The 83,498-nt window shown below is 68.3% G+C and carries 85 protein-coding genes; 37 read left to right on the top strand and 48 right to left on the bottom strand.

The window, feature by feature from the left end; translation table 11 throughout:
- Nucleotides 1–255: 255 nt before the first annotated feature.
- Genes ABZ345_RS40925 through ABZ345_RS40915 form a run of 3 tightly spaced genes read right to left on the bottom strand, consistent with a single transcriptional unit; the run spans nt 256 to nt 3,476 of the window.
- Nucleotides 256–1,518: an MFS transporter gene (locus tag ABZ345_RS40925; protein ID WP_359860351.1), complete on the bottom strand. Its 1,263-nt coding sequence runs from the start codon at nt 1,516–1,518 to the stop codon at nt 256–258.
- 58 nt (nt 1,519–1,576) lie between these two features.
- Nucleotides 1,577–2,002 (bottom strand): MarR family transcriptional regulator, encoded by a 426-nt coding sequence (locus ABZ345_RS40920; RefSeq protein WP_359860350.1) that lies wholly within the window; start codon nt 2,000–2,002, stop codon nt 1,577–1,579.
- 40 nt (nt 2,003–2,042) lie between these two features.
- Nucleotides 2,043–3,476, bottom strand: coding sequence for an NCS2 family permease (locus tag ABZ345_RS40915; RefSeq protein WP_359860349.1), 1,434 nt, complete (start codon nt 3,474–3,476; stop codon nt 2,043–2,045).
- Nucleotides 3,477–3,492: 16 nt separating this feature from the next.
- Here ABZ345_RS40915 and ABZ345_RS40910 point away from each other — a divergent pair, with 16 nt between their 5' ends.
- Nucleotides 3,493–3,756 carry a DUF2530 domain-containing protein gene (locus tag ABZ345_RS40910; RefSeq protein WP_359860348.1) on the top strand — a complete coding sequence of 88 codons (264 nt, stop codon included), beginning with the start codon at nt 3,493–3,495 and terminating at the stop codon, nt 3,754–3,756.
- Between the two features lie 246 nt (nt 3,757–4,002).
- Here ABZ345_RS40910 and ABZ345_RS40905 read toward each other — a convergent pair whose 3' ends face one another.
- Nucleotides 4,003–4,623 carry a superoxide dismutase gene (locus ABZ345_RS40905; RefSeq protein ID WP_359860347.1) on the bottom strand — a complete coding sequence of 207 codons (621 nt, stop codon included), beginning with the start codon at nt 4,621–4,623 and terminating at the stop codon, nt 4,003–4,005.
- 92 nt (nt 4,624–4,715) lie between these two features.
- Here ABZ345_RS40905 and ABZ345_RS40900 point away from each other — a divergent pair, with 92 nt between their 5' ends.
- Genes ABZ345_RS40900 through ABZ345_RS40880 form a run of 5 tightly spaced genes read left to right on the top strand, consistent with a single transcriptional unit; the run spans nt 4,716 to nt 10,154 of the window.
- Nucleotides 4,716–6,368 carry an ABC-F family ATP-binding cassette domain-containing protein gene (locus ABZ345_RS40900; protein ID WP_359860346.1) on the top strand — a complete coding sequence of 551 codons (1,653 nt, stop codon included), beginning with the start codon at nt 4,716–4,718 and terminating at the stop codon, nt 6,366–6,368.
- A complete protein-coding gene (locus ABZ345_RS40895; RefSeq protein WP_359860345.1) occupies nt 6,365–6,775 on the top strand; it encodes a hypothetical protein in 411 nt (136 codons plus the stop codon). The genes ABZ345_RS40900 and ABZ345_RS40895 overlap by 4 nt, the downstream gene beginning before the upstream one ends.
- A 35-nt stretch (nt 6,776–6,810) precedes the next feature.
- On the top strand, nt 6,811–8,043 hold the full coding sequence (locus ABZ345_RS40890; RefSeq protein ID WP_359860344.1) for a penicillin-binding transpeptidase domain-containing protein: 1,233 nt from the start codon (nt 6,811–6,813) through the stop codon (nt 8,041–8,043).
- 48 nt (nt 8,044–8,091) lie between these two features.
- Nucleotides 8,092–9,330, top strand: a complete 1,239-nt coding sequence (locus ABZ345_RS40885; RefSeq protein ID WP_359860343.1) for a penicillin-binding transpeptidase domain-containing protein — start codon at nt 8,092–8,094, stop codon at nt 9,328–9,330.
- Nucleotides 9,327–10,154: a hypothetical protein gene (locus tag ABZ345_RS40880; RefSeq protein WP_359860342.1), complete on the top strand. Its 828-nt coding sequence runs from the start codon at nt 9,327–9,329 to the stop codon at nt 10,152–10,154. Before ABZ345_RS40885 ends, ABZ345_RS40880 begins: the two co-directional genes overlap by 4 nt.
- On the opposite strand, the gene ABZ345_RS40875 is transcribed toward ABZ345_RS40880, so the two are convergent.
- Nucleotides 10,155–11,651, bottom strand: coding sequence for a glutamate--cysteine ligase (locus ABZ345_RS40875; protein ID WP_359860341.1), 1,497 nt, complete (start codon nt 11,649–11,651; stop codon nt 10,155–10,157).
- A 209-nt stretch (nt 11,652–11,860) separates the two neighbouring features.
- Here ABZ345_RS40875 and ABZ345_RS40870 point away from each other — a divergent pair, with 209 nt between their 5' ends.
- Complete coding sequence (locus ABZ345_RS40870) at nt 11,861–12,652, top strand: RNA methyltransferase (RefSeq protein WP_359860340.1); 792 nt, start codon at nt 11,861–11,863, stop codon at nt 12,650–12,652.
- Here the strand turns inward: ABZ345_RS40870 and ABZ345_RS40865 are convergent.
- A complete protein-coding gene (locus ABZ345_RS40865) occupies nt 12,649–13,251 on the bottom strand; it encodes a DUF2537 domain-containing protein (protein WP_359860339.1) in 603 nt (200 codons plus the stop codon). The two genes, ABZ345_RS40870 and ABZ345_RS40865, sit on opposite strands and share 4 nt — an antisense overlap.
- A gap of 51 nt (nt 13,252–13,302) precedes the next feature.
- The gene (locus ABZ345_RS40860) at nt 13,303–13,716 is read right to left on the bottom strand and encodes a MarR family transcriptional regulator (RefSeq protein WP_359860338.1); all 414 of its coding nucleotides are present in this window, start codon (nt 13,714–13,716) and stop codon (nt 13,303–13,305) included.
- A 90-nt stretch (nt 13,717–13,806) separates the two neighbouring features.
- Here ABZ345_RS40860 and ABZ345_RS40855 point away from each other — a divergent pair, with 90 nt between their 5' ends.
- Complete coding sequence (locus tag ABZ345_RS40855; RefSeq protein ID WP_359860337.1) at nt 13,807–14,241, top strand: SgcJ/EcaC family oxidoreductase; 435 nt, start codon at nt 13,807–13,809, stop codon at nt 14,239–14,241.
- Between the two features lie 48 nt (nt 14,242–14,289).
- On the opposite strand, the gene ABZ345_RS40850 is transcribed toward ABZ345_RS40855, so the two are convergent.
- Together ABZ345_RS40850 and ABZ345_RS40845 are read right to left on the bottom strand one after the other, a co-directional pair.
- Entirely contained in the window at nt 14,290–16,128 is a 1,839-nt protein-coding gene (locus ABZ345_RS40850; protein WP_359860336.1) for an ABC transporter ATP-binding protein, read from the bottom strand.
- Entirely contained in the window at nt 16,125–17,825 is a 1,701-nt protein-coding gene (locus ABZ345_RS40845; RefSeq protein WP_359860335.1) for an ABC transporter ATP-binding protein, read from the bottom strand. Before ABZ345_RS40845 ends, ABZ345_RS40850 begins: the two co-directional genes overlap by 4 nt.
- Nucleotides 17,826–18,025: 200 nt before the next feature.
- On the opposite strand from ABZ345_RS40845, the gene ABZ345_RS40840 reads away from it, so the two are divergent.
- Complete coding sequence (locus ABZ345_RS40840) at nt 18,026–18,250, top strand: hypothetical protein (RefSeq protein ID WP_359860334.1); 225 nt, start codon at nt 18,026–18,028, stop codon at nt 18,248–18,250.
- Here the strand turns inward: ABZ345_RS40840 and ABZ345_RS40835 are convergent.
- The 8 genes from ABZ345_RS40835 to ABZ345_RS40800 all read right to left on the bottom strand — a co-directional run bounded on the left by ABZ345_RS40835 (nt 18,237) and on the right by ABZ345_RS40800 (nt 23,124).
- Nucleotides 18,237–18,659: a hypothetical protein gene (locus tag ABZ345_RS40835; protein WP_359860333.1), complete on the bottom strand. Its 423-nt coding sequence runs from the start codon at nt 18,657–18,659 to the stop codon at nt 18,237–18,239. The two genes, ABZ345_RS40840 and ABZ345_RS40835, sit on opposite strands and share 14 nt — an antisense overlap.
- Entirely contained in the window at nt 18,625–19,041 is a 417-nt protein-coding gene (locus tag ABZ345_RS40830; protein WP_359860332.1) for a hypothetical protein, read from the bottom strand. The genes ABZ345_RS40835 and ABZ345_RS40830 overlap by 35 nt, the downstream gene beginning before the upstream one ends.
- 64 nt (nt 19,042–19,105) lie before the next feature.
- Nucleotides 19,106–19,363: a hypothetical protein gene (locus tag ABZ345_RS40825; RefSeq protein ID WP_359860331.1), complete on the bottom strand. Its 258-nt coding sequence runs from the start codon at nt 19,361–19,363 to the stop codon at nt 19,106–19,108.
- A gap of 68 nt (nt 19,364–19,431) precedes the next feature.
- Nucleotides 19,432–19,842: a hypothetical protein gene (locus ABZ345_RS40820; protein ID WP_359860330.1), complete on the bottom strand. Its 411-nt coding sequence runs from the start codon at nt 19,840–19,842 to the stop codon at nt 19,432–19,434.
- A 64-nt stretch (nt 19,843–19,906) separates the two neighbouring features.
- Nucleotides 19,907–20,245, bottom strand: coding sequence for a hypothetical protein (locus ABZ345_RS40815; RefSeq protein WP_359860329.1), 339 nt, complete (start codon nt 20,243–20,245; stop codon nt 19,907–19,909).
- 22 nt (nt 20,246–20,267) lie between these two features.
- Nucleotides 20,268–21,221, bottom strand: coding sequence for a septation protein SepH (sepH, locus tag ABZ345_RS40810; RefSeq protein ID WP_359860328.1), 954 nt, complete (start codon nt 21,219–21,221; stop codon nt 20,268–20,270).
- Between the two features lie 101 nt (nt 21,222–21,322).
- On the bottom strand, nt 21,323–22,468 hold the full coding sequence (locus tag ABZ345_RS40805; protein ID WP_359860327.1) for an ATP-binding protein: 1,146 nt from the start codon (nt 22,466–22,468) through the stop codon (nt 21,323–21,325).
- The gene (locus ABZ345_RS40800; RefSeq protein WP_359860326.1) at nt 22,465–23,124 is read right to left on the bottom strand and encodes a response regulator transcription factor; all 660 of its coding nucleotides are present in this window, start codon (nt 23,122–23,124) and stop codon (nt 22,465–22,467) included. The genes ABZ345_RS40805 and ABZ345_RS40800 overlap by 4 nt, the downstream gene beginning before the upstream one ends.
- Nucleotides 23,125–23,213: 89 nt before the next feature.
- On the opposite strand from ABZ345_RS40800, the gene ABZ345_RS40795 reads away from it, so the two are divergent.
- The 3 genes from ABZ345_RS40795 to ABZ345_RS40785 are packed head-to-tail and all read left to right on the top strand — an operon-like array spanning nt 23,214 to nt 25,395.
- Complete coding sequence (locus ABZ345_RS40795) at nt 23,214–23,699, top strand: hypothetical protein (RefSeq protein WP_359860325.1); 486 nt, start codon at nt 23,214–23,216, stop codon at nt 23,697–23,699.
- On the top strand, nt 23,696–24,748 hold the full coding sequence (locus ABZ345_RS40790) for a peptidoglycan-binding domain-containing protein (RefSeq protein WP_359860324.1): 1,053 nt from the start codon (nt 23,696–23,698) through the stop codon (nt 24,746–24,748). The genes ABZ345_RS40795 and ABZ345_RS40790 overlap by 4 nt, the downstream gene beginning before the upstream one ends.
- On the top strand, nt 24,745–25,395 hold the full coding sequence (locus ABZ345_RS40785; RefSeq protein WP_359860323.1) for an ABC transporter ATP-binding protein: 651 nt from the start codon (nt 24,745–24,747) through the stop codon (nt 25,393–25,395). The genes ABZ345_RS40790 and ABZ345_RS40785 overlap by 4 nt, the downstream gene beginning before the upstream one ends.
- Before the next feature lie 5 nt (nt 25,396–25,400).
- On the opposite strand, the gene ABZ345_RS40780 is transcribed toward ABZ345_RS40785, so the two are convergent.
- On the bottom strand, nt 25,401–26,606 hold the full coding sequence (locus ABZ345_RS40780; RefSeq protein WP_359860322.1) for an RNA-guided endonuclease TnpB family protein: 1,206 nt from the start codon (nt 26,604–26,606) through the stop codon (nt 25,401–25,403).
- 95 nt (nt 26,607–26,701) lie between these two features.
- Here ABZ345_RS40780 and ABZ345_RS40775 point away from each other — a divergent pair, with 95 nt between their 5' ends.
- Nucleotides 26,702–27,814, top strand: a complete 1,113-nt coding sequence (locus ABZ345_RS40775; protein WP_359860354.1) for an ABC transporter permease — start codon at nt 26,702–26,704, stop codon at nt 27,812–27,814.
- A 51-nt stretch (nt 27,815–27,865) separates the two neighbouring features.
- On the opposite strand, the gene serC is transcribed toward ABZ345_RS40775, so the two are convergent.
- From serC to ABZ345_RS40750, 5 genes are all read right to left on the bottom strand, one after another.
- Nucleotides 27,866–28,993, bottom strand: a complete 1,128-nt coding sequence (gene serC / locus ABZ345_RS40770) for a phosphoserine transaminase (protein ID WP_359860321.1) — start codon at nt 28,991–28,993, stop codon at nt 27,866–27,868.
- 111 nt (nt 28,994–29,104) lie between these two features.
- Complete coding sequence (locus ABZ345_RS40765; RefSeq protein ID WP_359860320.1) at nt 29,105–29,707, bottom strand: response regulator transcription factor; 603 nt, start codon at nt 29,705–29,707, stop codon at nt 29,105–29,107.
- Nucleotides 29,704–30,759 carry a sensor histidine kinase gene (locus tag ABZ345_RS40760; protein WP_359860319.1) on the bottom strand — a complete coding sequence of 352 codons (1,056 nt, stop codon included), beginning with the start codon at nt 30,757–30,759 and terminating at the stop codon, nt 29,704–29,706. The genes ABZ345_RS40765 and ABZ345_RS40760 overlap by 4 nt, the downstream gene beginning before the upstream one ends.
- Nucleotides 30,738–31,538, bottom strand: a complete 801-nt coding sequence (locus ABZ345_RS40755; protein WP_359860318.1) for an ABC transporter permease — start codon at nt 31,536–31,538, stop codon at nt 30,738–30,740. Before ABZ345_RS40755 ends, ABZ345_RS40760 begins: the two co-directional genes overlap by 22 nt.
- Complete coding sequence (locus tag ABZ345_RS40750) at nt 31,535–32,359, bottom strand: ABC transporter ATP-binding protein (protein WP_359860317.1); 825 nt, start codon at nt 32,357–32,359, stop codon at nt 31,535–31,537. The genes ABZ345_RS40755 and ABZ345_RS40750 overlap by 4 nt, the downstream gene beginning before the upstream one ends.
- A gap of 144 nt (nt 32,360–32,503) precedes the next feature.
- On the opposite strand from ABZ345_RS40750, the gene ABZ345_RS40745 reads away from it, so the two are divergent.
- From ABZ345_RS40745 to ABZ345_RS40710, 8 genes are all read left to right on the top strand, one after another.
- Nucleotides 32,504–33,103, top strand: a complete 600-nt coding sequence (locus tag ABZ345_RS40745) for an urease subunit gamma (protein WP_359860316.1) — start codon at nt 32,504–32,506, stop codon at nt 33,101–33,103.
- The gene (locus ABZ345_RS40740) at nt 33,100–34,782 is read left to right on the top strand and encodes an urease subunit alpha (RefSeq protein WP_359860315.1); all 1,683 of its coding nucleotides are present in this window, start codon (nt 33,100–33,102) and stop codon (nt 34,780–34,782) included. The genes ABZ345_RS40745 and ABZ345_RS40740 overlap by 4 nt, the downstream gene beginning before the upstream one ends.
- Nucleotides 34,779–35,390, top strand: a complete 612-nt coding sequence (locus tag ABZ345_RS40735; protein WP_359860353.1) for an urease accessory UreF family protein — start codon at nt 34,779–34,781, stop codon at nt 35,388–35,390. Before ABZ345_RS40740 ends, ABZ345_RS40735 begins: the two co-directional genes overlap by 4 nt.
- Complete coding sequence (gene ureG / locus ABZ345_RS40730; protein WP_359860314.1) at nt 35,380–36,015, top strand: urease accessory protein UreG; 636 nt, start codon at nt 35,380–35,382, stop codon at nt 36,013–36,015. The genes ABZ345_RS40735 and ureG overlap by 11 nt, the downstream gene beginning before the upstream one ends.
- 10 nt (nt 36,016–36,025) lie before the next feature.
- Nucleotides 36,026–36,727 carry an urease accessory protein UreD gene (locus tag ABZ345_RS40725; protein WP_359860313.1) on the top strand — a complete coding sequence of 234 codons (702 nt, stop codon included), beginning with the start codon at nt 36,026–36,028 and terminating at the stop codon, nt 36,725–36,727.
- A gap of 155 nt (nt 36,728–36,882) precedes the next feature.
- On the top strand, nt 36,883–37,539 hold the full coding sequence (gene pdxH / locus ABZ345_RS40720) for a pyridoxamine 5'-phosphate oxidase (protein WP_359860312.1): 657 nt from the start codon (nt 36,883–36,885) through the stop codon (nt 37,537–37,539).
- A gap of 534 nt (nt 37,540–38,073) precedes the next feature.
- Nucleotides 38,074–40,008, top strand: coding sequence for an asparagine synthase (glutamine-hydrolyzing) (gene asnB, locus ABZ345_RS40715; protein WP_359860311.1), 1,935 nt, complete (start codon nt 38,074–38,076; stop codon nt 40,006–40,008).
- 66 nt (nt 40,009–40,074) lie between these two features.
- The gene (locus ABZ345_RS40710; RefSeq protein WP_359860310.1) at nt 40,075–41,328 is read left to right on the top strand and encodes an MFS transporter; all 1,254 of its coding nucleotides are present in this window, start codon (nt 40,075–40,077) and stop codon (nt 41,326–41,328) included.
- On the opposite strand, the gene ABZ345_RS40705 is transcribed toward ABZ345_RS40710, so the two are convergent.
- Nucleotides 41,312–42,094 (bottom strand): hypothetical protein, encoded by a 783-nt coding sequence (locus ABZ345_RS40705; RefSeq protein ID WP_359860309.1) that lies wholly within the window; start codon nt 42,092–42,094, stop codon nt 41,312–41,314. The genes ABZ345_RS40710 and ABZ345_RS40705 overlap by 17 nt on opposite strands.
- 72 nt (nt 42,095–42,166) lie before the next feature.
- Between ABZ345_RS40705 and ABZ345_RS40700 the strand changes: the two genes are divergently transcribed.
- Nucleotides 42,167–43,561, top strand: coding sequence for an APC family permease (locus tag ABZ345_RS40700; RefSeq protein WP_359860308.1), 1,395 nt, complete (start codon nt 42,167–42,169; stop codon nt 43,559–43,561).
- A 1-nt stretch (nt 43,562) separates the two neighbouring features.
- Here ABZ345_RS40700 and ABZ345_RS40695 read toward each other — a convergent pair whose 3' ends face one another.
- Nucleotides 43,563–44,282: an AAA family ATPase gene (locus ABZ345_RS40695; RefSeq protein ID WP_359860307.1), complete on the bottom strand. Its 720-nt coding sequence runs from the start codon at nt 44,280–44,282 to the stop codon at nt 43,563–43,565.
- Nucleotides 44,279–45,055 carry an MBL fold metallo-hydrolase gene (locus ABZ345_RS40690; protein WP_359860306.1) on the bottom strand — a complete coding sequence of 259 codons (777 nt, stop codon included), beginning with the start codon at nt 45,053–45,055 and terminating at the stop codon, nt 44,279–44,281. The genes ABZ345_RS40695 and ABZ345_RS40690 overlap by 4 nt, the downstream gene beginning before the upstream one ends.
- A 37-nt stretch (nt 45,056–45,092) precedes the next feature.
- Here ABZ345_RS40690 and ABZ345_RS40685 point away from each other — a divergent pair, with 37 nt between their 5' ends.
- Both ABZ345_RS40685 and ABZ345_RS40680 read left to right on the top strand, forming a co-directional pair.
- Nucleotides 45,093–45,977, top strand: a complete 885-nt coding sequence (locus ABZ345_RS40685) for an aldose 1-epimerase family protein (protein ID WP_359860305.1) — start codon at nt 45,093–45,095, stop codon at nt 45,975–45,977.
- Between the two features lie 51 nt (nt 45,978–46,028).
- Nucleotides 46,029–47,237, top strand: coding sequence for an amidohydrolase (locus ABZ345_RS40680; RefSeq protein ID WP_359860304.1), 1,209 nt, complete (start codon nt 46,029–46,031; stop codon nt 47,235–47,237).
- Here ABZ345_RS40680 and ABZ345_RS40675 read toward each other — a convergent pair.
- Nucleotides 47,234–48,373, bottom strand: a complete 1,140-nt coding sequence (locus ABZ345_RS40675) for an acyl-CoA dehydrogenase family protein (RefSeq protein WP_359860303.1) — start codon at nt 48,371–48,373, stop codon at nt 47,234–47,236. The two genes, ABZ345_RS40680 and ABZ345_RS40675, sit on opposite strands and share 4 nt — an antisense overlap.
- A gap of 83 nt (nt 48,374–48,456) precedes the next feature.
- Between ABZ345_RS40675 and ABZ345_RS40670 the strand changes: the two genes are divergently transcribed.
- The 4 genes from ABZ345_RS40670 (at nt 48,457) to ABZ345_RS40655 (ending at nt 53,028) form a co-directional block, all read left to right on the top strand.
- Nucleotides 48,457–49,047, top strand: a complete 591-nt coding sequence (locus ABZ345_RS40670; RefSeq protein WP_359860302.1) for a TetR/AcrR family transcriptional regulator — start codon at nt 48,457–48,459, stop codon at nt 49,045–49,047.
- Between the two features lie 6 nt (nt 49,048–49,053).
- Nucleotides 49,054–49,986: a carbohydrate kinase gene (locus tag ABZ345_RS40665; protein ID WP_359860301.1), complete on the top strand. Its 933-nt coding sequence runs from the start codon at nt 49,054–49,056 to the stop codon at nt 49,984–49,986.
- A 224-nt stretch (nt 49,987–50,210) separates the two neighbouring features.
- Nucleotides 50,211–51,524 (top strand): citrate synthase, encoded by a 1,314-nt coding sequence (locus tag ABZ345_RS40660; protein WP_359860300.1) that lies wholly within the window; start codon nt 50,211–50,213, stop codon nt 51,522–51,524.
- Between the two features lie 265 nt (nt 51,525–51,789).
- Nucleotides 51,790–53,028: a deoxyribodipyrimidine photo-lyase gene (locus ABZ345_RS40655; protein WP_359860299.1), complete on the top strand. Its 1,239-nt coding sequence runs from the start codon at nt 51,790–51,792 to the stop codon at nt 53,026–53,028.
- Here the strand turns inward: ABZ345_RS40655 and ABZ345_RS40650 are convergent.
- Genes ABZ345_RS40650 through ABZ345_RS40640 form a run of 3 tightly spaced genes read right to left on the bottom strand, consistent with a single transcriptional unit; the run spans nt 53,021 to nt 55,520 of the window.
- Nucleotides 53,021–53,431: a hypothetical protein gene (locus tag ABZ345_RS40650; RefSeq protein ID WP_359860298.1), complete on the bottom strand. Its 411-nt coding sequence runs from the start codon at nt 53,429–53,431 to the stop codon at nt 53,021–53,023. The genes ABZ345_RS40655 and ABZ345_RS40650 overlap by 8 nt on opposite strands.
- Before the next feature lie 2 nt (nt 53,432–53,433).
- A complete protein-coding gene (locus ABZ345_RS40645) occupies nt 53,434–54,615 on the bottom strand; it encodes an ABC transporter permease (protein ID WP_359860297.1) in 1,182 nt (393 codons plus the stop codon).
- Nucleotides 54,612–55,520, bottom strand: coding sequence for an ATP-binding cassette domain-containing protein (locus ABZ345_RS40640; RefSeq protein WP_359860296.1), 909 nt, complete (start codon nt 55,518–55,520; stop codon nt 54,612–54,614). Before ABZ345_RS40640 ends, ABZ345_RS40645 begins: the two co-directional genes overlap by 4 nt.
- A gap of 129 nt (nt 55,521–55,649) precedes the next feature.
- On the opposite strand from ABZ345_RS40640, the gene ABZ345_RS40635 reads away from it, so the two are divergent.
- From ABZ345_RS40635 to ABZ345_RS40625, 3 genes are read left to right on the top strand one after another with little or no spacing between them, the layout of a single operon-like run.
- The gene (locus ABZ345_RS40635; protein ID WP_359860295.1) at nt 55,650–56,102 is read left to right on the top strand and encodes a YbaB/EbfC family nucleoid-associated protein; all 453 of its coding nucleotides are present in this window, start codon (nt 55,650–55,652) and stop codon (nt 56,100–56,102) included.
- Between the two features lie 20 nt (nt 56,103–56,122).
- Entirely contained in the window at nt 56,123–56,431 is a 309-nt protein-coding gene (locus ABZ345_RS40630) for a hypothetical protein (RefSeq protein WP_359860294.1), read from the top strand.
- On the top strand, nt 56,428–58,206 hold the full coding sequence (locus ABZ345_RS40625) for a hypothetical protein (RefSeq protein WP_359860293.1): 1,779 nt from the start codon (nt 56,428–56,430) through the stop codon (nt 58,204–58,206). Before ABZ345_RS40630 ends, ABZ345_RS40625 begins: the two co-directional genes overlap by 4 nt.
- A gap of 48 nt (nt 58,207–58,254) precedes the next feature.
- Here ABZ345_RS40625 and ABZ345_RS40620 read toward each other — a convergent pair whose 3' ends face one another.
- Nucleotides 58,255–59,640, bottom strand: a complete 1,386-nt coding sequence (locus ABZ345_RS40620; protein ID WP_359860292.1) for a glycerol-3-phosphate dehydrogenase/oxidase — start codon at nt 59,638–59,640, stop codon at nt 58,255–58,257.
- Nucleotides 59,637–60,212 carry a TetR/AcrR family transcriptional regulator gene (locus tag ABZ345_RS40615; protein ID WP_359860291.1) on the bottom strand — a complete coding sequence of 192 codons (576 nt, stop codon included), beginning with the start codon at nt 60,210–60,212 and terminating at the stop codon, nt 59,637–59,639. Before ABZ345_RS40615 ends, ABZ345_RS40620 begins: the two co-directional genes overlap by 4 nt.
- Here ABZ345_RS40615 and ABZ345_RS40610 point away from each other — a divergent pair.
- On the top strand, nt 60,211–61,773 hold the full coding sequence (locus tag ABZ345_RS40610) for an FAD-binding oxidoreductase (RefSeq protein WP_359860290.1): 1,563 nt from the start codon (nt 60,211–60,213) through the stop codon (nt 61,771–61,773). The genes ABZ345_RS40615 and ABZ345_RS40610 overlap by 2 nt on opposite strands.
- A 50-nt stretch (nt 61,774–61,823) precedes the next feature.
- Here ABZ345_RS40610 and ABZ345_RS40605 read toward each other — a convergent pair whose 3' ends face one another.
- From ABZ345_RS40605 to ABZ345_RS40565, 9 genes are all read right to left on the bottom strand, one after another.
- Nucleotides 61,824–62,837, bottom strand: coding sequence for an NADP-dependent oxidoreductase (locus ABZ345_RS40605; protein WP_359860289.1), 1,014 nt, complete (start codon nt 62,835–62,837; stop codon nt 61,824–61,826).
- 82 nt (nt 62,838–62,919) lie between these two features.
- On the bottom strand, nt 62,920–63,633 hold the full coding sequence (locus ABZ345_RS40600; RefSeq protein WP_359860288.1) for a GNAT family N-acetyltransferase: 714 nt from the start codon (nt 63,631–63,633) through the stop codon (nt 62,920–62,922).
- Complete coding sequence (locus tag ABZ345_RS40595; RefSeq protein WP_359860287.1) at nt 63,634–64,077, bottom strand: hypothetical protein; 444 nt, start codon at nt 64,075–64,077, stop codon at nt 63,634–63,636.
- Nucleotides 64,077–66,893 (bottom strand): FtsK/SpoIIIE domain-containing protein, encoded by a 2,817-nt coding sequence (locus ABZ345_RS40590; protein WP_359860286.1) that lies wholly within the window; start codon nt 66,891–66,893, stop codon nt 64,077–64,079. Before ABZ345_RS40590 ends, ABZ345_RS40595 begins: the two co-directional genes overlap by 1 nt.
- The gene (locus tag ABZ345_RS40585; protein WP_030467714.1) at nt 66,893–67,144 is read right to left on the bottom strand and encodes a hypothetical protein; all 252 of its coding nucleotides are present in this window, start codon (nt 67,142–67,144) and stop codon (nt 66,893–66,895) included. The genes ABZ345_RS40590 and ABZ345_RS40585 overlap by 1 nt, the downstream gene beginning before the upstream one ends.
- The gene (locus ABZ345_RS40580) at nt 67,144–67,404 is read right to left on the bottom strand and encodes a hypothetical protein (protein ID WP_030467713.1); all 261 of its coding nucleotides are present in this window, start codon (nt 67,402–67,404) and stop codon (nt 67,144–67,146) included. The genes ABZ345_RS40585 and ABZ345_RS40580 overlap by 1 nt, the downstream gene beginning before the upstream one ends.
- Nucleotides 67,405–67,645: 241 nt before the next feature.
- Nucleotides 67,646–68,071 carry a hypothetical protein gene (locus tag ABZ345_RS40575; RefSeq protein WP_359860285.1) on the bottom strand — a complete coding sequence of 142 codons (426 nt, stop codon included), beginning with the start codon at nt 68,069–68,071 and terminating at the stop codon, nt 67,646–67,648.
- Between the two features lie 13 nt (nt 68,072–68,084).
- Nucleotides 68,085–68,561 carry a hypothetical protein gene (locus ABZ345_RS40570; protein ID WP_359860284.1) on the bottom strand — a complete coding sequence of 159 codons (477 nt, stop codon included), beginning with the start codon at nt 68,559–68,561 and terminating at the stop codon, nt 68,085–68,087.
- Nucleotides 68,562–69,146: a DUF4232 domain-containing protein gene (locus ABZ345_RS40565; protein WP_359860283.1), complete on the bottom strand. Its 585-nt coding sequence runs from the start codon at nt 69,144–69,146 to the stop codon at nt 68,562–68,564.
- A 318-nt stretch (nt 69,147–69,464) separates the two neighbouring features.
- On the opposite strand from ABZ345_RS40565, the gene ABZ345_RS40560 reads away from it, so the two are divergent.
- The gene (locus tag ABZ345_RS40560) at nt 69,465–69,626 is read left to right on the top strand and encodes a hypothetical protein (protein ID WP_359860282.1); all 162 of its coding nucleotides are present in this window, start codon (nt 69,465–69,467) and stop codon (nt 69,624–69,626) included.
- A gap of 154 nt (nt 69,627–69,780) precedes the next feature.
- Here the strand turns inward: ABZ345_RS40560 and ABZ345_RS40555 are convergent, their stop codons facing one another.
- Together ABZ345_RS40555 and ABZ345_RS40550 are read right to left on the bottom strand one after the other, a co-directional pair.
- Nucleotides 69,781–70,857, bottom strand: coding sequence for a gamma-glutamylcyclotransferase (locus ABZ345_RS40555; protein ID WP_359860281.1), 1,077 nt, complete (start codon nt 70,855–70,857; stop codon nt 69,781–69,783).
- Nucleotides 70,858–71,008: 151 nt separating this feature from the next.
- Complete coding sequence (locus tag ABZ345_RS40550) at nt 71,009–71,383, bottom strand: helix-turn-helix domain-containing protein (RefSeq protein ID WP_359860280.1); 375 nt, start codon at nt 71,381–71,383, stop codon at nt 71,009–71,011.
- A gap of 45 nt (nt 71,384–71,428) precedes the next feature.
- On the opposite strand from ABZ345_RS40550, the gene ABZ345_RS40545 reads away from it, so the two are divergent.
- Nucleotides 71,429–72,187 (top strand): NmrA family NAD(P)-binding protein, encoded by a 759-nt coding sequence (locus ABZ345_RS40545; protein WP_359860279.1) that lies wholly within the window; start codon nt 71,429–71,431, stop codon nt 72,185–72,187.
- 161 nt (nt 72,188–72,348) lie between these two features.
- On the opposite strand, the gene ABZ345_RS40540 is transcribed toward ABZ345_RS40545, so the two are convergent.
- A complete protein-coding gene (locus ABZ345_RS40540; protein ID WP_359860278.1) occupies nt 72,349–73,299 on the bottom strand; it encodes a LysR family transcriptional regulator in 951 nt (316 codons plus the stop codon).
- 183 nt (nt 73,300–73,482) lie between these two features.
- On the opposite strand from ABZ345_RS40540, the gene ABZ345_RS40535 reads away from it, so the two are divergent.
- Nucleotides 73,483–73,914, top strand: a complete 432-nt coding sequence (locus ABZ345_RS40535) for a nitroreductase family deazaflavin-dependent oxidoreductase (RefSeq protein ID WP_359860277.1) — start codon at nt 73,483–73,485, stop codon at nt 73,912–73,914.
- On the opposite strand, the gene ABZ345_RS40530 is transcribed toward ABZ345_RS40535, so the two are convergent.
- From ABZ345_RS40530 to ABZ345_RS40515, 4 genes are all read right to left on the bottom strand, one after another.
- The gene (locus ABZ345_RS40530; protein WP_359860276.1) at nt 73,904–75,181 is read right to left on the bottom strand and encodes a PhzF family phenazine biosynthesis isomerase; all 1,278 of its coding nucleotides are present in this window, start codon (nt 75,179–75,181) and stop codon (nt 73,904–73,906) included. The two genes, ABZ345_RS40535 and ABZ345_RS40530, sit on opposite strands and share 11 nt — an antisense overlap.
- A gap of 15 nt (nt 75,182–75,196) precedes the next feature.
- Complete coding sequence (locus ABZ345_RS40525; protein ID WP_359860275.1) at nt 75,197–76,591, bottom strand: hypothetical protein; 1,395 nt, start codon at nt 76,589–76,591, stop codon at nt 75,197–75,199.
- Entirely contained in the window at nt 76,588–78,393 is a 1,806-nt protein-coding gene (locus tag ABZ345_RS40520) for a dynamin family protein (RefSeq protein WP_359860352.1), read from the bottom strand. The genes ABZ345_RS40525 and ABZ345_RS40520 overlap by 4 nt, the downstream gene beginning before the upstream one ends.
- Nucleotides 78,394–78,592: 199 nt before the next feature.
- Entirely contained in the window at nt 78,593–79,507 is a 915-nt protein-coding gene (locus tag ABZ345_RS40515) for an IniB N-terminal domain-containing protein (RefSeq protein ID WP_359860274.1), read from the bottom strand.
- A gap of 216 nt (nt 79,508–79,723) precedes the next feature.
- On the opposite strand from ABZ345_RS40515, the gene ABZ345_RS40510 reads away from it, so the two are divergent.
- Both ABZ345_RS40510 and ABZ345_RS40505 read left to right on the top strand, forming a co-directional pair.
- Nucleotides 79,724–80,944 carry an Hsp70 family protein gene (locus tag ABZ345_RS40510; protein WP_359860273.1) on the top strand — a complete coding sequence of 407 codons (1,221 nt, stop codon included), beginning with the start codon at nt 79,724–79,726 and terminating at the stop codon, nt 80,942–80,944.
- A 2-nt stretch (nt 80,945–80,946) separates the two neighbouring features.
- Nucleotides 80,947–83,268: a helix-turn-helix transcriptional regulator gene (locus ABZ345_RS40505; protein ID WP_359860272.1), complete on the top strand. Its 2,322-nt coding sequence runs from the start codon at nt 80,947–80,949 to the stop codon at nt 83,266–83,268.
- The last annotated feature ends 230 nt before the right edge of the window (nt 83,269–83,498 follow it).

Genomic DNA, 83,498 nt, shown 5'->3' with positions numbered 1-83,498 from the left:
GGTGGTGCGGTCCGGGTGGGGTCCCGTCCCAAGCCGAGCCGGAGCGAGCCACACCAGGATCGGGGTGTCAACCGGACGAAAAGCGTGTCCGGTTGACACCCCGACTCTGGCGCGGCAGACGATCAGGCACGACTCGTGACGGGACCCCACCCGAAGCGCACGGGAAAAGCAGCTCGCCTTCGGCGTCGCCTTGCCTCGGCTTCGCCTTCGGGGCGCCTCGCCTTCGGCATCGGCGTTGTGGGTGCGCGGGGGTGGCTAGTGGTCCGAGGGCTGTAGTTCTGCTGGGGTGATCTCGGGTTCTGGCTGGCGCTTGCGGAAGCTTGGCTTTGGAATGTCGCCGCGTCGGACCAGGATGAACCAAGCCGTGATCGTCACCAGGGTGGAGACCGCGCCGCCCACGATGATCGGGGCGCGGCCGTTGATCTCGCCCAGCCAACCCATCAGTGGGCCGCCCACTGGGTTTCCGCCCAGGAACACGAGCATGTAGATGCCCATGACTCGGCCCCGCATCTCCGGTTCCACTGCTAGTTGGATGGTGGCGTTGGCGGTGGTGTTGAAGGTCATCATCGCTATGCCCACGAGGATCATCATCAGGCCGGTCAGGAGCATCGTCGGCATCAGGCCCGAGATGATTTCCAGCAGGCCGAAGACCACGCCGGAGCCGATGAAGACGGTTAGGCGCGGGGTTTTGCGGCGGGCTGCCCAGGCTGCGCCTGCGAAGGTGCCTACGGCGATGAGGGTGGAGAGCAGGCCGTAGGCGTCGGCGTCGCCGCCGAAGACGTTGCGGGCCAGGATGGCCAGAGTCATGTAGAAGTTCATGCCGAAGGTGGCGATGAACAGGACCAGCAGCATCACGGTCAGCAGGTCGGGGCGGCTGCGGACGTAGCGGAGGCCGGAGAGCAGTTGGCCCTTTTCGCGTGGGACCGGTTCGGCTCGTAGGAGCTGGGATGTTCGCATCAGCCAGATGCCGCCTACTACGCCTACGAAGCTGATGGCGTTGGCCAGGAAGACCCAGCCCGTGCCGATGGCGACGATGGTGACGCCTGCGATGGCCGGGCCGACGATGCGGGCCAGGTTGAACATCATCGAGTTGATGGCCACGGCGTTGGTCAGGGACTCGCGGCCGACCATTTCCACGACGAACGATTGGCGTACTGGGGTTTCCACGGCGGAGAAGCAGCCCAGGAGGAAGCAGAGCACGAAGACGTGCCAGAGCTGCACCACGCCGGTGACGTCGAGGAGACCAAGTGCCAGGGCGCAGACGCCCAGGGCGGATTCGAGCCAGAGCAACAGTTTGCGCTTGTCCATGCGGTCGGCGAGCACGCCGCCCCACATGGAGAAGAGCAAGACCGGGAGGAACTGCAGGGAGGCGGCGAAGCCGAGGGCTACCGGCGAGCCGTTGGTGAGTTCCAGGACAAGCCAGTCCTGGGCTACTCGCTGCATCCAGACGCCGACCAGCGAGATGATCTGGCCTGAGGCGTAGAGGCGATAGTTGTATATGCGTAACGATCCGAACATGCCGGTACGACGAGGTGGCGAACTGTCTGCTCCACCACCTGCGTAACCCGCCACGTCGTTACTGCCCCGCCATCCTGTCGATGATCTCGGCGGCCTCGGCGAGCAGTGCCCGTTCGTCGGGGTTCAGCTCTGCCAGGCGCTTGTCCAGCCACGCTTCGCGCGCGGTGATCTCGTCTTCCAGGTAGGACAAGCCTTCAGCGGTCAGCTCGACGATGGCTTGACGGCCGTCGGTGGGGTGCGGGCTGCGCGTGGCGAAGCCGAACTCCTCCAGGGCCGCGATCACGCGCGTCATCGACGGCGGTTGCACGCCTTCCTTGGCCGCCAGCTCTCCTGGCGTCAGCGGGCCGCACTTGTGGAGTGTGGACAGTGCGGACACCTGCGTCAGCGACACCGACGAGTTGGTGCGCTGCGCTCGCAGACGACGGTTGAGGCGAACGACGGCAAGCCGGAGCCTGCTCGCCAGTCCGTGCTGTTCGGTCGCCACGTAGTTAGCATACCTCACGAAATAGTTTCCTGCCGAAAGGTCAGTTGAGCAGGCTCTGGATCGGGGCCAGGGAGAAGTAGACGACGAACGCCGCGGCGACGACCCACATGAGCGGGTGGACGCCGCGTGCCCGGCCGGTCAGGGCCCTGAGCAGGACGTAGCTCACGAAGCCCGCGCCGATGCCGTTCGCGATCGAGTAGGTGAACGGCATGACGACGATGGTGAGGAACGCCGGCAGCGCGATGGTGAAGTCGGTGAAGTCGATCTCGCGGATCTGCATCATCATCAGCGCGCCGACGATCACCAGTGCGGGGGCGGCGGCTTCGATGGGCACGATCTCGTAGAGCGGCGTGAAGAACATCGCGAGGAGGAAGAGGACGCCGGTCACGACGTTCGCGAGGCCCGTGCGCGCGCCCTCGGCGATGCCGGACGCGGACTCGATGTAGACGGTGTTCGACGAGCTGGAGGCGGCACCACCGGCGACCGCGCCGAGGCCGTCGACGAACAGGGCCTTGCTGACGTTGGGGAGCTGGCCGTCCTCGTCGATGAGGTCCGCTTCCTTGCCGAGACCGGTCATCGTGCCGACGGTGTCGAAGAAGTCGGTGAGCACCAGCGTGAAGACGATCAGCGCGGCGGCCAGCGCCGGGATCCGGGTCCACGCGCCGAACGACACCTCGCCGAGCAGCGAGAGGTCCGGCACGCCGAACACCTTGTCGGGCAGGGCGGGGTAGCCGAGGTTCCAGCCCTTGGCGTTGGTGCCCGCCGACGGACCGGCCTTGACGATCGCCTCGAGGATGATCGCGAAGATCGCGGTCGAGACGATGCCGATCAGGATCGCGCCCTTGATCTTGCGCGCGAACAGCACACCGGTGACCACGAGGCCGACCACGAACACGAGCGTCGGCCAGCTGGCGATCGACCCGTTGATGCCGAGGCCGACCGGAACGGTGGTGTTGGCGGCGTCGGGCAGGCGGCGCACGAAACCGGCGTCGACCAGGCCGATGAAGGTGATGAACAGGCCGATGCCGACCGCGATCGCGGCCTTCAGCTCGTTCGGCACGGCGTTGAACACCGCGGTCCGCACGCCGGTGAGCACCAGGAGCAGCACGACGAGGCCGTTGACGAGGATCAGCCCCATCGCCTCGGGCCAGCTGACCTTCGCGGCCACGCTGACCGCCACGAACGAGTTGATGCCCAGGCCCGTCGCCAGCGCGAACGGGTAGTTGGCGATCAGTCCGAACAGGATGGTCATCACGCCCGCGACCAGCGCGGTCACGGCGGCGACCTGGCCGACCGGGAGGATGTTGCCGAGCACGTCAGGGTGGGCGCCCGGTCCCGTCGGCGCGAAGCTGCCGATGATCAGCGGGTTCAGCACCACGATGTAGGCCATCGTGAAGAAGGTCACGACACCGCCGCGCAGTTCGCGCGCCACGGTCGACCCGCGCTCGGAAATCTTGAAGAACCCGTCCAGCATCTGGTCTCCTAACGCTGTGTCCGAACGCGACTCCGCCCCACATCCGCCCCCGTTGCCGCACCGGCTCGCCGATCCCGTGCCGGTGGTGCTGGGTGGAACCGCGCTGTGGTTCCTCGGCTTCTTCGTGGTGCTGCTGCTCGATCGCTCGAACAGCACGCTGCTCTGGACGACGCTGTCCGGCGGTCTGCTCGGGATCATCGGCTACGGAGTGTTCTACTGGCAACGCCGCGCCGCGAGGCGAGGATCACGAACCGCGCAGCAGGGCCTCGACGACGTCTAGGCAGGCGCGATGATCGACGCTTTCGACTGTGTGCGGCGGCCAGAGCCGTCGTTCAGCCCGCAGTCGCCAGCGCCGTGATCAGCCGGACTTCCCAAGGCAGCCAAGTTAGGCTAACCTAAGTCTCGTCGCTTCGTGGTGGGAGCGGCAGTCAGTTCGGGAACGGACGAGGCCCCCGCTCTGGGCAGAGCGGGGGCCTCGTCGTTTTCGGCGGGAGGGAAGCTTTGTCGGAGCACCCACCGCCGAAGATCAGAGCCGCAGGCCGTTCTGGCCGGCTCGGGCGGCCTCGAAGCGGGCCGACACGTCGTCCCAGTTGACGACGTTCCACAGCGCCGAGATGTAGTCGGCCTTCAGGTTGCGGTACTGCAGGTAGTACGCGTGCTCCCAGATGTCGAACGCCAGCAGCGGCGTGGTCGCGATCGACAGGTTGGAGTGGTGGTCCTTGAGCTGCAGCGTGACCAGCTTCTGGCCGATCGGCTCCCACGCGAGGATGCCCCAGCCGGAACCCTGGATCGAGGACGCGGCGGCGTTGAGCTGACCGCGGAACTTGTCGAACGAGCCGAAGTGCTCGTCGATGGCCGCTGCGAGTTCGCCGACGGGCTTGTCGCCGCCATGAGGTGACAGGTTCTTCCACCACACCTGGTGCAGCGCGTGGCCGGCCAGGTGGAACGCCAGCGTGGTCTCCAGGCCGACGATCCCGCCGAAGTTCTCGCGGTCGCGGGCTTCCTCGATCTGCTCCAGCGCGTCGTTCGCGCCCTTCACGTACGCCGCGTGGTGTTTGCCGTGGTGCAGCTCGTTGATCTCGCCGATGATCGCCGGCTCGAGGTCGCCGTAGTCGTAGTCGAGATCCGGCAGCACGTACTGGGCCATGACATCTCCCCAATTGCAATCTCTTGGTTCTTGCAACTTACTAGCAACAAGGTCGAGTAAACCAGTTGCCCGGGGGACGTACCGTCGGAAGCGTGTCCGTGCTGACAGCCAGGAACATTTCGCTGTCGTTCGGTCCGAGGACCGTGATCTCGGAGGTTGATTTCGATGTTTCGCCTGGTGACCGCGTCGGTCTGATCGCTCCCAACGGTGTCGGCAAGTCCACGTTGCTCCGGTTGCTCTCCGGTGAGCTGCAACCCGAGACCGGAACTGTCTCGACCACTGGGACGGTCGCGCACCTGACGCAGGAGACCCTCCACGTAGCTGGAGAGTCGCTGCGTGACCACCTCGCCCGTCGCACCGGCGTCGCCCAGGCCGAGGCCTGGCTGCAACGAGAAGCCGAGGCGCTCGGCGAAGGTGCCGGCGAGGACTACCCGGACGCTCTCGACCACTGGACCGCCATCGGTGCCGGTGACTTCGGCGAACGCGCGGACGCGGTGTGCGAACGCCTCGGGCTCAAGGCGGATCTGCTCGACGGTCGCGCGCCGGACGAGTTGTCCGGTGGTCAGCAGGCGCGGCTCAGGCTCGCCGCGGTGTTGCTGACCCGTGCGGACGTGCTGCTGCTCGACGAGCCGACGAACGACCTCGACGCAAGCGGGCTCGACCTCCTGGAGTCCCATGTGCTGGGGTATCCGGGTGCGATCGTGCTGGTGAGTCACGACCGGGAGTTCCTGGCGCGCACCACGACCGCGATCGCCGAGCTCGACGAGTTCTCGCACCGGCTCACCGTGTTCGGTGGCGGCTGGGACGCCTACGTCGACGAGAAGGCCAACGCGGACCGTCGCGCGCAGGAGGAGTACGAGGCGTACGCGGGTAAGCGCGACTCGTTGGCGCAGCGCAGCAGGCAGGTCAAGGAGTGGTCGCGGCAGGGCGTGCGGCGAGCCGGCAATGCCAAGGCGCGCAACGACGAACCCGACAAGAACGTCCGTGCGGGCCGCAAGCAGGGCGCGGAGAACCTGATGGCCAAGGCGTCCGTTGTGGACCGTCAGCTGGCCAGGCTGGAGGAGGTCGAACAACCGCGCGAGGCATGGCAGCTGCGGCTGACGCTGCCGTCGGCCGGGCGGGGCAGCTCGGTGGCGTTCACGTTGCGGCAGGCCGTCATCAGCCGCGGTGACGTGACGCTCGGGCCGGTCGACCTCACGATCGGCGCGGGCGAGCGATGGCGGATCACCGGTCCGAACGGGTCCGGCAAGTCGACGTTGCTCGGCGCGCTGCTCGGTCGCATCCCACTGGTTCGCGGCGACCGGTCGATCGGGCCGGGCGTGGTGGTCGGGGAGGTCGACCAGTTGCGCGCCGAGTTCGCGAGCGACGAGCCGGTGTTGCGGATCGTGGCCGGCGCGACCGGGCTTCAGGACGTCGAGGTGCGCACGTTGCTCGCGAAGTTCCGGCTCGGCGCGGACAGCGTGCGGCGGCCCGCGCGAGAGCTGTCGCCGGGCGAACGAACGCGCGCGGGACTGGCCTTGCTCCAAGCTCGTGGCACCACGTGTTTGGTGCTCGACGAACCTACGAACCATCTCGATTTGCCGGCTATCGAACAGCTCGAACAAGCGCTGGAAACGTACGAAGGAACGTTGTTGCTGGTCACGCACGATCGGCGGCTCGCTTCGGCCGTGCGGGTGGATCACGAGATCAACGTGCGCGACCTCCTCACGTTTCCTCACGTGAAGGGTGGAAGATATGACGCATGACCACCGAGGAGGACTGGCCGGTCGAACAGACCTGGTCGATGCGCAACACCCACTGGCACGCCTATGTGGAGCACACGTCGCTCGACCACGCTTCTCCTCGGCAGGTCCGGCTCGACCGCACCCCTGAAGAAGTGCTGACCTCCCCCGCCGAGGTCGCGGCCTGGCTGGAGGTCAACCTCCGCAGCGCGACGCGGCCGGAGGAGACCGGCAAGAAGCGCGTGAAGGACGAGCGCGACTTCACCGACTCGAACCGCGTGCACGCGTCGCTGGCCTCGCGCGGCGAGTCGATCTACACGGGTGTGAAGGGCGAGCTGACGCTGGCTGTCGAGGCCGTGACGCCGGACGAGTGCCGCACGTCGCACGACGGTGCGGACGTCGCGCCCCTGAAGTCGGGTCGCCGCCGCTAGATTGACCCCCGGACGAATGCTCTGGGGGGAGTTCCGTGAAGCGTCTGCTGTCTGTTCTTGGTGCGCTCGTGCTGGTCGGTGCCGTTGTCGCGGTGGTGGTGTGGCAACGGCCGGACCCGACGCCTGCTCCTCCGCCGCCGCTGAAGGACTTCTCGCTGCAGTACGCGGACGGGTCGCCGTTGTGGAACAGCAAGGACCCGCAGACGCCGCTGGTCACGCAGGTTCTCGCCGAGCTGCGCCTGCAGGGTTCGTTCCAGCTCGACGACCTCAAGCGCGTCGCCGCGACCGTGGTGACGACGCTCGACCCGAAAGCCCAGGCCGCGGGAACCGCCGTGCTCGCCGAGATCGCGTCCTCAGGGTCCGGCACGCTGCGGTATTCCCTGACCGCTGTCGATCCGGCGACGGGTGGCGTCGTGGCCTATGTGCCGGGCACGCCGCGCGAGGACAAGACCGACTACGCGGGCGGTGTGCTGAAGGAGCCTGGAACGGCGTTCTTCCTGATCAACGTGGCCGCCGCGCTGGAGAACGGTCAGACGCTCGACAGCACGTTCGACGGCCGTTCACCGCGGCAGTTCGGCAACGGCGCGACGCGTGTGGTGATTCGGAACAAGAAGAACGCGCAGTGCGGCCAGCAGTGCGCTGTGCGAGAGGCGTTCGCCAAGTCGGTCAACACCGCGATGTACGACCTGACCTTCAACCAGGTCGGGATACAGCGGACCGTCAAAGCCGCGCGTCAGGCCGGCGTTCCGGAAGCCGTGACCGTGGACGGCAAGGAGAAGAAGCTCCTCGTGGGTGAGGACGGTGGCGTCCCGAACGCCGGAATCGCGCTCGGCGGAGACCAGGCGGTGATGCGTCCGCTCGACCTGACGACGGTGTACGCGACGTTCGCGGCGGGCGGGGTTGGGCACAAGACGCACTTCGTCACCAAGGTCTCCGGTGAGGACGGCGCCGTGCTGTATCGGGCGACCGAGAGCACCACGTCCGCGTTCGACGCCGACAGCGCGAAGAGCAAGGCGATCTCGGACCAGGTCACGTCCGTGCTGAAGGAAACCACGCTCTGTCCTGGCGCGGTGTGCCGCAATGGCGAGCACGAGCTCGACCCCCGCGTCACGAACGGAGTGGAGGCGCAGGTCGGGCACGCGTGGACCGTCGGGTACACCGGCCGCATGGCGATCACCGTCCTGGTCGACGACGTCAACGAGCGGCAACCGGTGAAGGACGACGGTCTGTCCACGACGATCTGGCAGAAGTTCGCCGAACGCGTCTAGACGGCGCCGCTACATTCAAGCCTGGGGAGTTTCACTCTGGGGGCTTTGATGAAGCGTTTGCTGCCCGTTGTGGGCGCGCTGGTGCTGGTGGCCGCCGTCGTCGCGGTGGTGGTGTGGCAACGGTCCGACTCGAAGGCCGCGCTGCCCCCGTCCGGGGACGTCGTCCTGCAGTACGCGGACGGGTCGCAGCTCTGGCGCCTGGGCGAGCAGGAGACACCGCTGATCAAGCAGGTGATCGGAGACCTCGGCGCGAAGGCGCGGATGACGCTCGACCAGCTCCGGGAGAGCGGTGGCGCGATCGTCGTGACCACGATCGACCGCAGGGCGCAGACCGGTGCCGTGGACGTCATCCGCACGATCGCGGCCGGTGAGGCGGAGTCGCTGCGGTACTCGATCACGGCCGTCGACCCGAACAACGGCGCGGTGAAGGCTTACGCACCGGGCAACGACCCTGGCGTCGACTACGCGGGCGGCGTGCTGAAGGAGCCGGGGTCGGCGTTCTTCCCGTTCAACGTGGTAGCCGCGTTGCAGACCGGTAAGACGCTCGACAGCGCGTACGACGGCCGTTCGCCGCGCAGGTTCGGCCAGTTGTCGATCAGCGACGAGGTGAGCTGCGGCGAGCGCTGCACGGTGCGCGACGCGCTGCAGAAGTCGAGCAACGTCGTGATGTACGACCTGGTGGCCAACGACGTCGGGATCAAGCCGGTCGTCACGGCGGCGCGCCAGGCGGGTGTGCCGGAGTCGGTGGACATCGACGGCAAGAAGACGAAGCTCCTCGTCGGCGAGGGTGACAACATCCCGAACGCGACGGTGTCGGTCGGTGCCGACGAGGCACGGATGCGGCCGCTCGACCTCGCGGCTTCCTATGCGACTTTCGCCGCGGAAGGCACACACCACGACGCGCACTTCGTCACGCACATCACCGACGTCCGCGGCAGCACGCTGTACCGAGCCGACACCAAGGGCACGCCGGCGTTCGACCCGGATCCCGCGCGCAGCAAGGACATCGCGAACCAGATCACCGGCGTGCTGCAGGGCGATTCCTGCGGACCCGCGCAGCCGGAGGTCGCGTCCAGGTGCGGCGAGTGGCACATGCCCGGGCCCGAACAGGGCCGTTTCTCGCACGCGTGGATGGTCGCGTACGACCCGCGGATCTCGGTTTCCGTGTTCGTCGGCAGCGCTCAGCCGTCCACGCCGGCGGTCGACCGGGACGGCAGGGCGGTCGTGGGCTCCGGCCTGCCCGACAAGCTCGGGGACGCGTTCCGGGAGAAGCTGACGCAGTGGTGAGGCGTTCGCTGGCCGCGCTGCTGCTCGTTGCCGCGGTCGTTGGATACGTGATGTGGCAACGGCCTGCGGAGCCGGCGGCGCCGCCCCCGGAGCCGAAGCCCGTCGTGCTGCAGTATGCGGACGGTTCCAAGATGTGGAGCACCAACGACGGCAAGCGTCAGACGACGGTGGTGAAGCGGGTGCTCGCGGAGCTGTCGGAGGCGTCGCTGTCGTTCGACTCGCTCAGGGCCGTTGGAGGCGTTGTCCGCACGACGATCGACGCGAGGGCGCAGACGGTGGCGGCCGCGGTGATCGGGCGGCTGGTCATGCCGAACCGGGAGTCGGACGCAGCCGTCGCGGCGATCGATCCGGCCTCCGGTGGGGTGCGGGTGTACCTGCCGGGGGACAGCTGGGACGAGAGCCTGGCGGGCGGCATGCCGAAGGAGCCGGCGCCGGGTCTCGTGCTCGTGAGCCAGCAGAACGTCCTTCCGTCGCTGGTGACGCCGCTCGACCTGAGCGTCTCGTACGCGACCTTCGCCGCGGACGGCGTCCAGCGCAGGCCGCACCTCGTCGCGACGGTCACCGGCGCGGACGGGGCGCTGCTGCACCAGGCGGCCGAGGACCCGAAACAGGTGGTCGGCGCGGACGTCGCGCGGCAGTTCACCGCGCGCCTCAAGGAGAACCCGGCCTGCAACGGGGTCGCGTGCGTGCCGGACGCGGCGCCGTGGATGGTCGGCTACATGCCGCAGCTCGCGGTCGCCCTGTACGTGAAGAAGGCCGGCGCCGTCGACGCCGGCCTTCCACGGTTGATCTGGCAGGAGTTCTTGGCCGAGCTCGCCAGGTGACTACCCGACGTGCCACGTGTGCACCGGCTCGCCGGCGTGCATCAGCTCCATGTACCGCTTGAGCATCCCGGAGAGTGCGGCGTCGCGGGACATGCCGCGTTCCTCAAGCAGCGCAACAGTTTCGCGCTGCCACGACGACCCGGTGCGCCGCGCGAGGCAGCGTTGTTCGATCACGCCGAGGTAGCGTTCGCGGGCCTCGTCGGAGACACCGCAGTCGCGCAGGCCCTCGTGCGCCATCGGCAGGAGACGGCGCAGCACCAGCTCGTCCGGCGGGATCCAGCCGATGCCGGGCCAGTACAGCTGGGCGTGCATGCCGTGCCGCGCGCCGGTGTAGAGGTTCTCCTCGGCCGCCTGGAACGACATCTGTGTCCACAGTGGACGTTCCTGTGAGGTGAGCGCGCGCTGGGTGCCGTAGAAGAAGGCGGCGTTGGCCATCGTGTCGAGCACCGTCGGTCCCGCGGGCAGGACTCGGTTCTCGACGCGCAGGTGCGGCACGCCGTCGACGACGTCGTAGACCGGGCGGTTCCAGCGCCAGATCGTGCCGTTGTGCAGGCGCAGTTCCGAAAGGCGAGGCGCGCCACCGGCTTCGAGGGTCTCCAACGGGTCCTCGTCGTCGGTTTCGGGCAGGAGACTCGGGAAGTAGCGCACGTTCTCCTCGAACAGGTCGAAGATCGACGTGATCCACCGTTCACCGAACCAGACGCGCGGCCGGACCCCCTGGTTCTTCAGCTCGTCCGGACGGGTGTCGGTGGCCTGCTGGAACAACGGGATGCGCGTCTCGTGCCAGAGCGCCTTGCCCAGCAGGAAAGCGGAGTTCGCGGCGATCGCGACCTGGACGCCGGCCAGGCACTGGGCGGCGTTCCAGTGCGCGGCGAAGTGTGTCGGCTCGACCTGCAGGTGCAGCTGCACCGACGTGCAGGCGGCCTCGGGGAGAATCGACTCCGCGTACGTCAGGAGCTTCTCCGGCCCTTTGCCCGGCATCGCCGGACCTTCCATGTGCAGCACCATCTCCTCGCCGCGAGCCGCGAAGATGGTGTCGTTGAGCAGCGCGTACCTCGGGCTCTCGGAGAGCCACTTCTTGTCGAAGTGCCGCTCCCGCAACGTGGGCAGCACGCCGATCATGGCGAGGTTGGCGCCGACGTCGTTGGCCTTGGCGTCGGCGCTGTCGAGAGAGGTGCGCAGTTCCTCTTCCAGGCCAAGCATCTCGCCCCCAGCCAGCTCGCGCGGCGGGACGTTGATCTCCAGGTTCTGCTGTCCCAGCTCGAGCGTGTAGGAGGGATCGTCGATCTTCTCGAGCACCTCCGAGTTCGCCATCGCCGGACGCATCGCGTCGTCGACGAGGTTCAGCTCGATTTCGAGCCCCATCTGCCGACGGGGAAAGGAAAACGTGTCTTCGGCCAGCATCGTGGCCAGTGCGTCGAGACTTCGCTGCATCTTCTCGCGGTATCGCTGGCGATCGTCTCTGGTGAACGTGCGGCTGGACACTTCGCTTCCCATGCCGCTACCCCTTCGCTCGGCGCCGGTGGGCGCGGGCCAGGCGGAACGCCAAACGTGACACAGCGGTAACCTCCTTTACATCGCCCAAATCGGTGCTCTCTGTCACGTCGAGGTAACAACCAGCGATCATCCGCTGGTCGGGCGTGCGCGGTTCCGCCCTCCGGACTACCTCGCCTGTTCCACGCCGGGCCGGATGCGAAACTTCCCGCGTGGCAAAAGTGATCGAGATCAACGACCCGGCCGATCCCCGGCTGGACGACTTCCGGGACCTGTCGACGGCCGACCGCAGGCCGGACCGGCCGGGAGGGCGTGGTCTCGTCATCGCCGAGGGCGTCGTGGTGGTGGAACGTCTGCTGGCTTCGCCGTACCCGGTGCGCGGGCTGCTCGGGGTGCGGCGGCGGATCGAGGCGCTCGACCTTTCTGACCTGGACGTTCCCGCTTACGTGACGTCAGCAGAGGTTATGGCGTCGGCCGTGGGGTTCCACTTGAACCGGGGTGTACTGGCGGCCGCCGACCGCGCTCCCGCGGTGTCGTTCGAGGAGCTGGCCGACCGTTCCACGCGTCTGGCCGTGCTCGAAGGAGTGGGTGACCACGAGAACCTGGGCTCGATCTTCCGCAACGCCGCCGCCCTGGGCGTGGACGGTGTGGTGCTCGGGCCCGGTTGCAGCGATCCGCTGTATCGACGCAGCGTGCGGGTGTCGATGGGGCACGTGCTGCGCGTGCCGTTCGCTACCACGGATGAGTGGCCCGCAGCGTTGAACATGTTGCGGCACAAGGGGTTCACAGTTGCCGCTCTGACGCCCCGCGCATCCGCCCTGCATCTTGCAGACGCTAATTTGCGCGGGCGTCGCGTGGCGGTGCTGCTGGGGTCGGAGGGGCCTGGGCTGAGCGAGGAGGCCATCGCCGCCGCCGACGTGGTCGTGCGGATTCCGATGTCGTCCGGAGTGGACTCGCTGAACGTGGCCACGGCCGGCGCGGTGGCCTTCTACGCGCTGCTTTAGAGCAACGTGAGAATCAGGACGAGCCAGGCGACGAGCACACCGGTGACCACGCCGTAAGCGACCCAGCGCCACACCGGGACCTTGCGGCCCAGCCACACGCTGGGGGCGAGGCCGCCGACCACCAGGACGTTCGCGACGAGCGCGAGCCACCTGCTGGTCTCGCCGAGGCCGAGCGAGAGCGAGACCACGGTGACGGCGACGATCGCCGCGGTGATGAAGCTGACGGTCAGCCCGGTTCCCCACGGGGTCGGCTCGGGTTCGGTCTCCTCGACCGCGATGTGGACCTTCTGAGGTGCCGGCTCTTCCGGCGCGTCGACGCTGACCAGTTCGCCGCTGACCGGGTCGGTGTAGTGGACCTGGGCGTTCATGACCGCCGCGATCCTGCCCGCGAGCTGCTTGCCGCGCCGTGCCACCAGAGCGCTGGCGACCCCGTCCTTGGGCGTCTCGGTGCGCACGACCGCGTCGGCCACCTTCGCCCACTCGTGCAGCGCCTCGGCCAGGTCGGCGCCGAGAGGCAGGCTGTGCGGGTCGACCTCGCGCTCACCGGACTCGTCGTTCCCGGCGAGCACGGCCCGGCCGTCCCGAACTCGCAACTCCACGAACCCTCCCTCAGATCTTCCGAGCCTCGGCGCAGAACCTATCGGACATCACTAGGGGCGCAGTGCCTCCGTTGCCCGCGCGAAGTAGTCGAACAACGTCCGCCGTTCCTCCTCGCTGTACCCCTCGAACAGGTCGCCGAGCTTCTTCCGCGCGGGCGCCAGTACTTCGGCCAGCGGGACCGGCTCGCCGAGCAGCTCGACGATCACCTTGCGCCGGTCGTCCGGTGACGGGGTGCGCCGCACGAAGCCGCCCTCCTCGAGCCTGTCGATCAGCCGGGTCGTCGGCCCGGTGGTCAGGCCGGTCAGCGCGGACAGCTCGCCCGGGGTCATCGGGCCGTTGAGGCCGAGGAGGTTCAACGCGTACAGGTCGGTGCCGCCGAGGCCGCACTCCCTGGCCGCGTGCAGGCCGTGGAGCACCATCGCGCCGACGTAGCGGCGATAGATCTCGTGCGCGTCTGTTGACACGGACTCACTCCGTTCGTAATCTCTTCCTCAACGCAGATACTTCTCGAACGAAGAGACTGCCTCGACGAAGAGAAACTAGCAGGGGGAACCATGAACGACGAGGCCGGAGTGCGTGCGCTGTTCGCGAAGCTCGCCGACGCGTGGAGCCGGGGCGACGGCGCCGCGTACGGGGAGTGCTTCACCGACGACGCGACCTACGTGGCATGGGTGGGCACGGTCTACCGCGGCGGCGAGGACATCGGGCGAACGCATCAGGTGCTGTTCGACACCTTCCTCAAGGACACGAAGATCACCACCGAGGCCGAGCCCGAGGTGCGCTTCTACGGCCACGACGTGGCGGTGCTGACCACCCGCGGCGACGTCGGCAAGAAGGCCAAGACGCCGACCAAGGTGCAGACGACCACGGTCGTGCGGCAGAGCGGCGAGTGGAAGATCGCCGCGTTCCACAACACCAAGCGCCACGGGATCCTCGAACGGATCTCGTTCAGGTTCCAGCCGGGCATCAGGCCGGCTGGAAGGTCGTGAGGTCGCGTTCGCGCCAGATCCCCATTGGCGCGAACGCGACCTGCAGGCCTAGGCGAGCGAGTCGCGCCAGGCCGTGTGCAGGGCCGCGAAACGGCCCCGCTCACCGATCAGCTCCTCAGGGGAGCCGTCTTCCACCACAATGCCACCATCCAGGACCAGTACGCGGTCGGCGATCAGGACCGTGGACAGGCGGTGGGCGATGATGAACGCGGTCCGGTCGGCCAGCACTGTCTCCAGAGCGGCCTGCACGGCGCGTTCGATGGGTACGTCCAAGGACGATGTTGCCTCATCCAGGACGAGTACGGCGGGGTTCGCGAGGAAGGCGCGCGCGAACGCCACCATTTGCCGCTGGCCTGCCGACAAACGGCCGCCTCGCTTGCGGACGTCCGTGTCATAGCCGTCGGGCAGCGCCGCGATGAACTCGTGCGCGCCCACCTCGGCGGCCGCGGCCTCGATCTCGGCACGGGACGCGGACGGGCGACCCAGGGCGATGTTGTCGGCGACCGAGCCCGAGAACAGGAAGTTCTCCTGGGTCACCATCACCACGGCCCGTCGCAGGTCCGTGTCCGCCACCGAACGCAGGTCCACGCCGTCGAGCAGGACCGAGCCGGAGGACGGGTCGTAGAACCGGGCCACCAGCTTGGCGAGCGTGGTCTTGCCCGCGCCGGTGGCGCCGACCAGTGCCACGGTCTGGCCCGCCGGCACCTCCAGGCCGAACCTGGGCAGCACCTGACGGGACGTGCCGGGGTACTGGAACTCCACGCCGTCGAACCGGATGGCGCCCCTCGCGTGCGGCAGAGCCACGGGCGACGAGGGTTCCCGGACCGAGGGTTTCTCCTCCAGGACGCCGGAGATCTTCTCCAGGGCGGCGGTGGCGGAGGAGTAGGAGTTCGCGAACATCGCCAACTCGTCGAACGGGTCGTAGAAGCGGCGCAGGTACACGGTGAACGCCGTCAGCACGCCCAGTGCCAGCGTGCCGCCCGCGACCCGGTAGGCGCCCCAGGCCAGCACGACGGCCAGGGACACGTTGCCGATCATGCGGATCGTGGCGACGAACGTGGCCATGACGCCCAGGGCGTCCACGTTCGCGTCGCGGAACTGGCCGTTGAAGACGGTCATGATCTGCTCGTTGCGGGGCTGGCGGCGGAACGCCTGCACCGCGCGGATGCCGTTCATGGACTCGACGAACTGGACGATGATCTTGGCGATCGCTCCGCGCGTGCCCCGGTAGGCGTCCATCGAACGGCGGCGGAACCAGCGCCAGATGAAGAAGATCGGCACGAAGCCCGCGACCACGACCGCGGCCAGCGGCGCGTCCAGGTAGAGCAGGATGATCGCGATGCCCGCCACCGACAGCGCGGCGTTGAACAGGCTGTCCAGGCCCTCCTCGATCAGGTCCTGCAACGCGTCGACGTCGCTGGTCAGCCGGGCGATGACCTTGCCGGACGTGTACGACTCGTGGAAGCCGACGGACAACCGCTGCGAGTGCCGGAAGATCCGTCCGCGCAGGTCCAGCAACAGGTCCTGGCCCACCCGGCCGGAGACCCGCAGGAACGCCCAGCGCAGGAAGGTCGTCAGGCCCGCGCAGATCGCGTAGCCGGCCACGCACCACATCAGGACCGACGCGTCGCCGCGCATGGCTGCCGGAATGCCGCTGTCGATCGCGGCGGCGATCAGCAGCGGCAGCGCGAGGTTCGCGAGGTTGCCGCCGAGCACCGCCCCGACCGCGAGCGACGCACGGGCGATGTGCGGGCGCAGCAACGAACCCAGCAGCCTGCGGGAACGTGCCTGCAGGCGCAGGCCGGTCGAGTGGGAGATCTCGCCGATCTCCTCGGCGGCGACGCCGCGCCACTCTTCTTCTTGTGCAACCACTACCTGATCACTCACGACGCCACCTCCTCTTCCACGATCTCCTCACTGTCCATGCTGGACAGAAGGCGCCGGTATTCGTCGTTGGTCTCCAGCATGTTCCGGTGCGAGCCGATCGCGGCGATCTTGCCGTCGACCAGCATCGCGACGCGGTCGGCGAGCTGCACCGTCGAAGACCGGTGTGCCACGACCAGCGCCGTCACGCCGCGCAACACCCTGCGCAGCGCGGCCTCCACCTCGGCCTCGGTGTGGACGTCGAGCGCGGACAGCGGGTCGTCCAGCACCAGCACCGCGGGCCTGCCGACGACCGCGCGGGCCAGCGCCAGCCGTTGCCGCTGACCACCGGACAGCGACAGGCCCTGCTCGCCGATGCGGGTCGCGAGACCCCACGGCAGCGCGTCCACGAACTCCTCGGCCCTGGCCACCCGCAACGCCTCGCGCACGGCCGCCTCGGAGACGTCCGGCACGCCCAGCCCCACGTTCTCGGTGACCGACGCGGAGAACAGCACGGGTTCCTCGAACGCCGTGCCGACCACCGTCCGCAGGTCCTCCAGCGAGAGGTCCCGCACGTCGACGCCGTCGATCGTGATCCGGCCACCGGTGACGTCGGCCAGCCGCGGCACCAGCGCCGTCAGCGTCGTCTTGCCCGAGCCGGTCGCGCCGACCAGCGCCACCGTCTCACCGGGACGCAGGTCGAGGTCGACGCCCGTCAGCACCTCGCGGCCGTCCTCGAACGCGAACCGCACGCCCTCGAAACGAACGTGCCCGCGCAGCGGCGTGGGCAGCGGCGCGGGCGAGGCGGGGCTGGTGATCGTCACGGGGGAGTCGATGACCTCCCAGTAGCGTTCCAGCGCGGCGGCGGACTGGTTCGTCTCCGCCAGCAGCCAGCCGATGGAGTCGATCGGCCAGCGCAGGTACGCGCTCACCGCGACCGCCGCGACCAGCGTGCCGACCGTGATGGAGCCGTTGATGATGCCGATCGCGCCGACGCCGAGCATGCCCGCGATCGAGAGCTCGGGCAGCATGATCAGCACCGACCACAGCGCGGACAGGATCGAGATCTTGTTCAACTCGGTAGCCCGCAGCTCCCGCGCCTGCGCCAGGAACCGCTTCGTCAGCTCCGGTCCGCGCCCGAACGCCTTGAGCACCCGGATGCCGAGCACCGACTCCTCGACGATCGTGGTCAGGTCGCCCGCCTGGTCCTGGGCCCGGCGCGCGACGACCTTGAACTTCGCCTCGAACAGGTACGAGATGACGATCAACGGCAGCGCCCCGCACAGCGACACGACCAGCAGCGCCGGCGAGAGCGTCGCGATGATGCCCATCCCGACCAGCACGACCAGGCTGTTCACCACCAGGAAGACCATCCCGAACGCGACGAACCGCCGCACGGTCGTGAGGTCGTTCGTGCCGCGCGACAGCAGCTGCCCCGACTGCCACCTGTCGTGGAACGCCACCGGCAGCCGCTGAAGCCGCTGGTAGAGGTCGAACCGCATGCGTGCCTCGACCTCGGCCGCCGGGCGCGCGACGATCTTGCGGCGGATGTAGAAGAGCATCGCCTCACCGATGCCGAGCGCGAGCACGCCGATGATCAACCACGGCAGCGCCGCGGTCTGCTTGTTCTGGATCGGACCGTCGACGATGCGCTGCGTGAGCAGCGGGATGCCAAGACCGCACAGCATCGCGAGCATGGTCGCCGACAGCACGACAGCCATCCGTGCGCGGTGCGGCCGTACGTACGGCCACAACCTCCGCAAGGTCCGGAATGTCGAGTTACGTTGATCGCTCACGCGGTGAGCCCCCTCCAGGTCGCCTTCCAAACTACGAAGGAAGACCGACTGTCAGCATCCGGTTTTTCTCCCCACCGGAGCTTGCTGTCTCGACTTAGGTCGAGGTCAAGGGCACGATGACCACCATGACGCGGTTTCTGCGAACTGAGCAGACGATGGCGTTTCCACACGGACGGCTCATCGTCTCGCGCGACGGAGCGAACTACGTGCTGGCTCCGGACGGCTGGGACCACCTGGCCGGACCGAGGCCGCGGCACGCGATGTACGTCTCCCGCGAGGAGGCCGAGGACTGGTGCGAACGCGAGGGCTGGGACCTGAACCTGCTGGACGAGATTCCTACGACCTCTTGAAGGTGAACAGCCCCACCAGCCCGTAGGCGACGGCCGCGAGCAGCGCCTCGGCGTGGTGCCGGTTCGAGAACCAGCCGAGGACGGGCTCGTGCACCTTGAAGTAGAGCCCGAGCCCCAGCAGCACCGGTCCGAGCAGGATGATCGGCCACACCGGCCGCACCCCGAGGACCCACAGGATCGGCCCCGCGAGCACCAGTGACGACACCAGCGCGAGCGGCAGCCCGATCAGCACGAGCAGCAGGAACGTCGACATCGACGTGCTGTCGAGCCACGACTTCAGGAAGCCCGACTCGTACGCCCACGTCCACCCGAGCACGAGCCCTGCCCCGGCGGCCATCGACAGGACGACCCGGAACAGCAGCCTGCGCCCAGTCCTACCCGTCTTGCCCGCTGTGCTCTGCTCTGTCACGCCGCCCACCGTAACCAGCGGTCAGCGTGGCAGCCAAGGCATACCCACCGGCGGCCGCACTCGCGACCAGGAACGTTCCGGCGTCCTCAGGCAGTTGGACCTGCACGAACCTCAGCGCGAACGTGCTGATGAACAGCAACAGCACCGCACCCGCCGTCCCCGAGACGGCCGTCGGCCAGGCGGGACTGAACCGCGCGAGCCGCAGCAGCCCCCACCCCACGAGACCCCAGACGACCACCAGCGCCGGCACGATCAGCAGAACCAGGCTGATCACGCACGTCCACCCGCTGTCGCGGCACAGGTACGCACTGGACGGCTCCAACGACCAGAACCACCCGGCGCCGCACACCGCCCCCACCAACGCCGCCGTCGCCGCCCTCATGCGCACGATCATGGCGACTCGCCGGTGTCCTCGCCATGAGGAGAACTACTCGCCGGCACCGTCATCACCGGTCATCGAGTCTTCGTGACCACAGCCGGCTGATCGCGCCCGCGAGCCCGTAGGCCACGATCGGCACGCAGACGACGAGGACGGAGGTGCGCCAACGCGGCGCAACACAGAGGAACGCAACCCAGATCAGCACCCAGAACACGCAGCCGAGCCCGACCGCAGGCAGGGCGCCTGACCGCCTCCGCAGTACGAACACCGCGAGCAGGACCAGGCACGCGCCGATCGGCCAGCCCAGCGGGTACAGCAGTGGCATCAGGTCGATTTCGGGGCTGCACTCGTGGGGCGCCACGGCGCACCGCCCCGGATACAGGTGCATCAGTATCACGTCGACGCCTCCCGCCCCACGACCAGCGCGGCGACCAGGTAGGCCACGCAGCACGTCACCACCGCGGACTGCATCAGGAAGAGAGCGCCCTCCGCCTGGTACATCTCCAGGAACACGGCCTTGAACCAGACGACGCCCACGATCAGGCCGACCCACAGCCCGCTGCCCACCCCGGCCGCCCACCACGAGCGTTCCGCGCGCGCCATCCGGAAACCCGCGTGGATCAGCCCACCGGCGACCAGCATCCAGACCACGAAGATCAACGCGTAGACCAGCGGGTACGAGTCACCGCATCCCGTGCGGCCGACCGCGAGGTAGCAGTACCCGCTCCACCCTTCGATCGTCGCGGCGAACCCGCCGCCCGCGAGCGCCCCGGCGCACGCCCCCACAACACTGCGCAAGACCATGCGCAAAGAGCTACCTGATCAAGCCGTCACGAAGCCTGATCTGCACAGATCCTCCACAGCACCTTCACCGCGTGAGCACCGCGGTCAACGTGTACAGCAAGGCGAACACCAGGAAGGCGAGATACGGCAGTCCCAGCGCGAAGAAGATCATCGCGACAACGGCCATCAACGTGGCCGGCACCGCGACCCAGGCCGGTCGCGACACCCCCAGCGACCGCAGCGCGAACCACCCCAGAAACGCGGCAACCGCGGTGAAGACCGGCATGGTCTTCACCGCGGTGCCGAGGCAGCCCCAGTCTTCGAACGAGCAGACCGCGCCCGAGGCGATGAGCTCGAACACTCCCCACCAAGCCAGCCCGAGGAGTGCACCCACTCCGGCAGCCAGCGCGACACGGCGTCCCATTGCGCGTCTACCTGGGCGTCAATCAGCGGTTCGACCGCACGCCCAGTAAAACGTCCTCCCACGAAGGGACGATGGGGTGGTTCTTCTTCCCCCGCTTGGGAGGAGGGTCCTTGCGCACCGGCTTCTCCGCCGCGGGCTCCTCGGTCTTCACGGGAGGAGCAGCGGGTGGAGGGGCAGGCGCAGGCTCCGGCTCAGGCAGCTTCTCCTGAGCCGGCTTGGGCGCGGGCTTCTCCGCCACGACCGGGGCCGGAGCGGGAGCCGGAGCAGGCGTCTGCACCGGCACCGGCACGGGCTCCTCGGCCACAGGGGCCGGGGGAGCCACGACCGGAGGCGTCTCCAGAGCCTGGCGAGCCAGTTGCGTCACCGGCCGCACCGTGCGCAGAGTCCGGTTCGGGTTCGGGTCCATCAGGTCGACGGCACCGTCGTCCAGCGCCGTGACCGTGCCGCCCTGCGCACCGGGGTGGAAGTGCCAGTGCGCCCGGTTCTCCGAGCGCCCGGTCTTCCAGTGCAGCTGCACGATCCAGCGTCCGTCGTCACCGCGCCACGCGTCCCACGAGGTGTCCGAGAGGTCGTGCCCGCGCAGGCCGAACGAGTGGGCGACGACCTCGCCGAGCGTCTGCACGTCCGGACCGTCCTCGCGGACCGGGTGCGCGCGCTGGGCCAGGTCGGCCGTGCGCGAACGCTCCAGCAGAACGGGGTAGGCGAAGCGCTCGATGCGGTGCGTCGGCATGCCCGCGGCGGCCGCGACCTGCTCGATCGACTCACCGGCGCGGATGCGGGCCTGGATCTCACGCGGACGCATGAGGGCCTCGCCCGACTCGATCTGCATCTGGCCGAGGCGCGCCAGATCACCGCGCAGTGCCGCCCGAAGGCGCTCGTCAGCGGGGAGCGTGAAGCGCTCGCCGCGGTTTTCGGGGTCCTCGAGGATGACGGACTTGCCGTCCTCGTCGAGCCCGATGACTCGCAGCGCTCGCATCGTGGCCTCCCTGAATTTGCACCTCGCCAGCAGACAACGTTAGGACAACGAGCCGTCCACACGTGGGAGACTCGCCGATATCTCTACGTGATCTTGCCAGTTCACGAGGGCTGTCGCACTCCCGTTTCCGGAAGGTTCACCTGGACCACCAGGCCGCCTCCCCCGTTCGGACGAGCCTTCGCCGAACCCTGATGCGCCCTCGCCACGGACTGCACGATGGACAGACCCAGGCCAGAACCCGCGGTCCCGGTGCGGTCGCGCAGCCTGCGGAACGGTTCGAAGAGCCCCGGCACGGCTTCCGCGGGGACGGTCGGACCGGTGTTCGTCACCACGAGTTCCTGCTGGAGGCGGACCGACACGGTTCCGCCAGGTTTGTTGTAGAGCACCGCGTTGCGCAGCAGGTTGCCGATGAGCTGGGCGAGCAGCACGGGGTCGCCCTCGACCAGGAACTGCCGCGTCGACACGTCGAAGGTGACCTCCTTCGACGCCGCCAGCGACGCGCACGACTCGACCTCGTCGTCGATGATCTCGTCCAGCCACACGAGCTCTCGCGAGGCCAGACCGCGGTCACTGCGTGCGAGCAACAACAACCCGTCGATGAGCTTCTCGCTGCGCTCGTTCGTGTCGAGCAGATGCGCTCCGAGACGGCGGATCTCGTCCGACGCGCCGGGGTCGCCCAACGCCACCTCGATCAACGTCCGTTGCACGGCCAGCGGCGTGCGCAGTTCGTGCGAGGCGTTCGCGACGAACCGCTTCTGGCTGTCGAACGACGACGCGAGCCGGTCGAGCATCCCGTCGAACGTGTCCGCGAGCTCCTTCAGCTCGTCCGGCGGGCCGTCCAGCTCGATCCGCTGGTCCAGCCGCTCCGCCTCCAGCCGGTGCGCGGTCGTGGTGATCGAGTGCAACGGCTCCAGCACCCGCCCGGCCACCACCCAGCCGAGCCAGACCGCGATGATCGCCGCCACCACCAACGCGATCGCCGACTGCCAGATGAAACCCGACAGCGTGTTCGTCTTCACCAGCTCGCCGCTGAGCACCTGGGTGTCGGCGGGCAGCTGAGCCGCCTCCAGCGTCGCCCCGTAGGGGTAGGTGTCCATCGGCATCGCGCGCCGGGCGTCGGCCACCGCCACCCAGTCGTCGGTGGGCAGCCACGCCGCGAGCAGCCAGTAGTTCAGCGCGATCAACGCGACGCCCGCGATCAGGAACACCCCGGCGTACCAGGCCGTCAGCCTGGTCCGCAGCCTCACGAGCCGAACCGGTAGCCGGCACCGGGCACGGTCTCGATGACCTGCGGCGCGCCCAGCTTGCGGCGCAGCGTCATCACCGCCACCCGCACCGCGTTGGTGAACGGGTCGGCGTGCTCGTCCCAGGCCTTCTCCAGCAGGTCCTCCGCGCTCACGACGTTGCCCTCCGCCCGCATCAGCACTTCCAGCACGGCGAACTCCTTGGGCGAGAGCGGCAGGAACCTGCCGTCCCGCATCGCCTGGTGCCGCGGCAGGTCCAGCGTCACCCCCGCCCTCATCAGCACCGGCGGCAGGGCCGGACGAGCCCGGCGGCCCAGCGCCTGCACGCGCGCCACCAGTTCGGCGAACGCGAACGGCTTGGTCAGGTAGTCGTCGGCACCGAGCCCGAGCCCGGCCACCCGGTCGTCCACCCCGGCCGCCGCCGTCAGCATCAGCACCCGTGCCTCGCCACCGGTCGCGTGCACCGCCTTGCACACCTCGTCACCGTGGACGAGCGGCAGGTCGCGGTCCAGCACAACGACGTCGTACGCGTGCACCCCCACACGTTCCAACGCCGCTTCACCGTCGTAGCAGACGTCGACCGCCATCGAGTACCTGCGCAGGCCCTCGGCGATCGTGTCCGCGAGCAGCTGTTCGTCCTCGACCACCAGCACACGCATGACACCTATTTTCCGCGCCCACGGGATAAGCGCCGGATAAAGCCTTTCGCTTAACGCCGTCGAATGACGTCCTCCGTAGACCTGTCGCCGTGAAGAAATCCATCGCACTCCTCTTCGCCCTGCTGCTGGCGCTGACCGCCTGCGGCGGCAAGCCGGCGGACAGCGAGGCCAAGAAGGACGACAAGGGCGACATGGTCAAGTTCGCCCAGTGCATGCGGGACAACGGCGTCGAGATGCCGGACCCGAAGGACGACGGTCAGGGCCACGTCGCGATCGAGGCCGTGCCCGGCGGGGAGGCCCCCGACATGGAGAAGATGAACGCCGCCCACGAGGCCTGCAAGAAGTTCCTGCCCAACGGCGGCGAGTTCAAGCCGCCGTCGCCCGAGGAGCAGGACAAGATGCGCCAGCAGGCGAAGTGCATGCGGGACAAGGGATACAACTGGCCCGACCCGAAGTTCGAGGGCGGCGGCATGGCGGAGACGCTCGAGCTGCCCGACATGGAGGACGACAAGGTCAAGCAGGACATGAAGGACTGCGGCATGGGCGAGTTCGGCGTGGCGAGGCGGGCCGGATGAAGCGCAGGGTGAACAGGAAGATCCTCATCGCCGCCCTCGTGGCCGCAGTGGTGCTCGGCACCGGCGGGGTCGTGGTCCTCACGAGAATCGCGTCGAACCAGGCCAACGCCGCGCCGCTGCAGAACGACCCGGTGAAGACCGCGCCGGTGAAGAAGACGAACCTGGCCGACCAGCAGTCGACGACAGGCCAGCTCGGGTACGGCTCGGAACGAGCGCTGGCGTCGCGGAAAAGCGGCACCGTCACCGCGCTGCCGAACCAGGGCGCCGTCATCGAACAGGGCAAACCCGTGTTCTTCTCGGACGCCAAGCCTGTGCCGCTGTTCTACGGCGCGATGCCGCTCTACCGCGACCTGGAAGCGGGCATGTCGAACGGACCCGACGTCAAGGTGGTCGAGGAGAACCTCGCCGCCCTGGGGTTCTCCGACTTCGGCACCCCGGACGAGAAGTTCACCTCGTACACGGCCTCCGCGCTGAAGAAGTGGCAGAAGGCCAACGGCCTGGAGCAGAACGGAAAGCTCGGCCAGGGCGACGTCGTCGTGCAACCGGGCGCGATCCGGGTGGCGTCGGTGACCGGCCAGCTCGGCGGACCCGCGGGCGGCGACCTGATGAAGGTCACCGGCACCGAACGCGCGGTGACCGTCGAGCTGGAGCAGTCCAAGCAACGCCTCGCCAAGCAGGGCGAGAAGGTAGAGCTGTCGATCACCGGCGGCAAGCCCACCACCGGCACCATCACCGGCATCACCCGCACCGCCGGCGACTCGGCCCAGGGCCAGAAGCCGAAGATCATCCTGACGATCTCGGTAGACGACCCCAAGGCGGCCGAGGGCGTCGACAGCGGCAGCGTCAACGCCCTCTTCACAGTGAGCAAGAAGCAGAACGTGCTCGCGGTCCCGATCGGCGCGCTGCTCGCGCTGGCCGAGGGCGGCTACGGCCTCGTCACCGAGGACGGCAAGACCATCCCGGTCACCGTCGGGATCTTCGCCAAGGGCCAGGTCGAGGTGCAGGGCGACGGCCTGCGCGAAGGCATGAAGGTGGTGACCACCGAGTGATCACCGTCGACCACGCGAGCCGGACGTATCCCGGCGGTGTGCAGGCGCTGCGCGACGTCTCCCTGACCGTCGGGGGCGGGGAGATGCTCGCGATCGTGGGACCGTCCGGCTCGGGCAAGTCGACGCTGCTGCACCTGATGGGCACGCTCGACAAGCCGACCAGCGGCAAGGTCGAGATCGACGGCCACGACATCTCCACCTTGTCGGACAACGCTTTGTCGGCGCTGCGGGCCCGCACGATCGGGTTCGTGTTCCAGCAGTTCTTCCTCACCGACGGCCTGTCCGCGATCGAGAACGTCGCCGCCGGACTCGTCTACGCCGGCGTGCCCCGCCCGAAGAGACGAGCGCTGGCGATGTCCGCTTTGGACAGGGTCGGGCTGATCCACCGCGCGCTGCACCGGCCGCACGAGCTCTCCGGTGGCGAACGTCAGCGGGTCGCGATCGCGCGGGCCGTGGTGAACACGCCGGGGATTCTGCTGGCGGACGAGCCGACCGGAAACCTGGACACGCAGAACGGCGCGGGCGTGATGGAGTTGCTGGAGAGCCTCAACTCCGATGGCACGACGGTTGTGCTGATCACGCACGACCGGGACATCGCGGCGTGGGCGCCACGACGCGTCGAGGTGCGCGACGGGGTGATCGTTTGACTTCGCTACGAACCGAGCCTCACGGCGCGAGCTTCCTGTTTCACGGCCGACTGCGGCAGGGTGGCCCCTTGCCGTCTGACGTCAGCTCCGCAGGCATCACCCGAGTTGCCTCGGGCTACGGCTCGACCAGCCGCAAGGATGTTCTTCGCCGCGTTGACGTCCCGGTCGTGCCGGGTGCGGCAGCCCGGACACGTCCAGTGCCGGGTGGAGAGCTTCAGTGCGGCGAACAGGTGCCCGCAGGTCGAGCAGGTCTTGCTGGACGGGTACCAGCGATCGATCACGACCAGCGTGCGGCCGGCACGTTCGCACTTGTACTCCAACTGCCGCCGGAACTCACCCCACCCGGCGTCGGAGATGGCGCGTGCGAGATTTCGGTTGCGGACCATGCCCGCGACGTTGAGGTCCTCGATCGCGATCACGTCGGCCGACCGCACCAGCACGGTGCTGGTGCGGTGCAGGAAGTCCTGCCGGGCGTTGCGCACCTTCCGATGAGCGCGGGCGACCTTCGCCTTCGCTTTGTGGCGGTTGCTGCTGCCACGGTGGCAACGGGCCAGTCGGCGCTGGTATCGGGCCAGGTTCCGGGCTTTGCGGGCCAGGTGTCCCGGGTTGACGATGCGGACGCCATCGCTGGTCACGAGAAAGTCCTTCAATCCGAGGTCCACCCCGATCGCGTGACCTGCTGGCTGAGGCAGGGCGTCGGCGACGTCCACGGCGAAGCTCACGTACCAGCGACCGTCGGGTTCACGAGAGATCGTGACCGTGGTCGGGTCCAGTTCTTGGACATCGACGTCGTCGAAGGACCACGTGAACCGCAGTGGCGTACTGGTCTTGGCCAGCGTGAGCGAACCATCACGCATCCGGAACGCCGATCGCGTGTAGTGCGCGGTCTGGCGACTCATCCGCGATTTGAACCTCGGATGCCGGGCGCGCCCGGAGAAGAAGTTCTGAAACGCGGTGTGCTGGTGGCGCAACGTTTGCTGCAACGGCACACAGGACACCTCCGACAGAAACGCGAGTTCTTCTCCTCGTCTCCACCTTGTCAGCGTGGCGCTGGTGTCCCGGTACGAAGTGGACGTGTTTTCGTTGCGGTATCGACGAGTCCGCTCGTCCAGCGTCTTGTTCCACACCAGACGCACACACCCGAAAGTGCGGGTGAGCACCGCAGCTTGTTCGGACGTCGGGTAGGCCCGGCATTTGTACGCCGTTCGCACGACAGACAACCTACTGGGAACGACATGACTGGTTCGACACGGGCTTTCGTTCGGAGGGCGTTGTGATCGACCTGCTGCGCCTCGGCTTCTTCGGCATGCGGACCAGGCCGATCCGCGCCGTCCTCTCCGCACTGGGCATCGCGATCGGCATCGCCGCCGTCGTCGCCGTGGTCGGGATTCCGTCCTCCAGCGCCGCCGCGTTGAAGGAGAAGATGTCCAAGCTGGGCACGAACCTCCTGACCGCGGCGCCCGGCCAGGACTTCTTCGGCCAGGACGCGAAGCTGCCGGAGACGGCGGTGCCGATGGCCAAGCGGATCGGTGCGGTGTCGGCCGCGAGCGCCACCGGCAAGATCTCCGCGAACGTTCGCAAGAACGACCTGGTGCCTACGAGTGACACGCTCGGGTTGCAGGTGCAGGCGGCGGAGCAGGACCTGCTGAAGGTGCTCAACGCCGAGGTGCGCGCGGGTCGGTGGCTGTCGCCGGGCGAGAAGTCGGTGGTGCTCGGGGGTACTGCGGCGTCGCGGCTCGGCGTCGACAAGCCCGGGGTGCAGCTGTGGATCGACGGTCAGTGGTTCACGGTGGTCGGCATTCTCGGGCCGTTGCCGCTGTCGCCGGAGATCGACAGGTCCGCGTTGATCGGCTGGGAGGCGGCCAAGGAGGCGTTCGGGTTCGAGGGCAACGCCAACACCGTCTACGTGCGCACGAGGGAGGACCAGGTCGAGAACGTCCGCAACCTGCTCGGACCGACGCTGAACCCGCAGAAGTCCAACGAGGTCAAGGTGTCCCGGCCGTCCGAGGCACTGGAGGCCCAGCAGTTGGCGGAGAGCTCCTACAACGCGCTGTTCCTGGGATTGGGCGGAGTCGCGTTGTTGGTAGGAGGCGTCGGCGTGGCGAACACGATGGTGATCTCGGTGCTGGAACGGCGCAGGGAGATCGGTCTGCGGCGGGCGCTCGGGGCGACCCGGCGGCAGATCAGATGGCAGTTCCTCACCGAGTCGGTGTTGCTGTCCGGCCTCGGCGGGCTGGTCGGCGTGATCGTCGGAATCGCGGTCACGGCCGGATATTCGATCAGCCAGAAGTGGCCGGCGGCGCTGCCGTGGCCCGCCCTGCTCGGGGGAGTGGGCGCGGCCGTCGCCATCGGCGCCATCGCCGGCGTTTATCCAGCAGTGCGGGCGGCTCGTCAGTCGCCGACGGAAGCACTCGCCTGAAAAGCCCTGGGGTGCACCGGCGAACGAGCCGGCGCACCCCAGGTTGCGAAATCAGAGCTGGCCGACGACCCAGTCGATCGCCTGCGTCAGGATCGTGATGTCGTTCGGCTCCACGGCCGGGAACATCGCGACCCGCAGCTGGTTCTTGCCGAGCTTGCGGTACGGCTCGACGTCGACGATCCCGTTGGCGCGCAACACCTTGGCCACGGTCGACGCGTCCACGTCGTCGGTGAAGTTGATCGTGCCGACGACCTGCGAGCGGTCAGCGGCCTTCTCGACGTACGGCGTGGTGTAGGCGGTCTTCTCGGCCCACGAGTACAGGCGGTCCGAAGAGTCCTTGGTGCGCGCGACGGACCACTCCAGGCCGCCGTTGCCGTTGATCCAGTCGATCTGGTGCGCCAGCAGGAACAGCGTGGCGACCGACGGCGTGTTGTACGTCTGGTCCTTGGTGGAGTTGTCGAGCGCGGTCGGCAGCGACAGGAACTCCGGCACCCAGCGGTCCTTGAGCTCGTCGACGCGGGCCAGCGCGGCGGGCGACATCAGCGCGAGCCACAGGCCGCCGTCCGAGGCGAACGACTTCTGCGGCGCGAAGTAGTAGACGTCGAAGTCCTCCGCGCGAACCGGCAGGCCACCTGCGCCGGACGTCGCGTCGATCGCGATCAGCGCGTCGCCGGAGCCCTCGATGCGGGTGACGGGCATCGCGACACCCGTGGAGGTCTCGTTCTGCGCCCAGCCGACCAGGTCGGCGCCCTCGGCGTAGAAGAGCTCGGGCGCGGTGCCCGGCTCGGCCTTGGTGACCAGCGAGTCCTTCAGGAACGGCGCGGTCTGCGTGACCTTCGCGAACTTGGAGGAGAACTCACCGTTGGTGAAGTGCTGGGCAGTCTCGCGGACCAGGCCGAAGGAGGCCGCGTCCCAGAACGCCGTGGTGCCGCCGTTGCCCAGCACGACCTCGTAGCCGTCGGGAAGCTGGAAGAGCTCCCGCAGTCCGGAACGGACACGGCCGACGAGGTTCTTGACGGGCTTCTGCCGGTGCGAGGTGCCGAGCAGGGCCGCACCCTCGGACGCGAGAGCCGCGACGGCCTCGGGGCGCACCTTGGACGGTCCGCAGCCGAAGCGGCCGTCGGACGGCTTGAGCTCGGCGGGAAGCACCAACGAGGTCGGATCGGCGGTCTGGGTCATGTGGTCACGCCTCCGGGGCGATCGGACTTGAGATGGACCTGACCGGCGCCGTTGCCGGAGTTCACAGTGTTGCAGGCGGGTAGCCGCAAGATGTCAGCCGGGTGTCGTGGCTCACTGCAGCATGCCTCGATCCAGCGCCGTCGTCACCGCCGCGGTGCGGTCCGACACCCCCAGCTTGTTGAACACCCGCAGCAGATGAGTCTTCACGGTCGCCTCCGAAATGAACAGCGCCCGCCCGATCTCCACGTTCGACATTCCCTTCGCGACCAGCCTCAACACCTCGGCCTCGCGCGCGGACAGCGGCGGCGTGCGGACCTGCCCGACGACCTTCGCGACCATCGACGGCGCCAGCACGGTCTCGCCGCGCGACGCCGCGCGGATCGCCGCGATGAGGTCCTCGGTCGTCGAGTCCTTCAGCAGATACCCGGACGCCCCTGCCTCGACCGCGCGAAGAATGTCCGAATCGGTCTCGTACGTCGTCAGCACGAGCACACGAGGTCCGGTTCCGACGATCTTCGCGGTCGCCGCCACACCGTCCATTTCGGGCATCCGCAGGTCCATCAGCACGACGTCGGGCTTCAACGCGGCGGCCTGGGCGATGGCCTCCTGCCCGGACCCCGCGTCGCCGACGACCTCCAGATCGTCGGCCACGAGCATCCCGCGAAGTCCCTGGCGCACCACGGGGTGGTCGTCCACCAGCAGAATCCTGATCACAGCGGTACCTCCACCAGCACGGACGCGCCATCGTCGCTCGAGAGCGAGAGCGTCCCACCCACCTGTTCCAGCCGAGCCCGCATCCCCCTCAGACCGAAGCCCTCAGGTGCGTCCCCGAACCCGCGCCCGTCGTCGCGCACCTCCAGCGAGACGCTGTCCTCGTCGAACCTCATCACGACGTCGACCCGGGACGCCTCCGAGTGCCGCGCCACGTTGTGCAGTGCCTCCTGGACGGTCCGCAGCAGCACCACCTCGGCCGAGGTCGCCAACGGCACGGCGTCCCCGATCACCCGGAACGTCGACGGCAGCGTGACCCCGGAAACCAGCCGCCGCAACGCGTCTTCCAGCGACGAACCGTCCAAAGGAGACGGTGCGTTCGACGCCACCAGCGCCCGTGCCTCGCGGAGGTTCTCCCGCGCGGTCTGCAACGCCAGCTCGACGTTGGGCTGAGCACCCTGCAGCAGCGTGATGATCGACGTGAAGCCCTGCGCCAGCGTGTCGTGGATGTCCGCCGACCACCGCGCCCGTTCGGCCTCGATGGTCAGCGCCTCGATCCGTTGCAGCAGTTCGCCGCGCTGCTGGTTCTGCGCCGCGATCCGGCTGATCGCCCACCCGAACGCCTGGGAGAAGCCGATGATCAGCACCGCCGCCGGCCACGGCAGCGCCGGATCGGCACCCGCGGCCCAGGTCAGCGCCTGCGGCGTCAGCACGAACAACACCATCGGGAAGAACGCCCACCCGATCGGCAGCACCATGTAGATCTGCGGGACCAGGCCGAACAGGGCGAAGGTCGCGCTGCCGCTGAACCAGACCGCCGGTGCGAACGTGGCGAGCGAACCGGCCGCGTAGACGAAACCGTGCCAGTCGTCCTCCCCGCGGATGACCAGCCGCCTGCCGTAGAGCACGAACCACACACCGTTCAAGCACAACAACCCCGCCGCCGTCAGGCGGTCGGCGAGGGGGTTGTTGTCGATCAGGACGAGCACCAGCGCGGTGACCTGCGTGATCGCGAAGAGCACGTACCAGGTGATCAGCTGGCGTTGTTGCTCCACCTGAAAGTCCTGCTCACGAGTACCAGACCCGCGATCGTCCACGCTCCGAGCACCAGCGCGATCTTGCCGAGCTCCCATGATCCCGCCGCCTCCATCGCCGCGTAGCCGTCGTTCAGTGCGAACACCGAGCGGAAACCCTGACACACCCACTTCAGCGGGAAGAGCGAACCCGTGATCCGCAGGGAGTCCGGCAGCACCGCCTGGCTGATGAAAACACCCGACAGGAACTGCAACACGATGTACGGCAGGTTCAGCACGCCCGCCGCGTTGCGGGTGGTCTTGGCGATCGAGCTGAGGCCGACGCCGATCAGCGAGCACGAGATGACGCCGAGCGTGAACACCCAGCCGAACGTGAACCACTTCTCGGCGGTCGAGGGCAGCTCCACGTCGAACCGCAGCATCGCGACGACCATCAGCAGCACGGCCTCGAAGAGACTCGACACGAAGACCAGGATGATCTTGCCGATGAAGTAGGACGTCAACGGCATCGGCGTGCCGCGCAGGCGCTTGAGCGTGCCGTCCTCGCGGTCGGCCACGACGCTGATGCCGAGTCCGACGAACGAGGTCGAGATGATGCCCGCGCCGATCATGCTGGCCGCGAACATCTGGCCCGCCGCGGCCTCGTGCACGTAGACCGTGCCGAGCAGCAGCATCAGGATCGCCGGCAGCGACACCGTGAAGATGAGGTTTTCCTTCTGCCGGAAGAACTCCCGCAGCTCGGTCGCACCCCTCGAGAGACCGATCGACAGAGTTCCGGGAAGCACAGCCGCGGTGGTCACTTGATCAGCTCCAGGTAGATGTCTTCCAACGTCGGGCGGGTGACGGTGAGTTCGGCGAGCTCGCCGTTGCGCGAGAGCTCGACGATCGTCTTGGTGGGCTCGGAGGTCTTGATCTCCTGGTAGCCGCGGTCGGACAGCCAGCGCACGGTGGCGTCGGCGTGCGCGCGGCCGTTCAACGTCTGCGGCGTGCCCTCGGCGACGATGCGGCCCCCCGCCAGCACCGCCACGCGGTCGGCGAGCGCCTCGGCCTCGTCCAGGTAGTGCGTGGTCAGCAGGATCGTGGTGCCCTCGGCGGCCAGCAGCTTGATCAGGCCCCAGAACTGGCGGCGCGCCTCGGGGTCGAAGCCCGTGGTCGGCTCGTCCAGGAACACGAGCTCCGGGCGGCCGATGATGCCGAGCGCCACGTCGAGCCGGCGCCGCTGGCCACCGGAGAGCGTGCCGGCGCGGGACTTGGCCTTCTCGGTGAGCCCGACGAGGTCGATGACCTCTTCCGGATCACGCGGGTTGGCGTAGTACTTGGCGTAGTGGTGCACGGCCTCGTGGACGGTGAGCGTGGCGGCGTCCGTCGCACTCTGCAGGACGATGCCGATCCTCGAACGCCACAACCGGTCCGCCTTGGCCGGGTCGACGCCGAGGACGCTGACCTCGCCACCGTCGCGGTCGCGGTGCCCCTCCAGGATCTCGACGCTCGTGGTCTTGCCGGCCCCGTTCGGGCCGAGGACGGCGAACACTTCGCCGCGTGCGACGTCGAGGTCCACCCCTGCCACCGCCTGGTGGCCCTTGTAGGCCTTCGTCAGGCCCCTCACTCGGATCGCGTTCATGGGGAAAATCTTGCTGTTTCGAGGGGGTTCGCCGGGACGACCGCACCGCTGACTCCGGTTGTCAACCGGTCGGTGGACACGCGGCCGTGTTTCAGCGGTGTTTCCACTCTGCGAGAACGCGCTTTCGGGTGATAGAACGGCTGGGTGCATCTGACGCCGCATGAACGCGACAAGCTCCTCGTGCACGTCGCCGCCGACGTGGCGCGCCGCCGTCTCGAACGCGGCGTGCTCCTCAACTATCCCGAGGCCGTCGCGCTGATCACCGACCACGTGCTGGAGGGCGCGCGGGACGGCCGCACGGTCAGCGAGCTGATGGAGAGCGGCCGCACGGTGCTCGCACCGGAGCAGGTCATGCGCGGGGTGCCGGAGATGATCGACTCGGTGCAGGCCGAGGCGACGTTCCCGGACGGCACGAAGCTCGTCACCGTGCACCACCCGATCGCGCCTTCGGCCGGTCCGGCGCCGGGCGAGGTGATCGTCGGCTCGGAACCCGTGGAGCTGAATCCGGGACGGCCGCGCATCTCCATGGTCGTCGTGAACGTCGCTGACCGGCCTGTTCAGGTCGGGTCGCACTTCCACTTCGCGTCGGTCAACACGGGCTTGGAGTTCGATCGCGAAGCCGCGTTCGGGTACCGGCTCGACATCCCGGCGGGCACGGCCGTGCGGTTCGAGCCGGGCGTGGAGCGCGAGGTCACGCTGGTTCCGTTGGCAGGCTTGAGGATTGTCCGGGGGTTGCAGCGATGATCGACCGTGAGCGCTATGCCGAACTGCTCGGGCCGACGGTGGGCGACCGGATCCGGCTCGCCGACACCGACCTGTTCATCGAGGTCACCGAGGACTTGAGTCGCGGTACCGGGTCCGGCGACGAGGTGATCTTCGGCGGCGGCAAGGTGATCCGCGAGTCGATGGGCCAGGGCGTCGCGACCCGTGCCGAGGGCGCTCCCGACCTGGTCATCACGGGTGCGGTGATCCTCGACCACTGGGGTGTCGTCAAGGCCGACGTCGGCGTGCGGGACGGGCGGATCGTCGCGATCGGCAAGGCGGGCAACCCGGACACGATGGACGGCGTCCACCCGTCGCTGGTGATCGGGCCGTCGACGGAGATCCTGTCCGGCAACGGGAAGATCCTGACCGCGGGCGGCATCGACTGCCACGTGCACTTCATCTGCCCGCAGATCGTCGACGAGGCGCTGGCGTCCGGGCTCACGACGTTGATCGGTGGCGGCACCGGTCCGGCGGAGGGCACCAAGGCCACGACCGTGACGCCGGGCGCGTGGTACCTCGACCGGATGCTGACGTCGATGGACCACATGCCGATCAACGTTCTGTTGCTGGGCAAGGGGAACACGGTCTCCGAAGAGGGCCTGCGCGAGCAGCTCGTCGGCGGTGCGGGCGGTTTCAAGCTGCACGAGGACTGGGGCACGACTCCCGCCGCGATCGACGCCTGCCTGCGGGTGGCGGACGAGTCGGGCGTGCAGGTCGCGATCCACACGGACACGTTGAACGAGGCCGGGTTCCTGGAGTCCACGGTGGACGCCATCGCCGGCCGGTCGATCAACGCCTACCACTCCGAGGGTGCCGGCGGCGGGCACGCGCCGGACATCATCCGGGTCGTCTCGCTGCCGAACGTGCTGCCGTCGTCGACCAACCCGACGCGCCCGCACACCGTCAACACGCTCGAAGAACACCTCGACATGCTGATGGTGTGCCACCACCTCAACCCGTCGGTGCCCGAGGACCTGGCGTTCGCGGAGTCGCGGATCAGGCCGACCACGATCGCCGCCGAGGACCTGCTGCACGACATGGGCGCGATCTCGATGATCTCGTCGGACTCGCAGGCGATGGGGCGGGTCGGCGAGGTGATCATCCGGACCTGGCAGACGGCGCACGTGATGTCCGCGCGGCGTTCGATCGAGGAGAACCTGCGGGCCCGGCGGTACGTCGCGAAGTACACGATCAACCCGGCCATCGCGCACGGGATCGCCTCCGAGGTCGGGTCGGTCGAGGTCGGGAAGCTCGCGGACCTGGTGTTGTGGGAGCCCAAGTTCTTCGGGGTCCGGCCCTCGGTGGTGCTCAAGGGCGGGTTCATCGCGTGGGGTGCGATGGGGGACGCCAACGCCTCGATTCCGACGCCGCAGCCGGTGTGGGCGCGGCCGATGTTCGGTGCGACGGCCGGTGCCGCTTCCTCGGTGTTCTTCGTTGCGCCGGAAGCGATCGAGGCCGGGATCGCGGATCGGTACGCCCGGCGGGTCCTGCCGGTCGAGTCCACTCGATCCGTCACGAAGGCCGACATGGTGCACAACGACACGATGCCGGACGTGCGGGTGGATCCGGACAGCTTCGCCGTGCACGTGGACGGCGACCTGGTGGAGCCTTCACCGGTGGCCGAGCTGCCGATGGCCCAACGGTATTTCCTGTTCTGATGCTGACCGCGCTGATCCTCGCCGACTCCCGGTTTCCCGGTGGCGGACACGTGCACTCCGGTGGCCTCGAGGAGGCTGCCTCGCGCGGGCTGGTCGTCGACGAGCTGTCGCTGGAGTCGTTCCTGCACGGGCGTTTGCTGACCGCGGGGTTGCTGGCGGCCGGGTTCGCGGCCGCTGCGGCTCGCGGTGAGGATCTGGAGCTGCTGGATCTCGAACTGGATGCGCGCACGCCGTCGCCGGCCCAGCGCGAGGCGTCGCGGGCGCAGGGGCGGGGCATGTTGCGGGCGGCTCGGCGGGCTTGGCCTTCAGCCCGGCTTGCCGCCTTGCCGGCGTCCCCGCACCAGCCGCTGGTGATCGGTGTGCTGGTCGGCGAACCGTATGAAGCGGCTTTGACCTGTGCTTATCTGGCGGTGAGCGGACCGGCGTCGGCGGCGGTGCGGTTGCTCGGACTGGACCCGTTCGGGGTCAACGCGATCGTTGCGGCGCTTCCGGTGGAGGACGTCGCCGCGCGGGCTTGCAAGGAACTGCCCGCGCTCGGTTCACCTGCCTTGGATCTTCTGGCCGAGGCACATGTTCGACGTGAAGGGGTGCGTCTCTTTGGGAGCTGACCACGGGCCCGACCCGCACGACCACCACCACGGATCCGCGCCGCGGATCGGCATCGGCGGCCCGGTCGGCAGCGGCAAGACCGCGCTGACCGCGGCGTTGTGCCGCGCTCTGGGGTCGCAGCTGGAGCTGGCGGTCGTCACCAACGACATCTACACGACCGAGGACGCGGACTTCCTGCGACGAGCGGGCGTGCTGGACCCGTCGCGCATCGAGGCGGTGCAGACGGGATGTTGCCCGCACACCGCGATCCGCGACGACATCACCGCGAACCTGGACGCCGTCGAGCGCCTGGAGCACCGGTTCTCCGGGCTGGACCTGGTGATCATCGAGAGCGGCGGCGACAACCTGACCGCGGTGTTCTCGCGCGGGCTGGTCGACAGGCAGATCTTCGTCGTGGACGTGGCCGGCGGGGACAAGGTGCCGCGCAAGGGCGGTCCCGGCGTGACGACCGCGGACCTGCTGGTGATCAACAAGATCGACCTGGCGCCCTACGTCGGTGCCGACATGGACGTGATGATCTCGGACGCGCACCGGATGCGCGGGGAGCTGCCGGTGATCGCGCAGTCGCTGGTGGAGACGCCCGAAGCTCCCGAAGTGGCCAAGTGGGTGCTGGCTCAGCTGTGAAGGCCGACCGATGAAAGCCGCCGCACGACTGGTGGTGGCGTTGGACTCGCACGGCAACAGCGTCGTGCGGGTCCTGCGGTCCCAGTCGCCCCTGACCCTGGTGCCCGCCCGGCGCGTGGGCCCGGTCGCGCTGGTGCACCTGGTGAGCTCGGTGACGTCCCCGCTCGGTGGAGACTCGCTGGAGCTGACGGTCGAAGTCGGCCCTGGAGCCTCACTTGATCTACGCGGAGTGGCGGCGACCCTGATGCTGCCCGGTCCGACCGGTCTGCCCTCTTCGTCGTCTGTGCGATTTTCCGTCGAGGGCTCTGTCCGCTACTTGCCAGAGCCGTCCGTGGTGACCCGGCGCGCGCACCACACGGCAGTGGTGGAGGCCGAATTGGACGGTCACGCAGAGTTGTCGTTGCGGGAGGTCCTGGTGCTCGGCAGGGCGGGCGAAACGCCCGGCACGCTCTCCACAACGGTGCGCGCAACCCGTTGCGGCAAGCCGTTGTTGCACCAACAGCTCGTCATCGGCTCACCGTCGGTCGACTCGTCTTCGGCGGGACTGGCCGGGAAACGGGTCGTCGGCACGTCGTTGATGTTGGACGAGGTGCCGCGCGAGGCGGGTGGCGGTGAGTGGTGGAACGTCGTTCCGTTGGCAGCAGGCGGAACCCTCGCCACCGCCCTGGGGGATGACGTGGTCACGGTCACAAATGTGCTCGACGCCATCTGACTCGATCCCGAATTCGATCCAGAACTGTTCTTTGCACGGACAGTCACCGTTCAGGTGGTGGTCATCACCACGCAGGCGGTTTCGCCATTCGTTCGCCGTGCGTATGGTCGCGGGTCCAGGGACCACGAGTTCTGACGCTGCTTGGAGGTTCGCCGATGACGGAGACCACGAACATCGCGCTACCGGCGATGCGCGTGTCATACGAGCAGGGCTCGCTGAGCGAGTCGGAGCTTGCCGCCACCTGGCATGAACAGCTCCAGCTGTGGTTGGACGCCGCCACCAATGCCGGGTTGCCCGAGCCCAACGCGATGGTGCTCGCGACCACGGACACGAAGGGCCGGCCTTCGTCGCGGACGGTGTTGCTGAAGGGGCTCGACGCTCGTGGGGTGGTGTTCTTCACCAACTACACGTCGAACAAGTCGCACGACCTGATGGCCACTCGGTACGCGTCGGCCACGTTCCCGTGGTTCGCGATGCAGCGTCAGGTGCACGTGCGGGGGACCGTGGAGAAGGTCGGGCCGGTGGAGACGGCCGAGTACTGGAACTCTCGTCCTCGGGGGTCGCAGATCGGGGCTTGGGCTTCGCCGCAGTCACGGGTGGTTTCTGGGCGATCCACTTTGGATTCTGCTTTGCACAAGATTGAGCGGCAGTTCGCCGATACCGAGAAGATTCCTGTGCCGCCGCATTGGGGTGGGTGGCGGGTTCGGCCTGAAGAGGTCGAGTTCTGGCAGGGGCGGCGGGATCGGATGCATGACCGGTTGAGGTTCCGGTTGGGGCGGGATGGGTGGCAGTTGGAGCGAGTAGCTCCGTAGCTGGTGGCTCTGTAGGGCTGCTGTTTGGACTTTTGCGATGGGGCGCTTCCTGTGGGCGGGAGGCGCCCCTTTTTTGCTGTTTCCACGGTTGCGTTGGCGGGTTCCTGTTGGGAGTCCGTAGGTGGTCACCTTGCGAGACTTCACCTTGCGTTGCGTGCTTCCCCTCGGGGGCTCTGCCCCCAAACCCCCGCCAATCTGATCGGGGGGTCCAGCGCCGCGGGCGGGTTGATGGCACGCCTGTTGCTTTCGGCGGCTGCGCGTTCCGTAGGTGGTGTGGTCCGGTGGGGTCCCATCACGAGCCGAGCCGGCAGACGATCAGGCACGACTCGTGACGGGACCCCACCGGGCCACACGTAAAGCTTGCCTCGGCTTCGCCTTCGGGTCGCCTCGCCTTCGGCATCGGGCGCTATTGGGCTGGCCGGTGGCGCGGAACCTTGCTGGGGGGCTGCGCGTCCTCAGGCTGCGGGAAGTGCCCGATTTGTGCACGGGCATACTGGGTTTTCAGCCACAGCTAGCTACGAGGTGCGGATTCACGTGTGCGGAGTGCTCGGACTCATCTGTTCCACCGAGGCTGCTGCGGCCTCCGCGCGGGGGTCTGTGGCTGCGGCGTTGCGCTGTCAGCGGCACCGTGGGCCCGACGAGCAGGACACCTGGGCCGATGCTGAGGTCGTGTACGGGTTCAACCGGCTTGGGTTCATCGATCTTGACCACAGCCACCAGCCGCTGGTGTGGGGGCCGCCGGAGAACCCGACTCGGTACACGTTGAACTTCAACGGGGAGATCTACAACTACAAGGAGCTGCGGGCTGAGCTGGCCCTGCAGTTCGGGGCCCAGTTCAAGACGCAGGGCGATGGCGAGGCCATCGTTGCCGGCTACCACTACCGGGGCGCGGACTGGGTCAAGAAGCTTCGCGGGATGTTCGCGTTCATGATTTGGGACGCGCAGGAGCGGGTTGTGTTCGGGGCGCGGGATCCGTTTGGGATCAAGCCGTTGTTCTGGGCCGCTGGGCCTGGTGGGGTGGCGTTCTCGTCGGAGAAGAAGTCGCTGTTGCAGCTGACCGGTGTGCTGGGGATCAGTCAGGAGCTGGATCAGACGGCGTTGCAGCACTACTTGGTGTTGCAGTACGTGCCGGAGCCGGAGTCGTTGCACAAGGCGGTGCGCCGGGTGGAGTCCGGGACGTCGTTCAAGGTGGCGCCGGGTGGGCAGGTGCTGTTCAACCGGTACTTCAAGCCGGTGTTCGCTCCGCGGCCGGTGAACGGGGAGCACGAGGCCGAGGCGCTGCACGAGCGGATTGCCGAGGTCATGCGGGACTCGGTGGCCAAGCACATGATCTCGGACCCCGACGTGACGGTGGGGGCGTTCCTGTCCGGGGGGATCGACTCGACGGCCACTGCCACGTTGGCCAAGTTGCACAATCCGAATTTGATCGCGTTCACCAGCGGGTTCGACCGTGAGGGGTACTCCGAGGTGGACGTTGCCGCCGAGACGGCGGCGGCCATCGGGGTGCGGCACGTGGTGAGGACCGTGTCGGCGGACGAGATGATGGAAGAGCTGCCGCTGATCATCTGGTACCTGGACGACCCGGTGGCTGACCCGGCGTTGGTGCCGTTGTGGTTCATCGCGCGTGAGGCTCGGAAGTACGTGAAAGCCGTGTTGTCGGGCGAGGGCGCGGACGAGCTGTTCGGCGGGTATGTGATCTACCACGAACCGCTTTCGTTGTCGCCCTTCGAGAAGGTGCCCGGTGGCGTTCGGAAGTTGATGGGCGCGGTGTCCAAGACGATTCCGGAAGGCGTGCGCGGGAAGGATCTGCTTCGGCGGGGGGCGCTGAAGCTGGAGGAGCGGTACTACGGGAACGCTCGCAACTTCAGCGACGCACAGGTTCGGGCGGTGTTCCCCGGATATGTGGAGGGGATCGGCTTCCAGGACGTGACCGCGCCCTGGTACCGGGAGTCCGAGGGCTGGGATCCCGTGGCGCGGATGCAGCACATCGACCTGTACACGTGGCTGCGCGGGGACATCCTGGTCAAGGCCGACAAGGTGACGATGGCCAACTCGATCGAGCTGCGGGTGCCGTTCCTCGATCCCGAGGTGTTCAAGGTCGCCGCCGAGGTGCCGCTGGACCAGAAGCTGACCGAGGGCACGACCAAGTACGCGCTGCGCAAGGCGTTGGCGAAGATCATTCCGGCGCACGTGCTGAACCGGCCCAAGCTCGGGTTCCCGGTGCCGATCCGGCACTGGTTGCGGGGCGAGATGTACGACTGGGCGCGCGGGATCATCGCGGACTCGCAGACCGGGCACCTGCTGGACAAGAACGCGGTGCTGGAGCTGCTGGCCGAGCACAAGTCGGAGCAGTTCGACCGGAGCCGGCAGCTGTGGTCGGTGCTGTGCTTCATGATCTGGCACGGGATCTTCGTGGAGGGCCGGATCAGCCCGAAGGTGCCCGAGCCGGTCTACCCCGTCCGTCTCTGAAGTGGCGTTGGCGACACGTTCACGTAAAGGGCTTGTTAGTTGTCATAAGCTAACGATGTGGCCACTGTGGGGAGAAACGCGCGCTCGACGTTCGTGATCGACACTCGACCGTTGAAGATCGTCGCGTATCGCCGGTTGTGGTTGTCCACGATCGTCACGGCGGTGGGCTCTCAGCTCACCGCCGTTGCCGTGCCCAAGCAGGTTTACGACCTCACCGGCTCGTCGGCGTGGGTCGGTATCGCCGCTGGTGTGGCGTTGGTGCCGCTGCTCGTGTTCGGGCTGTGGGGTGGTGCGATCGCGGACACCGTCGACCGGCGCAAGCTGCTGCTCGTCACGAACACCGGTATCGCGGTCTCGTCGGTGCTGTTGTGGGGGCAGGCGGCGCTGAACGTCGGCTCGGTGTGGCTGGTGATCGCGCTGCTCGGGCTGCAGCAGGTGTTCTTCGCGGCCAACGCTCCGGCGCGGTCGGCGTCGATCGCGCGGCTGGTGCCGGCCGAGCTGTTGCCGTCGGCAGGGGCGCTGGGGTCGACGGTCATGTCGTTCGGCGCGGTGCTCGGGCCGTTGCTGGCCGGGGCGTTGATGCCGGTCGTCGGGCTGTCGACGTTGTACCTGGTGGACGCGATCGCGCTCGTCGTCACGGTCTACGCGGTGTGGAAGCTGCCGTCGATGCCTCCGCTGGACGGGGTGGTGCGGCGCGCCGGGCTGCGGGACGTGCTGGACGGCTTCGCGTACCTGTGGGCGCAGAAGGTGCTGATGGCGAGCATGCTGCTGGACATCATCGCGATGGTGTTCGGCATGCCGCGGGCGCTGTTCCCGGAGATGTCCCAGCACACGTTCGGCGACCCGGCCGGTGGTGGGTTCGCGCTCGGCGTGCTGTTCGCGGCGATTCCCGTGGGTGCGGTGATCTGCGGGCTCACGTCCGGCTGGATCTCGAACGTCAGCAGGCACGGTGTCGCGCTGACGCTCGCCGTGGTCGGCTGGGGGCTCGCCATCATGGGCTTCGGTCTCGCCGGGTCGCTGTGGGTCGCGGTGGCGTTCCTCGCGCTGGCGGGTGCGGCGGACATGGTGTCGATGGCGTTCCGCGGCGCGATTCTGCAGTCCGCCGCGACGGACGAGATGCGCGGGCGGATGCAGGGCGTCTTCATCGTGGTCGTGGCGGGAGGGCCGCGCATCGCGGACCTGTTGCACGGCACGGGTGGTGCGGCGTTCGGCACTGCTGCGGCGGTGACCGCCGGAGGTGTGCTGGTGATCGTCGCGGCCGTGATCATGGTGGTGCTGCTGCCCGCGATCTGGCGCTACCGGGTCAGTTCCGCGAGCTGATCTCGCTCGGGTTGGGTTCGGCGATCGGCAGCTCGGAGCCCCAGTCGGTGAACCGCGCCTCGTCGACGATCAGCGCGTTCTGGAACTGGGTGGAGAACTTGATGCGCGTCGGCAGGGCTTTGCCGTCGATCTCGAGCTCGCCGACCGAGTTCGTGACGCCCTGGTCGAGGGCGAGCTTGATCTCGTTGCGCAGGGCCTCGTCGGTGAGGGCGTCGTAGGCCTTCTTGTAGTCGATCGAGATCGAGTAACGGGTGCGCTCGCCGGTCTGCGCGGTCAGCTTGAGCTCGCCACCCGCCTGCATCACCGGCAGGTGGTAGGTGGTGAAGACGGCCTGCTGGTAGATCACGTCGTGAAAGCCCAGCAACGTGGTGGTGAAGTCGTCGGCGCCCTGGCGCGTGAGCTTGACCCACGACTTGCCTTGAGGCAGGCCGAACACCGGCGGCAGCTTCACGAACGCGGTGTCCTTTGTGGTCGAGACGAACCGCAGTTCCTCGTCGGGCCCACCGGTCTGCACGGGACGCTTGGTCGTCGCGTCGATCGCCGGGACGTCACCGAGGCGCACCGAGCCGTTCGCCGGGGCCGTGACGCCGCCCGTGGTCGGTGGCGCGATGGTGAAGCGGTAGGTCCTCTTCTCGTTGGCAGCCTTGGAGACCGCGGCCACGAGGCTCTTCACGTCGGTGTACTGGGTCGGCTGGGCCGGCTGCTCGGACGAGGTGCAGGCGGTCAGCGCGAGAGCCGCGAAGAGCAGGGTTGCCGTGCGTGTCATAGTTACACCATATGGGTGAGGTAGGCGGCGGTCCCCGCTGGTAGACCGGCAAAACGGGCACAATCCCAGGGCATGGCTGAAGCGACTCCACAAACGGAGCAACCAGAGCTGAATCGGGCAATCGGCCCGAAGCTGCTGCTGTTCTTCGTCGTCGGCGACATCCTCGGTACCGGTATCTACGCGCTCACCGGCAACGTGGCCGGAAAGATCGGCGGCGCACTCTGGCTGCCCTTCCTCCTCGCGTTCGTGGTCGCGTTCCTCACCGCGTTCAGCTACCTGGAACTCGTGGGGAAGTATCCCAAGGCCGCGGGGGCGGCGCTGTACACGAACAGAGCGTTCAAGATCCAGTTCCTGACGTTCATGGTCGCCTTCGCGGTCATGTGCTCCGGCATCACGTCGGCGTCGTCGGCCGCGCTCGCCTTCGGGCGCACCTACCTGCGGCAGCTGCTGGTGGAGTTCTTCGACCTGGCGGTCAGGCCGGAGTCGCTGGTGATCACGGGTATCGCGGTCCTCTTCATCGCGGCGCTGGCGATCGTCAACTTCCGCGGCGTGTCCGAGTCGGTCAAGGCCAACGTGGTCCTGACCTGCATCGAGCTGTCCGGTCTGATCATCATCATCCTGATCGGCGCGTACGCGATCGCGGTCGGCGACGGTGAGCCGTCGCGGCTGACCGAGATCCACACGCCGCCGGGGACCAGCGTGATCCTGGCGGTCACCTCGGCGACGGCGCTGGCGTTCTTCGCGATGGTCGGCTTCGAGGACTCGGTCAACATGGCCGAGGAGTGCCAGAACCCGATCAAGATCTTCCCGCGCGCGATGTTGTGGGGCATGGGCATCGCGGCCACGATCTACGTGCTCGTGGCGATCACGTCGTCGCTGCTGATCCCGTCCGACGAGCTCGCCAAGGCGGGCAGCGGCGCGTTGCTGAAGGTGATTTCCGTTGGCGCGCCGGGGTTCCCGCTGTGGATCTTCGCGCTGATCGGTCTGCTGGCCGTCATCAACTCGGCGCTGATCAACATGCTGATGGCGTCGCGCCTGCTCTACGGCATGTCGAACGAGCAGATCATCCCGAAGTTCTTCGGCGCGGTGCACCCGCTCCGCCGCACGCCGTGGATCTCGATCGTCTTCACCTCGGGAATCGCGGTGATCCTGGTGTCGTTCTTCGACATCGGCAAGCTCGGCGGCACGACGTCGTTGCTGCTGCTGGTCGTCTTCACCATCGTCAACGTCGCGTGCCTGGTGCTGCGCAAGGAGAAGGTGGAGCACAAGCACTTCAGGGCGCCGACGTGGGCGCCGGTGCTCGGTGCGGTCACCTGTGCGTACCTCGCGATTCCGGTGCTGTCCGGCCGGCCGTGGGACGACTACAAGATCGCGGGCTTCCTGTTGCTGGCCGGTCTGGTGCTCTGGGCGATCAACCGCTTTACGCACGGCAAGGTGGAGATCCACCCGGAGAACCTGGCGAAGTAGCTCAGTCCAGCAGATGCCTCAGGAACCGGTCGGGCTCACCCAGGAAGTTCCGGGTCAGCGCGACCGGTTCCGCCGCGTCGTAAGGAACTTCGTCGATCTCGCCGTCCGTGATCTCCAGGATCTGCGCGTCCGGTGCGGCGAGCAGGATCGGCGAGTGCGTGGCGATGATGAACTGCGAGCCCTCGCCGACGAGCTCGTGCATGCGCCGCAGGACGGTGAGGCAGCCTTTGACCGACAGCGCGGCCTCCGGCTCGTCCAGCACGTAGAGCCCGCGGCTGCCGAACCGGTGCGTCATGAGGTCCATGAAGCTCTCGCCGTGCGACCGCTCGTGCAACGACTTCCCGCCGTAGGAGGCGTGGATGCCCCCGCCGATGCGGTCGATCTCGGTGGCGACGTTGTAGAACGACTCGGCGCGCAGGAAGAAGCCGGTGCGAGGTTTGCGGATGCCCCAGCGCAGCGTGAGGTAGTCGCCAAGCGACGACTCGGTCGCTCTTGTCGCGAAGTTGAACGACTGCGTGCCGCCCTCCGCGTTGAACCCGGCGGCCACCGCGATCGCCTCGATCAGCGTGGACTTGCCCGCGCCGTTGTCGCCCACGAGGAACGTGACGGGTTTGCGCAGCTCGATCGGGTTCTTGATCAGGTGCTGGACCACCGGGAGCGTGAACGGGTACCGGTGCGTGTTCTCGGCCTGGTCGAGACGGATCTGCTGGACGAACGTCACGCGAGCCTGGCCAGCTCTACCGGGTCGTGGGCGCAGAAGATCTCGGCCTCGCCCGTGGCCTTGAGCTCCTTCAGGCGTTCCACATTGGACAGACGCTGCTCGCGGATCGTCTCGGTCTGCTTGGCGGTCAGCTTGAGCGCGAAGATGTTGCTCGGCGGCGTCTCGATCTCGCCGCGGTAGAAGTAGGCGTCGCCGGCGTGCAGCAGCCAGCCGTCGGCCGACTTCACCGCGATGCCCGTGTGGCCGCGGGTGTGGCCGATGAGCGGCACCATCAGGATGTCCTCCGGCAGGCCGGCGATGTTCCTGACCGCCTCGAACCCGAACCAGTCCTCGCCCTCGGCCTTGTGCGTCTCGAACGTGACACCCTCGCGCTGCGCCTTCGGGAACCGCATCCGGTCCTTGGCGGTCGGCGGGTTGGTCGCGGCCTCGAGTTCGGTGTCCAGCACGTGCACCGTGGCGTTGGGGAAGTCGCGCAGGCCGCCGGCGTGGTCCAGGTCGAGGTGCGTGAGCAGGATGTGCCGGACGTCCTCGGCCCCGTAACCGCGCTTCTCGACCTGGAAGATCGCCGTCTCCTCGATCTCGAGCACCGGCTTGAGCAGCGTGCGGCTCAGCGCGTTGATCGTCTCGCCGGGGTTGGTCACCTCGTGCGTGCCGAAACCGGTGTCGACCAGGACGAGGCCCTGGTCGGTCTCGATCAGCAGGCAGTGCGCCACGATGCCGCCCGCGACCAGCGGCGGACGCATCGTGCCGCAGTTGAGGTGATGAACCTTCATGGGGAATCCTTCCTCTGGCCCCGTAGGCTTCTGCCTCATGTTGGGGATCTCGTACGAGGGTGCCACCGCTGTGATCACGACTGTAGGCGCGGGCCTGCGGTCCTTCGAAGCGGATGGCGTTCCGTATGTGGAAACGTTCGGTGCCGACGAGAAGCCGCCCATGAGTGCCGGGGCGATTCTGGTTCCGTGGCCCAACCGGACCGCCGGGGCGTCCTGGGTGCTGGACGGGGTTCCGCAGCAGCTCGAAGTCACGGAGCCGGCTCGGGGGAACGCGATCCACGGGCTGGTTCGGCGGCGGCCCTGGTCGGTGCTGGAGCACACCGGGTCGCTGGTGTCGTTGCAGACGACCATCGAACCCCAGGCGGGATGGCCCGCGGCTTTGTACGTCACGGTGTCGTACGCGCTGGACGACAACGGGCTGACGGTGACCCACGGGGTCACGAACGTCGGCGACGTCGCCACGCCGTTCGGGGTCGGCACGCACCCGTACCCGCGTGCCGGGAACGCTGCCACCGACTCGTGCACCCTGACGCTGGCGGCCACGACCGTGCTGCCGCTGGACGTCGAGCGGATGGTGCCCTCGGGTCCGGCCGTGCCGGTCGAGGGGACCCAGTTCGACTTCCGCGAGGGGCGGGGACTGGCCGGCATTCACCTGGACACGCCGTTCGGCGGCTGTGAGCCGGGCGAGGACGGTCTCGTCCACCACCTGCTGGAGGCTGACGGTGGTGGGGTCGAGGTGTGGGCCGACCCGGCGTTCCGCTGGGTGCAGGTGTACACGCCGGACTCCTACCCGGACCGGGGGCGTGCGGTGGCCATCGAGCCGATGACGTGCCCGCCGGACGCGTTGAACTCCGGGGTGGACCTGATCCGGGTGGCTCCCGGCGAGTCCTGGGGTGCCCGGTGGGGGATCAAGCCGTTTTAGAAAAGGCGCCGTCGTAGCGAAACGCGGGCACTACCGTTAGCGTTGCTAACCATGAACATCGCGATCACCGGGGGCTACGTCGTTCCCGTCGACGGGGAGCCCGTCGAGGGCGGAACTGTTCTCATCCAGGACGGGAAGATCGTCGCGGTTGGTGCCGACGTCGACATCCCGGACGGGGTCGAGGTCGTCGACGCCGACGGGGCCTGGGTGCTGCCCGGCTTCGTCGAGGCGCACGGGCACATCGGTGTCCACGAGGAGGCCGAGGGCTGGGCAGGCCAGGACACCAACGAGATGACGGACCCGGTCGGGGCCCGGATGCGGGCGTTGGACGCCATCAACCCGGCCGACCTCGGGTTCGGGGACGCGCTCAGCGGTGGGGTCACCACGGCGGTGATCAAGCCGGGGTCGGGGAACCCGATCGGCGGGCAGACGGTGGCCGTGAAGTGCTGGGGGCGGACCGTCGACGAGATGCTCGTCAAGGAGCCGGTGAGCGTGAAGAGCGCGCTCGGTGAGAACCCGAAGCGGGTGTACGGCGACAAGGGGAAGCTGCCGTCCACGCGTCAGGGCGTCGCGGCGGTCATCCGGGACGAGCTGACCAAGACGCAGGACTACATGGCCAAGAAGGCCGAGGCGGAAGCCGACGGGAAGACCTTCGACCGCAACAACACCCAGGAGATCCTGGCGAAGGTTCTCAGCGGTGAGCTGCCGTGGTGCCAGCACGCGCACCGGGCGGACGACATCGCCACGGCCATCCGGTTGTCGGAGGAGTTCGGCTACAGGCTGATCATCAACCACGGCACCGAGGGCCACCTGATCGCGGATCTCATCGCGGAGAAGCAGATTCCGGTGATCATCGGGCCGCTGTTCACGTCTCGGTCCAAAGTGGAGGTTCGCAACCGCGGGCTGCGCAACCCAGGGATCCTGGCGCGGGCCGGGGTGGAGCTGGCGATCACCACCGACCATCCCGTTGTGCCGATTCACTTCCTGGTGCACCAGGCGACGCTGGCGGTCAAGGAGGGGCTCGACCCCGAGGTTGCCATCAGGTCGCTGACGGTCAACCCCGCGAAGATCATGGGGCTGGACGACCGGGTCGGTGCGTTGAAACCCGGGCTGGACGGCGACGTGGTGATCTGGTCCGGGGATCCGCTGGACGTGATGAGCCGGGCGCTGCACGTGTACGTGGAGGGCCGTGAGGTCTACGCGTTCGACGAGCGCAAGGGTGAAGGGGTCGTGGCCGACCCCTTCTACCGCGAGAGCTAGCGCAGTCCCCTGCCGATCACGAGGCGCTGGATCTGGTTGGTGCCTTCGAAGATCTGCAGGACCTTGGCCTCGCGCATGTAGCGCTCCACCGGGAAGTCGCGGGTGTAGCCCGCACCGCCGAGCACCTGCACGGCGTCGGTCGTCACCTTCATCGCCGCGTCCGTGGCGATGAGCTTGGCGATCGACGCCTGCTGACGGAACGGGCGGCCGCGGTCGCGCAGGCGGGCCGCGTGCAGGTACGTGGCGCGGGCCGACTCGACGGCGGCGGCCATGTCGGCGAGCAGGAACTCGAGGCCCTGGAACTCGATGATCGGGCGGCCGAACTGGGTCCGCGTCTTGGCGTACGCCACGGCTTCGTCCAGGGCTGCCTGGGCGAGGCCCACTGCACAGGCGGCGATGCCCAGACGGCCCGAGTCCAAAGCGGACAGTGCGATCTTCAGGCCGTCGCCCTCCTGGCCGATCAGCCGGTCCGTGCCGAAGCGGACGTCGTCGAACTGGAGTTGCGCGGTGATGGAGCCGGTGAGGCCCATCTTGCGTTCGGGAGTGTCCGCGGAGAGGCCCTTGGCGTCTCCCGGGGCCAGGAAGCAGGAGATGCCCCGGCCGCCGTCCGGTGACGTGCGAGCCATGAGGGTGTAGAAGTCGGCGGCGCCGGCGTGGGTGATCCACGCCTTGGTGCCGTTCACGACGTACTCGGAGCCCTGGCGGACGGCTCGGGTCGACATGGCCGCCGGGTCGGAGCCCGCCTGGACCTCGGACAGCGCGTAGCCGCCCAGGAGCTCGCCCTCGAGCATCTCGGGCAGCCAGCGGTCCTGCTGCTCGCGCGTGCCGAAGGTGGCCAGGCCGTAGCAGGACATGACGTGCACGGAGAGACCCACGGCGACGGTCATCCAGGCCGAGGCGACCTCTTCGAGGGCCTGCAGGTACACCTCGTAGGGCTGTGCGCCGCCGCCGAAGTCCTCCGCGTACGGCAGGCCCAGCAGCCCGGCCCTGCCCAGCAGGCGGAACGCGTCGCGGGGGAACTTCTCGTTCTCCTCGGCGTCCGCGGCGTGGGGCTTCAGCTCGTCCCGCGCGATCTCCCTGACCAGCGCGATCAGGTCTTCGGCCTCTTGGGTGGGGAGCAGCCTCTCGGCGGGCATCGTCGACCTCCGGTGTGTACTGGTAGCTGTACTGTAGGACGTACGCCAGTACAGGTGCCAGTAAGTGTGGCAAGGTCGTCACCATGACGCGGGCTCTCACGCAGCGGCAGGCCGAGCTGCTCACCCGGTTGGAGGCTCTCTTCCTCACCGAGGGCTTCGGTCATCTCACTCTCGATGACATCGCGGGCAGGCTGCACTGCTCGAAGTCGACGCTGTACGCGCTCGCCGGCAGCAAGGAACAGCTGGCCGTGCGGGTGGTCGGCCGGTACTTCAAGGGCGCCGCCGAACGCATCGAGAAGCGCATCGCCGGCCTCAACGACGTGCGCAAACGCATCGGCAGCTACCTCGCGGGAGCCGCGGAGGAGCTGTCCAAGGCCTCGGCGGCGTTCATCGCGGACGTCTCGGACTTCCCGCCGACGCGTGCCACCTACGAGCGCAACGCGCGCGCTGCGGCAGAACGCATCAAGGCGTTCATCCAGGACGGCGTGCAGACGCATGTGTTCCGCGAGGTGCACGCGACGTTGTTCGCCGAGATGGCCGGGTTGCTCATCGAAGGCATCCAGACAGGTGTCCTCACGAAACGGGCAGGCGTTTCGGACGCCGAGGCGTTCACCGCTCTGGGCGAACTGTTGTTGGATGGCCTGCAGCGGACCGGAGCCTCCCCGAAGGAGTAATGCGCAGTGATCGTGGTTGCTGGTGAGGCACTTGTCGACATGGTGCCGGTGGGGGACGACGAGCTGACGCCGCTCGCGCCGAAGCTCGGTGGCGGGCCGTACAACGTCGCCGTCGCGCTCGGGCGGCTGGACGTGCCGACGGGCTTCCTGTCGCGGGTGTCGAGCGACCACTTCGGGGAGCAGCTGGTCAAGCGGCTGCACGCGTCGAACGTGGCGACGGATCTGGTCCAGCGCGGGCCGGAGAACACCACGCTCGCCGTCGTCGGGCTCGCTGACGACGGTTCGGCGCGCTACTCGTTCTACGTCCAGGGCACGGCCGACCGGCTCGTCGAGGACCCGGGGCCGCTTCCCGAGGGCGTGCAGGCGGTGTCGTTCGGCACTCTCAGCCTCGTGCTGGAGCCCGGTGCCTCGGTCTACGAAAAGGTCTTGAGGCGCGAGAGCAAGCGCTTGCTCACTGCGCTCGACCCCAACATCCGGGCAGGGCTGATCGACGATCCGGGCGCCTATCGCGCGCGGTTCCGGTCGTGGCTGCCGGACGTCGGTTTGCTGAAGGTGTCGGTCGAAGACGCCCAATGGCTCGCCGAGGACGGCGACGTGATCGAGATCGCAAGGACGTGGATTTCACAGGGACCGGCCGCGGTCGTGCTCACCAAAGGTGGCGACGGTCTGTCAGTGATCACCGCCACGGGACAGGTCGACGTGCCGCCGGTGAAGGTGGACGTTGTCGACACGATCGGTGCGGGCGACACAGTGCAAGGTGCCCTGCTCGCGTGGCTGCACGACCACGACGCCTTGAGCGTGGAGAAGGTCCGTGCGCTCGCAAGCGATGAATGGACCGAAGCATTGACCTACGCGGGTGCTGCGGCCGCGATCACATGTTCGCGCGCAGGCGCCGAACCGCCCTTTGCGAGCGAACTCACCGCTGCACTGGGTGGATAAAACCGGGGAACGGACTACCGTGAGGTAGCCGCGCTAGAAACTGGCATTACGGATGTGATGCCGGTCCCATCTCACAGAATCGGTTCACACCGCTGCTGCGAGGCGGGCCTTCCGCCGACTAGCGTGAGTGAACTTAGAAGACTCAGATCCCAACGGGGTGGTCCGAGACGACGGCAGGCCGTGCGACCTGCCGCCACCCCGTCCGAGCGTTGAGAGGGACTTGAATGCCCGACGCGACGACTGCGCCGAACGACACCCAGACCGTCGCGCTGCGCCACGGGGGCGGAGAGCTCGAGATGAAGGTGGTGCCGGCGACCGAAGGCGCGCCCGGCATCGAACTCGGCAAACTGCTGTCGACGACCGGTCTGGTAACCCTGGACACCGGTTTCGTCAACACGGCCTCCTGCTCTTCCGAGATCACCTACATCGACGGTGACGCTGGAATTCTGCGTTACCGCGGGTATCCGATCGAGCAGCTGGCCGCGCGTTCGAACTTCATCGAGGTCAGCTACCTGCTCATCTACGGTGAGCTGCCCACCCAGGCCCAGCTGGACGACTTCTCCTCCAAGATCAGCAGGCACACGCTGCTGCACGAGGACCTCAAGCGCTTCTTCGACGGCTTCCCGCGTGACGCGCACCCGATGCCGGTGCTGTCCTCCGCGGTGTCGGCCCTGTCGACCTTCTACCAGGACTCGCTGTCGCCGTTCGACGCGAACCAGGTGGAGATCTCCACGATCCGCCTTCTCGCCAAGCTGCCGACCATCGCGGCCTACGCGTACAAGAAGTCGATCGGCCAGCCGTTCCTCTACCCGGACAACTCGCTTGGCCTGGTGGAGAACTTCCTGCGGATGACCTTCGGCTTCCCGGCCGAGGCCTACGACCTCGACCCGGACCTGGTCCGCGCGCTCGACCTGCTGTTCATCCTGCACGCCGACCACGAGCAGAACTGCTCCACGTCGACCGTGCGCCTGGTCGGCTCGTCCGAGGCGAACCTCTTCGCGTCCATCTCCGCCGGCATCAACGCCCTGTTCGGCCCGCTGCACGGCGGCGCGAACTCCGCGGTGCTGGAGATGCTCGAGAAGATCAAGAACGACGGCGGCGACGTCAAGGCGTTCGTCAACAAGGTGAAGAACAAGGAAGACGGCGTCCGCCTGATGGGCTTCGGCCACCGGGTCTACAAGAACTACGACCCGCGTGCCGCGATCATCAAGAAGACGGCCGACGAGATCCTCGGCAAGCTCGGCGCCGACGACCAGCTGCTCGACATCGCGAAGCAGCTGGAAGAGGCCGCTCTGAGCGACGAGTACTTCATCTCCCGCAAGCTCTACCCGAACGTGGACTTCTACACGGGTCTGATCTACCGGGCGATGGGCTTCCCGACCAAGTTCTTCACCGTGCTGTTCGCGCTCGGCCGTCTCCCCGGCTGGATCGCGCACTGGCGCGAGATGATCAACGACCCGGCCACGAAGATCGGCCGTCCGCGGCAGATCTACACCGGCCCGACCGAGCGCGACTTCATCTCGATGGAGAACCGCTGATCACGGGCTAGTTCGTCTGGCATGCTGAGGGCGCGTCACCGCTGGTGGCGCGCCTTTTGTCATGTTCTGGGGATGGGCCGGGGCTTGCGGTCGTAGAGCTCGCGGGCGTGGAGCTGATCCTGATCGACTCGGATGCCCGCCGTTCGCTGATCCGCGGTCGGAGCACTACCAGCCCTACGCCGCCCATCACGGGCGCCTTCTCGGAATGGTCCGGCTGATCACCCTCGAAGTCGCCGCCCAGGTGAGTTCGCCGTAGCGTCTAGGGGTGAGTTCTCCAACCGTCGTCTGGTTTCGCCGCGATTTGCGAACGTCCGATCATCCCGCGATTCTTGCCGCCGCGGAAAGGTCGCCCCGAGCACTCGGATTGTTCGTTCTCGACGACAGGTTGCTGAAACCATCCGGACAGCCGCGAATCGTTTTCCTGCACCGCTGTTTGCACGCGTTGAACGACGAACTGGGCGGCCGGCTGATGGTCGTGCACGGCGACCCGGTGAAGACAGTTCCCCGCATCGCGAAGGAAATCGGAGCGAGCAGCGTCCACATCTCCGCCGACTGCGCACCGTACGGGCGAAACCGCGACCAGGCCGTCGAGGAAGCGTTGGGCGACATCGAACTCGTCCGCTCCGGCTCGCCCTACGCCGTGACGCCCGGCCGCGTGCGCAAGCAGGACGGAACGCCGTTCAAGGTCTTCACCCCGTTCCGCAACGCCTGGCTCGACCACGGCTGGCGCAAGCCCGCCGACACCGACGCGTCCACTCTGGACTGGATCAAGCCGGACCACAGCGCGAAACTTCCAGCCCTCAAAGAACAACTCCCGGACGCGCGGAAGCTGTGGGAGGAGTTCCGAGACGAACGGCTGGCGGACTACGACACCGCCCGCGACCGCCCCGACCTCGACGCCACCAGCAGGCTGTCGGCGTTCCTGAGGTTCGGCGTGCTGCACCCGCGCACGTTGCTGCAGGACTGCGACGGCACCTTCCGCAGCGAGCTGGCGTGGCGTGAGTTCTACGCCGATGTGTTGTGGCACAAGCCGGAGACCGCGCGCGAGAACTACGACCGCAAGTTCGATCGGATGCAGTACGACGAGGACGAGGAGCTGTTCGAGGCCTGGGCGCAGGGCCGCACCGGCTACCCGATCGTCGACGCCGGGATGCGTCAGCTGCTCCGGGAAGGCTTCATGCACAACCGGGTGCGCATGATCGTGGCCAGCTTCCTGGTAAAGGACCTGCACCTGCCGTGGTGGTGGGGCGCGAGGCACTTCATGAAGCACCTCGTCGACGGTGACATCGCCTCGAACCAGCACAACTGGCAGTGGGTCGCGGGCTGCGGCACGGACGCGGCGCCGTTCTTCCGCATCTTCAACCCGGCCACCCAGGCCAAGAAGTTCGACCCCGACGGCGCCTACGTCAGGAAGTACGCGCCCGACAGCCTCGACATCCCACCGATCGTCGACCACGCCGTCGAGCGGAAAATAGCCCTCGACCGGTACCAGGCCATCAAGTGAGCGTCGCGCGGGCGTGCTGGACGTAGGTCGCCGCCGCCCAGTACGTCCTCGCGTTGTTGAGCGCGTCGACCCACTCCTGGAACTCGCCTTGCTGGTCGCACAGCCGTTGAAGGGTGTCGAGACCGTCGACCACCGCGTCGACGGAGGCCTGGTCCTGGGCCGCGATCAGCTGCGGCCGCGGGCGCGGTCCGGGCCGGGAGTCGAAGGAGTGGTCGAACGCGACGTTGCGGCAGGCGTGGACGAACAGCTCCAACGCCGCGTCGACCGCAGGCCGGGTCGCGTCGTCGACCGACGAGCGCAGGGCGACCAGTTGGTCGAGCATCCGCGTCATCTTGTCGCACAACTCGTCCGAGTACGCGTCGACGCGTCGTTGCAGCAGCGCGCGAGCCTGGGAAGGATCCACGCCTAGAGCCGGAGAGCTTCGCGGAGCTTGACGCGAGCTCCGGTCCGCAGCACGGCGTTCGCGTAGACCTTGCCGCCCAGCCACGTGATGGCCGCGATGGCCGCCAGCGCCAGCACGACGGCCAGCACCACCTGCCACGCCGGCGCGACGCCCATCGCCATCCGGCCCGGCATCAGGATCGGCGCGAACGGCGGCAGCAGGGACAGCACCGTGACCGTCGGACCGGAAGGGCTGCCGATCATCAGGTTGATGCCGGCCACGAACGCCACGATGATCGTCATGCTGATCGGCGTCAGCACCGACTGCAGCTCCTCCTGCCGCGACACCAGGGAAGCGGCCGCCGCGAACACCGTGGCGTACAAGAAGAAACCGAGCAGGTACCACAACACGCCCGTCAACAGGGCCGTGCCGCCGAAGGCTCCCACGTCCACCACGTTGAACGCCGACGACAGTCCCAGCCCGACGGTGGAGATCACCAGCAGCTGCAGCAGACCGACCGCGCCGAGCCCGATCACCTTGCCCAGCAACAACTGCCACGGGCGAACGGTGGCGAGCAGGATCTCGACCACGCGGCTGGACTTCTCCTCGACCACGCCTTGCGCGACCATCGTGCCGTAGACCAGAAGCGAGTAGTACAGCAGCGCGGCCACGATCAGGCCGATGGCGAGGCGTTGACCTCGTTGCGGGTCAACGGGATCCAGCGCGGTGACGTCCACGCTGACGTTCGCGAGGTTCTGCGCGACCTGCTGCGGGGTGACGCCCGCCTCGGCGAGCTGGGCGACCAGCACCTGCTGGCGCAGCACGTCGTTCAGCGCCGTCGTGAGTATCTCGTCGCCGGAGCCCTTGACGATCATCTTCAACGCGGGCGGCGCACCCGTCACCAGCGCGTCCAGCGAGCCGTCGCGGACCTGCTGCTCGGCGCTCTCCACCGTCGTCACGTCGCGGGTCTCGACGTCGATGCCGAACGACCTCGCCTTGTCCCGCAACGGATCCGCGAGCTGCGTGGCCTGGCCCGACAGCCCGACCACGCTGCGCTGCTGGTCGTCGAACAGGACGGACTGCAGCACGACGTACCCGGCCAGCACGGCGATGATCACCGCGGTGCCGATCAGGAACGACCTGGTGCGCACCTTCGTGACGAACTCTCGCTTTGCCACCAACGAGACCGCTCGGGCCGACGTCATGCGCTCCTGCCCTCGGTGGTCACGACGTTGCGGAACAGCTCGGTCAGCGTCGGGCGCTCGCGGGAGAACTCGTGCACGGGACCCGCGGCGAGGGCGGCCTGCAGCACCGCCTGGTCGTCGACGCCGTCAGCGAGCTCGAGCACGCAGCGCGTCCCGTTCTTCTCGATCACCCGCACGCCGTCCAGCGTGACAGTCCAGGCGGTCGTTGGCGACTCGACCACCAGACGAGACACCCCGCCGGAGCGGAGCTCGTCCACGGTCCCGACCGCGACCATCGCACCGGCGCTGACGATGCCCACCCGGTCGCACAGCCGTTCCACCAGGTCGAGCTGGTGGCTGGAGAACACGACGGGCACGCCGGCGGAGGCCTTCTCGCGCAGCACGTGGCTCATCACGTCCACCGCGACCGGGTCGAGACCGGAGAACGGCTCGTCGAGGACCAGGACGTCCGGCTCGTGCACCAGGGCGGCGGCGAGCTGCACCCGCTGCTGGTTGCCGAGGCTCAGGCGCTGCACCTCGTCGGTGCGGCGGTCGCGCAGGCCCAGGCGGGCGATCCAGTTCTCCGCGCTCGTGTGGGCCTCGTTGGTGCTCATGCCGTGCAGCTCGGCCAGGTAGACGAGCTGGTCGAGCACCTTCATGCGCGGGTAGAGGCCGCGCTCCTCCGGCATGTAGCCGATGCGGCGGCGCGTGTCCAGGTCGATGGTTCTTCCGTTCCACCGCACCTCGCCGGAGTCGGCCGCGAGCACGCCCAGCGCTATCCGCATGGTCGTGGTCTTCCCGGCGCCGTTGCTTCCGACGAACCCGAAGAGCTCGCCCGCACGCACGTCAAAAGACATGTTCCGCAGGGCGACGACCTCTCCGTAGCGCTTGGAGATCCCGTCGATCTCCAGCACTCCTTCAGGCACGGTGCACCCCTTCGTTAGCCCGGATGGCGGTAATCGGACTCAAAGTATCGGTGAGCAGGGAACGAGTGAAACGATACGGGCGTCTACGGCGAATCGAACGAACGACCAATTCACTCAACGGGGGTGACCATGGAGACCATCGACCCGGATCAGTGGCTCAAGACGTACGGGGCCAAGATCGAGCAGGCCAAGCAGCAGGCTGAGCAGGCTGTGGGCCAGCTCGGCGGTGTGGGTGGGAGCGCAAGCTCGCCGGACGGCCTGATCACGGTGACTGTCAACGCCACGGGGGTGCTGACCGACCTGCAGATCAAGCCCGAGGCTCGCGGCATGGACCCCAGCGAGATCGCCTCGGCAGTTCTGGCCGCTTCCACCAAGGCCCAGCGCGAGGCCTCCGGGCGCGTCGTGCAGATCATGGGCGAGTTCGTCGGGGAGAGCCCGGCGCTCGACTTCGTGAAGGCGCAGATGCCGAACGGATACGCGGGCGACGGAACCGACGAGGAAGAACCGAAGTCGGAGTTGGAGCGCAAGGACCTTCGGCCCGACGACGAGTACTTCACCAACCCGCCCGACGTCATGGCCTGAGTGCAGGAGGGGGTTAGAGCATGCAGCAACACTTCAACATCGATCTCGACGAGCTGAGAAACCACGCCGCGAACGTGGACCGGCTCACCGAGCGGCTGCGCAAGGCCACCGAGACGTGCGACCCGGGCTCGCTCACCACCGAGGCCTTCGGCGTCATCTGCGGCTTCCTCGCCCAGTTCATCCTGGAGAAGGCCGGTCTCGGGCAGGACGTGCTCGGCAAGGCCACGAACTCGCTGATGGACATGTCCACCGGGCTCAAGGAGACCGTCCAGCAGTACGAGCAGGTCGACCTCGACAACATGTTCGGCTTCAACGGAGGACGGGGATGAGCGCGCCGGCGTCGCAGTCGCAGGGCACCAACCCTCAGCAGCTGATCAGCAACATCTCGAACACCTACTCGTCCATCGAACGCGGTGACTGGGTCAACGCGGGCCTGGGCATGGCCAACACGGCCATGGGCATGATCGGCATGTCCGGGAACCCGCTGAGCGGGTTCCTCGCCGCCGGCTTCAGCTGGGCGATCCAGCACGTCGACTTCCTGCGGGAGCCGTTCGACGCGCTGCTGGGCAGCCCGGAGTCCATCTCCAAGATGGCGGGGACCTACCGGTCCGCCGGCCAGCAGGTGCAGGAGATCGCGACCGAGTACGAACGCATCTGCGTCCAGCAGACCCGTGAGTGGCAGGGCAAGGCGGCCGACTCCTACCGTGCGGCGGCCAAGAAGCACGCCGACGGCATGGAGTCGCTCTCCAAGGCGACGCACGGCATCGCCGCGGCGGTCGAGGGCGCGGGCAAGCTCGTCGCCGAGGTCCGCAAGCAGATCATGGACCTGATCAGCCAGGCCGTCGCCGACATGGTCATGAAGATCATCCAGTGGCTGGCGGCGTCGATCCTCACCTTCGGAGCGGCCATCGCGGGTGCGATCGCGGACATCGTGTCCACCGCGGTCAAGTACGCGAAGAAGCTGGCGGACTTCATCCAGAAGCTGCTCGGCTCGGTCAAGAAGCTGATGGACCTCGTCAAGCAGGTCTCGCAGATCGCCAAGATGGCCGAGCAGATCATCGACGCGATCTCGTCGATGGCGCAGAAGGCCGGCGGCGGGAGCGCGGGCGGTCTCAGCCGGCCGACCTCCGGCGGGTTCGGCGGCCTCGGCAGCGCCGAGCAGAACCAGGCCCACAGCGGTGCGGGCGGGACGTTCACGAGCGGCGCGGGCGGCGGCTACCAGGGCGGCACCAACACCGGCCACGGCGGCGCTCAGGTCTCGCCCAACTACACGCCTCCCGGCGGCGTTCCGGTGGGCAGCCCGACCGGCAGCGCCGGTGGAGGAGGTGCCGGCGGGCACGTCGCGCCGGGCTACACCCCGCCTGGCGCCGGTGGCGTGGGTCTGCCTCCCGGTCACACGGACGCCGACCACCACCTGCCCGGCAGCGGTCACACCGACGCCGATCACCACCGGCCCCCAGGCGGTGGTGGTGGCGGCAGCGTGGGTGTCCCGCGCGGTGAGATGCCCGGTATCGGCGGTCCTGGCGGCCCCGGCACCGGCACTGGCACCGGCAAGGGCCACTGGGTGCCTGGTCACTGGGAGCAGGACACGACCACCACTGCCGGTGGCGTGACCAAGCCCCCGTCGTTCGGCGCCACGCCGACCACGACGACCGCTGACTGGTACCGCCCGTCGACCATCGACCACGCCGCGACGGCTGCCACGGCTGCCACCGGTGGTGGCGGCGGCGGAGGCGGGGGCGGCGGCATCCCCAAGGGCATGGGCGGCGGCGGTGGCGGTGGCGGCATGCCCGCCGGCCTCGGCGGCCCGGCCGGTGGTGGCGGTGCAGGTAGCACTGCGGCGACGCAGTTCGGTGGCGCGGCCGGTGTCATGGCCGCCGGTGGTGCCCATGGTGGCGGCGCCGCGGCTGCCGGTGGTGGCGGTGCGCACGGCCCTGGTGGCGGTCCCGGTGGTGCGGGCGGCGGCATGATGGGTGGCGCTCCGATGGGCGCCGGTGCCGGCGGCCAGCAGGGTGGCAGCAACGAGCACAAGCGGAAGGTGCGGATCGAGGGCGAGGCGCTCGTCGACCCGCCCAAGGCCGCGAAGCCGGTCATCGGCGAGTGATTCTTGCGCTGTGAAACGGGGCGTCCCTTTGCTGGGGCGCCCCGTTTCTCATACGGCGGCGAGGAGTTTGGCGATCTGCGGTGCCGCCTTCTCACGATCCGCCGGCACCAGGCCGATTCTCGTGCGGCGATCGAGGATGTCGTCGACGTCCAGCGCGCCCTCGTGCTGGATCGCGTGGACGACGTCGGCCTCGGTGACCCCCGGCGCGATCGGCGTGGTCGGGTACGGCTTGTCGTCGACCAGGCGGATGTCCTTGGTGCGGCAGGGGATCTGCGTCATGTTCGTCGCGTCGACCGCGTCCGCCGCCATCTTGCGGTAGGTGGTCAGCTTGCCGCCGACGATCGTGATCACACCGTTCTGGGCCTTGAGCACCGCGTGGTGGCGGGACAGGTCCGCCGTCTGACCCTCGGCTTCGAGCAGCGGTCGCAGGCCCGCGTAGCTGCCGATCACGTCCGCTCGGGTGAGTTCCCGTTGCAGGACTCCGGAAGCGGTCTTGAGCAGGAAGTCCACATCGGACTCCGGAACCGCCGGCACGTCCGGGATCTCGTCCACCGGCTCGTCGGTCAGGCCGAGGTAGGCGCGGCCGTTCATCTGGGGGAGCAGGAGTGCGTACCGGTTGCGCTCGCCGGGGACCGGGATCGTGAGCGCTGTTCCGGTGAGGCCGACGGATTTCGCGTCCACGACCAGGTGTGAGCCGCGGGAGGGCCGCAGGTTCACCGGGGCGAGCGTGCCGGCCCAGACGCCCGTCGCGTTGATCACCGCTTTGGCCCTGACGGTGAACGTCGTGCCGGTGAGCGTGTCCTGTGCTTCGGCACCATCGCCTTGCAGCGTCAGGACTTTCGCGCGGGTGATGACGCGGGCGCCGTACCCGGCGGCGGTTCTGGCCAGTGCGACCACGAGACGGGCGTCGTCGACGAGCTGGCCGTCGTAGTTGAGGAGCCCGCCGGTGAGGTTGTCCGGGCTCAGGCCGGGAACGAGTGCCAGCGCCTCTTGTTTGGGCACCCGGCGCGGGCGGGGCAGCACGCTGGCGGGCGTACCGGCGGCGATGCGCAGTGCGTTGCCCGCCTTGAGCCCGGCCATGACGAAGTGGTTCGCTCCCGCGTGCAACGGGAACAGCATCGGCAGCGTGCGGGTGAGGTGCGGTGCCGTCCTGGTCATCAGGATGCCGCGTTCGACCGCGCTCTCGTGGGCGAGCTTCACGTCGCCCTTCGCGAGGTAGCGCAGACCGCCGTGGACGAGCTTGCTGGACCACCGCGACGTCCCGAACGCCAGGTCGTGCGCCTCCAGCAGCACGGTCTTGAGACCGCGTGACGCCGCGTCGAGCGCGACGCCGGTGCCCGTGACACCGCCGCCGATCACCAGGACGTCGGCGACTTCTTCCTGTGCTGCCTGGAGATCTTGCGCGCGGCGGGTGGCGTTCAGGGACGTGTTCACGGTCGCAGAGCTCCGTCCAGCTGCTTGGCCAGCTCGTCCAGCAGCGAGGTGAAGTCGAGCCCGGACGTGGCGGGCTTCGTGGAGAGGACCATCGACTGCGTGGTCAGCAGCACCACGCGCGCCTGCGTCTTCGCGTCACCGAACCGGATCGAGCCGTCGATGTGACCGGCCTCGATCTGTCCGATGAGGAACTGCTCGACCAGGCGCTGGGTGCTGCCCAGGCGGTCGGTCAGGTACGGGAGCATCAGCTCGGCGTCGAGCTGCAGGACGCGCTGCATCAGCGGGTTGCCCGAGAGGGTCCTGATCGCCTCCACGGCCCTGTTGACCAGTTGTTCTCTGGCGCTGCCCCGGCGGGTCGCGTGCTCGACCTGTTCGAGGATCGCGGCGAACTCTCTGGTCATGAGAGCGCGGACCAGGTGGTCCACGTCCGGGTAGCGGCGGTAGAGGGTCATTCGGCTGACGTTGGCGCGTTTCGCCACGTCAGTGAGGGTAGTGCGGCGTACCCCCACCTCTAGAACACACTCACGGGTGGCGTCGAGGAGCGCGTCGTGGGTGTGACGTTGGGACGTCATGTGTAACACTGTAGCAGTGACTCGGGCTCGATGGACCGCTGAAACTGCGCCGTTGCCGCCGCACGCGTTGGCTTGGTTGAGCCAGCGAGTGGGGCTGGGCGAACCGTTCGCCGACGTGCCGGTGACGGCCCCCGCGTCGGCTCTGTCGGCTGACGCGTTCACGGCGTTGGAGGCCGTGTGCACGGTGTCGGCCGAGCCGGAGGACCGCCTGGCGCGCGCCGGTGGTCTGTCCTACTTGGACCTGCTGCGTCATCGCGGCCACGGGACACCGGCTGTGCCGGACGCCGTTGTTCAGCCTGCTTCGCCCGCCGAGGTTCTCGAGCTTCTGCGCGTGTGCGTGGAGCACGACATCGCTGTGGTGCCGTATGGCGGCGGTACGTCCGTGGTGGGTGGCGTGGAAGCTTTACGTGGCACCAAGTCCGCTGTGGTGGCCCTGGACCTCGCGGGTCTCGGGTCACTGGTGTCCGTCGACCCGGTGTCGCGGATCGCGGTGCTGCAGGCGGGGCTGACCGGGCCCGAGGCCGAGAGGCTGCTGGGGGAGCACGGGTTCACGCTCGGACACGTGCCGCAGTCGTTCGAGCGGGCCACGATCGGCGGGTTCGCCGCCACTCGGTCCGCCGGACAGGCGTCTTCCGGCTACGGCCGGTTCGAGGACATGGTCGAGTCCGTTCGCATGGCCACCCCGGTGGGCGAGTGGACCGTCGGCACCGCACCGGCCTCCGCCGCGGGTCCCGACCTGAAACAACTGGTCCTGGGCAGCGAAGGCTTGTTCGGCGTGATCACCGAAGTGACCGTTCGCGTGCGCCCGAAGCCTTACGGACCCCGCTACGAAGGTTTCGTGGTGGACGGCTGGGAGACGGGCACCGACCTGATCCGGACCCTGGCCCAGGACGGTGCCCTCGCCGACGTCACCCGTCTGTCCGATGTGGACGAGACCGAGGTGGCGCTGGAGCTGGCCGGGTCCAAGGCCGCACCGGTCAAGAAGTACCTGCGGCTCAGGGGAATCAAGCAACCCTGTCTGGTGATCCTGGGCTGGGAGCACCGCTCCCGCTCCGCCACGATGAGTGCGTTGAGCGGCAAGAAGGTGGTCCGCCTGGGCCGGGCCATGGGCGCTTCCTGGCTGCACGGCCGGTTCAACGGGCCGCGTCAGCGTGATGCCCTGCTGGACGCCGGCGTGTGCGTGGAGACCCTGGAGACCGCCACGCACTGGTCCCGCGTCTCCGAACTGCGAGACGCCGTGCGGACCGCCCTCGCCGGGGAGCTGGGCGACCCGGTGGTCATGTGCCACATCTCGCACGCTTACGAGACCGGGGCTTCGTTGTACTTCACCGTTCTGGTGCCCCGGGATCTCGCGGATCCGGTCGGGCAGTGGGAACGGGCGAAGGTCGCCGCCTCGGACGCGATCTCGCGGCTCGGCACGATCACTCATCACCACGCGGTGGGCCGCGATCACCAGCCCTGGCTGGAGAAGGAGATCGGGTCGATCGGCGTGGACGTGCTGCGCGCGGTCAAGGCGAAGCTGGATCCGACCGGGATCCTGAATCCCGGCAAGGTGATCTGAGAAGCGAAAGGGCCACCGCACGTGTGCGGTGGCCCTTTTGGCTTCGGGGATCAGAACTGCACGAGCATCTTGCCGGTGTTCTCGCCGCGCAGCATGCCCAGGAAGGCCGCGGGGGCCTGACGGACGCCGCCCTCGACGGTGGTCTCGGAGTACTTGAGCTCGCCCGACGCGATCCAGGCGCCGACCTCGGCCACGAACTGCTGCTGCAGGGCCTTGTGGTCGCCGACCAGCATGCCGCGCAGGGTGAGGCGCTTGGCCAGGATCTGGATCATGTTGCTCGGGCCCGCGGGCTTCTCGGACTCGTTGTACTGGGAGATCGCGCCGCACATGGTGATGCGGCCGTTCACGTTCAGGGCGCCGATGGCGGCTTCGAGGTGCTCACCGCCGACGTTGTCGAAGTAGACGTCGATGCCGTTGGGGGCGGCAGCGGCGAGCTGCTCGGAGACGGGGCCGTCCTTGTAGTTGAAGGCGGCGTCGAAGCCGAGCTCCTCGGTGAGGTACTTGACCTTCTCGGGGGAGCCGGCGGAGCCGATGACGCGCGAGGCGCCCTTGAGACGGGCGATCTGGCCCACGAGCTGGCCGACGGCACCCGCGGCGCCGGAGACGAAGACGGCGTCGCCTTCCTTGAACTCGGCGGTTGCGAGCAGGCCCGCGTAGGCGGTGAGGCCCGGCATGCCGAGGACGCCGAGGTAGGCGCTCAGGGGAGCGACGGCCGGGTCGACCTTGACGGCGTGCTTGGCGTCCAGGACGGCGTACTCGCGCCAGCCGAGGCCGTGCAGGACGTTGTCGCCGACCGCGAGGCCCTCGACGCCCGAACCGACTGCCGTGATCTCGCCGACCGCGCCGCCGTCGAGGGGCTGGCCCACCTGGAACGGCGGGACGTAGGACTTGACGTCGTTCATGCGGCCGCGCATGTACGGGTCGACGCTCATGACCACGTTGCGCACCAGGATCTGGCCCTCGGCCGGGGCGGGGACTTCGACCTCGGCGATCTCGAAGTTGTCCTCGGTCGGCCAGCCCTGGGGGCGAGAGGCGAGGCGGACTTCGAGTGCGGTGCTGGTCATGGTCGAACCATCTCCATCCTGGAATTGCGGATCAGTTATCCGGTTCAACAGCGTTCTGTGGAGGAGTGTTCCGCGATGTGAGCTAGACCGCAGGAAGAAGCGTGGTGATGTCCCGGTAGGCGAAGCCGAGCCTGCGGTACAGGGCGATGGCCGGGACGTTGTAGTTCTCCACGAACAGCGCGCAGGTGCCGTAGAGGGAGAGCAGCGACGACGTCACGAACTGGCAGACGCGCCGGCCCAGGCCCTGGCCCGCGTGGGAAGGGTGCACCGACACGCCCATCATGAAACCGACGTCCGCGGACGACCAGGCCTCGGCCGCGGTGGCGACGAGCGTGCGGTCCCGGTGGATGCCCGCCCAGCGGCGGACACCGGTTTCGCCCGGCCAGGCCCAGGACGCCGGGTTGGCCGTGCGGAGCAGGGGCGGGACGTCGTCCAGGTCGGCGAGCCACCCGACGTCGTCGGGCAGCGGGAGGGTGCCCGAGCGGTCCATCCAGCCGAAGGGCTTGTCCTCCACCCACGGGGTGGGCATGAGGGACGCCACCTCGTGGGCCAGCGAGCGCTCCAGCAGTGGGCGCAGGTTCACGCCACGGCCGTGCGCCGCCAGTAACGACGCCACGCCCTCCGGTGGGCCGGACATGACCAGGCGGCGGCGTCTGGTGAGAGACGGGGCGTGCACTGCCACGGCGCCCCGGTGTTCCCAGGCCGCACCGCCCGCTGACAGGGCCTGGGACGCCCAGCGGATGAGGGGATCGGGAGAGGCGTCCTGCAGCTCGGCGGTGGTGCGTAAGCGGCGCACTCAGTCCTTCTGTTTGCGGCGCAACAGGGTTCGCTTGGCGAGCGAGTCCTCCAAGGCCTGGTAGGCGAGGTCCATGGCGCGGTTGTACTCACCCTGGGGGCGCTGCGGGACCGACTCGTCGGGCAGCGGGGGCGTGACCATCTGGAGCCAGCGCTCGTTCCACAGCTGCTCGACGGCCTGCTCCCAGTGCAGGGCGGCGCCCATGCGGACGACCCTCTCGCGGTCGCGGACCTCGGCGATCTCCCGCTGGGTGGCCGCGATTCGCTCCGCGAGCTCGGCGCACCGGACCTCGTCCAGCTTGTGCTGGCGGGCTGCCGCGTCCGTGGCGATGGCGATGATCTCCTTGTAGCGCTCAACCGCGGACAACGTGGGCACCTCGATCACCTCCTCGCTCTGACGCTGCGACGGGACCGACTCGAAAATGGTCGTCATCATCGGGTTCATCACGCTTCTCCTGTGTCGAACGGGATGATCACCTGCGGTCGCGAGTGCTCGAACCGGTCGAAGAACAGACCTCGGCGTGGCCGTGGTGACCAGGCCATGACCTGTTCCGGTCCGAGCGACAGCAGTTCCTTGCCCTGGACGTCGAACGCCACCCAGGCGCCGATGTCGTCGTAGACGCCCGGCGGGAGGCTCGCCTTGAGCCTCGTCACGCCTCGCCACCAGCCCAGCACGTGCGTGCGGTTCTCCGGGCCGTGCTTGAGAACCGCACGCAGGCTGTCCAGACCGGACGCCCGCGTCGCCGGATCTTTCTGTTCCAGCAACGTGTGCGCCGCGTCCACGCCGTAGAGCACCAGGTAGTGCGGTGCGGGCGGCGTGATCGGCATGCCCGTGTTCAGGGCCTGGAGCCGGGCCGCGGTGCGGTCCAGCAGGTCGCGGATGCCGTCGATGCCGATCACCGAGGCATCGTGGCCGTCGGCGCTCAGGCGTTTCGCCAGATGCAACGCCTCCGGCATGGCCTCGTCGACCAGGCACGCCAGGCTGAACGCCGCCTCGACCGGCTCGTGCTGCCTGCCCAGTGACGCGGCCGCTCCGCCGAGCACCGCGGCCGCGTCCTGGACCACCGAGCCGATCACCGCGATGTTGCGACCAGGTGTGCGGGCGAACCGCACCCTTGCCGCGCTGCCCGCGACGTCGATCACCTGTCCCAGCAACACGGTAGGCGAAGCGTCGCCCGGTCGCAGTTCGAGGAAGTCCGGCAGCGCGTCGAGGAAGGGGATCTTGCTTCCGTCGAACAGGCCAGGGGCCTGGCCGGGCTCGCGGCGCCACAGCTCGTTCTGCAGGAAGTCCATGGTGCCCTTGGACGTCGAGTCCGGGACGCGGCAGATCTCGTTGCCGGGCTTGACACCCGACTCGTGGTTGATCACCGCGTGCCAGCGGGGGAGCTCGACCGCGGCGTCGTTCGTCGGCTCGGCGAGCACGCGGCGCGCCTTGGGCAGGGCGATGCGGACGGTGAACTGCTCGAAGATCGCCGACTTGCCCCAGAAGCCCTCGATGCCCGAGACGTCCTGCGAGGACAGCACGAGGTGGATGCCCTGCGAGCGGCCGCGCCGTGCCACGTCCTCCAGCAGCTGCGTCGCCGCGGCGGTGACCTGGTCGCGTTCGCCGAAGAGGTACTGGAACTCGTCGATCACCGCGACGATCCGCGGCCAGCGACCGGTGGGGTCCTCGGCGCGCAGGTGTTCGAGCTTGGTGACCTCGTGCTGCTTGGCCGCGTCGGCACGCCGGCGCATCTCGTCGGACAGGAACTTCAGCAGCGCGACGCCGAACTCGCGGTCGGTGTTGACGTTCACGCCGACCAGGCGCGCGTGCGGCAGCCACGACGGGTCCTTGCGGCCCGGCGCGAACTGGGCGAACGACACGCCCTCCTTGAAGTCGAGGAGGTACAGCTCCAGCTCGGCCGGCGAGTACCGCGCGCACAACGAACCGAGCATCGCGTAGAGGAAGTTCGTCTTGCCGGAACCCGACGGACCGCCGATCAACGCGTGCGGCGAGGTGTCGCCCAGCTGCACGCAGACCGGTTCGCCGTCGTCGAACCCAACGGGCGCAACGACTCCGGCGGCGGAGTTCTCGGTCCACGGCCGTTCGGGCAGCAGATCGCCGAACTTGCTCATGCGCGTCCGCCGCTCCTCGCGCTTGTCCGCGATGGCGGCACAGGCGCGCGGCACGAGGGTGCGCGGCAGAGCGGGATCCAGCGTCACCGTCACGTGCTTGCCGGTCATGGTGCAGAAAGCCGTGCCGTCGCCGCGCAACGAGACGGTCTCCACCGGCGAGTTGATCGTGATCGGGATGTCCACGATGAACAGCTGCACCCCGCACGCCAAACCGTTGCGCGCCACGCGTTGCAGCTGCTGCTGTTGGTCTTCCTTCAACGCCTTGCGGTTGCCGAACAGCACGGCGATCCGCCACGGCTCGGTGCGCCTGCCCTCGCCGCTGACCGCACGCACGGTCAGGTGCCCGTCGACCAGGACCTTGGTGTGCACCTGGCGGATGTGCTCGGACAGCTCGTCGAGCAGCTCGTGCAGCCGCGCGGGGTCGTGCACCGTCAGCAGGTTGGCGCGGGTCAACGGGTACAGCCCCGGCAGCGACCCGGTCAGCTGGCCGACGTCCCACACGTGGACGTGCACGAGACCCGGCTGGAAGTGCGACAGCACCCGCAGCAACAGGTTCTCCACCAGCGTGTCCGCGAGCTGGCGGCTGTCCGAAGTGGACGAGATGTGCAGGTGCGCCTGGTCCAGCAGCGGAACGGCCACCGGGAACGACTGCGACTCCGGCGCGGACGTCACCACGCCCGTGCCGATCCGCCACAGCTCCGGGACGCCCTCGCTGCCGTCGTGCGTGCCCGGCGTGCCGAGCCACGACTCGTGCGGCCACGACGCGGGCCCGTCGGCGACCGCCTTCACCAGCGCGGTCAGCTGGTCGGGGCCCGAAGCCGTCCACTCGTGGTACGACTGCTGCCAGTCGTGCCTGATCTGGTCGAGCCGCTCGCGGAACTGGGTCATCGAGAGCGGTGCGCGACGAGGGTTTGCCTCGCGCTTCTCGTCGACGACCAGGAACGGGGTCACGTCCTTCAAGGCGCTGTCACGCAGCGCCTTGTCGATCCCCATGCCGCGCACCGTGAACTCGAACATGTCCTTCGCGTGCTCGGTGGCGAGCGCCCGGTGCTCGCGCGCCACGGAGCCCAGCGCGGCCGAAACGGCGCGCTGGAACTCCGCGAAGGCCTCTTCGATCTTCCGCCGCCGGTCGTCGCGCCTGCTCATCACAGCTCCACGGTGAGTCGTTGGATGCGCTCGAGGGTTCCCACCATCAGTTCCAGCTGATCGGGGAATCTTTCCTTCGCGCGCACGAACTCCGGTGGAAGCAGCGACTCGTGGTGGTTCTCGCTCGACTCGGCGAGGATCGCGACCGCCTCGTCAAGGCCCTCCTGCGCTGATCGCACACTCCGGTACGACTCACGCAGGATCTCGCTCGCCTGCTCGAGCGCGGCACGAACCTCGGCGATGGATGCCATCAAAGCCTGCTGTTGATGCCCTCGGCGCCGGATATGCCCGCCCCGAGGTAGTTCTGCAGCTCGCTCACGCCGGACACGACCTGAGCGAACTGGGCGTTCGTCGTCTCGACGTCCGCCTGCACAGACCCCTGCGTGACCGATGTCAGCAGCTGCTGCGCGTCCTCGGCGAGCTCAGCCGCCTGTTGGAGGGCCGACTGGCTTTGGCTCGCCTTGTCGATCGCCTGGGCAATTGCGGCACGGACCTCTTCGATGCTGGCCATGTCGGCTCCCGAACCCTCCCGGAACTAGGGCGGTCGTACAACCACCCTCAGTAGAGATTGTGGCGTGATTTTCACAGTTGAGAGCGAAGATCGGCTAACCGGGTGGATGCCTGAATCCACTCGAACGGGCCTTGATTTAATGATCAGTTAGGCGCGGCCCTGGCCCCTTGACTACGCGTGTAGTGACACTCACAAAGCCGCCTACACCCCGTCGCACCGACCTACCGACCGTGCGGGTGAATCAAGACGGCCTTGAGGGTGAGTTGTCACGCGGAGTGCCTGCACCGAACGGGTCATCTCCCGCCCACGCCTCGACCAGGACGCGCTCGGCCCCCGGCACGAGTCCGCTGATCAGTTCGGGCTCGTCCAGCACCGTCCAGGCCGTCGGCGGCTCGCACGCCACCCGTGGCGTCGGGAAGCCGTCACCCAACCCGCGCACGAAGGTGCGGACCACCCGCGCCAGCGCCGCCGACACGTTGTGAGTGGCCTTCTCCGCGCTCGGCTCGGTGATGACGACGGCCCAGCACCCCGGCTCCTCGTCAGAGCAGTCACGGGCGTCCAGGACCCGCGCACCGGTACGGCTGATGAGCGCGTCGCACGCGGCCAGCGCCTGTTGCTCGTCCGCCGCTTCGACCACCACGGTGATCAGCAGCACGAGGTCGTCCACACCCAAAATGGTGTCAGACGACCCTGCGGACGAACTCCAGCACCCGCGCGACGGCCTCCCCGTCGGTCAGCAACCCGTCCACGACCTGCTCCTCGAACGCGGAACCGCGAATCCTGTCCGTTCCCGCCCGAGTGTCCGAAATCGGCACGATCTCGTCGTGGGACCCGTGCAGCCACAACGTCGGCAGCTCGCCGAGCGCCGGCCCGAAGTTGACCTCGTCCATCAGGTCGGCCAGCTCGTCGGACGCGCCGTCCCACATGCCGAGCACCGGCGAGATGAGCACCAGCGCGGCGTGCCCGCCGTGCGTTTGTGCGTACCGCACCGCGGAAGGAGCACCGGTGAAGTGTCCAATGAGGACGACCGGAAGCTCGGAGGCCTTCACCGCCGCTTCGACGTCCTCGGTCACCACGGCCGGAACACCGGTGGTGCGCAAGGCAAAGGCGATGCGCTCGCCGTGCGGCAACACGGCGAGCCATCCGGGTGCGTGCATCTACGAAGCGTAGAACGCGCTGATCTCGATCCGGCCACCTGAACACACAGGTCCGAGCGTCCACGGCAGGCTCAGCGGCACCGTCTCGTCCGGTGGGATGGCCACGGCCTTCGACGGCTCCGGCTGGCACGGCCCCTCGACGGGTTCGCTGCCCGACGGCACAACGCCCCAGTGCAGGTTCGCGGAGGCCTTGCCGCCCGGCGCCAGGGTCAGCGCGGCGGGACCGGGGTCGGCCTTGCGCTCGAGCTTGGTCGGCACCGCGCCGGACGCGTTCTCCAGCTGGAAACCGCTGTAGCCGTTCAACGTGCACGGCGCGGTGCTGGAGTTCGTGACGACGAACTTGCCGTACCGGTTGCCCGCGCCGGCGTCGGTCGGGTCGACCTGGCCCTTCAGCGCGGTCGAGTCGCAGCGCTTCATCGCGGGTGCGGCGGCGCCGGAGTTGGCCGGGGCGGAAGTGTCGGATGACGACGGCGGCGGTGTCGTCGAGGTCGGCAGCGTTTGCGTCGCCTTGTCCGGAGTTCTGTCCCCGCAGGCCGTCACCGCAGCGAGCACCAGCAGTCCGCAAGCGATCAACCGTCGAGTCATGGGTGCACCTCCTACCACCGAAGGATGTGCCCAAATATCAACTAGGCCACACAACGTGCCAGGAATTCACTCGATGGTTTGGCGGAGGATGCAAAGTCGAACGGATGTTCGATACGGTCGTTCTTGTGAAGCTGGTGGTGCAGGTGAAGCTGTTGCCAACGCCCGTTCAGGCGGCGGCGCTGGCGGCAACCCTGCGTGGCCTGCAATGCGGCTGCGGAGTACACGTAGCTGCATGCCGATCGTCAGGGGGAGTCGGATCTGCTGTTCCGCGACGGCACGTGGTTCTTGGTCGCCACCTGCGAGGTGCCTGAGCCGACAGTGTTCGAGCCCTCTGACTGGATCGGTGTGGACCGCGGCATCATCAACCTCGCAGATGTGTCCCGCTGCATGCACACGACCCGCTCGAACCGTCCCACCAGGACTCATTCCTCTGTCGCCGAAGCGGTCTCGCTGGACCCGCCGACGTCGTCGCCGCCGTGAACATCCGGAACCGGGCACGGCGCGCGTGGGTGCTCGTCAACGTTCCCTTGCCGATGGCTGCCCGAGCTGTCGGTAGATGCGGCCCGCACGCCACAGCCAGTGGCGGGCGAGGAACGCGACTTGGCTCGAAGTATCCGAGCACGAGCCCGGTTCTTCAGAGCTGAGGAGTTGACCTGATCTGGTTGACGTCCCAGCCGTCGGGCAGCTCCGACATGCCCTTCACCGCCGCGGTCCAGATGTAGGTCCAGGCGATCCGGCCGTCCGGCAGCACCACGCGCACGCGGCGGTAGTCCTCGCCCTCGTACTCGTCGAGCAACGGCAGCGCCTCTTCCGGCGACTTCAGCCGCAGCACGAAGCCGGGCACGCCCAAGCCGGCGCCGGGACGCAGCGCCGGGTAGCCCTGGCCCGTGTCGAACAACGTGCCGGGCAGGTGGGTCTCCTCGGACTCCACGACGTGCGGTTCCATCAGGTGCCAAGCGTTTGCGCCCGGCTGGAGCGTGCCGTAGACGAACAGCAGCTCGGGCCAGTCGTCCGCGGACGGCTCGCCGAGCACCTCCGTCACGTCCAGTCCATCCGTCATGGCAGGCCTCTCGCCGAGGGTGAGGGCGCGCCGCTGCGAGACGTCCTCGCAGCGGACCATACGGCCGTTGACGAGCACGGGCATCCGCTTCTTCGAGCCCGCGGTGTAGGCGAGGACCGAGTCGATGACACCGCCGTTGTAGAGCACCACACGGCCCGTGTGCAGGCGTACGAGGCGATAGCGCAGTCCGCGGCCCTCGCAGCGGTCGAGGACGCGCAGCTGCTCGGGCGTGGCGAACCAGACCGAGTGCTCCTCGACGTGACCGGGCTCGGCCGCCAGGGTCGCGGGGCGCTGGCCGTCGCGGGCGCGCATGCCCGCGGCCCAGACAGCAGAAAAGCCCTCACAGCGTGCGCGCAGCACGACCGCAGGGCCTTCGAGTCCGAGCTCCTCGCGGAGCCAGGTCACCTTGCTGGGGTTGGCGTTCGAGCCGTAGCCGAGCACCGGCATCCGGGCGGCCAACGGGGGCTCACCGTGGTTCGCGAGCCATTGGTCTAGGTCAATGTTCTCCGGCTCGACTCGCCATCCCGACTCCATCGTGAGGTCCGGTCGCACTGGCCAGCCCGTTTCGTCGACGTGGACGAAACAGTGGTCTGGACGAGTGCCCGGATAGGGCTCTGCCGGATGGCTGTCGTCGGTGAACGGTTGGGCCATTGGTCCATTGTGCCAGCGAGAGGGGCCGGATCGCGCCCCCCAATCGTGACCCATCCGATGTTTGGTCGCGAATCCTAGAGTCTTAGTGAGAACCTTCACTGCGCATTCGAGTGACTAACCCGATGTCTATCTGTCGACACTCCGGCGAGTTTCAGGCGTCGTCGTAGTGTCGCTGCGCCTGGGCGACCTCCGGGTGGTTCGCCTCGATCCAGTGCGCGAGTGCCACGAGGTGGTTCGCGGCGCCCTTGCCGAGCGGCGTCAGCGTGTACTCGACGTGCGGCGGGATGACCGGCTTCACCTCGCGGTGCACGAAGCCGTCGCGCTCCAGCGTCCGCAACGTCTGGGTGAGCATCTTCTCGCTGACGATCTCCAGTTCGCGCCGCAGGTCGCTGAACCGCCACGCGCTGCCGTCGAACAGCGTCTGGAGCACCCGCACGCCCCAGCGGCTTGTGACGTGCTCCATGATCGCCCGCTCGGGACACACCGTGACCTGCACGCTCACCTCCACGTAAGTACCCCACTTCAAAGTGGGTACTTTCCACAGGTTAGCGCTAACCATAGCTTCGTGGCTATGACGATCCTCATCACCGGTGCGACCGGCCAGTTCGGCGGAGCAGCCCTCCGCTACGTCCTCGACCGTACGGACGAGCAGGTCATCGTGTCCGTCCGCGACCCGAAGAAGCTCGACGTGGACGGCGTCGAGGTCAGGCAGGGCGACTTCGACAAGCCCGAGAGCCTCGACTTCCGCGGCGTCGACAAGCTGCTCATCGTGTCGTCGGGCGCGCACGACTCGGCCGAGCGCATCCAGCAGCACGCCAACGCCGTCGCCAAGGCTGCCGAGCACGGCGTGGGCCACATCTTCTACACGAGCGTCACCGACGCCGACACGTCCACGCTCGGTGTCGCCGAGGTGCACAAGGCCGCCGAGGAGGCCATCCGCGCAACCGGCATCACCTACACGTTCCTGCGCAACGGCATGTACCACGAGAACTACCTCGACTCGCTGGCCCAGGACGTCGTCGCCACCTCCACAAAGGACGGCCGCATCGCGAGCGCCCCGCGTGACGACTTCGCGCTGGCCGCCGCCGTCGCGCTCACCACCGAGGGCCACGAGAACGCCACCTACGAGCTGACCGGCTCGACGAACTGGTCGTTCCCCGAGATCGCGGGCGACAAGTTCCGCGACGTCAGCGACGAGGACCTGATCGCGGCCGGCATGCCCCCGTTCGTGGTCGACTTCTTCGTGGCGATCCGCAACGGCGTGCTCGCCGAGGTCCGCCCCGACCTGGAGAAGCTGATCGGCCGTCCCACCCGGCCCATCGCCCTCTAGTGGTGTGGCCTGGAAGGTTGCCGGGGGAATTCGCGGTCAGACGGGTGCATCGTGGTGCCGCCCCCGCGTCCTCATACCGGAGTCGTATGGGGGCGTGGGGGCGGTGCCGCGAGGCGCCCTGCTGAGCGTGAATTACCTCGCCAACGTTCCGGGACGCGCCACTAGGCGAACTCGGGGTGCGCCTCCGGGTGCGCGTCCCACCACTTGCGGTACTCCGGATTGCGGTCGAGCACCGACCGGTAGGCGTCGGCGGCGCACGCGAACACCTCGTGCGCCCGCCCCGCCACCGGGGAGTCCCGCCGCGTCGCCAGGAAGATGTCCGTCATCAACGGGGTGCCGCGCAGCTTGCGGATCACGATGCCGTCGCCTGTGCGCGACGGTGCCGCCGCGAACGACACCGCACCGCTCGCGACCAGGCCCCGGGCCATGCTCGACTCGCCGGTGTGGTGCACCAGCCTGGGCACGAACCCGGCGTCCGAGCACGCCTGGAACATCTGCATCCGGTTGCCCATCATCTGCGCGGTCGGGGTGACCCAGTCGTGGTCCGCGAGCTGGGAGAGGTCGATCTCCTCCTGCTCGGCCAGCGGGTCCCTGTCCGACACGGCGACGAACGCCGGTTCGCTGACGAGCTTGCGCAGTTCGATGCCGGCGAGGTCGCGCGACGGCATCCCGTCGAAGAACTCGAACAACGCCACGTGCACCCGGCCTTGCTCCAGCAGGTCCACGATCTCCGCCGACGACTGCCGCACCTCCGCGCGAACGTCGGCGTTGAGCTGCCGCAGCCCCTCGACGAGCGGCGCGAAGTACAGGATCGAGATGCAGCCGAGGTACAGCGGTCCACGCCGATCCGTCTCGCGAGTGGTGGCCATGAGCTGAGCCATCTCGTCGAGCACGAGTCTCGCCGTGCCCAGCACTCGCCGGCCCAGGTCCGTTGGAACGCAACCGTTGCGCGTTCGGTCGAACAGCTGCCCGCCGACCAGTCTCTCGACCGTGCGCAGCTGGGCCGACAGCGCGGGTTGGGTCAGTCCGAGCCGCGTGGCGGCCCTGGTCACGCTGCCTTCCTCGGCGATGGTGCGAACCGCGCGGAGGTGGCGGAGCTCCAGCTCGGGCATAAAGACCTTGTATCCCCCTTCTGAATGCGCCGCCACCCTTCGATCGGGTCATAGTGGTCCTCGATCGATCTTCCGGCCCGGCGCTAGCGGCAGCGCTCACGGGTCCGGCGCGGGAGGGTGCGCACCCCTCGGTTCGACGCTGCTGCCGCGCACCCTGCGCTCCGCGGCAGTAGCGTCGAACCCATGGCGGTGAAGGACTCTCCCACTGGCTGGGTGAACGAGCACATTCAGAAGTACGTCGAGACCGACGGTGCCGAGGGCCACGAGTGGAGGCCCGGCGTGCACACGCTCCTGCTGACCACCAAGGGGCGCAAGAGCGGCGAGCAGCGGCGCACGGCGCTCATCTACCAGCGCGACGGCGACAACTACGTGGTGGTGGCTTCGCAGGGCGGCAAGCCCCAGCACCCGTCCTGGTACCTGAACCTCGAAGCGGACGACCAGGCCGACGTGCAGGTGGCGGCGGACAAGTTCCGGGCGCGTGCGCGCACAGCCGGCCCCGAGGAGCGGGATCGGCTGTGGAAGCTGATGAACGAGGTCTGGCCCGCCTACTCCGACTACCAGAAGAAGACGGACCGCGAGATTCCCGTTGTCGTGCTGGAGCCAGTTAAGGGATAGGGACGGCCGCGCCCGTCACGATGACCCGGCGGTCCTCGCGCGTGGCGTCGACTTCGAGCCGTGACGGCCTGCCCATGTCCTCGCCCTGGCTGATGACGAACCGTTGTGGCCCTTCGAGGTCGCGCAGGTAGCCACCGAACGCGGCGGCGGCAGCACCCGTCGCCGCGTCCTCCACCACACCGCCGACCGGGAACGGGTCGCGGGCGTGCACGAGATCTTTTGACTCACGCCAGAACAAGTGCACGGTCGTCAGGTCGTTGGCCAGCATCAGGTCGCGCAACGCGTCGAAGTCGTAGTCCAGCCCAGCGAGCTGCTCGCGGTCCTTCAACGGGATCAGCAAATGGCGCGCGCCGCCGAAGCCGACGTGTACCGGTCCGTCGCCGATCTCCTTGTACCCCAATGCTTCCAGCGCGGCCTCGACCAGCTCCGATGAAGCCTCGGACGTGCTGGTCGGCACGCTGGTCAACGACGCCGTGCCGCCCGCGGTCTCGATGGTGATCTCACCGGCCTGCGTGTGGAACGTCAGCGGCCCGTCGCCGATCCGTTCCGTCAGCGCGACGGACGTGGCGATGGTGGCGTGGCCGCAGAACGGCACCTCCGCCTTGGGACTGAAGTACCGGACGTCGAACTCGCGCCCTGTTCCTCGCGGCAGCACGAACGCCGTCTCGGAGTAGCCCACCTTCGCGGCGATGACGAGCATCTCCTCGTCGGACAGGCCGGTCGCGTCGAGCACGACACCCGCCGGGTTGCCGCCGTCCGGGTCCTTCGTGAACGCGCTGTAGCGCAGAACGCCCTGGTCGGTCATACCCACTCCCAACGCGTAACCGTGCTGAAGTCTTCCGAACACGATCTTGCTGGTGACGTACCTCAGCCCGGCCTTCTCGAGCACGCGCCCGGACGCGACGTTCTCGGCCTGGTGCCCGGCGAACACGCGCGGCTTCCTGGCGAGCGCCCGGTCGCGCAGCTCCTGGGCGATCCGGGTGGCGAGCCCGCGGCCCCAGTGGTCCGGGTCGACCCAGTAGCCGATCTCGATCTCGTCCGGACCGCGGTCGGCCAGCTGCGCCAGCCCCACGACAACCCCGTCCTCGATGACGAGGTGCAGGCCGAAGCCGTGTTCTTCCCAGTGCTGCAACGCTTGTTCGTGCCGCTCGGCCACGTACTCCGGCGTCCAGGGCTTCCCGTCGGCGACGTAAGTGATCATCCTCGGATCGGTCGCCCAGCGGAGCATGTGCTCGAAGTGCTCGTCTGCCCACCGCACGAATTCCATACGGCCCATCGTGCCTCAGTGCAGCTGCGGAAGAAGTCCCTCGCACGTGCGAACCACGATCTGGGCGGCCTTCCGCTGGTCGTTCGGCGCGTGCACGTCGGCGGCCTGCGCCTGCCACCGCACCAGCGCGTCGAGCAGCACCTCCCGCTGCTCGCGCGGGTCGGCCTCGTAGTCGAAGCCCAAGCGCGCCAACGAGGTCGTGCCCTCGGCGCCGATCAGCCGCAACGCCTCTGCCTGCAGGTCGGCCGGCAGTTTCGTCCGTCCGGCCTGCAGCGCGGCCACCAGTCGCAGCTCGCGGAAGTCGTGGGCAGAGGCGACGACGCGTTCCAGGTCGGCCATCAGCTTGCGGGCGTTCTGCCGAGGCTCCATCCGGAACAGCACGTCCAACGCCAGCATCGCGGACCGGGCTTTCAGAATCTCCCGCCGCTCGGTGAAGTGCACGGCGATCGAGTCGCGCAGCTCGCCGAGCCCGCTGCGCTGCACCAGCTGGCCGGTGAGCTTGACCTGCGTGTCGAAGCCCTGCCGGATCAACGCGGTGATCAGCCGCACGCCGAAGATCCCGAACCGCTCCAGCAGTGCCTGGCGCACAGCGGGTTCCATCGGCAGCGGGAACTGCTCGCCGGCGAACCGGTCCGCCGACAGCAGGTTGTCCTCGAGCTCCTCGCGGCCCAGCGAGGAGAGCGTGCGCAGTGCCGCGAACTCGTCCTCCCGCAACGTCTTCGCGGCCACGGCCAGCAGCCCGGCCACCGAGACGACGTTCTGGCACAACGGTTGCACGGCGACGTCACGCCGGTAGCGGCGAGCGATCTGCTTGGCCGAGGACAACGCGTCGATCCGCCCGGCCCCGATCTCGTCGGCACGGGCGAGCACCGCGACGGTGTGGATCGCGGCGGTGCGGGCGATGGGGTGGTCGTTGGCCGCCTGCAGGAACTTCAGGTCGTCGTCCTGCACGTGCCGCATCAGGTACAGCAACGCGTCCGCCTCGCCCAGCACCTGCTCCGGTGTGGCCTCGGACGGGGTGTCGATCAGCACGACGTCCCGCAGCGTCCGTGCGGGCCACTCGACGACAACGCGGTCGGCGCGGTCGAACTGGCCGATCTCGACGTGGTACCTGCTGCCGCGCCTGCCCACGCCGACCTCGTGCGGACGGCCGGGCCCGGAGAAGACGTGTGCGCGCGGTTCGGTGCCGCCGCGGTACCAGACGAAGGAGCTCAGCGGCGCGAACTCGTCGCCGATCAGGGCGTTGACCACGGTGGACTTGCCGATGCGGGACCGTCCGGCGACGGCGATCCGCACGGGTTCAGTGTAGCGATCGAGCTGCGTGCGCAGCCACGCCGTGGCGCGCGGGCTGTCGCGGTAGACGGACAGCGCCTCTTGCAGCATCGACCAGACGACGCGGTCCAGGGTCACGCGGAGAGCTCCATCGCGGGACCGCCGAGCGCCTGGACCCGCTTGTAGAGCGTGACCAGCTTGTCCAGCTCCTTGCGGCCTTCCCGCATCCGGCGTTCGCGCTCGGTCTGGTCGTCCTGCACCGCGCGCTTGGCACTGCGGGCCGACTCCAGCAACGTCTCCTGCAGCTCCTCGGCCAGCGTGCTGAAGTGGTTGCGCAGCGAGCGCTGGATGTGGCGGCCGGAGTCGCGGACGTCCTTGGAGAACTTCACGAAGAAGTCGTCGACGTGCCGTTGCGCGGCAGCCTTCGCGGCGGCCTGACGGCGCTTCAGCCGTTGGTCGCTCTCGTCCAAAATGGACTTTCCGCCGAACAGCGCGCCGGCGCCGAGCGAGACCACGTTGATCAGCGGCATGCCCGCGAGCGAGGTGACCAGGCCGAACATCAGCACACCGCCGTACGAGCCGCGCAGACCCGTGAAGAGCTTCTGCGGGATCGAGAACGGCTCGATCTTCGGCTTCTCCAGCTTGCTCGCCGGTTCCAGCAGGTCGTCCGGCAGTACCGAACCGGGGATCAGGTCCTCGCGGTAGACCGGGAAGTTCTTGGCCACCTTGGCGGCCACCCACTCCGCGCGTTCCATCAGCCAGGCGAAGTTCGTGGTGGCGGCCTCGTTGAGGTTGTCCTCCAGCCACTGCTCGAACTTGTCCCAGCCGACCGCGGGGTCGGCCTCGTCGTAGGTCTTGTCGACCTCGCGCAGGATCTTGCGCGTGCGGTCGCGCAGGTCGTACTCGACGTCGGAGATCAGGTCGGCCATCTCGTCGTTGAGCACGTTCTGCCAACGGGAGGAGCGGCGCCGCAGCTCGTCGACGCGCCGTTGTGCCTCCTGCAGCGTCGAGATCGTGGCGACCGTGTGGGACGAGTCGTGGGCCGTCAGCTCCTCGCGCAACGGCGTGACGAGCTGGGCGATGGCCGAAGAGGCGACGACGGCGACGGCCCGGCGGGCCAGCAGGTCGGCGCTGGCGACGATGTCGCGCTGCACGCACGCCAGCAGTTCGGGGAAACCGGACTCGGTGTTGAGCCGCTGGTCGCCGGTCTTGGCCGCGCGCAGGCGCAGTGCCGAGGACACCGGGATCAGCTTGGCCGGGACGCCGGCGCGGGCGAGCAGAGCCCGGTTGCGCTCCACGACGGCGCGCCAGCTCGGCACCAGGTCGATCTTGGTGACGACCACGGTGACGTTCGGGCACGCCTCCATGACCTTCTTGAGCAGCGTCATCTCCGCCGAGGTCAGCTCACCCGTGGCGTCGGAGACCAGCAGCACGGCGTCGGCCTGCATCAGCGTCGCGAACGTGCTGGCGGTGTGCGCGGATCGGGTGTCACCCACTCCGGGGGTGTCGATCAGGACCAGGCCGTTGTCGAGCAACGCGCGGGGGATGCCGATCTCGGCGCGCACGACGTGCTGCGACTGGGCGGTGGCCTGCTTGGTCACCTGCTCGATCGGGACCGCGATGCGCTCGGTCGGCGTGTGGAAGATCGACCCGCGTGCGGACGCGTTGCGGACCAGCGCGGCCGACGGCGTGTCGGCGTGCTGGACGAAGGTCGGCACAGTCGTCGTGATGTCGTCGCCCACCGCGCAGACCGGCGCGTTGAGCAGCGCGTTGACGAGCTGGCTCTTGCCTTGCTTGGACTCGCCGACGACGAGAACGCGCAACTTGGGGTCGAGTTGCTGAGCCCGCTTTTCGCGCAGCCGGGCCTCCAGATCGGGCCTCCGGTGCGTGACGCAGGCCCCGATCGTCTCGTCGAGCACGTCGAGCCAGGGCGGTGCCATCACCTGACTCATAGTGCCGTGTTCACCCCCTTGGGTGAAAGCCTCGAACTCAAGACCGGTTCCGTTCGGACGAGACCGGCCTGCTCGCAGACGCGGTGATGTTGCTCACCGCGGGAGCCGCTCTGATCGTTTTGCCTGGTGAGACGCCGAACCGGCCCTGTCAGGTGCGACAGGGCCGGTCCGCGATGGGTCAGGTGGTTCAGCCGAGCAGGCCGTGCAGGTCCAGACCGTCGTTGACGACGGGCAGGTCGTGCGTCACGTGGGTGACGCCGCCGAGCACGTTGCCGACACCGGCGTGGTCGCCGACCAGGCCGGTCGCGGAGCCCGTGAGGCTCGTGGCGGTGTCGACGACACCGGACGCGGCGTGCTCGACGCCGCCCACGGCCTCGGGGACGCGGACATCGACGTTGCCGTTGGAGATGTGGTCGAGGCCACCGACGTTGAGCAGGTTGCCCAGGGAGGCGTCGCCGCCACCGAGGACGCCCAGCGCGTCGTGGCCGAGGCCCGTCACACCGGTGACGTGGCCGAGAACGCCGTCGACGCCGGGAACGGTGTGGGTGACGGTGCCCAGCGTGCCGTCGACCGTGGAGGTCGCGGTGTCGGCCACGTCGAGCACGGTGCCGGTGACCGGGGAGGCGGTCTGGTCGAGGACCGAGGTCACGTCGCCGACGGCGGAGAAGTCACCGTCGAACTTGACCTCGCCGGCGCCGAAGATGTCGGCCGAGTGCGTGCCGGCCCACACGGTCATGCCGCTCTCGTCGGCCGCGAGCAGGCCGGCGGAGGACGAGGTGATGTCGCCGAGGGACACGCCCGACGTGGTCAGCTGAGACGCGACCGCCTGCAGCTGGCTGATGGCGCCGAGCGGGCCGTCCTCGAGGACGTCGTGCGGGAGGCCGACGAAGGACACGCTGTCGAGGGCGGGCAGGCCCGCCGGGGTGGCCGGCAGCAGGTCGATCACCAGCGGGATGACCTCCTGCACGTCGACAGCGGTGATGTCGGCCAGGCCAGCCTGCTCCAAGGTGCCCTGGGCGTCGTTCGCGAACGCGGCCTTGAGAGCCGGGTCGCTGAGGAGGTTGAGCACGAAGTCGTGGAGGGTGCTGGTCGACTCGATCATCTGAAGGACTCTCCTGTTGAAGCACGTATCAATTGGTCTGCCCAGAAGCTATGAGAGCGGGTCCATCCCCAACATCGGGGATCACTCCCAGTAGATCCCCGTTCCCCAATGGGGTGACGCTCGTTGACCCCCTAGGGGATTAGGGGCACCGCTTGAGTGCCTCTCGTTCACCCGTGTAGGTACTGGTCGCTGCTGCGAACAGGTGAGGGAAGAGACTTGGCGTACGTACTCGGAGTCGATGTCGGGACCACCCGCACGACTGCTGCCGTGTGCCGTCTCGACGGTGCCCGGGATGCCGAGATCGCCCTGGTGGTTCCGTCGTTTCTGCAGCTCACGGAAGCTGGGACGTTCTCGGTGGGCGAGTTCGGCACAGCCGGCTGGACCGCCACCGGATTCGCTCGCAGAGTCGGCGACGCGGTGCCGTACTCGCTGGGCCCGGAGACGTGCCCGGCCGAGGAGCTCACCGCGTTGCTGATCATGTGGGTGATCGGCGAAGTGGTCACTCGAGAGGGTGAACAGCCACGTCACGTGGCAGTCACTCACCCAGCCGGGTGGGGCCCCTATCGCCGTGGTCAGCTCTACGCCGCGTTGCGGGCCGTCGGGGTCCACGACGTGACGCTCGCGCCGGAGCCGTTGGCCGCCGCGGAGAACCACGCCGTGCGCGCTCGTGTCGTGCCGGACTCGTCGTTGGCCGTGTTCTCGCTGGGCAGCCACGCGTTCTCCGCGTCGGTCGTGCGTCGGTCGCAGTCGCGGACGTTCGAGCTGGTCAACCACGTCGAGGGCGTCGACCACCACACCGGCGCCGACTTCGACGACCTGCTGGCCGCCCTGGTGCGCGGTCGTCTCGGCAAGGACGCCCTGGTGTCGGCCGCCGAGTGCGAGGCCGCCAAGCGGGCGTTCGGGCCCGCGGTCGTGGTCAGCGGCGTCGAGATCACCCGCGACGAGTTCGTCGAGGAGATCAGGCCTTCGGTCGACCACCTGGTCAGCACGTTCGCCCGTGCCGTGGGCGCTGTTCAGCCCGACGCGGTGCTGCTGGTCGGTGGTGGCTGCCGGATGCAGGTGATCGGCGACGCGTTGTCCGCCGCGGTCGACTGCCGGGTGCTGGCCGAGGCCGCGCCGGAGCACTCGGTCGCGAAGGGCGCCGCCGTGGCCGCACGACTGGTCCTGGTGGGTCCCGAAGCCGAACCCGAGGCCTTCGACACCTCGGTCCTGGTCCACACCCGCGAGGCGTCGCTGCGGTTCCCGGTCGGGGAGATCGCCCGCCCCGACGACGAGGAGTTCACCGCGCCGCCGCCCCGCCCGCCGGTGGACGTGTCACCGCTGGAGCTGCCGCCGCGCCGGGTGAAGCGCGTGGCGAGCGCGCTGAACCCCGTTGGGCGCCGGTCCAGCTCCCGATCTGAGAAGTCCGACAAATACGACGATGAGGACGGCCGTTGAGCGTGACCACGCGAGCCAGGTTGGTGCTGGACGCTTCCGTGCGAGGCGTCCTCGACCGGATCAACGACGCTGACGAGGGCTCCCGCCTGCGCGTTGTCGTTGTGGCGCCTGGTGGCTACGGCAAAACAGCGCTGCTGGACGAGATCACCAACTCGGCTGTGCGCGTGGTCGACGACGCTCATCTGCTGGATGACGCGTCTCTGCGTGCGCTGGCTGCTGAGCCGTTGCTGGTGCTGGCGTACCGGCCTTGGCCGCGTCGTTCGGTGCTGGCCGAGCTGACCCGTGGTGCGGTGGTTGTTCCTCTGGCGCCGTTCTCGCGGGAGCAGGTTCGTGAGTTCCTGCACGCGCCGAAACCCGTGGTGGACTTCGTTTTCGCTCAGACCGGTGGCGTGCCCGGGTTCGTCTCGCAGCTCGGGGCTGTCTCGGAGGTTTCCGCTGAGGCGCTGAGTGCGTTTCGTGCCGAGCTCGACTGGCTGGATCCGGATCTGCAGAAGTTCCTGCTGGCCGCCGAGGCCGGCGCGGCTCAGCAGCTGGACCTGCTGTCCTCGTTGCTGGACAAGGACTTCGACGAGGTCAGCGACATCATCGAGGCTGCTCGGGCCACCGGGATGCTGGCCGAGGACGGCACTTTGCTGCCGTTGGCGCATCGGGCTGTCGCGGCGTTGACGCGGGCTGAACGGCGGATCGCTGTTCGGCAGAAGCTGGCGCAAGTGCAGCTCGAGCGCGGTGGGCCGGTGTTGGAACTGGTGCGGCCCTTGCTGGACGCGGGCATCAGCGGACCGGTGTTCGCCGCCGCGGCACGGGAAACTCTCGCCTCCGACCCTGCTCTGGCCGCTCGCCTGTTCAAGGCCTCGACCGGCGGTGGCGCGCCGTCTCCCGAGATCGCCGCCGCGTGGGCCACGGCCTCCGCGATGGCGGGAGACCTGGACGGTGCCCTGCGCCTGGCCGACCAGGTGATCAGCGCTCCCGACAGCCCGCACCGCCGCACCGCCGCCGAGGTCGCGGCCGTGGCGCTGGCCCACCGAGGCCAGTTGGCCCGCAGCACCGAACTGTTCCGCTGGGCCGCGACGCCGTACGCGGCGGCGTTCGCCGGTATCGGCGTGATCGGCACCGGTCACCGCTTCGAGGAAGCCCCTCCGCAGCCGCCGACGATGCTCGGCGGCGCGGCTCTGCTGATGCTGCAAGGCGTTCGCCAGTCCGTCGGCGGCGCCGAGACCGCCGCACTGTCCACTTTGGTCCGCGCCTCGTCGATGCTGGAACCCGCCGGCGGCGCGGTCCTGCTGCCCGACAGCCCGGCCGCGCTGGCAGCGCTGGTGGCGGTGCACTGCGGCGAGCCGAACGTCGCCGAGTCAGTGCTGGACCGCGCGGTGGAGACCGGGACCGGTGGCGTGCTGATGTCGGTGCGGCACCGGTTGCTGCAGTCGTGGCTGCAGATGCTGCGGGGCAACCTGGCCGTTGCGCGTGAAGGGCTGATGTCCGTGCGCGGGGTGTTCGAACCCCGTGACTGGATTTTCGCTGTGGCGCTTGAGGTGGGAGTGGCTCGGCGCAACAGTGATCTGGCTACCTTGCGTCGGACTTGGGAGCAGGCTTGTGAGGCAGTGCTCCGGCATCCTGTTGACCTGTTCTCGTTGTTGCCGTTGGGGGAGTTCGCTGCTGCCGCTGCTCGGTTGAGGGATCAGGAGCGGTTGGCGCCGCATCTTCGGCAGGCGCTCGCTTTGTTGCGGGGGCTGGGGGATCCGCCGTTGTGGACCACGCAGCTGCGCTGGAGTCTGTTGCACGCTGCGATCATTGATGAGGATTCTGCTGCGGCTGAGGAGCATGCTGCTGCGTTGGCGGTCAATCGGGCGCATTCGCGGTATTGCGCGATTGTTTCTGCTGCGGCTGAGTGTTGGCTGGACGTGGTCGCCGGGAAGGTCGATCCGGATCGGGTTGAGGAAGCTGCTCGTAGCTTGCACGCGGTTGGGCTGTGGTGGGACGCGGCTCGGTTGGCTGGGCAGGCTGCTATCCGGACTTCCGATCGGCAGGCCATGGTTCGGTTGCTGGACTGTGCTCGGTTGTTGCAGGGGAGGGCGGTGTCCGCTCGGCGTGGGGGTGGGTCGGATGGGGACGCTGTGGTTGTGGTTGAGGATGCTGGGAAGTTGAGTGATCGGGAGAGGGAGGTTGCTCAGCTGGTGGTCGAGGGGATGACTTACAAGCAGGTTGGGGATCGGTTGTTCATCTCTGCCAAGACTGTTGAGCATCACATGGCTCGGATGAGGCAGCGGTTGGGGAGTACTTCTCGGTCGGATTTGCTGGCTCAGTTGCGGCATATTTTGGGGGCGTAGGGCTGGGCGCGGCTTTGTGGGTGGGTCGGCCTGCGTTGGGCGAGTCACGTTCCGTGCGAGACGCGACTTCGTGGATGGTCACCTTGCGTTGAGCGAGTCACGTTCCGTGCGTTTCGCGACCGGGCGGGTGGTCATCTTGCTTTGGGCGTGTCCTGTTTAGGGCGCGGGGCTCTGCCCCGGACCCCGCCAATCTGATCAAAGACCGGCCAGCGCCGCTTGCGGGTTGATGG

The organism is Lentzea sp. NPDC005914 (genome assembly GCF_040629405.1).
Lineage (GTDB): Bacteria > Actinomycetota > Actinomycetes > Mycobacteriales > Pseudonocardiaceae > Lentzea.
Note: the sequence above shows the minus strand (reverse complement) of the source record. Positions and strands in the feature narration are given on the sequence as shown.

What these genes read in the sequence shown, in the direction of transcription:
- ABZ345_RS40925 (WP_359860351.1), bottom strand. Translation starts at nt 1,518, where the DNA reads ATGTTCGGATCGTTACGCATATACAACTATCGCCTCTACGCCTCAGGC.
- ABZ345_RS40915 (WP_359860349.1), bottom strand. Translation starts at nt 3,476, where the DNA reads ATGCTGGACGGGTTCTTCAAGATTTCCGAGCGCGGGTCGACCGTGGCG.
- ABZ345_RS40905 (WP_359860347.1), bottom strand. Translation starts at nt 4,623, where the DNA reads ATGGCCCAGTACGTGCTGCCGGATCTCGACTACGACTACGGCGACCTC.
- ABZ345_RS40895 (WP_359860345.1), top strand. Translation starts at nt 6,365, where the DNA reads ATGACCACCGAGGAGGACTGGCCGGTCGAACAGACCTGGTCGATGCGC.
- ABZ345_RS40885 (WP_359860343.1), top strand. Translation starts at nt 8,092, where the DNA reads ATGAAGCGTTTGCTGCCCGTTGTGGGCGCGCTGGTGCTGGTGGCCGCC.
- ABZ345_RS40875 (WP_359860341.1), bottom strand. Translation starts at nt 11,651, where the DNA reads ATGGGAAGCGAAGTGTCCAGCCGCACGTTCACCAGAGACGATCGCCAG.
- ABZ345_RS40855 (WP_359860337.1), top strand. Translation starts at nt 13,807, where the DNA reads ATGAACGACGAGGCCGGAGTGCGTGCGCTGTTCGCGAAGCTCGCCGAC.
- ABZ345_RS40845 (WP_359860335.1), bottom strand. Translation starts at nt 17,825, where the DNA reads ATGGCTGTCGTGCTGTCGGCGACCATGCTCGCGATGCTGTGCGGTCTT.
- ABZ345_RS40840 (WP_359860334.1), top strand. Translation starts at nt 18,026, where the DNA reads ATGACGCGGTTTCTGCGAACTGAGCAGACGATGGCGTTTCCACACGGA.
- ABZ345_RS40830 (WP_359860332.1), bottom strand. Translation starts at nt 19,041, where the DNA reads ATGAGGGCGGCGACGGCGGCGTTGGTGGGGGCGGTGTGCGGCGCCGGG.
- ABZ345_RS40825 (WP_359860331.1), bottom strand. Translation starts at nt 19,363, where the DNA reads ATGCCACTGCTGTACCCGCTGGGCTGGCCGATCGGCGCGTGCCTGGTC.
- ABZ345_RS40820 (WP_359860330.1), bottom strand. Translation starts at nt 19,842, where the DNA reads ATGGTCTTGCGCAGTGTTGTGGGGGCGTGCGCCGGGGCGCTCGCGGGC.
- ABZ345_RS40815 (WP_359860329.1), bottom strand. Translation starts at nt 20,245, where the DNA reads ATGGGACGCCGTGTCGCGCTGGCTGCCGGAGTGGGTGCACTCCTCGGG.
- sepH (WP_359860328.1), bottom strand. Translation starts at nt 21,221, where the DNA reads ATGCGAGCGCTGCGAGTCATCGGGCTCGACGAGGACGGCAAGTCCGTC.
- ABZ345_RS40800 (WP_359860326.1), bottom strand. Translation starts at nt 23,124, where the DNA reads ATGCGTGTGCTGGTGGTCGAGGACGAACAGCTGCTCGCGGACACGATC.
- ABZ345_RS40790 (WP_359860324.1), top strand. Translation starts at nt 23,696, where the DNA reads ATGAAGCGCAGGGTGAACAGGAAGATCCTCATCGCCGCCCTCGTGGCC.
- ABZ345_RS40775 (WP_359860354.1), top strand. Translation starts at nt 26,702, where the DNA reads ATGCGGACCAGGCCGATCCGCGCCGTCCTCTCCGCACTGGGCATCGCG.
- serC (WP_359860321.1), bottom strand. Translation starts at nt 28,993, where the DNA reads ATGACCCAGACCGCCGATCCGACCTCGTTGGTGCTTCCCGCCGAGCTC.
- ABZ345_RS40750 (WP_359860317.1), bottom strand. Translation starts at nt 32,359, where the DNA reads ATGAACGCGATCCGAGTGAGGGGCCTGACGAAGGCCTACAAGGGCCAC.
- ABZ345_RS40740 (WP_359860315.1), top strand. Translation starts at nt 33,100, where the DNA reads ATGATCGACCGTGAGCGCTATGCCGAACTGCTCGGGCCGACGGTGGGC.
- ABZ345_RS40725 (WP_359860313.1), top strand. Translation starts at nt 36,026, where the DNA reads ATGAAAGCCGCCGCACGACTGGTGGTGGCGTTGGACTCGCACGGCAAC.
- pdxH (WP_359860312.1), top strand. Translation starts at nt 36,883, where the DNA reads ATGACGGAGACCACGAACATCGCGCTACCGGCGATGCGCGTGTCATAC.
- ABZ345_RS40705 (WP_359860309.1), bottom strand. Translation starts at nt 42,094, where the DNA reads ATGACACGCACGGCAACCCTGCTCTTCGCGGCTCTCGCGCTGACCGCC.
- ABZ345_RS40700 (WP_359860308.1), top strand. Translation starts at nt 42,167, where the DNA reads ATGGCTGAAGCGACTCCACAAACGGAGCAACCAGAGCTGAATCGGGCA.
- ABZ345_RS40690 (WP_359860306.1), bottom strand. Translation starts at nt 45,055, where the DNA reads ATGAAGGTTCATCACCTCAACTGCGGCACGATGCGTCCGCCGCTGGTC.
- ABZ345_RS40685 (WP_359860305.1), top strand. Translation starts at nt 45,093, where the DNA reads ATGTTGGGGATCTCGTACGAGGGTGCCACCGCTGTGATCACGACTGTA.
- ABZ345_RS40680 (WP_359860304.1), top strand. Translation starts at nt 46,029, where the DNA reads ATGAACATCGCGATCACCGGGGGCTACGTCGTTCCCGTCGACGGGGAG.
- ABZ345_RS40675 (WP_359860303.1), bottom strand. Translation starts at nt 48,373, where the DNA reads ATGCCCGCCGAGAGGCTGCTCCCCACCCAAGAGGCCGAAGACCTGATC.
- ABZ345_RS40670 (WP_359860302.1), top strand. Translation starts at nt 48,457, where the DNA reads ATGACGCGGGCTCTCACGCAGCGGCAGGCCGAGCTGCTCACCCGGTTG.
- ABZ345_RS40660 (WP_359860300.1), top strand. Translation starts at nt 50,211, where the DNA reads ATGCCCGACGCGACGACTGCGCCGAACGACACCCAGACCGTCGCGCTG.
- ABZ345_RS40645 (WP_359860297.1), bottom strand. Translation starts at nt 54,615, where the DNA reads ATGACGTCGGCCCGAGCGGTCTCGTTGGTGGCAAAGCGAGAGTTCGTC.
- ABZ345_RS40635 (WP_359860295.1), top strand. Translation starts at nt 55,650, where the DNA reads ATGGAGACCATCGACCCGGATCAGTGGCTCAAGACGTACGGGGCCAAG.
- ABZ345_RS40630 (WP_359860294.1), top strand. Translation starts at nt 56,123, where the DNA reads ATGCAGCAACACTTCAACATCGATCTCGACGAGCTGAGAAACCACGCC.
- ABZ345_RS40625 (WP_359860293.1), top strand. Translation starts at nt 56,428, where the DNA reads ATGAGCGCGCCGGCGTCGCAGTCGCAGGGCACCAACCCTCAGCAGCTG.
- ABZ345_RS40610 (WP_359860290.1), top strand. Translation starts at nt 60,211, where the DNA reads ATGTGTAACACTGTAGCAGTGACTCGGGCTCGATGGACCGCTGAAACT.
- ABZ345_RS40615 (WP_359860291.1), bottom strand. Translation starts at nt 60,212, where the DNA reads ATGACGTCCCAACGTCACACCCACGACGCGCTCCTCGACGCCACCCGT.
- ABZ345_RS40605 (WP_359860289.1), bottom strand. Translation starts at nt 62,837, where the DNA reads ATGACCAGCACCGCACTCGAAGTCCGCCTCGCCTCTCGCCCCCAGGGC.
- ABZ345_RS40595 (WP_359860287.1), bottom strand. Translation starts at nt 64,077, where the DNA reads ATGAACCCGATGATGACGACCATTTTCGAGTCGGTCCCGTCGCAGCGT.
- ABZ345_RS40590 (WP_359860286.1), bottom strand. Translation starts at nt 66,893, where the DNA reads ATGAGCAGGCGCGACGACCGGCGGCGGAAGATCGAAGAGGCCTTCGCG.
- ABZ345_RS40585 (WP_030467714.1), bottom strand. Translation starts at nt 67,144, where the DNA reads ATGGCATCCATCGCCGAGGTTCGTGCCGCGCTCGAGCAGGCGAGCGAG.
- ABZ345_RS40580 (WP_030467713.1), bottom strand. Translation starts at nt 67,404, where the DNA reads ATGGCCAGCATCGAAGAGGTCCGTGCCGCAATTGCCCAGGCGATCGAC.
- ABZ345_RS40570 (WP_359860284.1), bottom strand. Translation starts at nt 68,561, where the DNA reads ATGCACGCACCCGGATGGCTCGCCGTGTTGCCGCACGGCGAGCGCATC.
- ABZ345_RS40565 (WP_359860283.1), bottom strand. Translation starts at nt 69,146, where the DNA reads ATGACTCGACGGTTGATCGCTTGCGGACTGCTGGTGCTCGCTGCGGTG.
- ABZ345_RS40555 (WP_359860281.1), bottom strand. Translation starts at nt 70,857, where the DNA reads ATGGCCCAACCGTTCACCGACGACAGCCATCCGGCAGAGCCCTATCCG.
- ABZ345_RS40545 (WP_359860279.1), top strand. Translation starts at nt 71,429, where the DNA reads ATGACGATCCTCATCACCGGTGCGACCGGCCAGTTCGGCGGAGCAGCC.
- ABZ345_RS40540 (WP_359860278.1), bottom strand. Translation starts at nt 73,299, where the DNA reads ATGCCCGAGCTGGAGCTCCGCCACCTCCGCGCGGTTCGCACCATCGCC.
- ABZ345_RS40535 (WP_359860277.1), top strand. Translation starts at nt 73,483, where the DNA reads ATGGCGGTGAAGGACTCTCCCACTGGCTGGGTGAACGAGCACATTCAG.
- ABZ345_RS40530 (WP_359860276.1), bottom strand. Translation starts at nt 75,181, where the DNA reads ATGGAATTCGTGCGGTGGGCAGACGAGCACTTCGAGCACATGCTCCGC.
- ABZ345_RS40520 (WP_359860352.1), bottom strand. Translation starts at nt 78,393, where the DNA reads ATGGCACCGCCCTGGCTCGACGTGCTCGACGAGACGATCGGGGCCTGC.
- ABZ345_RS40515 (WP_359860274.1), bottom strand. Translation starts at nt 79,507, where the DNA reads ATGATCGAGTCGACCAGCACCCTCCACGACTTCGTGCTCAACCTCCTC.